Genomic DNA, 115,343 nt, shown 5'->3' with positions numbered 1-115,343 from the left:
ATTCGCCGCGACATTGGCGCCCTTGATGATGACGGCAAACTGCGCCGCATCCGAGGCGGGGCCGAGGCGATCAATCCTGTCAAAAGCCAACATCTGCTTGGGCGTCCGTTCTTTGTCACCAAGACACTGAATGTTGCGCAAAAATCGGCCATTGCCGCAAAGGCGGTTGAGCTGTGCGAAGAAGGTGACTCCATCATCATTCACGGTGGGTCAACCACCTATCAGATGGCGCCGATGCTGAAATCCACAAAGATGCAGGTTCTGACCAACTCGTTTCCGCTGGCCGACTTTTTAATGAAGCACAGCGAAAACAGCGTGGTCGTGCCGGGCGGGACGATTTACCGCGAACAGAACATTATCCTCAGCCCATTTGAAAGCGATGTGATCCACAATTTTTATGCCTCTAAGGCATTTGTCGGCGCACAGGGCATCAATGCGATGGGGCTGATGGAAAGCGACCCCATGATCATCCAGTCCGAGCAGCGCCTGATTGCGCAGGCCGAAAAACTGGTGGTCATGATCGACAGTTCGAAATTTACCCAGCGCAGCAACATGTTCCTGTGCCGCCTGGATAACATCGATACCTTGATCACCGATGACGGCATTCGTGACGAGGACCGCGCCATGATCGAACGCGCGGGCATCAATCTTGTCGTCGTCGAACCAAGGCAGGAAGAGGACCACAACACGGCAAGCGCATAACAGAGGGGACACAAAGAGCCCCCGCACCTGCCAAAAATAAAACCAAAATCAATCATGGAGGAAACGTTATGAAGTTCAAAAAGTCTCTGATGGCTGCGGCCATTTTTGCCATGGGAATGGCATCTGTATCGGTACAGGCCGCCGACCCGGTTCGGGTTGGTCTTGTTGTCAAATCACTTGGCAATGGTTTCTTTGAAGCGGCCCGTGATGGCGCAATGGAAGCCGCCAAAGAAATCGGCAATGCCGAGGTCATCTATACCGGCCCGACATCCACGACTGCCGAAGGCCAGATCGAAAGCATCAACTCACTGATGGCCCAGCGCGTCGATGCGATTGCCGTTTCGGCAAACGACCCGGACGCACTGGCACCGATCCTTAAACGTGCAATGGATCGCGGCATCAAGGTAATTTCATGGGACAGTGGCGTTGCCGATGATGCACGCATTGTTCACCTGAACCCGTCAAGCAACCCGTTGATTGGTGCGATGTGCATTAAACTTGCTGCTGATGTTGCCGGGGACGCTGGTGGCGAAATGGCAATCCTGTCTGCGACGCCAACCTCGACCAACCAAAACATCTGGATCGACGAGATGAAGAAAGTGCTGCCGGATTACAGCCAGCTTAAACTCGTTGACACCGTCTATGGCGATGACCTTGCCGATAAATCCTATCGCGAAACCGTCGCGTTGCTGAAGAAATACCCGGATCTCAAAGTCATTGTTGCACCAACCTCTGTTGGCATTGTTGCCGCCGCACAGGCAGTTGAAGATCAGGGTAAAGTCGGTGATGTCTTTGTCACCGGTCTTGGTCTTCCGTCCGAACTTGCCGGTCATGTTGATGCCGGTTCGGTCAAAAGCTTTGCCATCTGGAACCCGATTGATCTGGGATATTCGGCAATGATGATTGCCTATCAATTGACCCAGAATGACGAACACATGTCGATCAAAGCTGGTCGCATGGGGGCCATCTCATTCGACAAGGATGGCAATGGTGCGATGTCCGATCCGTTCGTTTACGACGCATCGAACGTGCACAAGTTCGCCGACATTTTCTAGGACGAACCACGGAACTGGCGGAAATACTTTTCTCCCTGAAGATGTTTCCGCCGCCCTTTTTTCCTTTATCGCATTTTTCAGGCACACTGGGTTTCTGCCCTGCACCTGAAACAGAATTTCCTGTCTCTGAGTTAAAGGCTTGAGAAGCATGAACAGGCCTGTTCTTGAACTGCGCAATATTTCCAAGACATTTCCCGGTGTAAAAGCGCTCGACAGTGTTGAACTGCAACTTTATCCCGGTCAGGTCACCGCCCTGATTGGCGAGAATGGCGCGGGAAAATCAACATTGGTCAAAGTGCTGACCGGCATTTATGCGCCCGATGGTGGCGAAATTCTGATTGATGATGCGCCTGTGACAATGCAGGCCGCGACCGATGCCAAACGCCACGGCATCTCGGCCATTCATCAGGAAGCTGTCATGTTTGATGAACTGACGGTGACCGAAAACATCTTCATCAACAATCAGAACCGCAACATTTTCGGTCTTCTTGACTGGAAGCTGATGCGTAAACGCGCCAAAACGCTTCTGGAATATCTTGATGTCAATGTAGACCCGAACATCCCGTTGCGCGAACTGAGCGTTGCGCACAAGCATCTGGTGTCTTTTGCCGCGGCCCTTTCGGTCAGTTCCAGCATCGTCATCATGGATGAGCCAACCGCATCCCTGTCCCATCATGAAATTCAGGAACTTTATCGTCTGGTGCGCCGCCTGCGCGACGAAGGCAAGGCCATCCTGTTCATCAGCCACAAGTTCGACGAGATTTTCGAAATTTGTGATCGCTATACCGTTTTCCGCGACGGCCAGTTTGTCGGATCGGGTGGCATCGCCGATGTCACACAGGACGATCTGGTCGCCATGATGGTCGGCCGCACCGTCAGTCAGATCTATCCGAAAGAGCAGACCACGATTGGCGACACTGTCATGTCCGTCAAAGGCTTGTCGCACCCGAGCGAGTTTGCCGATATTGATTTCGACCTGCGCAAGGGCGAAATCCTTGGCTTTTATGGTCTTGTCGGGGCCGGACGCAGCGAAGTCATGCAGGCCTTGTTTGGCCTGACTCCGACATCCTCGGGCAGCATGGAGCTTAATGGCAAACCCTTCAAACCACGGACCCCGGGTGATGCGGTTGATCAGGGACTTGTCTATGTCCCTGAAGATCGCCAGCATCAAGGGGCCATTCTGACCCTTCCGATTTTTCAGAACATCACCCTGCCCCAGCTTGGCGGCTTGTCCCGGTCCGGTTTTATCGACATGGCCCGGGAATATGACGTTGCCCGTGAATATGCCACACGTCTGCAACTCAAAGCATCGAGCCTAAGCGAGAATGTCGAAAACCTGTCGGGCGGCAATCAGCAAAAAGTCGTCATCGGCAAGTGGCTCGCGACCAATCCAAATGTGATAATTGTCGATGAACCGACAAAGGGGATCGATATCGGCTCCAAGGCGGCCGTTCACAAATTCATGGGCGAACTGGTCGCGCAGGGGTTATCGGTCATTATGGTGTCATCCGAATTGCCCGAAGTGATGGGCATGGCGGATCGGGTCATCGTTATGCACGAAGGCCGCATTGCTGCACGCTTTGAACGTGATGACATGACCGCCGAGGCCATCGTTACCGCCGCGACAGGAGCCTGAATATGAAAAACACGTCTCTTCTCGGCAAAATGATCTCGCATCGCGAATGGCTGCTGGGGGCCATCATCGTCTTGATGTTGATGGGTGTCGGCTATATCGCGCCGTTCTTTGTGACTCCAGGCAATCTGGCCGAAGCATTCGATGACACATCGATTCTGATCATGCTGGCCTGTGCGCAGATGCTGGTGATCCTGACGCGCTGCATTGATTTGTCGGTTGCCTCCAATATTGCCCTTACCGGCATGTGCGTCGCGCTCTTTAACGTCGCTTATCCCGACACTCCCGCACTCGTCACCCTGATTCTATCGATTGGTATCGGGATTGTACTGGGTGCTTTTAACGGGATTCTGGTTTGGCTAGTGGGTATTCCATCGATCGTCGTGACTTTGGGCACCATGAGTGTTTATCGCGGATTTGTCTTTTTGATCAGCGGCGGCGAATGGGTCAATGCCCATGAAATGACGCCACAATTTCTGGCCCTGCCACGCGCGACATTTCTTGATCTGACGGTGCTGTCATGGATTGCGATTGCCGTCACCTTGGCGCTGTTTGTCTTTACCCGTTTTACCAAGACCGGCTTGTCGATCTTTGCCGTCGGCGGCAATCCAAAGGCCGCTGTCTATAGCGGGATTAATGTTGGCAAATACCAGTTCATCACATTCTGTATTTCCGGTGCGGTTGCTGGTATGTGCGGCTATCTTTGGGTCTCGCGCTATGCCGTTGCCTATGTCGAAGTCGCTGTTGCCTTTGAACTTCAGGTGGTCGCGGCTTGTGTCATTGGCGGCATCAGCATCGCCGGGGGCATTGGTACGATCTGGGGCGCAGCCCTTGGGGCGATCTTCCTTGGCCTGATTAAGAATGCGCTGCCGGTGATTGGCATTTCACCGTTTTGGCAGTTGGCGATTTCCGGTCTTGTTATCGTTCTGGCCGTGATCATTAATTCGCGCAGTGAGAAATGTGGCGGGCGCCGAATCTTGCGGGAGGCCCACCAATGATGAACGAAGAAGTATTGAAACATCCCATGACGAAGGACATCAAGGATCTCCCCGACAACCTAAATGGTGACTGGCGCAATAAACTGATGCGTTGGGAAACCCTTTTGATGGTGTTTGTCGCGATTGCGTTTTTCACCAATACGCAAATATCGCCCTATTTCCTTGATCCATGGAGCCTGTCGGATGCGACGTTCAACTTCACCGAAAAGGCGATCATTGCCTTACCGATGGCGTTGTTGATCATTGCGCGCGACATTGATCTTTCGGTGGCATCGACCATCGCACTGGCATCGGTTGCCATGGGGTTTGCCAATACAATGGGGGCAGGTCCGATTGAGCTTGCCCTGATCGGCATGGCGGTTGGAACCGTAGCCGGTTTTATCAATGGCTGGATCATTACCAGGTTCGATATTCCGGCAATCGTGGTGACCATCGGCACTATGAGCCTCTATCGCGGTATTGCCTATATCGTGCTTGGCGATGATGTCTATCGCAGCTATCCGTCTGACTTTGCCTTTTTTGGGCAGGGCTATGTCTGGGGTGTGCTGTCATTTGAATTTCTGTTGTTCCTTTGTCTTGCGGTTGTGTTTGGGATTTTGCTGCACAAAACAACCTTTGGCCGGCGCGTCTATGCGATTGGCAACAATCCGACTGCGGCGCTGTTTTCGGGCATAAATGTCAAACGCCATCGATTGTTTCTGTTTACGCTTGTCGGGCTTTTTGCTGGTATTGCCGCAGTGCTTTTGACATCGCGCATCGGCTCAACCCGCCCGTCGATTGCAATGGGCTGGGAACTTGAAGTCATCACCATGGTTGTTCTGGGTGGGGTGAATATCCTTGGCGGTGCAGGCAGCATTGTCGGGGTGTTTATTGCGGTCTTCCTGATGGGGCTTGTCACCTTCGGCATGGGTTTGATGAATGTACCGGGCATCGTGATGTCGATCTTTACCGGTTGCCTTCTGATCCTTGTGATCGGCACACCGATCATCTGGCGACGCTTTTTGAATGCGCGCAAAATGCGATCAAATTCCGGGGAATAGTGTCATGGAGAAAATCGCCTTCAAGATGATGCTCAATCCCGGTCAGGCCACCGAATATAAAAAGCGCCACGATGAAATCTGGCCCGCTCTTTCGGCTCTTCTGAAAGATGCCGGAATATCGGATTACAGCATCTTTCTTGATGAAGAAACCAACATCCTGTTTGCCGTCTTGCGTCGGACAGCGGACCATAAGATGGACGCACTGCCCAACCATGAAATCATGCAACGCTGGTGGGAGTTCATGGGCGATATCATGGAGACACACGACGATGGCAGCCCGGTCGTTGTTCGCTTGAACGAAATGTTCCATCTGCCATGACCGATACCCGCGCCATTGCCGTCATAGATATCGGCAAAACCAACGCAAAACTTGTGGTGTGGGATGCTCGGACCAGTGCCATCCTGTTTGAAGCCAGTCGCGCCAATCACTCAATTGATGGCCCGCCTTATCGCCATCTTGATGTCGACGGCCTGTGGAATTTTTACATCGCTGCCCTGCAAGATGCAGCGCGTGAAACCGTGATCGGGCGGATCGTTGTGACCACCCATGGTGCCACCGTTGCGGTCCTTGCCGGAGATGAGCTTGCCCTGCCTGTGGTGGATTACGAAAACACCTATGCCCCGAAAATCAATCTTGCCTATGACGGTGCGCGTGATGACTTCGCAGACAGCCGAAGCCCCTGTCTGCCAGCGGGGCTGAATTTCGGGCGACAGATATTTGCGCTTGAGCAAACCTTCCCCGAAGAAATGGCGCGCGCAACCGACTTTCTGCCCTATCCGCAATATTGGGCGTGGCGGCTGTCCGGGGTGAAGGCCTCTGAGGTCACATCGCTTGGTTGTCATTCAGACCTGTGGCGCCCGCATCAAGCGGATTGGAGCGACCTTGCCAAGACCTGTGGCTGGGCAGGAAAGTTTGCGCCCATGCGCAAGGCGCGTGATGTTTTGGGTGAAATCTTGCCGGAAATCGCTGCCAAGACCGGCCTTCCAACCGACTGCAAAATCCATTGCGGTATCCATGATAGTAATGCGTCGCTGGTGCCCTTGATTGCCAAGGTCGAACAACCGTTTTCGCTTGTATCATCGGGTACCTGGACAATCTGTTTTTCCGTCGGTGCGCACGCGCGACCGGACCTTGATGAACATCGCGATACCTTGTGCAATGTCGATCTCAACGGCAATGCCGTACCCAGTGCACGGTTCATGGGCGGACGGGAATATGCGTTTCTCGCGGATGGTCATACAGATAATCCGGATTTCAGCGACATCAAACGTTTGATGGCATCAGACTGCCTGGCTGTGCCGTCATTTGCCGAAGCAGGCGGACCTTTTGGCCATCTTGTCGGTCATGTGATCAACAAGGCCGAACTGCGAACCGCGCGCGACAAGGCTGCTCTGGCGACAATGTACTGCGCGTTGATGGTGGATTACGACCTTGAAATGATTGGCAGTGACGGGCCGGTGATTGTCGAGGGGCCATTCGCGACCAACACGACCTTCTGTCAATTGCTCGCCAGCCTCCGCCCAGGTCAGCAGGTTTTTGCCTCAACCGACAGCTCCGGAACCAGCTATGGTGCAGCACTTTTGACAGGTCAGACGCAAATGCATCAATCACGCGGTTCGACGCGAATAGACCCGGTCGAGGATAGTGGAATTTTGGCCTACAAGAATTTGTGGCGAAACAAGCTGACAATGAGCACTGAAAGTTGAGATGTTTCGTTGTGGACGTTTAACTGCTCTGCAACAAGTCAAGCGCTTGAAACATGACACATAAATCTGGAAGTTTTCCTATCCCGGCATAAAGGAACTTGGAAGTAACCGTTTGATTTTTCGATATAATTGTTGGAGCTATTTATTTTCCAGATAATTGTGTCAAATCAGTCGATCTATATATGTCACAGACTTCGAAAAAGGCTGTTTTTTGCAAACGGTGTTTCCAGATTTATGCGTCAATTCACAACTCTCCGGCTTTTTATTTTGGTATCTCACGATCAATAGTGTCACTCCGTCTGAGGGACCAGGCAACGAGGCCCTGTGTACTAAGGTCGCGGTTTTACCGCCTTGAAACCTCTGCGAATCATGCTCCGGTCAGCCTCCGGCGTGCGCTGTTATAATTATGTGACAACAGGTTCTCCCCTTTTTCGCACGGCTTGGGGGTGATATTCGTTATTGCTGCCCTATCGACTGGAGAAATGCGGCAATGAAGGAAAACCTGACGCCGACGATCCGTAACTGCGCACGCGCGGTGATCGTTCGCGATGGCGCCATTCTTCTGCTGTGCAAACAAAGCCCGTCTTACGGCACGCGGTATGCGTTGCCCGGTGGCGCACAGGAAGAATATGAAACACTGCAAGCCGCCTTGGTCCGTGAATGCCACGAAGAAATCGGCACCACAGTTACGGTTTGCGATCTGATACATGTCGCGGATTTCTTCAAGCCGCGCAGCACGGACCCGGAAACAAAACGACATACGGTTGAGTTTCTGTTCACATGCGTGGTGCCCGACGATTACGCGCCAACCAATGGGCCGGCACCTGATAAAAACCAAAAGGACGTCTTCTGGCTGCCGCTGGATGAATTGGAAACGGCACCTCTTTCTCCTGAGGGGCTGCGCAGGGTGCTAAGTGCATCGGTGCGACAACACCCGTTTTATCTTGGACGGATCACATGACGTCTGCCTTATCCGCGCCGGTACGCGACAACTTTCGTTTTCTATGGATTGAGGCCAGCGCGCAAGTTGCGGAACTCCGCGATGCATTGGAGCAGGGATCGCTGGACTTGGCGCGCAAGGTCGTCGACCGTAGCGGCTATGTCGACAATCTGAAGATGCGTGTTCGCGACGGCTGTATCTCGGCCATCATGCAGACGCCAAAATCAAGCCCGGATGCGTTGATGCTGCGTGCCGTAGAGTCCATCGCGATTGATTTGGGGCGGCTGACACGGCTGTGTCGCGATTGCGTCGCGCAATACGAAACGCTCGAACATGTTCAGCGTCGAAAGCGCCGCCGCCACGCAGCCCTTCTGGCATATGTCGAACAGGGCCTTCAACTGATCGAACAGGCAACGGACGACGCTGACACCTCAACAGCGGTCAAGGCCATCAAGGTCAAGAGCAAGATCGATGAAGAGTACAAACAGCTTATTCGCGCCTGTAATGCGGATCTGACAAAACGCAAAGACCCGACGGTGGTGATTGCATCGATCTTCATGGCGCAGCGCATCGAAGAGATGGGCACGATTATTCAGGATATGGGTGATGCGATCATATCGGCCAACATGGGTCAGCAATTAACCGCAGATCGCTATCGGTCCCTTTCGGCGACGGTCAAGCGCCTGCGCGGTAACAGAAAGGCCGGCGACATCACAATCGAACCCCTTGCCCAGACACGCTCGGGGAGTGCTATTTCCGGCGTCGCCGATGTGGGGGCGGACGATGACAGCTATATCGCCGTGTTCAAGGATGGCAAACGCCGAAAGCTTAAGGAAGAACGTCAAAAGGTTGATCGGTGGAATGCGATATATCCCGGTCTGGCGCCAAAGATTTTGTCCTTTCACAAAAAACAGGATCAAGCTGCCCTGCTGATCGAACATTTGCCGGGACTGACATTCGAAAAAATCTTGTTGCAGGAAGACCCGGCACTGCTGGACGAGGCCCTTAAGGAATTAAAAAAAACGCTTCGTGCGGTTTGGCGTAAAACCCACGCCAAAAAACCGGTGACCGCTCAGTATATGACCCAACTGACAAAGCGGATGGAGGCGGTTTGCGACATTCATGCCGAGTTCAAAGACGATGGGTGTACGATCGCGGGTCACTCCGTTCTGTCGTTTGACACCCTGATCAAGGCGTGCGCAGCGCGTGAAGCCAAACTTAAAAATCCTTACACGGTGCATATCCACGGAGATTTTAACTTCGACAACATCATTTACGATGCCCAAACCAGTTCCATACGGTTTATCGATCTGCACCGTTCGACGGATATGGATTTTTTGCAGGATGTTTCCGTTTTCATGGTATCGGGCTATCGGCTTCAGGCACTTGATGCGGAACGCCGCCGAAGAGTTCATTACGTTATTGCCGACTTCTATGAGTTCGCCCGTCGTTTCGCGCTCAAGGCCGGCGATGATACGTTTCAGCTTCGTCTCGCACTTGGGCTGGCGCGTTCTTTTGCCACATCGACACGGTTCATTCTCGATCAAACATTGGCCCGCAGCATGATGGCCCGCGCCCGGTTCCTGCTAGAGCGTGTGGCAGCATCCGACCCAGACAAACCCCAAGATTTCACCGCTCCGATCAAGGACCTGTTCATTGACTTATAAGAAAATCGCCGTTGTCGGCATTCCTGGAAAATGGTCGACCGAGGCCCTCGCCGATGCGCTGGAAGAAAAAACCGATTTTCGTCTTGTCGTCGATATGGCCGATGTGACCGCCGATCTTACGACCGGGACATTGACGGCAAAAGGCGTTGATCTGACCAATCTTGATGGTTTGGTGGTCAAAAAAATCACGGAAGTATACAGCCCGAACTCGCTTGACCGTCTTGAGGTGTTGCGTCTTGCCGAAGCGGCCGGCGTGCGTGTGTTCAGCCCGGCGGTCAGCATGTTACGTTTGATAGATCGGCTGGCCTGTACGGTTACCTTGCGTAACGGCGGCATTCCGATGCCCGAAACCCAAGTGACAGAAAACGTCGATGTTGCCGTTAAGGTTGTAAAAACATTCGGTGCGGCCGTGTTTAAGCCGCTGTATTCGACCAAGGCACGCGGGATGACGGTCATAGACTCCACGCAACCCGACGCAGAAATATTGGATGCGGTCACCGCGTTCAAGGCGGAAAACCCGATGATGTACATCCAGCGGAAATTGTCGCTGCCCGGTCAGGATCTTGGTCTGGTCTTCCTTGGTGGCACCTATCACGGCGCCTATGCACGGGTCGCAAAAAACGATGCCTGGAATACGACAATCAACAGTGGTGGAAACTATGCGCCGTTTGAATGCGATCCGGACGTGGTCGAAATGGCCCGCCGCGCACAGGCCCTGTTTAACATGGACTTTACAACCGTCGATGTGGCGCTGACGGATCAAGGCCCGATTGTTTTCGAGGTTTCCGCCTTCGGTGGTTTTCGTGGCGCAAAAGAAGGCATCGGGATCGATGCGGCAGCCCTTTACGCCGACTACATTCTGGATGCTTTGTCATGATCAATCCGGGTACGCCAATGATGTCCAAAGATATCGCAGCACAGATGGCGGGTGGCTTGACCCTTCAGCCAGGCGGGCTCGTGCTTGGGCTTCCGGACATGACGATCCGGGTCCGATCAAACTCCACAGCCCTTCTCGAAAAACTGCGGGCTTATTTTAAACATATCGTGATCGAAGACGGTGACGCGACCGTGGAAATTCAAGCGTTCGAATGCGCCCCCCCGGACCTCGCGCTCGACTATGTTGATTGGCCGCGCGAGGTCGGCAAGATGGGGCGTAAAGACGCGCTGATCGACCTTTCCGATGGTCGTATCGTCAAAAAGGTGCGCACCGGAATGATGTTCCTGCAAAGCGTTGATCACAGGATCGCTGCCGGGCCTTGTCTGGAGAACGACAATCAGGTGATCAATTTTATCAACGCGCAATACATGAACATGCTGCAACAAAACGGATGGGCTATTTGTCATGCCGCCGGTTTGGTTCGCAACGGTTTGGCACTTGGGCTGGCGGGATTTTCCGGTGGTGGCAAATCGACGTTGATGTTGCATATGCTTAACGAAGACGGCACGGCGTTTCTGAGCAATGACCGTCTGTTTGCCCGGCGCACCGATAAAGGTGTCTTTGCTGCGGGCATTCCAAAATTACCACGCATAAATCCCGGAACGGCCCTGAACAACCCGTGTCTGGGTAGCATTGTCACGCCTGAGCGCCGCGATGAACTCGCGTCATTGCCCGCATCGGAACTTTGGGACATCGAAGAAAAGTACGACGTCGATATTGATCAGATCTATGGCCCGGACCGCATTGTCGCGCGTGCGCCGTTATGTGGGTTTCTTGTTCTCAATTGGTCGCACACCGCCGATGCCCCGACCCAGATAAACGAAGTCAATCTGGGTCAGCGACGCGATCTTCTTGCCGCAGTCATGAAATCATCCGGCCCGTTTTACCAACTGGCCGATGGTTCCATGTATACCAAGAGTTCAGTCTTGGATGAAGAAGCCTACCTGTCGACTTTCCATGGCGTACCTTTTTATGAAGTTACAGGCCGCGTCGACTTTGATCAGATCGCCCGAAACTGTCTGAATAGGTTTTTTGACAAAGGCCCGCAAACATGACCCGTGAATTGCTGATATTGCGCCACGGCAAGGCAAAAAACCCGATCGGCATCGCGGACCGTGACCGCCCGCTTAAAACCACGGGCAAACGGCAGGCGCAACGCGTGGGGGCTTGGCTGCAGGACCATGCATTGCTACCCGATGTGACGGTGTGTTCTTCGGCGGAACGTGCCTTTGTCACGGCGCAAAAAATGCTTAAGGCCGGTGGTACGCACGCCCATGATATCGCGGTGGATGACCGGATTTATAATGCTTCTGTGGCCGCCCTTCTTGATGTGCTCGGCATTTTTCCAAGCGCCCCGAACCGCGTAATGATCGTTGGGCATAATCCGGGGTTAGAAGGACTTGTGCATCATCTCGCTTCATTGTCCTTGCCCGGCACAGATGATGGACGACTGCTCAAAACTGGTACCCTCATTCATCTCTCCATGCCCGACGACTGGCGGCAATTGGATCGTGATTGCGCGAAAATCGTTGATTACGTTCGGCCCGATAGCTTGCCGGTGGGCTTTCCTTACCAAACCCCAAACGGTCGGGAATGGCGCGACCGCCCGGCCTATTATTATACCCAGTCTGCGGTGATCCCGTATCGCAGAACTGGGCGGGGGATCGAAATTCTTGTGATCACAGCCAGCAGTAAAAACCATTGGGTCGTGCCCAAGGGAATACATGAACCGGGACTAAGCGCGCAAGATTCTGCCGCCCAAGAAGCGCAAGAGGAAGCTGGCGTGCAAGGGCATGTGCACGCGACCGCAATCGGCAGCTATGCCTACGAAAAATGGGGCGCGACATGTCACGTCAGCGTCTATCCGATGGAAGTAACCGACGAACTCGACCCCGACATATGGGAAGAAAACCACCGGCAGCGCCGCTGGGTTGCGCCCGATGTGGCCGCGCAGCAGATAAAGGAAGATGCGCTAAAAACGATCATTCTCGACTTTGCGGCGTCACTTGCCAAGGAGACCCCATAGTCATGGCCCGACGTTTTGCCGCCCTTATTCGCCACGGCGATTATCATCAACGAACGGGTGCACCCAGCGCACATCAGCCGTTTGCTTTAACAGAACGCGGTGCAGGCCAAGCACGCGCGGCTGCCAAAAGCCTGACCGACATGGCAACCGCACTTGGCGCTGATATTCACCCAGAGATCGACAGTTCACAGATGCTGCGCGCATGGGCTACCGCCGACATTATGGGTGCGACCCTGCAGGGTGATTTTTCAGTAAGCTGTCATGATGCGCTGGCGGAACGCAGCGTCGGTGCGGCGGCAAACCTGCGCATTGAGGAAATCGACGAGATTATCGCGGCGGATCCAAGGTTTGATCCGCTGCCCGAAAACTGGAAATCTGACAGCCATTTTTGTCTGCCCTTTCAAGGGGCCGAATCGTTGATGCAATCTGGGCAACGGGTGGCCGCCCATCTGACCGAACGCTTGGACAGTTTGCCCATGCGCAACACCATCAAGGCATTCGTCGGCCATGGGGCCGCATTCCGCCACGCGGCACACCATTTGGGTGTGCTGGCCTTTGACGATATCGCGCGTCTGAGTATGTATCACGCGCGCCCGGTGGTGCTCGAATGTGCGGCCGACGGCACATGGCACCATGTTGTGGGCGACTGGAAAGTCCGCGGCAATGCGGAACCGGTATTGGATTGAACCGATGACAGAACCGACCAAACCCCAAGATCCGCAGATCGACGTCGCGCTGCCGCAATACAAAGGCCCGTGGCCGTCGTGGTTGTACCCTGAACTTCCCCGTGAAGCCCGCGACTGGACCTTTGGCGGTGATAAATCGTTCGGCGAAGAAAATGGTGATCGCAAGTTGCTGCTGGGTGAGCTTGACCGGCTGACGAAGCGCAAGTTGTGGGTCTGGCCAAAGCGCCCGGTTCTGTTTTTCTCTGATTTACATGCGGATCGAAAGGCGTTTGTCGCGTCATTGGTCGCATCGGGCGGGGTGCGTCGTACCGGGCCAGGCGTGATGAATTTCCGCCTGACCAAACTTGGTCGACAGGCCACATTCATCATCGGGGGGGACTGTTTCGACAAGGGCCCGCACAACCTGAAACTTCTGCGTGCGGTACGGCGTTTGATTGAGCTAGATGCGCGGGTGCGTATTCTGGCCGGAAACCACGATGTGCGGAATCTCCTTGGCATGCGGGCCGTTGGGGCGGACGTCGATCATCGCAACGATCACTTTTTCCTGCGTCTTGGGCCCAAGGTGGTGCCGTTGCTGACCGAGATCCGGGATAGTTACATGACCGGCCGAAATGCGCTTGCCGGTATCCCCAACGAGGCGGAGTGCCGCCGCTGTCTTCTGCCCGCCCCGGACTGGTTTGACGCCTTCCCCAAAATGGCCGCCGATCACCTTCCGGCCAAGCAGATCGAGGTGGAACTCAAGCGGATCCGCAACAAGCTCAGCAGCTTTGAACCGGCGTGCCGTGCGGCTGGCCTTTCCATGCGTCACGTTTATGGGGCAGTGATGAAGTGGCGTGAATTGTTTCTGGAGCCTGACGGTGAATTCAATTGGTTTTTTAAGCGGATGCGGCTTGGGTATCACGTCGGCTCCTTCATGTTCATCCATGCCGGTTTCGACGACGAGATGGCAGACCTTTTACGTGCGGACGGGGTAAAGGCGCTTAACCGGCACTTTCGTGACGCCATGTTCGGGGAACCGTTCGATCTGTATTACGGGTCAATCGCCAATACCATCCGGACAAAATACCGTTCAATCGATAACCGACTAAGCCCAAAAGGTGTGGAAAAACTGCACGATAGCGGTATTCACGCCATCATACATGGCCATCGCAATCTGCTTGATGGGCAACGCATCATGCTGCGGCGCGGGCTGATCAACTTTGAATGCGATTCGACCATCGACCAGCACTCACGGCATAAAGAGGGGCTGACCGGTTCCGGGGCCGCCGTTACGGTGGTGCATCCGGACGGCTATATTCTGGGGATTAGCACGGATTTTCCCTATGCCAAGGCCTTCGAGCCGAAACGCACCCTTACCGCACTTAGCTCTGCGCTCACGTCCGAAGACAAAAGCGGGAAACCGAACCGATGAAAAAGATAAAGAAACAGTTCAGCCACGATTCTCTGCAGGATGCAAATTCGATCAAGGCGATACTGAAAGCCATCACGACCGGACTGGGCAAGGGAAAAGTCGTGCTGAGCGACGACAGGGACGAGATCATCCTCGAACCCGAAGGGCTATTGAACTTAAGAGTATCTGCGTCGCAGGATGAGGATCGAAGCAGTCTGACGCTGCGCGTCAGCTGGCATGCTGACCGGGACGCATCAAAAGACCGGAAACTGGTTGTCGGTGAAAAAAAATAATTGAACAGCCGTGCTGGTATCGCCTTACCGTCTTGTGAGGCGATATTTACGGTCGTGATTTATCGGTCTGTTATCTTTGGGTCAGCCATGTGCGCAGTTCTTTTTCCGCCGCAGCCAAGCCTTCGCGGTTGATGATTTTTCTGGCAATGGCGCTGGAAACGGCACGCGCGCGTTTGTTGAGCACAATGTCCTGATGGTTTTGATCAAGGGCCTCGACATCAAGTTTGCTGTACAAAGACAGCAACCGGTTCTGAACGGTGCGCAGCGACAACTTTCGCCGTGTCGCAATTGCCTTGTCGGGAAGGCCGAGTGCGATATCAAGCAGGATGATATATTCAAACTCGGTCAGGGTATTGCGTGACCGCATCTGTTGATTCTGTATCTGGTGCACTTCGCGGTCAACAACGATTTGTCCCTCAATCAGGACGGAGCGCAAGGCGAGATGCATTCTTTCCTGTGACGCCGTTTTCAGCACATACCCATAAGCGGCTTGATTGGGAACAATCTGGGCAATGCCGCGTAAATAGGCCTCGTCCGAGTAGTTCGACCAAAAAAGAATACGGGTGTCCGGGCGTCGGGCCCAGATGGTTCTGGCGGCATCAATGCCGTTATGTTCCTTCATGCGCAAATCCATCACGATGGCCGTCGTTCCGGACTGCTGTGCAAGGACTTCTGCTTCTTTACCATCCCGCGCAATCAGGATTTCCGCGAGTTCCGGCAGCGCATTTTCGACAATTTCCTTTAGGAAATCGGCATGCATCTTGTCGTCTTCAACCAGCAAAATCTTCATGTTCGGCCCTTTCGGCTTCTTGTGCTGTTTGAGGCAGCTTTACGGTTATTCGCGTCCCATCTTCGGTGCTGTGTTCAAACTTTGCACCTATAAGGTGCGCGCGGGTTTTCATATGGGCGAAACCACTGCCGGGTTTTCCCGTTCTGGTCTGGAATTGGCCATTGTCGCAAATCTCGATTTTCAAATCTCCGCGCGGATCCTGACACGATGCAACAACCGAAATATGCGTTGCTCCTGAATGGAGTACGGCATTGTTGATGGCTTCCTGACATATCCGGAAAATGGCAATTCGGGTGGTTTCGGGTAATGCGTCGACATTTCCGCCTGTCTGGTCTTCTACGTCAAACTGTGGCGTGCAATCGCGGCTGACGGCCCGCTCCATATGCGTAAGTACCGCATGCTGAAAGCCAAAAAGTTCAAGGATTGTCGGGATCGATGTGTCGATGATATCGCGTAAGTCCTGGATCATGTTCTGTATCTGCTGCTGCAGGCGATGATGCTGCACAGTTGTCAGGCCGGGGCGGATGTCGCGGGCTATGCGCGTCAGATCGGCCAGTGTCTGATCATGCAAATCCATTCCGATCCGCTGACGTTCAGCTTCGAGCGCATCGGTTAAACTCAGCGCCCCAAGCCTTAGCCCTTCCTCGCGCGCCAAAATTCGGGCCCGAAATACCGCTTCTGTGTTGGCCTTTTCATTGGCCCGCAACGCATAAAAATAAGGTGCTAGCATATCGGCCAGAATGCGGACCTGCTCGACATGGCGTTCGTCATAGAAGTTTTCTTTTTTCGACGAACAATTAAGCGATCCGACAACTTCGCCCAGAACCTTCATCGCGACATTGACCCGGCTGCGAAATTCGTGATGCAGGATGGGGGCACTTTCCGCACCGGGGAAAACATACCGCGGATCATTAAGAGCATTGCCCGTCAGAAGGTGATCGGTTTTTCCCAAAAGAATATCACGCACCGGCGACTGCCTTACCAACGTTCTGGAGGTGCTCCAGGTTGTTTGGAGACCGACTTCATAGGACGTATTCCACGTCTTGTCGGTATCCGTTAAGCAGATATCCAGATGATCAAATTCAATAATCTTGTCGATTTCGGCTTTCACGGACCCCAATGCGGTGTGGATATTTAGATTGCCTGCAAGAAGATTGGAAATGCGCAGATAATGGGCAAGATCCGACATGAATATTTCCTCCGTCAATCATCATATTGCGATAGGGCAGGACTGTCTTGCGGGAACCCGCAATATAGGGGGGTGGTCCCGCAGCATTGGTGCGGCGAGTGCTCTTTACGGTTTAAATGCAATAATCGAAAATCGCCTTACTAATGATAAGACAAATCAAATGTCGTTCAAAACGGCTAGTTCAAGTCACGACGTGGCGCAGTCACGTCAGGGAGGAAAAATGAAACTCAAGTCAATGCTTCTCGGCGCAGTTGCCGGGACCTTTGTGTTGGTCTCTGGTCAAGCAATGGCCGACACTTCTGAAAAAAAGATAGCACTTTCAAATAACTACGCCGGTAACTCTTGGCGTCAAGCCATGCTTGAAAGCTGGGGAAAGGTTGCCTACATGGCAATCGAAGATGGTCACGTTGCCGCGGCTGATGCCTTCACCACATCGGAAAATCAGGCGACTGAACAGGCAGCCCAGATTCAGAACATGATTTTGCAGGGGTATGACGCAATTGTCGTAAACGCTGCATCGCCAACCGCAATCAATGGTGCGGTCAAAGAGGCCTGTGATGCTGGTATTACGGTTGTGTCCTTTGACGGCATCGTGACCGAACCATGTGCATGGCGTATTGCGGTCGACTTCAAACAAATGGGTCGCGATCAGGTCAAGTATCTCGCAGAACGCTACCCGGAAGGCGGCAATCTTCTTGAAATCCGTGGGCTTGCCGGGGTGTTTGTTGATGATGAAATCAGTGCTGGTATTCACGAAGAAGTTGCCAACACCGAATTCAAGATTGTTGGGTCCGTGCATGGTGACTGGGCTCAGGATGTCGCGCAGAAGGCCGTTGCCGGTATTTTGCCCAGCCTTCCGGAAATCAAGGCTGTCGTAACGCAGGGTGGCGACGGATACGGTGCGGCTCAGGCGTTTGCCGCAGCAGACCGTCCGACCCCGACCATCGTTATGGGCAACCGTCGTGATGAACTTGACTGGTGGAAGGAACAGAAAGATGAAAATGGGTATGAAACCACATCTCTTTCCATTGCGCCGGGTGTCAGTACGCTGGCGTTCTGGGTTGCTCAACAGGTTCTTGATGGTAAAGAAGTCCCCAAAGATCTGACCGTGCCATTCCTGCGCGTCGATCAGGACACGCTCGAAGAGATTCTTGCCGAAACGCCGGTTGGCTCGGTTGCCAATGTGGAATACTCGCTCGATGACGCGAAAAGCCTGATTGAATCGGCGAAGTAAGGCGATAGGATCATGGTGGAAAACCAGAAAATGATCGGCACCCAAAAGGTGCCGATCATTACTCTTGCCGATGTCGGGGTATCCTTTGGCGCGGTTAAGGCCCTCAACGATGTTGAATTGACCATCCTGCCGGGCGAATGCGTTGGGGTGGTCGGTCATAACGGTGCGGGTAAATCGACACTGGTAAACGTCATTAATGGCCGTTTATCGTCAACGCGCGGCGACGTCAGTTATGACGGCGAGCAAAGTGCGGCAGATTTTCGCAATGCCCTGCTGGCCAGAAATGCCGGAATACGCAGTGTGTTTCAGGAACTCTCGCTCTGTCCAAACCTCACCGTTCTGGAGAACTATCGCATTCCCTACCGCAACATGCCGAGGCGGGCCTGGCGGCGAAATGCTGCGTCTGCCGTACGGGCATCGCTGGATGCGGTTTTTCCGGGAAACGCGATTGATCCGTATAGCGTGGTTGACGACTTGCCGATTGCCGACCGCCAGATGGTGGAAATTGCCATTGCATTTTCGAGGCGCGATATCGACGCGCGGCTGGTGATCCTTGATGAGCCGACATCGTCCCTTGATGGTGCGATTGCCGATCAGTTGCTTGCCTATATCAAGAAGTTCTGTGCCGACGGCGGATCCATCATTTTTATCTCCCACATGATGGGTGAAATCTTTGATGTCGCCAGCCGCATTGTTGTGATGAAAGACGGTTTCATCACCCAAGACAACGACGCGCGGCATTTTACCCGCGATGGCCTTGTCGATGCGATGGGCCATGTCGTGCCAGACACAGCAGAAGTTACCGGAGCCAAAAGACGACAGGAATTCGGACCGGAAGTTCTGCGCATGGAAAACGGTCTGAATGCACGTCAGGGCGAAGTGGTTGGACTGGCCGGACTGGCCGGTCACGGACAGGCAGAAGCTTTGGCGCAGTGTTTCTTGGCCCGCACATCGGACTGGTCTGCGTCACGTGATCCCGCCGTCGTCTTTGTTGCCGGCGACAGAAGCCGCGATGGTGTCATGCCCCTGTGGTCGATCATGCGAAACCTGAGTTTGCAAACGTTGGTCGAGTTCAGTCGAACGTTCCTTGTCGACCGCAAAGCGGAACGGAAAGTTGCCGACGAATGGCACCGTAAGATCGGCATAAAAACAGATGATCTTGAAAATCCGATTTTGTCCCTGTCTGGCGGTAATCAGCAAAAAGTACTGTTTTCCAGGGCGTTGGCTTCATCGGCCCCGATTGTCGTCATGGATGACCCAATGCGTGGTGTTGATGTTGGTACCAAGAAGGAAGTTTACCGCATGATTCGTGCCGAAGCTGAAAAAGGACGGACATTCCTGTGGTATTCGACCGAAACCGACGAAATTCTCGAATGTGATCGCGTTTTTGTTTTTCGTGACAGCGAAATTGCCGCCGAACTGCAAGGCGATCAAATCACAGAAGAAAACATGCTGCGCGCATCGTTTGAAATGCAGGAGGCCGGTCAATGAGCCGCGATCATTTGCGCATTCTATTACCGGTCTTGTCGCTGGCAATTCTGTTGGCAGCCGTTTTCTATATGCAGCCACGCGCCATGAGCTATTTCGGGCTTAATCTTCTTTTTAATCTCGCTGTTCCGGTTGTTTTGGCAACGATTGCTCAAATGATGATCCTGATGGTCAATGACATTGATTTGTCCATCGGCACGTTTGTCAGTTTCTGCGCCTGTATCACGGCGACCTTCGTTCAAACCGACCCCGTGGTCGGCTACGCGATCCTGTTTGGCGCGATCCTTGTCTATGCCGCGATGGGCGCCATCATCTATGCGCGCGGCTTGCCAGCAATCGTTGTGACACTTGGCATGTCGTTTTTCTGGTCGGGCATGGCCGTTCTTGTTCTGCCGTCCCCGGGGGGATCGGCACCCGATTGGTTACGCGCACTCATGACGGCAAAGACGCCATTCCTGCCTGTGGCAATCATTGCGCCGATCGTGATTGCGGCGATCATGCATTACTTCGTCAAACGTTCGGCACTGGGTGTTTTGTTGCGCGGCGTTGGCGGAAATGAACAGGCGATTGAACGCTCCGGCTGGTCGGTTATGGGGCTTAAGGCATTTGCTTACGGCGTGGCGGCACTTTTCTGTGTGTTGTCGGGCATGGCGCTTGTCGGCCTTGCGACATCGGCGGACGCCAATATTGCATTGCGTTACACGCTGCTATCGATTGCCGGTGTGATTTTGGGCGGTGGTGAGTTCACCGGCGGGCGGGTATCGCCTGTTGGGGCGGTTATCGGTGCCCTTACCCTTACATTGGCGGCCAGTTTCCTGTCATTCCTGCATCTTTCGCCCGATTGGCAAATCGGTGCGCAGGGAGCAATCCTGATCATCGTTTTGGCTGTGCGTCTTGTCTTTACCCGGCGGGAGGCACTGATATGAGCATGTTGAACAAAAATGACGAGACACAGCATCAAAAGCGCGGTGCGCGTTACCTGCTGAGTATGGTGTCGCGAAAAGCCTGGATCTGGGCCTATATCGCGGCAGGGGCGACCTATATTGCAACGCTGATGGTTGTTTCAAGCAGCGGCGGGGCGGGGGCTTTGCTTTATGCCGCATTCACCTTTGCTTCCTTTGCCGTCATTGTTGGCGTCGGGCAAATGTTTGTTGTGACACTTGGGCCGGGCAATGTGGATCTTTCGATCCCGGCAAGCATGACCCTTGCTGCGACCTTATCGTTGAAGTTCATGGCAACAGATGGGTCGCTGGTTGTTCCGGGCCTTGCGATTGCAATCGGGGTCGGTCTGGGATGCGGGCTGTTTAACTTTTCCCTGATCATGTTGCTGCGTATTCCGCCGATCATTGCAACATTGTCGTCGTCCTTCCTGTTCCAGTCACTGGCGATCTGGTCAAACCGTGGTTTGCGGATCAAACCGCCAGAAGTTCTTGCCGATTTTTCAACCGGTGGGACGTTTGGCATTCCCAATGCTGCATGGGTTGCGTTGCTGGTGTCTGTTCTGGCCTGGTGCGTTCTGGAAAAGGCGATAGCAGGGCGGTGGATACTGGCAACCGGGCAAAACAAACGTGCAGCACGCCTTGGTGGTGTGCCGGTCAATGCCGTGCGCTTCGGGGTCTATGTGAGCTGTGCCGTTCTGGCGGGTGTGGCCGGGTTCATGCTGGCCAGTTTCTCTGGCGGGGCGAACCTGAACATGGGAACGGAATATATGCTGATGTCGATTGCCGTGGTTGTCATTGGCGGGTCGTCGATTGCCGGGGGGAATTCAAATGTTCCGGGCATCTGGGCGGCAGCATTGTTCATGTTTTTGATTGTATCGATGCTCAATTCCTATGGGCTTGGTGCGGGGGTTCGCTTGATGCTGACCGGGTTGATTATTGTGTCTGTGGTCGTACTGGCCAGTAAGCGGGGGCGTCGGGTATGAATGGGCCATATGAAATTATCGATCGGCGCTTTTGTGATCTTGTTCTGGCAAATGTCGCGTTGCGCCGGATTTCGACCGGGCACCTCTGGGCCGAAGGACCTGTGTGGTTCGCAGCACATCAGTGCCTGTTGTTTTCCGATATTCCCAATCAGAAAATTTATCGCTGGATGTGTGACGGTAGCGTCAATGTTTTCCGCGACAATTCAAACTTTGCCAACGGCAATACCCAGGATCGGCAAGGGCGTCTGATCACCTGCCAGCATGGGACGCGATCCGTCACCCGGACCGAACATGATGGTAAAATCACCACGCTGGCAGATCAGTTTGACGGTAAGCCGCTCAACGCACCAAATGACGTGGTGGTCAAATCTGACGGGTCGATTTGGTTTACCGATCCGACATACGGCATTCTCTCTGATTACGAGGGCCATAAATCCAGACCTGAACAAAGCCATCGCAACGTTTTCCGTCTTGACCCTGAAACGGGCGAACTATGGCAGGCCACAACGGAGTTTACCCAGCCAAACGGCCTAGCGTTTTCGCAAGATGAGAAGCTGCTTTACGTTGCTGAATCAGGATCAAGTCATGATGACAGCGTGCCGTCGGTCATCCGTGTTTACGATGTCGATGCCAACAGCATGCTTGAAAATGGTCGTGTTTTTACAACGATTGATAAGGGTATACCGGACGGGTTTCGTGTCGATTGTCATGGAAATGTTTGGTCCTCCGCAGCAGATGGCGTGCACTGCTTTGATGCGGGCGGTGAACTGCTTGGTAAGATATTGGTTCCTGAAACCGTATCAAATCTGAGCTTTGGTGGCCCACGTGGCAACGAGTTGCTGATTACCGCAACAACAAGTGTTTATGCCATTCACGTCAACAGTGCGGCCGCGACCCCATGAGATGTTTGTTTCTTGCGCAAAAACCCGGCGATCCAAATTCCCGAACCGGGTTGAAGTCGCGCAGGAATGAAATACGAACATCTTAAAGAAGAGTGCCTGACCTCCCTCGGGCACTCTTCGCTTTCTCCAGATGTAAATGCACCCATCTTTATCATTTATTTTAAAGGATTAACGGGGCGTGGCGTGAAAATCGGTGGAACGCGGAATTGCCATTTGTGAACGGGCATACTGATACGATCCGGGCGGGGTTACGGGTTGCCGTCGCGTAAAGTTCCATAAGAAATAAAGGAGAGATCATATGCGTAATAAACCGGTTATCGGCTTTATCGGCCTTGGTCTTATGGGGCATGGCATGGCCAAAAACATCCTCGAGGGCGGCTATGAATTGTGGGTGCGCGGGCGCTCGAACAGCACGCAAACGGCATTGATCTGATCAAGCGCGTACAGCAAAGACCGCCACTTTGTGAGGGGGCTTTAAGGTTCGATTCAACGATATCGCGAACCGAACCTTGAATATTTTGTGACGCTTTTTTCGTGTCTGATGACAATAATTGGGCCTAACCGACCACGTTGAAATCCGGGCCATAGGGATACCCGGTGATGTTTTCATTGCTATCCTCTGTGATGACAAGAATATCATGCTCGCGATATCCACCTGCACCCGGTTGCCCGTCAGCAATGGTCAGCATCGGTTCCATACTGATCACCATGCCCGGTTCGAGCACCGTGTCGATATCCTCGCGCAGCTCAAGCCCGGCTTCGCGGCCATAATAATGCGACAGAACGCCAAAGCTGTGCCCATAGCCAAAGGTGCGGTATTGCAAAAGGTCGCGTTCCGCGAAAAAGGCGTTGATCTTTTCCGTCACCGCCGCACAGGACGCACCGGGTTTAAGTAGGCTCATGCCATATTCATGCGCCCCGACATTGGCCTGCCAGATTTTCAGGCTGGCGTCATCGACCTCTCCGACGAACAGGGTTCGCTCAAGGGCGGTGTAATAACCCGAAATCATCGGAAAGGTATTCAGCGACAGGATATCGCCACGCTGGAGTTTGCGCGCCGTGACGGGATTGTGCGCACCATCGGTATTGATGCCCGACTGGAACCACACCCACGTATCGCGATATTCCGCATCGGGGAACCGTTTGGCGATCTCAAGTTCCATCGCATCGCGCCCGGCCATGGCCACATCAATCTCGCGCACACCTTCCTTGATGGCATCGCGAATGGCATAGCCCCCCACATCGGCCACCTGTGCCCCGCTTCGGATCAGGGCGATTTCGGCGGGTGATTTATGCATGCGCTGACGCATGGTGTCGGCGGTGATGTCCCGACTGCGGGCGGGGTTAAGGAACTCATCAAGCAACGCCTTTTGCGCAAGGCTAAGATGATCACCTTCAAAGCCAATCACCTTGCCAGTCCCGGTAACAGACCGAACCGCGCGCCAGTAATTATTCCGCTGCCAGTCGGTATAGGTAATGTTATCGCCATGGCACCGGCGCCACGGTTGGGCCGCATCAATGCCCGCACTGATCGTGACATTGTCGGTTGGTGTGACGACCAGCGCATAAGGCCGCCCAAACGCGCAATACAAAAAGCCGGAATAATAGGCAATGTTATGCATCGAGGTGAAAACGCAGGCGTCAACACCGCACGCGGCCATGATGGTGCGCAATTTGGCAAGGCGCGCCTCATATTCTGATGCCGCAAACGGCAGGATGCGGTCACCTTGATGGAAACGGTAAAATTCTGGACGATCCATTCGCAAAATCTCCTTATCGGCGTTGCCTCAAAGGGGATGTGACCTCCCCCTGTCTTGACAACGACAAAGCAAGATCCCGGCGTTCAGGATGTGTATGAGTGATATCGGGCGCGCATTTTGCACTGGCGACGCCATCGCCTGCCCTGCTGATCTTATCGGGGATTGTGCGCCAATCTGGCAAGAGAAATCCGTTGATCGCGCCGCAATCGGTCATCTTTGGGAGGGGGTGACGACGATTTTCGATACGTTTGTATGGTTAATTGTCATGGTTAAAGTATTTTCTTAACAGCTTGTCGCTTTACTGTTGGGGAACAATATAAAATACGGGCAATTTACGGAATTTTGGCGTGGCCGAGGAAGACGAAGACCATACAGGCGGTGGGCAATCAGCAGCCAATTCCGCAATGCAGAAAATAGCCGAACGCGAAATGCGGATCATACGGCGGCGCATGCGGCGTCGGCGCATGATCACAATCGGGTTCTGCCTGACGCTGGTCGTGGGATCGCTGTTTGGCATGATGTATTCCATTCAGTCCAACCTCGATCTTAGCCGCAACATGATCCGCAGCCCGCAAGTCCGTATTCTGGGCTATGACGGGGCGTTGCTGGAAACCGTCGAGGGGCGCTACAGTCAGGATGTCTCGCTGACAACCATCCCCGAACGGGTGCAAAACGTCTTTGTCGCGGCAACCGATCCGAACTTCTTTAATCATATGGGCGTTTCGGGCCGTGATTTCGCCCGGATCTTTAGCGGTGATCCAGGATCGGGGTCGACCATCACGATGAAGGTTGCGCGAACCTTCTTTAAGACCAAAGCCAACAGTGCGGGACGCCATTTTCAGGAATTCCTCGTCGCACTTTGGCTGGAAATGAAATTCAGCAAAAAGACCATCCTGCGCAGCTACCTTGAACGCAGCTATATCGGACGGGGCATTTTTGGCATTACCGCGGCATCACGCCTTTGGTACGGCGGCCCGGCAGAGCGCATAACCCTGCATCAGGCCGCCGTTCTGGCTGCTGCCATGAGCGATCCTGTCAAGTTTGATCCGCTTTTGCATTCCAGTGAAACCGCCGCGGAAGCCAACGATATTCTGGCAAAACTGGGTCAGTACAAATTCATCGAGAAGGATCGGGTTTCCGCCCTGACATTGCTTGAGCCAAAGCTCGATGTTCAATACGAAGAACATGTTGTCTCGGGCTATCTGGTCGACATGGTTCTTGAAGAAGTCGCCGATATTGTCGGATACAGCAGCCGCGATATCGATGTTGTCACCAGCATTGATCTTAAGGTGCAAAAGCTCGCTCAGGATGTCGTGCGCGAGGTTTCCGAGATTCGCATCAAACCCAAGGGTGCCAATCAAACCGCCCTTATTTCCATCAGCCCGGATGGGCGTATTCGCGCGATCATCGGTGGGGCCAATTACAGCCCGTTTCAGCGCAACCGGGCAACCGACGTGCGGCATTTGCCCGGCCGGATGATTAAAATCGCCACCTATTACTATGCGCTAAACCAAAACAGTGATCCGGCCCAATGGGTTCGGGACAATCGCATGGCGGTTGCCGGGTGGCGGCCGATCAATCCTGATCACGAATATATGGGGCAGATTTCACTGCGCGAAGCTTTCGTCCGTGATGTCAATACCGTGCCAACAACCCTTGCCGATCACTACGGCTTGCTTGATGTGCGCGATTACATCCATGCGATTGGTGTCAAAAGTCCGCTTTCAACAGATATTCGAACTGTGGTCGGCCTTGATCCGGTAACGATGGGCGAAATTGCCGCCATTCACACATTGCCGCAAAATTCCGGCAAACCGGCTCAAATGACGGTGATCAACCGCGTGTCGTATAGCGGGACTGACGAAGCCGCGCTGTATCAGCGCGAAGATCTGGTTCAGGAAAAAAGACTAACCGACGAGGCCATTCAGGGATCATATGTGCTTTACGCCAGTGTGACCGATCCGCAAGTAAGGCTGGACCGGCCGTTTGCCGGGTATGGCACTGTTTCTGGTGGCGGTTCGGATGCGTGGTATGTCGGGTTTACGTCTGATCTGACCACGGTGGTCTGGGCCGGCAATGACGATAACAGTAGAATGGCCGTGCGCGGGGATGTAGAGCTTGCGTCTTTGTGGCGGTTATTTATGCTTGATGCGCATGATGGACTGGCTATCCGTTCAATGATCCGTGCATCATCGCAGCGACGTCGGGAAAATGACGGGGTGAACGATCTGTGGAAGCGCGACTTGAACGGCAATAACTGATAAAATCGTCGCATAACGGGGAGACGGGGGACTCCCTCCTCGGTTGGGGCATAACAATATAAAAAACGCCGGTTGACGCGGTGATGTCGTCTGTCTGATCGCCATGGATCATAATTGGGTTCGTGCCAGACAGGTCGAAAAGCCGTGCGCCCGTATCTGACCAAAAGGTGCATTTGTGGCCCAAAGAGAATTTAAAAGACGGCAAAGCGTCCGCAAGGGCGCGGCCGCCAAGGGATCCAAAACGAAAAAACGCGTCAGCAGCGCAGGAAAGCGCAAAGGCAGTTTATTTTCGCGCATGGGCGATTTGATCCCCGGGCCAGAGGCCATTGCACGTTTCATCGTCCTTGGCAGCATCTGGGTCATGGTGCTTGGCGGTGGTGTCGTTGCCTATTACGGATACGGGCTGCCCGACAAAGTCAGTTTTGATGTCGCCAGCGAACGCAAACCATCGATCCGGATCATCAGTATTGATGGCGCAACACTTGCCACCTATGGCAACCGGTATGGCAATCCGGTCGAAGTACGTGATCTGCCCGATTATGTCGGCCAGGCGTTCGTTTCCATCGAAGACCGCCGGTTTTATGATCATTTTGGCATCGACATCATCGGTATTTTGCGCGCAACCTGGGCCAACCTGACAGCAGGCCGGATTACCGAAGGCGGCAGCACAATTACCCAGCAGCTCGCCAAAAACCTGTTTCTGTCCCCCGAACGCAGTTTTGGTCGTAAGATCGAAGAAGTCCTTCTGGCGCTCTGGCTTGAATTCAAATTCGACAAACAGCAAATCCTGTCGCTGTATCTTAACCGGATCTATTTCGGATCAGGCCTGTACGGGATTGATGCGGCCGCGCGCCACTACTTTGGCACCGATCCACGGCGTTTGAACCTCTATGAAGCGGCTGTTCTGGCCGGATTGCCCAAGGCACCAAGTCGCTACAATCCGATGGTTGATCCGGTTCAGGCGGCGGAGCGCGCCAATCTTGTTCTTGATGCCTTGGTGTCGACCGGGGCGCTGAACAAGGCGCGTGCAGACCGGGCCAAACAAACCCGTGTGCGCACCGCGCGCAAGGCAAATACAGGACCGGGTGTGCGCTATTTCTCCGACTGGGTTCTTGATCGTGTGCGCGATTATGTCGGCTATGTCGATCAGGACCTTCAGGTCCACACCACGCTTGATTCCCGTCTTCAGGAAGTTGCCGAATTCAACCTTGAACGTGCGCTTACAAGCCCCGGTGCGGTGCAAAAACGCGTCGGTCAGGCCGCCCTTCTGGCAATGACCCCTGATGGGGCGGTGCGTGCGCTTGTTGGCGGACGGGACTATTTCGAAAGTCAGTATAACCGTGTGACGCAAGCCCGCCGTCAACCCGGATCGGTGTTCAAGCTCTTTACCTATCTGGCCGGGCTAGACAACGGTTTGGGCTCGAACGACTGGATGCGCGATATCGAAATTTCGATCAATGGCTGGGAACCGCGTAACTTTGATCGCAAACACCACGGCACCATGTCCATTCGTGATGCGCTTGCGACCTCGAACAACTCGATTGCGGTGCAGCTTGCCATGGAAGTTGGCTTGGACAAGGTCATCCAGAAGGCACGCGATATGGGCGTGTCCTCAACCTTAAACAGAGAACCGAGCCTTGCCCTTGGCACCAGCGAAGTTTCGATGCTGGAACTTACTGGCGCCTATGCCATCGTCGCCAATGGCGGTTTTTCGGTGTTCCCGCACGCCGTCAGCAAAATCACCGGACGCAGCGGCGAGGTCTTATATCAACGCACCGATGATTTCCCGTCGCGCTTGATGAACCCGCTGCATGCTGGTGAAATGAACAATATGCTGGCCTCTGTCATTGCCAAGGGCACGGGCCGCAACGCGATTATTGACCGGCCCGCTGCCGGGAAAACGGGCACAACATCGGATTATCGCGATGCGTGGTTCATCGGATATACTGCGGAATTGGTGGCCGGTGTCTGGATGGGCAATGATGATGGCAGTCCGATGGACGAAGTTACTGGCGGTGATCTCCCCGCCAAGCTCTGGCACGACTTCATGCTGCATGCCCATCAAAACCTGCCGGTCCGCTCCCTTGGCAAAGCCGCCTTGGCCCGCTCGAAAAAAATGGGCGAAGATGACAGCTGGCGCGATTTCACCGCCGGTTACAGCTCGGGCAATGAAAAGCAATAATTGGGTGCAAAGTTTTTGCACCTTTATCGCGGATATCGACTCACAGGCGGCCTTCTTGGGGCTGTCTGTGAGCGGTCTCGTATCTAACCCGCCCGTCATTGCCGCGAAGGCGGGAATCTATCTCTATTTCAAGGGGTTATAGATTCGGACTGGACCAAAAAGGGGAGGCAGATTTATTTTTTCCTCTTTCCGCTAAAAGAAAATGAGGAAAAGGTGACTGTTCCCTTTTCCTAATGTTGCGGTATCGGGATGAGAGTTGGAAGGGCGGCTAATGAAGTTAATTGCTTTTAGAATCAGAACTTTTCTAACCGCTATTCTTGTATCTGTGTTGATCATAGGCGGAGGAACGCAAACAAGTTTCGCAAAATGGTCGGATGGAAGAATCCCTGTTTTTACGCCCAGTGAGTTTTCGATCAGTAATAAATTTCGTGGTATTTATTACGTCTTTAATTTTAAAAAACAAACCAAGGGCAACATGGCAGAATTAACATATTCTGAATGCAGCGCCCAAATATGTAAGTTTAGTTTTTCTTATAATGGAATGAATTCAGATTTATTTATTGTAAATCGTGATGACAATAATACTTATTGGGATCTTCATATTGGATTTTTCAAATTTGCATATAATTCGGGAGCGTATGACGGCGATAATCAAAGTCAGTTTCTTTTACACCGTATGTATATAAATGCAGTAATGAAGAAAGATTTTGGGCTTGGATATATTGGTGTCGCTTACTGTAAAGAATTAGAAATATGTTGGCATATTGAAGACGCTGTGAAAAGAAATTCAATTAATTACGATTTATATGAAAAAACGATAGAAGATTTATCCAGATACAAATCTGGAAATGAAGTTATTTTTGAAAATATTAACAAAGCATTTTATTTTTTGAATTCCCTTTCTGATACGAAAATAGATGATAATCGCTAATAAATTGATTGAAAATCGGGCCTGTTTATTGCTTTAGTACTCCACCTCAAGCCATATTTAGATTATTTTATATCCCAGAAAAGAGGGGTTGTACCCTTTTCCTTTCGTGATTTCATGCTCCATGAGTACCAAGCCCTGCCGGTCCGCTCCCTTGGCAAGGCCGCCTTGGCCCGGTCGAAAAAAAATGGGCGAAGATGACAGCTGGCGTGATTTCACCGCCGGATATAGTTCGGGCAATGAGAAGCAGTAAGCTGCATGGCGAACCACGTATTGATGTAGCACACAACAGGCATCCAATCGGGTGCCTGTTGTTTTATGGTCAATCTGTACAAACGCAAAAAAGACCGGCATCGTTACAAGCTAGGATTGCGGTCACGGTCGATACCCTGACGGGTGAGCGTCGCTTGCTGGAATATGTTCTAGTACCGATGTTGCGGCATCGGGATGAGAGTTTGAGGGAAAGATGAGAGCTTATTTTTTCCATATTATAAAGTCAGTCCCATTGAGTTTATTGATTTGCTTCTACTTTTACATTGGAGTTGGGAGTTTTGGGGCTGGTGTATTTTTTGGAATGATTTTTTTTGTAGTATCTTTGTTGTATTACTTGATTTTATTTAAGGTATTTACAGAAAGCTTAATGAGTATTGCGGCAATAGACGTGGTTCTTGTGGTTCTGGTGTTTGCAGCTTTTGGGTTTATGATTTCTTGGTATACTTTTAAATTCTTGCTGTTAGCAATTTTTGTTCAAATTTTATCTTCAGTAATTTTTCGACTGATCTTTAATCGTCTAAAATTTCAACTTGATTAAGGAGAAATGGCGATGTGGTTTAAGTTGCATATGCGGCAAAAGAAAATTGTAAAAGAGGGCTGTTCCCTTTTTTCTTGTCTGTACCGGTGAGCGTCATTTGCTTGAATATGTTCTAGGGCCGATGTTGCGGTACCGGGATGAGAGCTTGAGGGAAAGGTCGTTATTTATGCAACTGAATGACGATAAGAAGAAAACTTTAAAGACTATATTCAAGTTTGCTTTGGGAGGGCTAATTATTTTAGCCATTGCAATTGCTAACAATTACTTCGGTGGTGGTTTCTATATTTCAACAAGACCAGGGTGATTTTGCGATAGTTAATAGTAGTATCAATATTTTAATATTATTGAGAAAAAGGGGCGATTTATTTCTCCCTCTTTCCGCTAAAAGCAAAAAAAGACCGGCATCGTTTTCACGAACCGGTCTAAGTTTGGTTTGCTTTGGCTGCACCAAATTGGGGGTGATGCAGCCAGGGAGTTCTCACCTGTCGGGGCGCGCATTTACTCAGGGAAGAGGGTGGATCACCCCTGATGCGCCGCACCCGATTGGGACAGGGATATGACCCTGTCCCATGGCGAGGGCATCAGGCCGCGACGGCCTGATCTGTGAGCGCTTCGAGGAAGTCCAGACATTCCTCGATCTGCGAAATCTCGATAAATTCATTGGGCTTGTGGGCCTGCTTGATGCTGCCCGGACCGCAAATGATGGATGGGATGTTGCCCTGCTTTTCAAACACACCGCCTTCGGAGCCATAAGACACCTTGCCCGAAATATCGGGGATGATGTTGCTGACCAGCTCAAAGCCCGGTGCATCGGTGCAATCACCCATCCCCGGATAGGAAAAGATCTTTTCCCATGCAAATCCGGTTTCCGGTTCCTTGGCCTTCATTTCGACGTCCAGCGTTTCCATGATGGCTTGCTGGATGTCGGCAATCACCGCTTCGGCGTCATGTTCGGGCAGGTGGCGGATTTCAAAGGTGAATTCGCAATGATCGGGCGTCACATTGGTGGCCGTGCCGCCGCCAATTGTTGTGGTCAGCATGGTGCTGTGCGGGACGGTGAAATCATCGTCAAACGGACCGTTTTCTTCAAAATCACGGGCTTTTTCCGCGATCATGCTGATTGCCCGGCTGGCATATTCGATGGCATTGACATGGTTGGGCGCGAACGAGCTGTGCCCGGCTGTCCCGGTCACGGTCACGCGCATGGAATATTTGCCCTTTTGACCATTAATCACCTTCATGTCGGTCGGCTCACCAATCACGGCAATACGCGGCGGGGTGTCCATGGCGGCCAAATGATCGACCATTGATCCAACCCCGATGCAGCCAACTTCCTCGTCATAGGACAGGCAAAGATGGATCGGGATCGTAAGGTCGCGTTTGACCAGTTCGGGGATCATCGCCAGCGCACAGGCCGAAAAACCCTTCATGTCGGCCGATCCGCGACCAAACAGTTTGCCGTCACGCTCGGTCAGTTCAAACGCCGGGCTGATCCAGCTGTTTTCCAGCGCGGGCACGACATCGGTATGCCCCGAAAGGGCAATGCCCGGAACGCCTTTCGGCCCGATGGTGGCAAGCAGGTTGGCCTTTTCACCGGTTTCATCATAAAACAGGGTACTTTCGATGCCATAATGTGCGAGATAGTCGCGAACAAAATGGATCAGACCGAGATTCGAGTTTTTGCTGGTGGTGTCAAACGCCACCAGCTTGCCAAGCAGATCAATGGCATGATGGAGGCGGGACATATTGGGTTTGCTCATTTTATGTTTCTCGTTTCTCGGATCAGGAAGCCGACTGCGCCGATGCGCGACGGTCACGCCATTTCTTCCATTCGCGACGAATGGTCAAAGTGACAAACAGAATGGTCAGGATGAAGAAGCCCCATGAAATCCAGGACTGGAAGAAGACACCAAGATCACCGCGCGAAATCGCAAGCGACCGGCGCATATTGTCTTCAAACATCGGGCCAAGGATAAAGGCGATCAGGAACGGGGCGGCCGGAATGTTCAGCAACATCATGGCAAAGCCGACAACCCCCATCACCAGCAGAACCGTGACGTCAAACGGGCTGGCCCCGATGGAATAGATGCCATAGACGCACAGGATCAAAATGCACGGCAGCAAAAGGGTCTGGGGAATGCGCGAAATTTTGGTAAAGGCACCTGCCGTCAGCTTGCCTGCGATAAACAGGAACAGCGAACTAAACAGCATGCCGATAAACAGCGAATAAACCTCGCCAAGGTTGTTCTGGAACAAAAGCGGGCCGGGGGTCAGGCCGTGGATCATGAACGCACCCAGCATCACACCCGTGATCACATCGCCCGGCACACCAAGGGCCAGAAGCGGGATCATGGTCGCACCACAGGCACCGTTATTGGCCGATTCTGATGCGGCGATGCCTTCCAGTTCGCCTTCGCCAAACTTGTCACCGTTTTTCGATGTCCGGCGCGCTTCGCTATAGGAGAAAAAGGCCGCCGTTGACGGGCCAATGCCCGGAATGGCGCCAAGGATCACGCCGATGACCGACCCCCGGCAAATCGATTTGATCGATCCACGGAATTCCGAAAGGGTCAGGCGGTTATCGCCAAGCTTCATGGCCTGACTGTTGTCTTCCGGGCGGAACACGATCATTTTGATCAGTTCAGGTAGGGCAAACAGGCCAATCAGAACCGGCACCATGCCAAGGCCTGATTTCATGTCCTCAGACAGGGCAAACCGGTAAGACCCATAGATGTCCTCGCCAACGGTTGCCAGCAACAGACCAAGGCAGGCCGCAATGATGCCCAAAACCAGCGAACGGCCGGAAATACTCGCCACAATGGTCAGTGAAAACGCCATCAGCATAAAGAATTCCGGCGGACCAACGCGCAGCGCAAACATCGCCAAAGGCATGGCAAGGAAGAACAGCGAAATGTTCGAAATGAAGTCGCCGATACAGCTTGAAATCAGCGCCATGTTCAGCGCCTTGCCACCTTTGCCCGCACGGGCCAGCGGATAGCCGTCAAGAACGGTGCAGGCGGCGGATGCGGTGCCGGGCGTCTTGATCAGGATGGCGGAAATCGATCCGCCATAGGTTGACCCTTTATAGAGCGCCACCAAAAGCAAAAGACTGGTCACCGGCGGCAGATAAAACGTAAACGGCAGTGCCAAGGTCACGGCCATCGTCCCGGTCATGCCCGGGATGGCGCCAATAATCACGCCCCCCCAAATCCCGGCAAACATCGCCAAGAAGTTCGGTAACGTTGCCACAGACTGGAAGGCGAAAAGCAATTCATTCCACATAACGATGGGGCTTTCGATCAGATCAGGGTTACGAGGTCAGAAAGACTGTTGGAAAACAGCATGCCTTCGGGGAAGGGCGTATGGGTGACTTCGGTAAAAAGCAGATACAGCAAAACCGGGAAAATGATCGTCAGACCAATCATCCAGACCTTGTTGCCGAAATTACCGGTCATCAGGAACAGAATGCCCAGCAAAAGAACGGTTGCGGGCACAAAACCGATCACCGGCAGGCCATAAACAAAGGTGACAAACAGAACCAGCAACAAGACAAAACGGGTTATGAAAACCTTGTTTCGGTTCACATAGAAACCAAGGCTTGTGACCGTCTCGCCGCTGGCTTTGCGCGATTTTGGAAAGGCCAGAACAAGGGCCAGAATGCCCATGACAAGACCAATCACGGCAACAACGCGCGGCCACATATCAGGCGGCGGGGCAAAGCCGGGAATGAAAGACGGAACCTTCACATAGATCGGGATCAGAACGAACAGGACGATGGCAAAGAATACCGTCGCGACCAGTCCAGCATAGAAATCGCGATTTTGGTTCATGGTTCCGTCTCGCATTTAAAGTCGAAAATTACAGGACGTTAAAAAACGTCTTACTGGATGTAGCCGAACTTTTTGGCCATGCCGTTATAAAGTTCGAACTGGCTTTTGACGTAAGCCGACGGATCTTCATCACCGATGATCGAGATCGAACCGCGTTTTTCTGCCAGATCCAGCCACTGTTCGTCGGTCGCAACGTGGCCAAGAACTTCGGTCCATTTTGCAACAACGTCATCAGGCAGACCCTTGGGGCCGTAAAGACCGCTCCAGCCGCCAACCTGACCAGCCTGGGTGTAACCAAGTTCTTTGGCCGTCGGGACGTCCGGCAGGGCTGCCATACGTTTTGGCGAATAGACCATCAACGGACGCATTTTACCGGCTTCGATGTGGGGCATCAGGGAGCCAGCGGCAATTGCCAGAAAATCAACGTGACCGCCAAGAAGGGCTGCGGCCAAAGCAGAGCCGCCTTTGTATGGCACGAGGGTGGATGCGGTCAGCGGGTCAAGATCAAGATCAGACAGAAGTGCCTGCACAGTGAAGCCATCAATCGCGGTGGGGCCGGATGCGGCATAGGTGGTTGCGCCGTCGCTGTCTTTGATCTTGGCAATCAGATCATCAACGGTCTGGACGTCGGAATTGGCATTCACTGCCAGGATCATCGGGGTCGATTCCAGCATACCCAGGAAGGTATAATCGTCCCAACCAACCGGGCTGTCGGTGTAAACTGCCGGATAAAGTGCCATGCCGACGCGCGACAAAAGCACGGTGTAGCCGTCCGGTTTGGCTTCGGATACGAAACGCGCACCATTCATGCCGCCATTGCCGGTCTTGTTGACCACAACAACTGGCTGTTCGCCGGTGTATTTACGGGCGGTTTCTGCCAGCGCGCGTGCGGCAAGGTCAGACGCACCGCCAGCACCATAAGGTGCAACCAGCGTAATGGCTTTTTGCGGATAGGCATCTGCCTGGGCGGTCGAAATCATGGTGGTTGTCGCAAGGATGGCGGCGGCTACGCCGGCTGCTTTTTTGAGCTTTTGAAACATTTTCATGTCTCCCTGGGTGGTGGTGGCAGTATTGCCGGAGCTCGGGTTTTTCTTTTTGTCTGCACCATCCATAGACAATCCATAACTGTTGGCGCAAAAAATTAATTCCAGTATAACTAATTTACATACTGAAAAAATGAGGCCGTCACATGAACCTGCGCGAGTTGGAAAGCTTTAATGCCTTTATGACCCATGGATCGGTCACCAAGGCCGCACAGGCAATGAACATCAGCCAGCCGATGGTCAGCCGTTTGCTCAACAGCTTTGAAAAGTCTGTTGGATTTTCCTTGTTCAACCGCAAACGCAATCAACTGGTGCCGACCAATGAGGCCCATCAGTTTCACGTCACTGTCTTGCGGTCGCTGAACTCACTTCATGAAATCGAAACCCAGGCCCGCGCCATTGCCAATGATCAGCTGGGCTCTATCCGCATCGCGGCACAGCCGATTTATGTCGATACCTATCTTCTTGATGTGGTCGCAAAATTCAAACTGGCCCACCCCAATGTCTCGATCAGCATCACCGACACCGGCCTTGAAGGCATGCTTGAAATGGTCACAACCCGGCAATGTGATCTTGGGATTGGCATTACCCTTGATCTGCAGGATCCCAATATGGTGGTCACCCCGCTCGCACAGTCGCGTGCGGTCTGTTTGATGCCGGTCGACCACCGGCTGGCCGGGTTTGAAACGATTGATATTGATCTTCTGCGCGGCGAACGCTTTGTCGAACTGTCCATCGGCTCACCCTTGCGCACCAAAATCGACTACATTTTCCAGATTGCCGGCTGGCCGCGCAAAATCGCGGTCGAGGCCCGGACCATTCGCACCATTTCACGCCTTGTCGAACGCAATGTCGGGATTGCGGTGATTGACCCGTTTGCCGCCTTGCTGGTCGATGAAACCAAGGTCGTTGCGCGCACCTTAACGCCGGTCATTGACTGGGACGTGGCATTGTTCACCGCATCACGTGAACTGAGTGCTGTGGAAAAAAGCTTCCTTGGATTTTTGCGCGCAGAATTGCCCCATCTGCGTGAAAGCGGATGTGTGGTGTAACGAATAGTTTACAGTCCGATTTGGGCTGAAAGCTATTATTCATTTTAAATGAATAATGCGGATGATTATTCACCCGCGCCGATCAAATGCCAGCTTGGCCGCAAGGCCAAGAAACACACATCCGGTAAAAATCTGAAAGCCGCGCGCCACCCGTTTTGATCGGGATAAAACAGCCCCGAGTTTCCCGGCAAAACCCCCAACCAGACAATTAATCATCGTCCCGCCGATATTGAGGATCAGACCGAAAATCAAAAATTGCACCAACACCGATCCCCGCGACGCATCGACAAATTGCGGAATGAAGGCCAGCACAAACACGATGATTTTCGGGTTGAGCAGATTAACCACAACCCCGTCGCGCCATGCGCGAAAGGCGGATGACTGTTTGGTTCTGGCTGGTGCCAGATTTTGATCACCGGATCGGAAGGCATTGATCGCCAGCCACACCAGATATACAATGCCAAGCCAGCGCAGTATTTCAAGCGCCACCGGATGGGCCGCGACCAGTGCCGCCAGTCCCAGTCCGGCCAAAAGCGTGTGGATCATCGCACCCGTGGCAATCCCAAGACTTGCGGCATTCCCGGCACGCGGGCCTGATTTAATCCCCTGTCCCAGACAAAACAGCATGTCATTGCCCGGCGTCATATTAAGCGCCAGGGCAGTGGGGATGAAAATCGCCAGTGTTTCAATCGGGATCAGCATGGGGCGTACCTGTAAGGCAGTATTGAATGAGTTGGTTAACTTACTCAGTTAACTTCCGGCACCGTATCGATGCAGGGCAGAGCCGTTTCGTTTAAGCCAGTGTTGCTGTTTCTTGGACGGGCCATAAAGATCATCCACCACAGCCCAGAACCGCGCACTGTGGTTCAGTTCCTGAAGATGGGCGACCTCGTGGGCGACGACGTAATCAAGCACATCTTCCGGGGCGAGAACGAGTCGCCAGCTAAACGCCAAATTGCCATTTGACGAACAGCTTCCCCAACGGGTGCGGGTGTCTTTCAGCGATATGCGATTGATTTTCTTGCCGATTTGGTCGGCATAGTCTTGGGCGCGCGGGGCGATTTCAAGTTTGGCCTGTTTTTTCAGGAAATCTGTCACCCGTCGGTTGGTATGTTCGGGCAGGCCTGAAACCCAAATTACCCCGGCCTCGGCCCAGACGCCCCGTTTGGCATCGGGGACGGCGCGGATGGCGTGGTCTTCGCCCAGAAACGGAATCCATGCGCCGGGCACGAACTGTACGCGGTCGGGCAAGCGTTGAATGTGGGCGGCTACCCAATCGCTATGCTGGTCCAGCATCGAAAGGGCGACTTTTCGTGAAATTCCGGTGGGCACGACGATTTCGACCCCGTCAAACGCCGGATCAATCCGCAGTTTGAGTCGCGACGCGCGCACACTGGGCCGTAAACGGACCGGCAGCGGGCCAATTTTGGGCAGGTCTATTTCGGTTTCTTCGGTGTTTTTGAGCATTCGGAGCGGTTTTTTCCAAAAGCGAGGCAATATTTTACGGGTTTTTGCGCCTTTTTGGCACCAAGCCCAATCTTGGGTCTTGCCCCTCACTAGTGTTTTCCTATACTCCGCGCTCAAGGTCTAGGGCTCTTTGTGCAAGACGGAGCAGATTTTGCATAAAGAGCCGTCGGAGCGCCTTACAGGCTTTTCGGGGCCCGACGCAATCAACAGATTGCGTCTATGACAGGGAACCGGGCACGTGTGTGCCATTCCCTGAAGTGTATTGAAAAAGAAAGGCGTCACTGCAATGAGCGATCAGGTCAAAAAGGTGGTGCTTGCCTATTCAGGCGGGCTTGATACCTCCATCATCCTGAAGTGGCTTCGCGAACAGTATAACTGCGAAGTCGTGACCTTCACCGCCGATCTCGGCCAGGGCGAAGAGCTTGAGCCCGCCCGTAAAAAGGCAGAGATGTTCGGTGTGAAGCAAATCTTCATCGAAGATCTGCGCGAAGAGTTCGTCCGCGATTACGTCTTCCCGATGTTCCGCGCCAATGCCCTGTATGAAGGTGTTTACCTGCTGGGGACGTCGATTGCGCGGCCATTGATTGCCAAACGCCAAATCGAAATCGCCAAGGAAGTTGGGGCCGATGCCGTGTCGCATGGCGCAACGGGCAAAGGCAACGATCAGGTCCGTTTCGAGCTTGGCTATTATGGCCTGAAGCCCGACGTTAAGGTGATCGCACCGTGGCGTGAGTGGGAATTGAATTCGCGTACAGCACTGCTCGACTTCGCCCAGAAGCACCAGATTCCGATTTCGGCCGATAAAGCCGGTGGCGATGAGCCGCCCTATTCGACGGATGCCAACCTTCTGCACATTTCGTACGAAGGCAAGGCGCTCGAAGATCCGTGGACGAAGCCGAACGAAAATATGTTCATGCGTACGGTATCGCCCAAGGATGCACCTGATGCGATCACCACCATCGAAATTGAATTCGAAAAAGGCGATCCGGTTGCGATCAACGGCGAACGCATGAGCCCGGCCACCTTGTTGACCGCTCTTAACGATGTTGCGGGCAAAAACGGTATTGGTCGTCTTGATCTGGTTGAAAACCGCTATGTCGGCATGAAGTCGCGCGGTGTTTACGAAACACCGGGCGGCACGATCATGCTCACCGCGCACCGTGCGATGGAAAGCATCACGCTGGACCGCAATGCGGGTCATCTGAAAGACGAGCTGATGCCGCGCTATGCCGAGATGATCTATAACGGGTATTGGTGGTCGCCAGAACGTCAGGCCCTGCAGCGTCTGATCGATGACACCCAGCGGTCGGTCAACGGTACGGTGCGCCTAGATCTTTACAAAGGCAATGTCACGGTTACCGGGCGCAAATCGCCGAACTCGATCTATTCCGAAGAACACGTCACGTTCGAAGCCGACACCGTTTATGACCAGCACGATGCAGAAGGCTTTATCAAGCTCAATGCGTTGCGTCTGCGCCTTGGCTACGGCAATGACGATCTGAAATAATCACGCATTTTATTGTGTGAGGATTGGAACGAGGGGTGTCAAAGCCCCTCGTTTTCTTTTATCAGCCCGGATATAACGGGTGCGCGCCGTCCTGAGCCCGAAGGTTCAGGCGTTCCAACGAGTTTTGAGAGCCCATGCAACGCTACAAATGCACCGTCGAATATGATGGCCGCCCCTATCACGGGTGGCAGTATCAGGACGAAGTGATTTCGGTTCAAAAGGTGTTTGAAACCGCGATCGAGGATTTCGTCGGTGAATTTGTGCGCGTGTATGTATCGGGCCGGACGGACGCCGGGGTGCATGCGCTGGGGCAGGTGGTGCATTTCGATTTACCGAAATATTACCCGGCCGAAGCGGTGATGAATGCGATCAACCATTATCTTAAACCGGCCCCGGTCGCGGTAAAGCTGTGCGATGAAGTCACCGAAGATTTCCACGCGCGGTTTTCATCAAAAAAACGCTACTACATGTATCGCATCATCAATCGCCGCGCCCCGCTGACCTTTGAAGCCGGGTTGGCGTGGGGGGTTTACAAACCGCTTGATATCGATGCGATGAACGAAGCCGCCCAGCACCTGATTGGCACGTTTGATTTCACCAGTTTCCGCGCCAGCGAATGTCAGGCCAACAGCCCGATCAAGACGCTTGAAAAGCTTGAGGTCACGCGCAGCATCGAAGATCCGCTTGAAATCCGCATCCACACCGAAAGCCGGTCGTTCCTGCATCATCAGGTGCGCAACATGGTCGGGACACTGGTTCTGGTTGGCAAAGGAAGCTGGAAGCCGATTAGGGTGAAAAAAGCACTTGAGGCCTGTAATCGCGCGGCGGGTGGTCCTACCGCACCAGCGGATGGATTGTATTTCGTCAAGGTTGATTACTAGGTCCTGAGCCTAAGTCTAAGTCCCGCCCCCAGACCCTGCTGCATTCATTTGCGACATCTGCTGGCGGGCGGCATTCAGGTTTTCTGACGCCCGGTTTTTCATAATCCACATCCCCCAAAGATAACCAGATTTGGCGTGCGTCATGTTCTGGCGTATCGGTGTGTCCGGTACGTCGTGCCCATGCCGCTATTTATGCGCAGTGCGGTTTGAGGCAATTGTGCAGGTGCGAACCTATGCAACAGGATAAACGACTATACGCAAAGGTTAATTCTGATATTGTATACCTTATAATGGGTTAGGTTCGGGCCTTGATCCTGGCGCTAAGCTATTGATGAAATGTGGACAGAACCATCCACTGTCGATCTTCTGGTTTTGTCCTTGATGGTGATTAGGGAGAGAGCATGTCGAAAAGTTTGGTACTGAAAGTCGCCTTAGCTGCCGTTCTTATTCTTATGAGTGGGATCATTTTGCTGGGCGTGTTGATTATGCAGCGTGTCGATCAACAGGTCGCCAGTGACAGTCTGGCGTCGCAAAAACTCAATCTTCGTGTTGCAGCATTGTTGCTGCAGGATGCCAACCCCGACTTTAAAATGGTGATCACCAAGGATGGCGAAACATCCAAACTGGTGATGCCGGAAATCCCTGATTTATCCTCCCACGCCCTGATTGACCGCATTGGCACGGCCACCGGTCAAACGGCAACCGTGTTTGCCTATGTCCCGGCGGAAGAAGATTTTATCCGAGTTTCAACCAACATCATCAAACCCGATGGTACACGTGCTGTTGGGACAATGCTTGGCAAAGGCAGTGCGGCTTACGCGCCGATCATGTCGGGCAACACGTTCCGCGGTGAAGCGCTTATTCTTGGTACGGAATATGTCACGCAATACAGTCCGATCATGACGCCGACCGGCGATATTCTGGGCATTTTGTATGTTGGTATTAAAAAGGCAGAAGTCGCTGCTGTTGCTGGTGAGATCGAAGCGCGTATCGCCATTGTTGGTGTGATCGTTGCCGTTGTCTCGGCCTTGCTTCTGTTCTTGTTACTGCGTTGGCAGCTTGGCCCGCTACGGGTGCTTGGTCAGACGATTTCGCGTTTCGTTGAACGCGATTTCAGCGAAGAGGTCTCCTTTACCGAGCGCAAGGACGAGATCGGGCTGATCGCCAACGGTTTGGTGCGCTGGCGTGAAACGGCGGCCAAAATCGAAGAAGCCGAAGAAGCCCGTGTTGTTGCAGAAAAACGGTCCAAACAGGAAGCGATTGATCAACGCAACAAATTGGCGGTGGAACTCGAACAGTCTATTGGTCAGATCGTCACATCTGTTCGTGCGGCAACCGGCGGCATGTTGAAATCAACCAACTCAATGCGTGATTCTGCAAATCACTCGGTCAATCAAAGCCAGAAGGTTTCAGAAGCGGCCAATGATTCGGCCCGTAACGTTCAAACGGTTGCCGCGGCAACCGAAGAACTGTCGGCATCGATCAGCCAGATTGGCGGTCAGGTCCACGAGTCGACTTCGATCGCCGAGGCTGCGGTGGGTGAGGCATCGCGGGCCAATGAAATGGTTGGTGGACTTGCCGAAGCAGCCGAGCGCATTGGTCAGGTTGTCAGCCTGATTAACGATATCGCATCGCAGACCAACCTTTTGGCCCTGAATGCGACGATTGAAGCCGCGCGCGCAGGCGAAGCGGGCAAAGGCTTTGCCGTGGTGGCCCAGGAGGTCAAAAACCTTGCCAATCAGACGGCCAAGGCCACCGACGAAATCGCCCAGCAGATCGGGGCGATTCAGGATGAAACCAAGGTCACGGTGGAGGCCATCGAGAAGGTAACCCAGACAATCTCGTCGATCAGCGAAATTGCCAACGGCATTGCGTCAGCCGTGTCCGAGCAAAACTCGGCCGTCAACGAAATCGCCAACAGTGCAACAAGCGCATCTTCAGGATCGAACGAAGTGGTTGCCAACATCGACGAAATCCATAAAGCCGCCAGCAGCAGCGGTGCTGCGGCGGGCGAACTTGATGCGACCGTTGGTGATCTGGCCAAGCAGATTGATACCCTGCAGGATACTGTTTCAGAGTTTCTGTCGCAGCTGCGTGCAGGTTAAATGACAGGGTCGGGTGAGCTTCGGCTCACCCGATGCTACCACCCGCATCGCAACGGGGCATCCCGCCACACGGACGGTTAAGTCGGCATGTTATTTCGGTACGGGGTGTTTCTGGTTTTCTTCTGTGCGGGTCAGGGCCATGGTGACCTTGCCCAGCGCGTCCAGCAAAACGCGTTGTTCCAGACTGTTTAAGCCTGACAGGGCAGTTTCGTTGACCTGATTGACGATGGCCTGAATGTCTTGTGCCTTGTCACGGGCCGCAGCACTCAACCGGATGTGGGTAATGCGGCGATCTTCGCCGTCTTTTTCCCGCTCGATCCATCCATCGCGTTCCATGCGATTGAGCGTCGCGGCCATGGTGGGTTGTTCAATGCCAGCACCAAGGGCCAGCTGCTTTTGCGTGCGTGCCGTGCCATCCGCCAGCGCAAAGAAAACCGGCAGGTATCCACTGCTCATGCCCATGGGTTTGAGTTTCTGGTCAATGGCACGCGCAAACAGGCGTGCAGCCCAATTGGTCATATATCCCGCAGACTGGGTTCGTTTCAGCGGCATGGAGGCTCCTGTGTGCATTTAGATGCATAGCTTGCTATGTAATATATAGTATGCTATTTAAATACGTGTGGCGCCACATCGCAATCCTTGTTCAAAAAGAGATGACGATGTCCATATCAACAAACACTCTATTGCGCACCCTTCACCGTATTGCCGGTGGGGCGGCGTTCCTTTTGATTGCTACGTTCTGGCTGGCAACGGTGCTTGTCGAACTTGGTGGATCACATGTTCAAATCGTTGCGGTTAAAACGGCAGTTGCGTGGGGGGTACTGCTGCTTGTTCCCACACTGGCTGCGACCGGTGCGTCAGGTCTTCGTTTGGCGCGCGGGCATATTTCCGGTGTTTTGGCACTCAAACTGCGCAGGATGAAATTCATTGCGGCCAATGGCCTTCTCATCCTTGTCCCAAGTGCCGTATCTTTGGCGATCCTTGCCAATCGTGGTGACCTGGATGGCCTGTTTGTAGCACTTCAGGCGGTTGAATTGATTGCCGGTGGGGTCAATCTTGTTCTGATCGGGTTAAACATTCGTGATGGGCTGCGCATGCGTCGCCTTGCCGGGCGTGATACCCGGTACCGTGCTCCTCTGGCCCGATGATATTTGTCTTACCCGAATATCCAGTGCCATAAAAACGGGATGGTGATGGCGGTTGCCATGGTGTTTAGCCCCATCGCCAATCCGGAAAAAGCCCCCGCCGTTTCATTGACCTGAAAGGCGCGCGCGGTTCCAATCCCGTGCGATGCGACGCCCATGGCAAAGCCCCGTGCCCGCCAGTCTTTCAATCGCGCCATATTCATCACCATCGGGCCAAGTGTCGCCCCGACAATACCCGTGGCAATGACGCAAACCGCCGTCAGGGCCGGAACGCCACCAATGTTTTCGGCAATGCCCATGGCAACCGGGGTGGTCACCGATTTTGGGGCCAGTGACGCCAGTGTTTCCGGACTTGCGCCCAAAGCCCACGCCAAAAGAACCGTGCTGGCACTGGCAACCAAGGATCCGAATAAAACACCAAAGACAATTACCGGCATGGCGCGTTTAAGCGTTTCGGTTTGACGAAACAGCGGCACGGCCAAGGCAACGGTGGCCGGGCCAAGCAGGAAGTGCACAAACTGTGCGCCTTCGAAATAGGTGGCATAGGGCGTGTCTGTCATCTTGAGAAGAAACGCGATCAGCGCAATGGCAATCACGACCGGATTGCACATCGGGTTGCGGTTGCTTTTCTGATACAGCCAGAACCCGATGGAATAGGCGACAAGCGTGATGGTTAGTCCGGTCAGCGGTTTGGTCGACAGATAAACCCAAAGCTGTGTGATATCGGTTTCCATTACGATGCATCCTTTGCGCTATCTGGGGTGGATACATCGGTTTGTTTAGGCAGAAGCTTTGACATCAGCATCGCGGTCAGCACGATGGCGAGCAAGGTCGAGACAATCAAAGACGCCGTAATCGGCAGCCAATCGCCCTTAAGCCGGTCAATCTGGGTGACAACGCCGACACCGGCGGGCACAAACAGCAATGAAAAATGGATCAGAAGGTTATCGGCCGCATCGGTCAGGACCTTTGGCGGTTTGCGACTGATCAACAAGCCAAAGAACAACAGCACCAGACCGATCACAGGTCCGGGTACCGGCAGGTCAAACAGTTCCGATATGACTTCGCCAAACAATTGGCAAACAAGGATCAGGGCGAATGCGGCAATCATCAATGGCCTCCCGATAGGTGCGGTTCATTTATGCGTTTCTGAGCCTATGACATAATGGCATTCGGGGCTTTAGACTTTTACTAATAACGAAAAACGCCCGTGCCAAAGCGGCACAGGCGTTTGATGTTACGGGTGTTTCCCGGCTTTCTAACAGGGAGCCTGGGCATACATGGATGCCCGCCTTCGCGGGCATGACGTAAAAAGATGGACGGTGGCCGCAAGCAACCATCCTATGCAGCCTGTGGGCGATTACAGAATATCGAGCACGTTTTCCGGTGGGCGGCCCAGAACGGCCTTGTGGCCATTGACTACAATCGGACGTTCGAGCGCGCGCGGATGGGCGCAAAGCGCCTCGATAAGCTCCTGCCCACGCAGATCGGCAATGCCTTCTTCTTTGGCTTCTTTTTTGCGCAGGATGTCTTCGGGCTGCATGCCGAGCATCTCAATCAGTTCTGACATTTCTTGCGGGGACGGCGGTGTGTCGAGATAAAGAATGACATCGGGTGTGATGCCTTTTTCTTCGATCAGGGCCAGTGTCTGACGCGATTTGGAACAGCGCGGATTGTGATAGATGCGGACCATCATGTCTGGGGTCTCCGTATCAACAGGGATGCAAAAGGATGGATTAGTGATAACCGCCTTTGATCCGGCGATCAAATGCCGTCAATCATCGACAACAGATCTTTCAGTTCATCAAGGTCGCTGTTGATGATGCGGGTGGCGGTGTCATAGCCAAATCCCTGTCGGGCGAGGGCGGCCATATCTTTTTCGCGTTTTTCGTCGCGGATATCGGGGCGGCGCCAAGGGCCAAGACGCCGACGACGGGCATAGGCGGCAGCGGCGGCGATGTTTGGATCGGTGCCCCGAACTTCTTCATAGGCGGCTTGGTCGGCTTCGGCCTTAAGTTCCTTAATCGCGTGATCAATCTGGTGCGATGCAATGCCGCGTGCCGATAAGTCAGCCGCAATCACCCGGATGGCCTTGCCCTTGCGCAAAAGCGATCTTGCCCGTCCCTTGGCATAGGCATCATCATTGATAAAACCAGCCTGTTCGCAGGCAGACAGAACCGACTTCATCCAGTTTTCGGCTTCTTCGGGGTCGGTGCCATATTCCGCCGCCGACAGACGTATTTTACCGCGCATCAGTTTTTCAAGCCGGGCACGTGAGGCGGCAAACCGTTCAAGATACCAGGTCGCGTAATTCATCAGATAATCGCGCGTGACACGGCGCGGGCGGTTGGCTTCGCGCTGCTTGTCCTTGGCGTTTTGGGCATTTTTCCGGTTTGAGGTCGAAAAACGGGCATTTCCGACCGGCTTGTTTTCGCCGTCAGACTCCAGGGTTTCCGGGCCTTGGCGCTGTTTTTGTGTCATGTTCGCCATCATGAATGAATACGCACCCTTGCAACAAGTACCCTACTCTCCCTATTTTACCGGCAATTGTCTGCATTTTTCCGAAGGAAATTCTATGAGTGAACTAGCCCCACGTCAGATGGGCGCGGTCAACTGGCTTGGTCTTTGGACGCTGTATGCCAAGGAAGTTCGACGCTTCCTCAATGTGCATCTGCAAACCATTGGCGCGCCGGTTGTGACCAGTCTTCTGTTTCTTGCTGTGTTTCTGCTGGCGCTTGGCCGGGCGGTTGAGACAGTAAATGGCATTGCCTTCGCCACCTTCCTCGCGCCCGGTCTTGTCATGATGACTATGGCGCAAAACGCCTTTGCCAATTCATCAAGTTCGCTGACGATTGCGAAAGTTCAGGGCAATATTGTCGACGTTTTGATGCCGCCATTGTCGCCTGGTGAAATGGTTGCCGGGTTTGCCTTTGGTGCGGTGACCCGTGGTGTGATGGTGGGTGCTGTTACCGCCATTGTCATGGCGTTCTTTGTCGATATCCGCATCCATAACATCTGGGCGATCCTGTATTTCGGGATTTCTGCGTCCTTGATGCTAGCCCTTCTGGGGATTGCGGGCGGCGTCTGGGCCGAGAAGTTCGACCATATCGCGGTTGTCACCAACTTTGTCGTCACTCCGCTGTCGTTCCTGTCAGGCACGTTTTACAGTGCGGACAGCCTGCCCGAAGCGGGGCAGATTCTGGTGCATTTCAACCCGTTCTTCTACATGATTGACGGGTTCCGTTATGGCTTTACCGGCATTTCGGACGGCACCATCATGACCGGCGTTGTTGTGTTGGCAGCGGTCAATGCGTTGCTGTGGTTGCTGTGCTATCGCATGATCAAAAGCGGGTATAAGCTTAAGGCGTAACCACGCCAAACAGCGCGGTCTGGCGCAAAATCCAATCAATCGGGCAGCATCACATCGTGGATGCTGCCCTTTTTCATTGTGGAGGCCAGTTTGTGCTGTACGGTCTACGGGGTTTTGCGGCGTTGACAGACATCAGGAATCTCTTGATACTCCCCGGCTTCCCGGTATTCTGCCGGTACTGACCAAACGGTCAAGAATGTGATTTTTACCCTAATTCGAGGAATGAAAAAGTGATTACTCCCGTCATGCCGACCTACGCGCGGGCCGATCTGGCCTTTGAGAAAGGTGTTGGACCTTATCTCTTTGCGCAGGACGGCCGACGATTCCTCGATTTCGGGTCGGGTATTGCGGTCAATACCCTTGGCCATTCGCACCCGCATCTTGTTAAGGAACTGACCGAACAGGTTGGCAAACTTTGGCATACATCGAACCTGTATCAGATGCCCGGTCAGCAGAAACTGGCCGAACGTCTGATTGCCCATAGTTTTGCCGATACGGTGTTCTTCTGTAATTCTGGTGCGGAAGCCAATGAAGCGGGCATCAAGATGCTGCGCCGGTATCAGCATGTGTCGGGCCATGCGCAAAAGAATCGCATATTGGTCGCGACCAATGCGTTCCATGGCCGGACCTTGGGCACGCTGACCGCGGGCTATAGCGAAAAATACCGTGAGGGCTTTGGCCCGATGCCCGACGGCTTTGACCGGGTGGCGTTTGGCAATCTCAATGAATTGCGTAATGGCATTACCGAAAACACCGGCGGTATTTTGCTTGAACCCATTCAGGGCGAAGGCGGGATTTGCAAGGCGCCTGATGGTTATCTTGAAGGGGTGCGCAAGGCGGCCGACGAGTTTGGCCTGCTTGTGATGTTTGACGAAGTTCAGACCGGCATTGGCCGGACCGGCAAGCTGTTTTGCTATGAATGGTCAGACATGCAGCCCGATATTGTGTCTTCTGCCAAGGGTCTTGGCGGCGGGTTCCCGATCGGCGCCCTTTTGGCCAATGAAAAGGCGGCTTCTGCCTTTTCGCCGGGCATGCATGGGACGACCTTTGGCGGCAATCAGCTGGCAACGGCGGCGGCCAATGCGGTGCTTGATGAAGTTCTGAAACCCGGTTTCCTGGACCATGTGCTTGAGATGAGCGGCTTGATCCGTGATGGGCTTGATGCGATTGCGCGCAAGCATCCGGGCTTTATCGACGAAGTACGCGGCAAGGGCCTTCTTTTGGGCATGAAAACGGTGCCAAACAACGGTGATGTTGTTGCCAAACTGCGTGAGTTGAACCTTTTGACGGTTCCGGCAGGCGACAATGTGGTGCGACTTATACCGCCGCTTAACATCACCAAAACCCATGTTGACGAGGCGCTGACCGCAATTGATGCGTGCGCGGCTGCTCTCGCGTCGTAATGGCGCGCAGTAAGGAAGATTGATTTATGACTGATATTCGCCATTTTCTCGATATCGATGTGCTGCCGTCTGGCACGCTGAACGATATTCTGACCCTTGGGGATTCCGAAAAAGCGGGTAAAGCCCCGTTTGGGGACAAGCCGCTTGCGGGTAAGACTCTGGCCCTTATTTTTGAAAAGCCATCGACCCGTACGCGCGTGTCGTTTGAAGTTGGCATGCGCCAGCTTGGCGGGGATGTTGTTGTGCTTGATGCCGACAGCAGCCAGCTTGGCCGCGGCGAAACCATTGCCGATACGGCGCGCGTTTTGTCGCGTTTTGTCGATGCGATCATGATCCGCACCACCGATGAATCCAAACTTTTGGAAATGGCGAAATACGCCACGGTGCCGGTGATCAATGGCCTGACCGATCAAAGCCACCCGTGTCAGATCATGGCCGACCTGATGACGATCAAGGAACATAAGGGCCGTCTTGACGGGCTTAAATTTGCCTGGGTTGGCGATGGCAATAACGTGTCGGCATCCTTTATCCATGCCTCGTCGAAATTCGGCTTTTCAATGGATATGGCCTGCCCGGCGGGCTATCGCCCCAATCAGGGGATGATTGAGACCGCCAATGCCGATGGCGGCAAGGTGCGGATGACCGACCTTGATAGTGCGCTGGCCGAGGCGGATGTTGTTGTCACCGATTGCTGGGTCTCGATGGGGGACGAAGATTACGATGCCCGCATGGAGGCATTGGCCCCCTATCAGATCAACGCCAAAACCATGGCGCAAGCCAAGACGGATGCGATTTTCATGCATTGCCTGCCAGCACACCGCAACGAAGAAGTCACCGACGAGGTGATCGACGGCCCGCAATCGGTGGTGTTTGACGAAGCGGAAAACCGTCTGCATGCGCAGAAAGGGGTTCTGCTATACTGCTTTAACGGCTTGCCATCGTGAGTAGGCAACCTAAATAAGTCATTACGAATTCGCGAGGGGCGGCTTTAGTCGCCCCTTTTGCTATGCGTCGAGCGCGATATCGAATCGTCTCGACAATGCGGGGCTGGTCTTGTTATACGGCCCCAAACACGCACAACACCGGAAGCCGAACATGCAGATCGCTGTCGATTTTTGCCAGCCTTTCACGCTGGATCATTCCAACATTCGTGGCCGCTTTACGCGCCTTGGCCCATTGGTGCAGACCATCATTGGTCAGCACAGTTATCCTGCGCTTGCCAACCACCTTTTGGGTGAGATGATTGGCCTTGCGGTGCTGTTGTCGTCGTCGTTGAAGTATGACGGGCTGTTTACCCTTCAGACATCGTCGGACGGGCCGATCAGCATGCTTGTGGTCGATGTTGACAGTGAGGGCAACGTACGTGCGTGCCTTCGGGTTGATGAAGACCGCCTCAATACCCTGATCGCCGCCGAAGAGGGCGGGGAAGAGGCGCTTCGTGGGCAGGTTCTTAAACTGATGGGCAACGGGCATATTGCCTTTACGGTCGATCAGGGCGATGAACATGAACGCTATCAGGGTATTGTGTCGCTTGAAGGGGCTACCCTTTCGGAATGTGCAGAGGCCTATTTCCGCCAGTCCGAGCAGCTTGAAGCCGCCTTCAAACTGGAAGTTCATCAGGGTGAGATTGATGCCGACTGGTGGGTTGGCGGATTGTTCCTGCAACGCTTGCCGGTCAGTGCATCTGGCGATGCCGCCACCCCGGAAGAAGGCGAAAAGGTCGCCGAGGACTGGAACAGGTCAAAAATCCTGATGACCAGTGCGACGGAAACCGAACTTGTCGATATTTCACTGTCGGCACATGATTTGATCTGGCGCCTGTTCCATGATGAAGAACCGCGTGTGTTCGAACAGGCGGAATTGCGGTTCAAATGTCGCTGTTCGCGCGAAAAGATCGAAGGCGCGCTTGTGACCTATCCACTCGACGAATTACTGTCGATGCGCGAAAGTGACACCGGTGAAGTTGCGGTGTCGTGCCAGTTCTGCAACACGCGCTATGGCTTTAACGAAGCAGACATTCGGGCTTTTAAGGCCGATGACGCGCAAAGTTCATAAAAAGATTACAGCGCATTAGCCTGTCACAGGCTTGCCTTAATCATCACGCAACGTCACCATGGAAAACCAAATCCATGGTGACGTTTTTGTATGAGTTTTGAATGACGAGGGAGTTTGATTTCATGAAGGTATTGTCCATCAATGGCATGCGCGCAAGCATTGCCGGTGTCATGGTTGCGCTGCTGGCGGCCTGCACCAGCACGCCGGTGGCAAATTACCCCGATGTCACCTGGCGTCATCTTCAACCGATTGTGTTTGCCGCCGGGCCGGTTGAAAAAGTTGCTGCGTGGGATTCAAAAGTGAATGGTTCCATGGCCAGCAGCCTGCCCTTCAGCCTTGGCAAAATGGCAATGAACTGGCCCGATGACCGTATCCAGACGGCCGGTACCAGCGACATGCTGCGCTATTCCGTGACCGAGGCGTCGATCACGTCAAACGCGCTTAAAACGACCAAGGGCATCAAAGGTGCCTTTACCGATGATCAGTCTGAAAATATCGAGTTGAAGGTTGCGGCCAAGCTTGAACTTCTCGATGCCAATGGCGTTCAGAAGGGCGAAGTGCAGGCCATGGCCGCACGGTCGCACACACTTTCAGAATCAATGTCGGTCGCCGAGCGTGAAAAAGCAATTTATGACGAAACAGCCACCTTGCTGATGGACCTTGATCGCGAACTTGAACGTCAGATCAACGCCAATCTTGGACGTTTTCTGGTCCGCTGAACAGGCCCTGAGCCTAAGACGCGAAATTCATTATGTATGACAAAAGCCCGGCAGGTGATCTGCCGGGCTTTTTATTTGTCTGATGATTGCGTTTTACCCGACTTAGCGGAACATCATCACCGGGACATGGCAGGAGCGCACCATTTCGGTGGTGGTGCTGCCGATGATCAGGTTGCGGATGCGCGAATGGCCATAGGCGCCCATGACCAGAAGGTCGATGTTATCGGCTTCGATCCGGTCCTTGATCACGTCTTCGGGTTCGCCTGCGGCGAACTCGGCGTTGACGCTATAGCCTGCGGTGCGCAGGATTTCTGCGGCCTGATCGAGTTTTTCCTGCAGGCTGTCGGTTGATTTGCCAACGCACAGCAAGGTGCAGGGCAAATCGGTAAACAGCTTGCCCGCAGCAATGTGGCGCACAGCCTTCATGGCACTTTCCCCACCATCAAAGGCGATCAGGAATTTCTCGATTGGTTTGAACGCACGTGATGCCACCAGAACCGGTTTGTGGGCGGCCCGGACAACCCGTTCAAGGTTTGATCCCAGATGCAGTTTGGCAAAATCGGCGGCTTCACCGCGTTTGCCAATCACGATCAAATCCGCGTCGCCTTCAAATTCGGCAAGGCTTTCGATCAGATCGCCGTGGCGCAATTTGGTGCCAACGGTTTTAAGCCCACCTTCCTCAAGCCCGGATTTGGCTTCTTCAAGAAGAAGTCGCCCGCGTTTGAGCTCAAGCTTGGCTTTCTGCTCATCCAGATCGGAAAGTTCCTTAAGCAAGGCTGTGCGTGCGCCAAGCTTAAGATTACCACTCAGATCAGCAGGTTCGGAACCCACACCGCGTCGGCCAAGAACATGCATCAGGTCAACCGATGCATCGGTGCGCTCGGCAACCCAGCGTGTGAGGTCGCAAACGCTTTGCGAATAACCCGATCCGTCAATCAATGCGATCAGATGTGTCATGATCGTTCCCCCTAGTGGCCCATCAGGCGTTCAAGCGCGCCGGGCTTATCATGGATGGCCAGTTTATCGACGATTGTCTCGCTGGCTTCATTGAGACCGATCAATTCGACTTCGGCCCCTTCACGACGGAATTTCAGCACGACCATATCAAGGGCTGCAACACTTGAAATGTCCCAGATATGCGCGTGGCTGACATCAATGGTCACTTTGTCCAGCGCCTCGCGGAAATCAAACGCCTTGGTGAAGTCTTCGACCGAGGCAAAGAAAATCTGACCACGGACTTCATAAGTGCGGTGCGCACCAGCATCATCAAGCGTGCTGGTGATGCGGAAAATCTGCGCGATTTTCCAGGCAAAGAAAATACCCGACAGCAACACACCGACCAGAACACCAATCGCCAGATTGTGCGTACCAACCACGGTAATCACGGTGGCGAGCATCACAATCGACGAACTGCGCGGGTGGTGTTTGAGGTCCTTGATCGATGACCAACTGAATGTCCCGATGGAGACCATGATCATGATGGCAACAAGGGCCGGCATCGGAATGATCGCTACCAGATCGCCCAGAACCACAATCAGGATCAGAAGATAAATACCCGCAAGGAAGGTCGATAAACGGCCACGACCGCCCGATTTGACGTTGATCACGGACTGACCAATCATTGCACAGCCTGCCATGCCCCCGATGAAACCGGTGAAGAAGTTGGCAATGCCCTGACCGTAACATTCACGCGTGCGGTCTGACGATGTGTCGGTCAACTCATCGACGATCTGTGCGGTCATCAGGCTTTCCAAAAGACCAACGGCGGCAACCGCTGCCGAATAGGGCAGGATGATCAGGAAGGTATCAAGGTTAAGCGGAATGTTGGGCAAATAGATTGCCGGGAAGGCATCGGGCAATGCGCCCATATCGCCAACCGTGCGCACATCGGCATGAATTGCCAGCGACACAAAGGTCAGAACCACAATGCACACCAGTGGCGACGGGATGGCCTTGGTAATGCGTGGGAACAGATAAATAATCGCAAGGCCACCGGCAACCATCACATAGGTCATATAGCTGACATTGGTCAGTTCGGGCAGCTGCGCCATGAAGATCAAAATGGCGAGCGCATTGACAAAGCCGGTCATCACCGATTTGGACACAAAGCGCATCAGGCTGCCAAGGCGAAGTGCGCCGGCCACCATCTGAATCACGCCAGCCAGAACCGTTGCCGCCAACAGATAATCAAGCCCGTGCTCACGCACAAGCGAGCCCATCAAAACAGCGGTGGCCGCAGTCGCTGCCGAAATCATGCCCGGACGCCCGCCAAAAATCGCGGTGATCACGGCGATTGAGAAGGAGGCATAAAGCCCGACCTTGGGATCAACCCCGGCAATGATTGAAAAGGCAATTGCCTCGGGGATCAGGGCAAGTGCCACCACAAGGCCCGAAAGCACATCGCCGCGAATATTGCCAAGCCATTCAGCCCGCAAACGCGGAAGAAAATCGCTGTTCACAGAAAATCTCCGTCTCCGTCAAGCCCATTCGGTTCGGGGGGCTGTCCCCGGGGCTGGAATGTTATCAGGCGGTATGGCGTCAACCCGTCGGCCATATTGGTCGGCGACCGGGTCTGCGTGCCTGCCCGTTAAGGTGCTGCGTCGCAGCAGGGCTGTACCTATACTAATTTAGGCATCAGCACAACCACAGGGGCAGGGTGCCAAATACATTGTCAGACCCTATTTATACGACTGTTCGATGATCATCCTGAATGGCACGGACAAAGCGATCTATTTCAGAACGGAGGTTCTCGGCCTGAATGGAGACCTCACGTGCGGCATGGGTGACGTCATATGTTGCGGTCTCGCTTTTACCGGCTGCTGCACTGACCCCGTTGATGCTGCTCAGGACTTCCTGTGTGCCATGGGCCGTATCACGTGCACTCAGTGCTATGTTGTTGGTTGCTTCGCCCTGCAGGCTTACAGCATGTGCAACAGTGTCCGAGATTGTATTGATCTCAATCATGACGTCGGAAATGCTTTGCATGGCAACGACCGATTCCTGCGTTGCTTCCTGAATGGCAAGAACCTGTTCGCTGATTTCACCGGTTGCGCGGCTGGTCTGGGCTGCAAGGTTTTTGACCTCATTGGCAACCACGGCAAAGCCTTTGCCCGCCTCGCCGGCACGGGCCGCCTCGATGGTGGCGTTCAGGGCAAGAAGATTGGTCTGGGATGCAATGTCGCTGATCAGAGTAATAACTTCCCCGATCTTTTCGGTACTTTCAGACAGGCTTCGGACAAGGCGGTTGCTGTGTTCTGTTTTGGCAACCGCCCCATTGGCGATCTTGTTTGACGTCCGGACATGATCGCCAATTTCCTCGATGGAGGTGGAAAGCTGTGCGGCGGCAGTGGCAACCGAATTGATGTTTTCGGCGGCACGCTCAACGATGGTCACCACATCGTCGGTCAGATGTGTGGTGTCGGAAACAGCACCAGACATGATATTGGCGGTATTGCCCATGGAACTGGATGCGTTGCCTAACGATGTAACCACTTCGTCCGCCCGGCTGCGGAAGATTTCAACCGCACGCGAAATTTCCATGGCACGGGCGAGCTTTTGCGCGTTTTCTTCTTCGCGCTGGCGGGTCAGGCGGTCATTTTCAAGCAGGCTTTGTTTAAAGTTCCCCAAGGCCTGCATGATCCGGCCAATGGCGTTTTGGCTGCGTGTGGGCGGAATATCCGTTTCAAGTTTTCCTGCGGCGAGGGCCTCCATCATGCGGACAGCCTCGGTCAGCGGGCGGGTAATCCCACGTCCCAGCGACCAGCCGACAATCGTGGCAATAAGGGCGACAATCACCAGGATGACCAAGGATGCGGTACGCATATTGCGGGTTGGGGCAAAGACTTCGTCGGCGGCAACCGTCGCCAAAAGAGCGAGACGCGTGTCGGCAATATCAAGCGGAGCAAAGGCCGATACCACCATGTCACCGCCAAAATCATCGACGGTCATGGTGCCGGTTTCACCGGCCAAAGCACGATCAACCGGTTGGGCGCGGACTTCGCGTTGCAAACTGGTGGGGGTGTCCATCAAACGGGTGTCATTGCGCATCAGGCCATCGGCACCGGCAAGGAATGTGTCACCGGTTTCGCCCAGTCCCTGCCCACCTTGTAAAATGGTGTTAATCCGGTCAATTGGAATACGCACCGCCATCACCCCGATCAGGCTGGTGGCGCCGTCGTCATAAATGGGAGCGGCCATGAAGGCCGATGGTGCGCCGTCGGCCGGTTGGTAAGTGGTGAAATCAACAAAGCTGACCGATCCCGGTTTTGCACCGTGCGACAGGGCAAAGGCCTGCCCTAAACCGGACGCGGCGGCAGTGTCTTTGGTCAGGTCTTCGGAGAAATCACTGGTTTTCGCAACGCTGTAAAGGACATGACCGCTGGCATTGATCAGATAGATATCGGCATAGGACCGCTCGTGGCGGAGCTGTCGCAGCCAAGGGTGATACTGGCGATGGATATCGGAATAGGTCGATCCGTCCGGTGCCTGATCAAGGATGTCGCGCTGATTGGGTGTATTGGGATTTTGATTGATGTAAAGGTCCTGAAGCGTTTCCATCGCCCCACTGCCTAGTTCCGACCACGCAAAATCGAAAATGGTGACAGATTGGCGCAAGGCCGGGCTTGAGGATTGCAGAACCAGATCCTGTTTTATGGATTTGAAATACCCGTCCAGTTCGCTTTGACGGGCACCAACCAAGGCAGAAAGCTTGTCCGTTGCCCCGGAATTTAAGGCATCTCGCGCGATCAAATAACTTGAAAGGGCTGTGGTAGCAGCAGCAATGATGGCCAAAAACGCGATGGTGGTTGGTATCACGCGGCGTAGCGACATCGAGGCAAGGATCGACACGGCGTCCTCCCGGGCGGGTTTTAAAATGAGTGTTCCATTATTGACTATTGGAAAATGTCGATCCGGCGAATTCACTTAATGGTGTGTGACGTGTGAGTGTTTACCCCAAAAGCAAAAGGCCCCCGCAAAGATGCGGAGGCCTTTTTAGTCAGGTCAAAAGCAGTCGCGTGTGGGCGCCTAGCGATTCTGACGGTTATCAATCAGATCATCGACAACACCCGGATCGGCAAGGGTGGATGTATCGCCCAGCTGATCATATTCATTGGCGGCAATCTTGCGCAGGATACGGCGCATGATTTTGCCTGAACGGGTTTTGGGCAAGCCCGGCGACCATTGCAGGTAATCGGGGCTGGCGATCGGGCCAATTTCCTTGCGGACCCATTTGACCAGCTCAACACGGAGTTCCTCGGTCGGTTCCTCGTCGGCATTGAGCGTGACATAGGCATAGATGCCCTGACCCTTAATGTCGTGGGGAACACCCACCACGGCGGCCTCTGCCACCTTGGGATGGGCGACAAGTGCGCTTTCGACTTCTGCCGTCCCCATGCGGTGACCCGATACGTTGATCACGTCATCAACGCGGCCTGTGATCCAGTAATACCCATCGTCATCGCGCCGCGCGCCATCACCAGTGGTGTAGGCATTGGCAAAGGTGCTGAAATAGGTCTGGATGAAGCGTTCATGGTCGCCGTAGACCGTGCGCATCTGACCCGGCCAGCTGTCCTTGATCACAAGGTTGCCATCGGTGGCCCCGGTGAGTTCGTTGCCTTCGTTATCAAGAAGGCCCGGTTCAATGCCAAAGAACGGCAAGGTCGCCGACCCCGGTTTAAGGTCGGTTGCACCGGGAAGCGGAGAAATCAGGATGCCGCCGGTTTCGGTCTGCCACCAGGTATCGACAATCGGACAGGTCCGGTTGCCGACATGTTCGTAATACCATTCCCATGCTTCGGGGTTGATCGGTTCCCCGACCGAGCCAAGGATACGAAGCGATGACAGGTCGGCCTTTTTGACCCAGCTTTCGCCTTCGCGCATGAGCGCCCGGATCGCGGTCGGTGCGGTATAGAAAATGTTGACCTTGTGCTTTTCACAAACCTGCCAGAAACGCGATGCGTCCGGATAGCTTGGCACACCTTCAAACATCAGGGTCGTCGCGCCATTGGCCAGCGGACCATAGACGATATAGCTGTGGCCAGTGACCCAGCCAACATCGGCCGTGCACCAGTAAATATCGCCTTCGTGATAATCAAAGACATACTCGTGCGTCATCGACGCATAAACAAGATAACCGCCCGAGGTGTGCAAAACACCCTTCGGCTTGCCGGTTGAGCCCGATGTATAAAGAACAAACAGCGGGTCCTCGGCATTAACCTCGGTCGGCGGGCAATCGGGCGAGGCGGCGGCACAGGCTTCGTGATACCAGACATCACGCGCATCGTTCCATGCGACGTCCTTGCCGGTGCGTTTGACCACAACCAGCTTTTCAACGGATTTCACGCCGGGATGCGAAAGCGCCTCGTCGGCGTTGCGTTTGAGCGGAACCGCACGGCCGCCACGCAGGCCTTCGTCCGATGTAATCACGACTTTTGCGCCGCAATCTTCAACACGACCGGCAAGGGCTTCGGGTGAGAAGCCACCAAACACGATGGAATGGATCGCGCCAATACGTGCGCAGGCCAGCATCGCAACCGATGCTTCGGGGATCATCGGCAGATAAATGACAACGCGGTCACCTTTGCCTACACCCATCGATTTCAGCGCATTGGCGAAACGGCAGGTGCGTTCATGCAGGTCGCGATAGGTAATATGTTCGGAAACGCTGGGGTCATCGCCTTCGAAAATGATGGCGGTCTGATCGCCGCGTTTTTCCAGATGACGGTCAAGACAGTTGGCCGAAACGTTCAGCGTGCCGTCTTCATACCATTTGATGTAAAGGTCGTTGGCGTCATAGCTGACATTTTTGACTGTGGAGTAGGGTTTGATCCAGTCAATGCGCTTGCCGTGTTCGCCCCAGAAACCCTCCGGATCCTCAATCGACTGCTTGTACATAGCGTCGTATTTGGATTTGTCGATCAGGGCATTTTTTGCGATGTCGTCGGGGACGGGATAAACGTTCGCAGACATATGTGGCCTCTTGTTCGTTTCCTGTTGTCTGTGCGTTCGTACCGGACACCTGCCCGCTCGCAGATAGATGTCTTGGATCGATACGATATTCCGGTGCGGTTCAGGGTCAGAACGTTATGCACATCTGGCCGTTCCGTAACGGGCCATTGTCATGGCAAACCTGATCCTGTCGCTTGGCGCCTATGCTAGTGCGCCGGGGGTCTTGATGGAATACAACTTAAGGCGGGGGGCATTTCACCGAGAAATCGCCAGATTGCCGGGGTGAGTATCCCGCCCATGTCTTGCCGGGGTGGTCATGAGAACGGTGTTGGCTGGGATGCCCTGGACAATGATCTAAAGCCATATTCCATATATGTCTTTGAAATATAGTCTAATTTTAGACGTTCGCCAGCGCCCGTGCGACAATATTTTCATCTGATCTTTCGGATTATTTTCACGTTGCGTTGTGGATTTGACGGAACAAAACAGATACAAAGAACGCAGATGATAATGAAATGGTGGGACAATGGATCCGATATCTTTGGCCGCAGGGGCTGTTTTGGCTTCTGTGGTGGCGCTTATATTTGGCGGATTAATGATCAAACGCATCAAAGATGCCGCCGATGCCCAGACAGAGTCGCGCACAGCCCTTGTTTCGTCGCAGCTTGAGCAAACCGAAGCCACACGTCGTGATTTGGCAAGCGAGCTTGCGATCACCCGCGACAAACTGGCCGAGGCGGCGGAAAAACGTGCCATTGCCGAAACCACAGCCCACCGGGTGCCCACCCTTGAAGCCGAGATGAAAGAACTGCGCACTATTCTTGATCAGTGGCGCGAAAAGGGATCGGAACTTGAAACCGCGTTAGAAAAAGAACGCGAAGCCGCAGCAGAGAAGCTTGCGATGCTTGAAGATGCCAAAATCAAGTTGCTTGATAGTTTCAAGGCGCTGTCGTCCGATGCGCTTAAGGTCAATAACGACGAGTTCATGAAGCTGGCGCGCGAAAACTTTTCGCGCATGCAGGAAGGAGCCAAAGGCGACCTTGAAAAGCGTCAGCAGGCAATTGACGGCATGGTCAAACCGATCCGTGAGCGGCTTGAGGCGTTTGACACCAAGGTCAACGAGCTTGAGAAAAACCGTAAGGAAGCTTACGGCGAGCTGCGCGAGCAGGTCGGCACATTGGTGCAATCGCAAACCAAGCTGACCAAGGAAACCCAGACGTTAAGCTCCGCACTACGCTCAAGTTCGTCGGTCTCGGGGAAATGGGGTGAGTTGCAGCTTCGGCGTATTGTTGAGCTGGCCGGGATGCTCAAGCATTGCGATTTTGACGAACAGGTGCATTTCAATACCGACGAAGGTGTTCAAAAACCCGACATGGTTATTCACCTGCCGGGCGGGAAAAACATCGTCGTTGATGCCAAGGCGCCGACATCGGCCTACCTTGAGGCGATTGACGAAAAATATGACGATGATCGCCGCGAAGCCTTGATGGGCACCTATGTGACCAACGTGCGTAAGGTGATCTCGGAGCTTTCGAAAAAATCCTATTGGAAATCGGTCGACAGCCCGGAATTCGTTGTGCTGTTCCTGCCCGGTGAAAGCTTCTTTTCCGCCGCCCTTGAACGCGATCCGCGCTTGATCGAGGACAGTTTCCGCGATGGGGTGATTTTGGCAACGCCGACCACCTTGCTTGGGTTGCTGAAAGCCGTGTCATACGGCTGGCGACAAGAAGCTCTGGCGGAAAGTGCGCGCGATATCAGTGAAATCGGCTTGCAGCTTTATGACCGTCTGGCGGCCCTTGCCAAGCATTTCTCATCGATGGGTAAATCGCTTGAAAGCACGGTGAAGCATTACAATAAGACATTGGGATCGTTGGAAGGCTCGGTACTGGTGTCTGCGCGCAAATTGAAGGAAAAGCACATCGTTTCCGATGACCGGATGATCGAAGAACCTTTGCCGTCAGAAACCCATGTGCGTGAGATCACCAAGATGGAGCTGATTGGTGGTCCGGACGGCGAAACCGACACGGAATAATATGATCACGTGATCGGCATATGCCCCAACCGGTATCGAACATGGCTGATGTCTGTGTTGTGCGGGGCAGTTTGCTTGACTTGCGGTCACGGAAACCTTATCTCGAAGCGCGAAATTCGCTATAATCAGATGACGCCCCGGATGGGGATCAGTTTTAGATATCAGTTCGAAATCGGATTACAGACCAATGGCCCTGCGTGAAATTCTTATTGTTCCAGACCCGCGCCTTAAGAAAGAGTGCGAACCGGTCACTGAGGTGAATGATGAGATCAGACAGCTTCTAAGCGACATGCTTGAAACCATGTATGCCGCACCGGGTATCGGTCTGGCCGCCCCCCAGATCGGGGTAATGAAGCGCGTGGTGGTCATGGATGTGTCCGACGATAAGGACAAGCCCGAACCCTTGAAGCTGATCAACCCGGAAATCATCTGGGAATCCGAGGATACTTCGATCTATCAGGAAGGTTGCCTGTCGATCCCCGACCAATATGCTGATGTCGAGCGCCCAATTGAAGTCGGTGTGCGTTATCTTGACGAAAATGGCGAAGAACAGGAAATCGAAGCAGATGGCTTGCTGTCGACCTGTATCCAGCATGAAGTTGATCATCTTGACGGTGTTTTGTTCACCGATTATCTGAGCGCGCTTAAACGCAACATGATCCTGAAAAAGGTTCAGAAACTTCAGAAGACCAAAAAGTCTGCGTGATGGCGTATGACGTTTTGGGTGATTGATTCTGAAGGGCCGGTTTTCCGGCCCTTTTGTTTTGGGTGATTTTGGGCGTGGACGCAGGCATGGCTTGTCATTTGTGTGTGATCGCGCCAAATTGCCGCCAAGCGATCAAAAATACCACCGATATGACGATGAATGGACGCATGACATGACCAAACTGCGCATTGCCTTTATGGGAACCCCGGATTTTGCCCTTGTGGCACTTAAGGGGCTGGTGGCGGCTGGGCATGATGTGGTGTGCGTCTATTCCCAGCCGCCCCGGCCATCAGGGCGTGGACAAAAGGAAACGCCAACGCCGGTCCATGCATGGGCGCAAGAACAGGGCATTGAAGTTCGCACACCGGTATCGTTGAAATCCGACGCAGAAAAACAGGCCTTTGCCGATCTTGATCTCGATGTTGCGGTGGTTGCGGCCTATGGGCTTATTTTGCCAAAGGCGATCTTGGATGCGCCGAAATATGGCTGTTTGAACATTCATGCGTCGCTGTTGCCGCGCTGGCGTGGGGCGGCCCCGATCCAGCGGGCCATTCTGGCCGGGGACGTTGCAACCGGGGTGACGATCATGCAGATGGATGTCGGATTGGATACCGGTGATATGCTGTCAGTTGGCGAAATTCCGATCACGGCGGAAACCTATGCCAATGGTTTGCATGATGATCTGGCGACCCTTGGCGGGACGATGATTGTCGATGTGCTGGCGAAATTGCAAAGCGAGGGCTTGAAGCCGGTTAAGCAACCTGAAGAGGGCGTGACCTATGCCGCCAAGCTGGAGCGCGCCGAGGCAAAACTTGATGTCAATGACGATGCCAGCGCGCTTGAGCGTAAAATCCGCGCCTTTACCCCATGGCCGGGGGCCTATTTTGAACTGGGTAAGGAACGGATCAAGGTGCAGGCGGCTGAGGTGACCGATCAAACCGGGCCGGTTGGTGAAATCCTTGATGACAAGCTTTCGATTGCGTGTGGAGTCGGGGCGCTGCGCCCGACCCGTATTCAGCGTCCGGGCAAGGCGGTGATGGATGCAGATGCGGTGCTGCGTGGCTATGACAAACTTGCCAAGGGTGTGGTGCTGGGCTGATGACCGGGTCTGATATTATCCCCAAACCCGCGGGTGCGATCGCACATCTTGCTCTTCGTCCGGCGCGCAATGCCGATGGGGATGGTGTTTCTGATCTGATTGAAGCGGTGTTTGCGCAGTATCCCGGCTGCGTGTTTGATCGGGCGGGCGAATTTCCTGAACTCGACGCCATTGCCGATGATTTTCGGGCGTCACATGGTCGGATGTGGGTGGCTGAGGATCGTGATGGACGTATTTTGGGATGTTTTGGCGTCAAATATGATCCGCCGACACGCGAAGCCGAACTCCACAAGGTCTATCTTGATCAATCCTGTCGCGGGCAGGGCGTTGCCCAGCGTTTGCTGGCAAAGGCGCTGACGTGGCTTGGTGACAAGCATTCCGACTGTGAAACCGTGATGCTGTGGACAGACACACGGTTTGAGGCAGGCCACCGGTTTTATGAAAAATGCGGCTTCGCCCGCACCGGGCAAAACCGCATTCTTGATGATCTTAGCCAATCGTCGGAAATTCAGTTCCGGCTTGATTTTGCCACCTACCGCACATTTCTTGCGATATAGGCTTCTTACCGTGCGGTATTGTTTTGGATGGCGCGGGTGTCCGGGGTGCCGTCCGGGTTCTTTTTGACCGCACGGGCATCGCGGAAGCCAAGCTCCCACGGCGGAACCGGGGTGAATTTTTCGGCCAGAAAGTCAACAAAGGCACGGACCTTGGGCGACAGATGGCGTTTGTGCGGATACACCGCCGAAATCCATGCCAGATCATGCACATATTCGGTCAGAACCGGGGTCAGACGCCCGGCCCGGATATCCTCATGCACCAGATATTCGGCCAAACGCGCCATACCCAGACCGGCAACCACGGCTTCGTGCAGCACATCGCCGTCATTGGCCGAGAATGACCCTTGCGCGCGGAATGACACATGACCATCAGGGGTATCAAAATGCCAGTCATTGAAGCTTTCGCGTGATGACAGATGCAGGCAGTTGTGGTTTTCCAACTCTTGCGGTTTGCGCGGGATGCCGTTCTTTTCCAGATATTCCGGCGATGCGACGATCATGCGGCGGTTGACCGCATATTTGCGCGCAATCAGCGATGAATCTTCAAGGGCGGACAGGCGGATCGCCAGATCATAGCCATCGTTGACCAGATCGGTGAATTTATCATCGAGTGTCAATTCGATGCGCACATCGGGATAGCGCGCAAGAAATTCCGGGATCAGGGGGACGACCTGCATTTTGGTAAAGGCAACCGATGCGTTGATCCGCAAGGTGCCGCGCGGGGCGGCATAAAGCTGGGTGACGACTTCTTCGGCTTCTTCGATCTCGGTCAGGATCGTGCGTGCGCGTTCGTAAAAGGCGCGGCCTTCCTCGGTCAGGCTAAGCTGACGGGTGGTGCGCATCAACAAACGGGCGCCAAGCCGGTCTTCCAGACGCGAGATGTATTTTGAAACCGCCGACGGCGACAGGCGCATTGTCCGGGCAGCAGCCGAAAAGCTTCCCTCCTCGACAGCATGGACAAAGATTTCCATTTCAGCAGCGCGATCCATATCTCGACGATCCTATTTATGACGTTCATTCACAAGTAATGTGCATATTGAGGTAATTCTCTTTCCCCGTAAAGAAAATTAGATTGGGTTCATCGAGAGCGACACGGTCGTCGCCCACACCGAAATATCAGGAGGTCATCATGGCCACTTACGAAGAAATCACCACCCGTTACATCTCTGCAACCGAAATCGAAGCAGGCGTACGTAAAGGTCAGCAGCTCCGCGCTGAGTTCGTCGGTTCCTTCTTCCGTAACCTGTTCAAAGGTTCGGATCAGGTTTCGGATGTGAAACATCCGGCCGGTACCGTTGGCGGTGCTGCCTAATCTACTTCACTTGCGACCTTGCTGGTTGAGCACTGATTGATTTTTCCTCCCCAAGAGGTGCTCCCGCAAGCTGAGACTGATTTCTATCTAGCGTCTTCCTCCCAAGTTTTGACGCTGTTTTCCCGACTGGCCCGGTCACTTTTGTGATCCGGGCCATTTTTTTGTTCGGTCGTCAGGACGCTGAATTTTAGTTTTGATTTTGGCGGCGGTTACTCAGCACCCTGTGGATTAACACCGGGCGGCACGTAAAAGCCCGGCCGTTCGGAAATCCACGACATCACACTTACAATTGCCATGCCACCAATTGTCAGTCCGAGCATCACCTCAATCGACATGTCGGCGGCAAACATCCAGCCATAAATCGCCGGCCCCATCGCGGATGCCAGAACCATGATGGCGGTTAATGTGCTGCGCGCCGCCCCGATTTCATCAAGTGGCACCAATTCGGGGATGATGGCGGTCCGAAGGGTGGTGGCAAAGCCGGTGGTGATGCCGACCAGCCCCATATAAACCAAAATCATCACCGGATGTGTCCCCAGTGACAGCAACAGCACCCCGATCATCACCGGGATCAGATGCCATGGGAAAAGGCGCCGGGCGGAATATTTGTCAATCAATGGCCCGCTGCCAAAGGCACCCAGCACGGATGTGATGGCAAATACGGTAAAACCGGCAGCAAACCAGCCAAGATCAATGCCCTTGTGGTTGGAAATTGCGCCCTGATGGAAAAAAAGCGCAGTCATCACCAGTGGCGGTGTTGCCAGCATCGGCATGCAAAACCAGACATAGACCGAGCGAAACAGGCGTGGATGACCTGTGTCGGCACTGGTTTGGTCTGGTTCGGTTTGCGCCGTATCGGTAAGGCTGTCTGTTTTGTGCGGCGTTGCCGAGTCTTTTGGGTTTTCGGGTGTGGTTTTGCTGGGTGCTGATCGAAACCGTGCATCGGACCGGATCAGCAGGATGGCCAGCGGGATCAGGATCAGAACGATAAACACCCCGGCCGCGCCATAGGTATATCGCCAGCCAAACAACGCGATCATTGCCAGCAAGGTTGCGGGCAAAATGGCCTCAGCCAGGGGAAAGCCAAAACTGGCAATCGCAAGCGCACGTCCGCGATGGAGGGTAAAATAGCGCGCAATACCGGTCATGCTGACGTGGCTCATCAAACCCTGTCCGGCCAGACGCAAGACAAACAGGGCAGCAATCAGCCACCAGACGTTGCTGGCGGTGGCAATCATCAGACAGCCAAGGGCCAACAACCCCATCGTTGCCAAGCTGTAAGACAGGATGTCGACCTTATCGATCCAGCGCCCAACAACCGGCAGGCACAGCGCACTGCCAATCGTAATACCGGCATAGATGTTGGCAAATTCCGTTTCATTCAACGCAAGGCTGGCTGAAATGAACGGCACAAACAGGGCAATCAGAAAGGTCTGTCCAAAGGACGACCCGAAACTGTGCAGTGCGCCAAAGGCAAGCTGCCTTGGGGCTTGGCGAAGCAAAAGAATAAATTGCATGAGGTTTCTAGCAGGAGTTTTGGGGATGGCGTTTAATAGTATGAGGAAACTATCGCGCGAAAAACGGCCTGTCTACTGCCCTGTCGGGTAGGGGCGTGGGCCGGTAAACGAAAAATGCCCGCAAACGATAAGCTTGCGGGCATTTTGCCAGATGATTTGTCTGATGATTTCAGAATGGCTCTAACTTGCCGCCGGGGCAGGTGTCGGGCCGTCCTTTTTGCCTTTCCACCAGTTCAGACCGAGAATGGCGAGAAGGACGACCGTCCCGGCAATCTCGGCGGTCAGGTCAGGCCAGAATACACCAACCGTGGCCGGAACAATCAGAACCCGCGAAATGATGTCCATATGGGCAAACAGATAACCCTCAAGGGCGGCTGCAAAGGCCACAAGACACAAGATCGCGGTAAAGCCGGTCCAAAGAACGATCTGGATTGAACCGCCTTCGATGATTTCCGGGTTAAACACCATGAATGCCGGGATCAGATAGAGCCCCTTGGCAAATTTCCATGCCTGAAAACTGGTTTCCATGGGGCTGGCGTTGGCAATCGCTGCCCCCGCAAAGCCCGCCAGTGCAATCGGCGGTGTGACGTTACTGTCCTGCGAGTACCAGAACACCACCAGATGCGCGATTAGAAGCGGAATGCCAAATTCGTTCGACAATGCCGGACCGACCAGCACGATCAAAACGATGTAGGATGCCGTTACGGGCAAACCCATGCCAAGGATCAGGCTGGCAATCAGAACCAGAACAAGTGCCAGAACAATGTGACCGCCCGAAAACGCGATCATCATCGATGAGAATTTCAGGCCAAGACCGGTCAGGCCGACCACACCAACGATAATCCCGGCAACCGCACAGGCCATCGAAACGGCAACGGCATTCTTTGCACCAAGCTCAAGAGCGGCAATGGTGATTTTGACGCCATTGGCAAGGGCAGATTTCAGCGCATCGTAGCTGGGCTTTTCGCCCTTTTGCGGGGCGACGATGAAGAACCAAAGCACATAGCGAAGGGCGGCAACCGCCATCACCGAAATGATCGCCCAGAACCCGACGCGCATGGGCGAAATGTTCAGGATCAAAAGGTAAATCAGAACCCCAAGCGGCAAAATAAACTGCCAGCCTTCTTTGAGAACCTGTTTCCAATCGGGAAGTTCCGAGACCGGCATGCCGCGCATGCCGTTCTTAAGAGCAACGATGTGGACAAACAGATACACCGTGCCGAGATACAGGATCGCCGGGAAGATCGAGACCATGACGATTTCAAGATACGGCACTTGCGTATATTCAGAAATCAGGAACGCGCCCGCGCCCATCAGCGGCGGGGTAATCTGCCCACCCGTTGATGCCGCAGCTTCGATGCCGCCTGCCTGTGCCGGACGGTAACCAAGACGCTTCATGAGCGGGATGGTAAAGGCGCCCGTGGTGACCACGTTGGCAATCGCCGATCCGCTGATCGAGCCCATGCCAGCAGATGCCAGAACGGCGGCCTTTGCCGGGCCACCGGGTTTTTTGCCTGTGGCGGCATAGGCCATATCGATAAAGAATTTACCCGCCCCTGTGACTTCAAGGAACGCGCCAAACAGCACGAACATGAAGATATAGGTCGCAGCAACCCCCATCGGCAGGCCGTAAATGCCTTCCTGACCAAGGTAAAGTTGCCCGACAAGGCGATCAACATCCGCCCCGCGATGCGACAAAATACCCGGCAACCATTCACCAACCCATGGCAGTGCGCCGCGTGGCCCCGACAGGGCATAGACAATTGCGACGATGCCGATAATGGTCATGCCAAGGCCAACTGCACGGCGGCTTGCCTCAAGCACGGTGACGGTTGCGATGATGCCGATGATCAGATCGGTTTCGCTCCAGAACCCGGCGCGATTGAAAATCGCATCGAGATAGAAGGAAAGATAAAAGCCGGTGGTAAAGGCACCGGCGAGGAAGGCGATATCAATGATCCAGCCCAGCACACCACGCTTCTCGTTGCCGCCAAAAATCGGGAACATCAAGAAGGCCAAGAACATGACAAACGCCAGATGGATACTGCGCTGATAGAACAGGCCAAGCGGTTCGATACCTGCGGCGTACATCTGGAACAAGGAAAGTGCAACGGCGACAACAGAAATTGCCATCACAACCAGTTTTGGCTGTGGCAGGTTGTCCGCCATGGACGGAAGCGGTGCCGGTTCAGACATGAGACTTATTCCCCGGTATCAAGGCGGATGGTGACACGGGTGTGTTCAGCCATCTTTGAAAGATAGATTTCGTCACCATCATTTGTGACGATGCGATGATCAACAGCAAGGCTTCCGACGCGCAGGGCATAGGCATTGCCCGGCACAGGTTCGTCGATATCCTCAATCCAGTAGCCGCCACCTTTGGCGCTGGTGAGGATTCCACGACCCGGATAATGGCCAAGACCTGCGGCAAAATCGGGTTGGTAGGCACGGTGGAGAACCATTTTTCCCAGATCATCGACATAACAGTCTATCACCCCGTCACCGGTTACTGAATGGTTCCAATAAAGGCACCAGCCGGTTTGGCGTGGGATGGGTGTTCTGGCCAAAACGGTTCCATCGTCCGCAATGACCTTAAGTTGGTCGGTTGCGGTGCCCGGTAGCGTTTCGGTGCGCGGGGACGGGCCCGCACATGCCGACAGAAGAATGGTAAGGGCGGCCAATGCTGGCCGCCCCCAATTTAGCGAAATCATGGATACAGTTTCGGCGGAATCGGTGAACCGGTTTCTTCGTAATAACGAAGCGCACCCGGATGCATCGGAATCGGGGTCGAGTTCAGCGCGAAGTCAACGGTGGTGTCGTTGGCTGCCGGGTGAATCGCAATCAGTTCATCAACCTTGTCAAACAGGGTTTTGGTGATCTGATAGGCGAGGTCTTCGTCCATTTCTGCGTTCACGAACAGGACGTTCGGGGTCGAAACGGTGTTGACCGGTGCTTCAACGCCTTCGTAGATGCCTTTGCGCAGGGCATAAGGTGCGAAGGTCGGTTCAGCATCAAGGGCCGCAACGATTTCTTCGTCGGTCAGCGCAATCAGCTTGATGTCGCGGGTAGTTGCGAGGTTGAGGATCGAGCTGGTCGGCGGGCCAACGCTCCAGAAGCCGGCATCGATGTCACCATCACGGAGCGCATCAGCGGTTTCGTTGAAGTTCAGGCGCTGTTCTTCGATGTCATCATAGGTGATACCATTGGCTTCAAGCAGGGTTTTGGCCGAAACTTCGGTGCCCGAACCCGGTGCGCCAACAGAAACGCGTTTGCCTTTAAGGTCGGCAAGCGTGTTGATGCCGCTGTCTGCCATGGTCACGATCTGAACGGCGTTCGGATAGATCGATGCCAGTGCGCGGACGTTATCAAGTTTGCGGTCTTCGAATTTACCGGTGCCGGTGAAACCCGCATAAACGGTGTCAGCAAGACCGATTGCAATGTCACTGTCGCCACGGGAAATCAGACCCATGTTTTCAACAGATGCGCCGGTTACTTCGGCAACTGCGGTGGAACCATCAACATATTTGGTGATCAGTTCGGCCAGGCCACCACCATACGGATAGTAGGTGCCGCCGGTGCCGCCGGTTGCGATCGAAAGCTGTTGTGCCGATGCGGGTGCAGCGGCGAGAATCATGGCTGCGGCTGCTGCAGAAAGCAGATTACGTAGCTTCATGGTAGTCCTCCCTTAGGTTAACGCGTGGTGCGTCGAGATATTCAAAAGATCATTTCAAAACGATTGATCTTTGGGATCGAAAACGACCCTTTTTCGGGGCCTGTTATTTTTGGATTTCAATCGCGACACCGTGAAATGCTGACATGTTTCGCATAATGTGCGCCAGCCAACGGAACCCTGCCAGAAGGACATGCAAAAGAGCATTGTTCAACAGGCAGATCGCTGAAATCTTATGAAAAAAGGTGAAATGCGCAACAGCCAATAACATACCGCCCATTGTGGGCTGGCTGTCAGGTATCCTCCCTTGTTTTCGTTATTTTATCATTTTGGTACTCGGATGTGCAATGTGTATGCCAAATAAGAGAATTAAAATTACTGTTATAAATCAATTGCTTGAATTGGTCGAATTTGCCAAATCGGCGAAATCTTGCTGATTTTCCGTATTTGATCGGCGGATTATTGCCGATGTTTGCGCCGCTTGCATGCCGGATGTTGGGTTCAGACCCTAGACGATTTTGTCGCGCCGAATGTTCAGCTTTTTCATTTTTTCATTGAGCGTGCGCCGGGGAATATCGAGTTCTTCCATCACCGATTTGACGTTGCCATCGTGACGGTCCAGTGCATCGCGGATCAGGCGTTCTTCAAAATGTTTGACCTGATCGGCAAGTGCCAACGCGTTTGCAACCGGTTCTGCCAGATTAAAGCCGCCTTTGAACAGTCGCTGGAATCTATCTTCGGGGCTGCCGACAAGCAGAACATAGCGTTCCGCGAGGTTTTTGAGTTCACGGACATTGCCCGGCCATTCGTGTTTTTTAAGCTGCCCGATCAAGGATGGTGCCGGTCGGTCATAGGGGCGTTCAAACCGTTCAGCGGCACGTTCGGCAAAAATATCAAACAGAAGGGCAATGTCATCGGTGCGATCACGCAAAGGCGTGATTGCCAGTTCGAACGTATTGATGCGAAACATCAGGTCTTCGCGAAACTGTCGGGCGGAAACCGCGTCGGTCAGGTTTTCGTTGGTGGCACAAATCAGGCGAAAATCAACTTTAACCGGTGAATTTGATCCGACACGCACGACTTCGCGCTGCTCGATCACGCGTAGCAGTTTGGCCTGAAGGGCGAGTGGCATGCTTGATATCTCGTCGAGAAAAAGCGTGCCTTTGATGGCATGTTCAATCCAGCCAATCCGCTGCCCAGCCGCCCCGGTGAAGGCTCCTTTTTCATGGCCGAACAATTCACTTTCAGCAGTACTTTCCGGGATGGCAGCACAATTGACCGCGACGAACTTTTCATCGCGTCGGTCACTGAGGTCATGAATGGCGCGTGCGACCAGTTCCTTGCCGGTGCCGGTTTCGCCAGAAATCAGAACCGGCACTTCGGTTGCGGCGATATTGGCGATTTCTTCCTTTAGCGCGTACATCTGTTTGCTGTTGCCGATCAGGCGGCCATCAAGGCTGCCGCGATGGGCAATCTGGCGGCGCAGTTGGCGGTTTTCAATGACAAGACGGCGCTTTTCAATCGCGCGTTCGAGGCTTTCGACAATGTCTTTGGGCTCAAACGGTTTTTCGACGAAATCATAGGCGCCGCTTTTCATCGCCTCGACGGCCATGGGCACATCGCCGTGCCCGGTCATCAGGATCACCGGTATGTCGCCATCGGTGGCAAGAACCGATTTGGTGAAACTGATGCCGTCCATTTTGGGCATTTTCACATCGGTCAGAACCACACCGGCGAAATCAGATGTAATATCGCCAAGCGCATCACGGGCGTCAGCATAGACAGTGACCTCAAAATCAGACAGTTCCAGCCATTGCGCCAGCGACACACGCATGGCTTCATTGTCATCAACAATGATGATGTGTGCCTGACTTTTCGGCGGTGTCTGATTGTCGGTCGTCACGATGTTTGTTCCCTAAGCAGTGGCAGGCGGACTTCAAAGCACGCACCACCCGACGTCATGTTATAGGCTTTTATGCTGCCGCCGAAGTCACGCACAATGCCATATGTCACCGAAAGTCCCAACCCGACACCCTGTCCCGGGTCCTTGGTGGTAAAGAACGGATCAAACAGAAGAGCCAGTGCATCATCATCCATGCCCGGCCCGGTGTCGGAAATGCGCATGATCACGTTGGACTCCGCCGTCGTTAGGTCAATGCGAAGACGTTTTTTCGGGCTGTCGATCATGGCATCAAGCGCATTGCGAATGATATTGACGCAAACCTGTTCAATTCGCACCAGATCGGCATGGACCATTAACGGCATGCGAAGTTCATGGCGTTCAAGCTGACAGTTTTCCGTTTCCAATTGCGGGCTTAGCAGCTGCAGGGCGTTATCAAGGGCGACCTTAAGGTCAACGGGTTCGAGAACCCCGGTTGATTTGCGCGAAAATGTCTTGAGCTGCCCGGTGATGGCACCCATGCGTTCGGTCAAAGATGAAATTTGTGAAATGTTCTGATCAAGCTGTTCAGTCTTGCCGCGTTCAATCATCAGTTTGGCGCTGGCGCAGAAGGTCCGAATGGCGGCAATCGGCTGATTGATTTCATGGGCGATGGCGGCCGACATTTGGCCCAATGCCGCCAGTTTCCCGGCCTGAACCAGTTCGTTTTGTGTGCCGCGCAATTCGTTTTCGGTTTTGCGTCGTTCAGTGATTTCTTCTTCAAGGCGGGTGTTGAGACTTTGAATGCGTTCGAATTCAAGGGCTTCGCGTTGGGAGGCCAGTTTTAATTCGCGTTCGCGCAAGAACAGAATGATCAACATGATCAATCCGGACGCAATGATGGTGATCAGCATCACGGTGCCCTGACGGGCGGTGACGTCGCTCATGGAGGTCAGATAGAAAATCCGCCAATCGCTGCCGTCGATTTTCTTTACATCATACAGAAACTGTTCCGACCCAATCGCAAGCGTGCCTTTGCCATCCGAAATTTGCCCGCCGATGTCGAGGCTATTGAGGTCTTCGCCAACATATTGACGGTTGCGTGTAATGCGTTCGCGATCCGCAGCCGACAGAGGCAGCAAGGTGCGGTATTTCCAATCGCCCCGACTGGTCAGTGTAATCACACCATCGGCATCGGCGACAAAGACAACCTCGCCACCGTCCTGCCAGTTCTTTTCCAACTCGTCGAGTTCCAGTTTGACGACGACAACGCCAATGATCTGATCATTGCGGCTTATTGGGGTGGAAATGAAAAGCCCCGCCCGTCCGGTTGTAACACCGATCCCGAAAAAGAAGCCCTCATGCCCGGCAATGGATTGATTGAAATAGGGGCGGAAACTGTAATCTTCGCCGACAAAACTGTCGGCGGTGTTCCAGTTGCTCGACGCAATCGTCATGCCGCGTTGATCAAGAACATAAAGGGCTGCTGCGCCCGCCCGGCCATTGACTTTTTCAAGATACAGGCTGGCGGTGTGGGCATTTCCGGTGCCAGCAATGGCATCAATGACCTGATGATGGCGCGAGACGACATAGGGTAAATAGCGATACCGGTCGATGGCTGCGCGCAATGAGCTGTCATAAAGGGCCAGACGGGCCTGTGCGGTTTTTTCAAGTTCATTGATTGTCAGATTGCCGGTGGAACTGACGGCAAGCCATACCACAAGCCCCGCGATCATGACCCCGGCCAGACTGAGCGTTACGCGGCTATAGGTGCTTAACCAGTAAAAAATGGCTGCCTCCCGGCGGGTCAGGGATCATTTTGGTGTTCGGCGCGTTTGTGATTGATTGGCATGTTCGTTCCGAACGGATGATTGTTATTTGTCCCCGCAGCGGAAAGTCAACTGATACAAGTATGGGCAGGGCTGGCAAAGCCATGAGAGAAGAGGCCTTAATTATGCCTCAGGAGGTTATTTTTTCGCCACATTGGGGTGTAACTTGTATAGTTATGAGAGTTACGAGAAAATTTTATCTGTCCAAAGGGTGAGGTTCAGGTGAGCAAGATCGCACTTGTAGATGACGACCGGAATATCCTGACGTCTGTATCGATGGCGTTGGAAGAAGAAGGATATGAGGTTCTTACATATTCTGATGGCTCTGAGGCGTTGCACGCCCTGACCAAGGAAGAGCCAGATCTGGCGGTCCTGGATATCAAGATGCCCCGTATGGATGGGCTTGAGCTTTTGACCCATCTGCGCAAGAAAACGCAGATGCCGGTGATCTTCCTGACGTCAAAAGATGACGAGGTTGATGAATTGACCGGCCTTCGTCTGGGCGCGGATGATTATATCAAAAAGCCGTTTTCCCAGCGTTTGCTGATTGAACGGATTCGCACCTTGTTGCGGCGTGCGGAAATCATGCGTGCCGGGGGTGTTCGTCCGAATGGTTCGGATGACGTTGTCCAGCGTGGTGACCTTGTGCTTGATCCGTCGCGCCACATGTGCAGCTGGAAAGGCTTGCATGTGAACCTGACGGTGACCGAGTTCCTGCTTATTCAGGCGCTGGCCAAGCATCCGGGGCACGTTAAAAACCGTGATCAGTTGATTGATGCGGCGTACGGCGAACATATCTATGTCGATGACCGTACCATTGACAGTCACATCAAACGCCTGCGTAAGAAATTCCGCGAAACCGATGACGAATTCAAGGAAATCGAAACCTTGTATGGCGTGGGATATCGTTATCGTGACACAGCCACAGTAGCGGGCTGACACCACGTTTTCGGGCCGGGTTTTTCCCGGCCCGACCAAATTTGCGGGTTTGAATGAGCGACTTTGCCGCCGAAGATAACGACGACCAAACAACGGTCCAGCACGAAACGCGCACAGCACGCATAGAAGAACGTCACGGGCTTTTTTCCCCGCTGACGTGGCGTATTCTGGCGGTAAATGCGCTGGCGTTGTTCGTGCTCGTTGCCGGGATTTTGTATCTTGGCCGCTATAAGCAGGAATTGATCCATTCCGAGCTTGAGGCGATGGCGGTTCAGGCGGAAATGTATGCCGCAGCCCTTTCCACATCTGCCGTCAGTTCCGGCGATGATGCGACCAATCAGGTGAAGCTTGAAGTTGCGCGTGAAATGGTGCGGCGTCTTGTCGGCATTACCGGTGCGCGCACACGTTTGTTTGCGGTTAATGGCAACCTGATTGCCGACAGTCGCAACATCAAGTCATTTGGGGCAGGCACCATTCAGGCCGAAGAACTTCCCGCACCGGGCGATGACGATTTTTTCGCCGAAGTCATGCGCAATCTGACCGATGGGTTGCTCGCCCTGTTTGAAGGCGATCAGCCCTTGCCGCTTTATGTTGATCCGCCGGTTGCCAGTGCAGCCGATTATCCGGAAGTGCGCGCAGCCCTTGCGGGCTATTCACGCGGGGTTGTCCGGGTGGATGGGCAAGGACGGCGGGTGTTGTCGGTGTCGGTGCCGGTCGCCCGGTTCAAACAGGTTTTGGCATCGGTGATGATGACCAAAAGTGGCGATACGATTGAAACCGCCCTGCATGCCGTGCGGCTGGATATCCTTAAAATCTTTGTCTTTGCCTTTGGGATCACGGTTCTTCTGTCGATCTATCTGGCCGGAGTGATTACGCGGCCACTGAACCGGTTGGCGCGTGCGGCCGAGCGGGTCCGACGCAGTAAAAACCGTCAGTTTGCCATCCCCGATTTGTCGGATCGCAACGATGAAATCGGCGATTTGTCGACGACATTGCGCGATATGACCGAAACGCTGTGGGATCGTATGGATGCGATTGAACGGTTTGCCGCCGATGTGGCGCATGAGATTAAAAACCCGCTGACGTCGCTTCGAAGTGCGGTGGAAACCGCAACACGTTTGAAAGATCCAGAACGGCAACGCCGACTGATGGAAATCATCGCCGAAGACGTGCAGCGTCTTGATCGACTGATCAGCGATATTTCCGATTATTCGCGGATGGATGCCGAACTGTCGCGGACCGAATCCGAAGAGGTTGACCTGCGCCCGCTTCTGCAAACAATGGGTGAACTTTACAATGCCAACCCCGATGGGCCGCGCATCAAGGTTGCGGTGCCGGAAAACCTGATTGTTCCCGCCCTTGAAAGCCGATTGACGCAGGTGTTTAGAAACCTGATTTCAAACGCGATTACCTTTACCCCCGAAGGTGGGGAAGTGCGCGTGCGGGCATGGCGAGATAAGAATCAGGCGATCATCACGATCGAAGATGACGGGCCGGGCATTCCGCCGGGCAAGGAAGAGGCGATCTTTAACCGGTTCTATACCGAACGCCCATCGACCGAGAAGTTCGGTCAGCATTCTGGATTGGGGTTATCAATCTCCAAGCGGATTATGTCGGCTCATAATGGCGAACTGAGCGCACAGAATCGGGTGCTTAATGATGAGGTCAAAGGGGCTGTCTTTACCATTCGGTTGCCGCTTGATTGATCTGTGACGGGGCAGAAAACCCTCAGTAATCGGTCATTTATCTATGCGTGTGGATAGGGCCCAGCGTTTGGGGTTTGACAAGGCGGTATGAGCCAAGCATCGTTTTCCATTATGTCCCAAATTCATGCAAATTGTATCCTGATCGGCGCGCATGCTGTTTTGTTGCGCGGGGCATCGGGTGCCGGAAAATCCAGCTTGTCGCTGCGCCTGATGTCAAAGGGGGCAGTGCTTATCTCCGATGACAGAACCGACCTTGTTGCGCGCGACGGACGTTTGATTGCACGTTCCCCCTCCCAGATCGCCGGACTGTGCGAAGTGCGTGGGATTGGTGTGGTGCGTGGATTGCCTACTAAACCTGAAGGCGACGTTCGCCTAATCGTCGATCTTGTTGATGATCCGGACGATGTCGAACGCATGCCGGTCCCGGAAACCGAGCTTGTGTGTGGTATTGAAATTTCAAAGTGGAAATTTTGCATATCTGATCTGGCGGTTGAGGCCAAGATTGGGGTAGCTTTGGCGCTCGCAACGGGTCAGATGCAGCTCGAACCCTAAGTTCAACAGGAAACCGCTTTGCAAGAACGTTCAGAAAAATCACCAGAAAATCCGCAAGATCGATCCGATATGCGTGACGGTTTTGCTGCTGATTATACTGATGCCAAAAACCGGCTGGTTCTGGTGACCGGGGTTTCTGGTGCTGGACGGACGACCTCGCTTAAGATTTTGGAAGATTTCGGGTTTGATGCGGTGGATAACCTGCCGCTTCGATTGTTGCCTGCGCTGATTTCCGGGGCCAAGCACCCGGAACAACCCACCGCGATTGGTCTTGATATCCGAACCCGTGATTTTGGTGTTGATCAGTTTGTCAAAATCATTGCCGAGCTTCGCGATCAACAGGGCGTTGATCCGCTTGTGGTTTTCTTGGATGCCGAAACGTCGGTTTTGCAGCGCCGGTTTACCGAAACGCGCCGCCCCCATCCGTTGGCGCATGATCGACCACTTGTTGATGCGATCGAGCATGAAAAACGCCTGATGGCACCGATTGCCGCAACGGCGGACATGACCATAGAAACATCGCGCCTGAAATCAGCCGAACTGCGCAAGATCCTGCAAGACCAGTTTCACATCGGTGAAACTGAAGGTATGGCCGTTTTTGTCAAAAGCTTTTCGTTCCGCCAGGGGGTGCCTGCGGAGGCCGATCTGGTTTTTGACGTTCGCTTTCTGCGCAACCCGCACTATGATCCCGAGCTTCGTCTTTTGACGGGACTGAATAAAGCTGTTGGAAATTACATCGAAGAAGATCCGGATTTCGCCGGATTTGTCGATGGGCTGCGGGACCTGCTTGAGCCGATTTTGCCGCGCTATGCCCGCGAAGGTAAGAGTTATCTGACCATCGCAATCGGGTGTACGGGCGGCCAACACCGTTCGGTTTATACTGCGCGGATACTAAATGACTGGATTGCCGATCTGGGATATGACGTTCATCTCAGTCATCGTGACAAGCCGGATGAACCGAATTCGGGGGAGTGAAGAAGATGGAGAAAACTGCATGATCGGGATGGTGCTTGTCACCCATGGCGATCTCGCGAAAGAGTTCGTATCTGCCTTGCAGCACGTTGTGGGCGAGCAGGAAAATGTCGAAGCGGTCTGTATTGGACCGGATGACGACATGGAACAACGTCGTGCGGATATTCTGGCCAGTGTCGAAAAAGTCGACAGTGGCAAAGGCGTTGTTTTGTTGACCGACATGTTTGGCGGAACCCCGTCCAATCTGGCGATTTCGATTATGGAACAGGCCCATGTCGAAGTGATCGCAGGGGTAAATTTACCTTTGTTGATTAAGCTGGCATCTGTTCGCGTTGAAGGCACCTTGGCCGAAACGGTCAATGCCGCCCAGGATGCGGGCCGAAAATACATCAATGTCGCATCGCGTTTGCTCAGCGGCGAAGAATAAGACTTAAAACAATAAAATCAGGGCCGGACGTGAAAAATGCGTGTCCGGCCAGTGGGGACATACCGCGGGGACATAGATGGCGCAGAAGGAAAAACGCATTTTAACAATCAGTAACCAGCGCGGATTGCATGCCCGTGCTGCGGCGAAATTTGTTAAACTGGCCGGTGAGTTTGAATCGGCGATCATGGTGCGCAACCGTGGTACCGAGGTTTCAGGTGTTTCGATCATGGGGCTTATGATGCTGGCCGCATCCATCGGCACCGAGATCGAGGTCGAGGCTGTCGGACCTGACGCCAAAAAGGCGATTGAAGCCTTAAACGAGCTTGTCGATGACAAGTTTGATGAAGAATAACCGCTTCTTTGCGGTATAAAGAACTGACGGCTTTCAGGAAATAACAAGAACGAGTTGGCAGAAGATCTGGTTTGACAGTTCCCCCAAAAGACCAATCCATATCCGATGAAAACGCAATGGCCGGCCGGCGGATTATAACCGGGCTGGGGGCATCTGGCGGGATTGTGATTGGTCGGGCGTTTGTTCTGGACCGCCAATATATTCAGGTCAGCCGTAAACCGATTGCCGAGGATGCCGTTCAGGCCGAAAGCAAACGCCTTCATGATGGCGTTGCGCAAAGTATTGATCAGCTCAAGCGTCTGAAATCACAATCTGCCAATGCTGGAAGTGCCGCATCCGAGGAACTTGGTTTCCTGCTGGATGCCTATGTTCATATGCTGACCGAATCGCGTCTGGTGCGCGGGGCGGAAGAACTGATTGTGTCGCGCAAGCTTAATGCCGTGCATGCGGTCAGCGAAGTCATCGACGTCATCGCCAATCAGTTTTCGGGCATTGATGATCGTTATATCGCCGCACGCGCATCTGACATCCGCGAAGTTGGTTTGCGCCTGATGCGCTGTTTGATCGGCGAAACTGATCGGGCGGCCGACATGGCGCCCACCGGCGCGATCCTGATTGCCGAGGATGTCAGCCCGGCGGACATGGCCCGGTTTGAACCCGGCCAGTTGACCGCCTTTGTCACCGCCCTTGGCGGGGCAGAGGGGCATACCGCGATTATGGCGCGTTCACTTGGTATTCCCGCCGTCCTTGGGGCGGCTGATATCATTCGCGGGGTTTCAGGAGGCGATCAGATCATTGTCGATGGGGGGCGGGGTGAAGTCATCCTTGCGCCCACTGATGCCGATATCGCCCATTATACCCAGCGCCGTGAAGATTGGTTGGCCGCGCGTAACAAGCTTGCATCCTTGCGCGATGTGCCGTCGGCGACCCGCGACGGGGTTGATATTGATTTGCACGCCAACATCGAATTGCCAATCGAGCTTTCCGCCGCCCTTGAAAACGGCGCAACCGGGATTGGCCTTCTGCGCAGCGAGTTCATGTTTATGAACAAGGATTACCTGCCCGATGAGGACGAACAATACGCAGAACTCGCCGATATCGTAAAACGGATGGATGGCAAGCCCGTCACGATCCGGACTCTTGATATCGGGGGGGAAAAGCTTGCGGTTGCGCTTCAGGCGGATATGGGAACCGGGCCGAACCCAGCCCTTGGCCTGCGCGGTGTGCGGTTGTCGCTGCGCAAACCGGAACTTCTTGAGGCCCAGTTTGGCGCAATTTTGCGTGCGTCCCTTCATGGTAAGGTGCGCGTCCTGATCCCGATGGTGGTCAGTGTTCATGAAATGACGCGGGCACGCCATATTTATGAGGCGGTGGCCAAACGGCTGCGCAAACAGGGCCATGCAATCCCCGATGATCTGCCCCCACTTGGGGCGATGATTGAAATCCCGGCCGCGGCCATTGCGGTGGATACGCTGGCGCGCGAATGCGATTTCTTTGCCATTGGGACCAATGATTTAACCCAGTATACGCTGGCGATTGATCGTACCGATGATCAGGTGGCGGGGCTTTTTGACCCCTTGCATCCATCGGTGCTGCGTCTGATCCGCGATGTGATCAAACTGTCAAACGAACGCGGTATTCCGGTCAGTGTCTGTGGCGAAATGGCCGGTGATCCGCGCTATATTCCATTATTCATTGGCTTTGGTCTGCGTAATTTATCGATGTCGCCGGTGAATTTGTTGCTGGTTAAGCAACGTCTGCGGCGTCTTGATACGCGCAATTCCAAACATCAGGCGGATCGCGTGATGGAACAATGGGATCAGGCCCGCATCGCCGTGATGCTTGATGATTTCAACGATCTGGCCTGATCGAAACTCAGCACAGGTTTTATCCTCATACAATTTATGATGACCTTTTGATCTTGCTCGACTTTTGTCGGTCGAAAGCAGGATGTAATTTTGCGCGTTGAAATTTGATGCAAGAAAAGACTTGAAAAAGATATAAAGAAATCTTTATATGTCTTCCATCGCAGTCGAATAAACGACTGCCAAAGAATTTATCGGCGTAGCTGCAAGACAGATGTCATTGCGGATGCGCAATTTGTGTTTGATTGGAGACGACATGTCGAACTTTACTGATTGCAAGGTCGCAGACATCTCGCTGGCCGGATGGGGCCGCAAGGAAATTGCGATTGCTGAAACCGAAATGCCGGGCCTGATGGCGCTGCGCGAAGAATATGGCACTGCCCAGCCGCTTGCGGGTGCACGCATCGTTGGTTGCCTGCACATGACCATTCAGACGGCGGTTCTGATCGAGACGCTGACGGCACTTGGCGCGGAAGTTCGCTGGTCTTCATGCAACATCTTCTCGACCCAGGATCAGGCAGCAGCAGCAATGGCGGCGGCTGAAATCCCGGTATTTGCCTGGAAAGGCGAGACCGAGGAAGAATTCTGGTGGTGCATCGAGCAGACCATTACCGGCCCGAACGGCTGGAAACCGAACCTGATCCTTGATGATGGCGGCGACGTTACGCAGCTGATCCACGAAAAATACCCGGAACTTCTCGAAGACATCAAAGGTCTGTCGGAAGAAACCACCACTGGTGTGCATCGCCTTTATGAAATGGCGAAAAAAGGCACCCTTATGGTCCCGGCGATCAACGTCAATGACTCGGTCACCAAATCGAAATTCGACAACCTCTATGGTTGCCGTGAATCTCTGGTCGATGGCATCAAACGTGCAACCGACGTCATGGTTGCCGGTAAAATCGGTGTTGTTGCCGGTTTTGGTGATGTTGGCAAAGGTTCGGCTGCGTCGCTTCGCAGTCAGGGTGCCCGTGTTCTTGTGACCGAAATCGATCCGATCTGCGCATTGCAGGCCGCGATGGAAGGGTACGAAGTCACCACGATGGAAGACGCAGCCCCGGTTGGCGACATCTTTGTCACCACCACGGGCAACATCGACATCATCACGCTTGACCATATGCGTGCGATGAAAGACCGCGCAATTGTCTGCAACATCGGTCACTTTGATTCCGAAATCCAGATCGGGTCGCTTAAGAACTACAAATGGGACAATGTTAAGCCGCAGGTCGACGAAGTCGAATTTCCGGATGGCAAACGTTTGATCGTTCTGGCCGAAGGCCGTCTGGTGAACCTTGGTTGTGCAACCGGCCACCCGAGCTTTGTAATGTCGGCATCCTTCACCAATCAGGTGCTGGCCCAGATCGAACTTTGGAAAAATTTCGCCAACTACAAAAACGAAGTTTATGTCCTGCCTAAACACCTTGATGAGAAAGTTGCAGCCCTGCACCTTGACCGTCTTGGCGTGAAACTGACCAAGCTGTCGCAGGAACAGGCTGAGTATATCAGCGTGCCGCAGGCGGGTCCGTTCAAGCCGGATCATTATCGTTACTAATTGGTCTTTGCCAATTTGCATCAAAGCCGACCCGTTCATTCGGGTCGGCTTTTTTGTGTTCAGCAGGCAAGGTTCCTTGTTAGAAGGAGCAGGTCGCTACCAAAGAGATAGAAATCATGCCCCAGCTTGAAATCGAATATTCTGCCAAACTTCCGATTGCCGATGAGTTGCGCAAGCTCGCGGTTGATCTTCATTATGTCATTGCACGAGAAACCGACGCCGAACTGGCGTCGTTCAAGACCCGCCTATCGCCGCTTGAAAATGTTGTGATTGCCGATGGTGATGACAAAAGTGCCATGGTGCATCTTGATATTCGGTTGCTGTCGGGGCGGAGTGAGGCGGTGAAATTTGCCACCGGCGAAGCCGCCCTTGCGGCCCTGTGTGACCGGCTGGAATGGTTGGTCGGGGATTATGCGGTGCAATTTAGTGTCGAGGTACATGACCTTGATCGGGCGAATTACCATAAGCATGTGACCGAGAAACGTTAAAGCCCAATCCGGGCCGCGTTCGACTACATCAGCAACGCTTCGTGAATCGGGTGATCCGGGCCATAGCGCCCCTTTAAAAGCGTGATCAGTTCGTGTGAGAAGTTTTTGCCTGCATCAAGCAAGGATCGCAATTCGGCATCATTGCGGTCATTGGGGCCGACCTTTTCAAGGCGTGCACGGACTTCCGGGTCAGAAAGTTCGCGCAGGAACCGATCATAAAGGTCGAGTGCCGGAAGGCTTTTTGCACCAAACACGGTTTGTAGACGGGTGATTGGCGGGAGCTGCAAAAGTTCGGACAGTTTTTCGCGTTTTCCCGCATAATCGCGATCTGCTGTTTCAGCGGCCGCAATAATACCGCCGAAATAAAGCATTTTCCGTGAGAATACGAGTTTTAAGCGGCGCGGTGCCCATGCCTTGCTGGCGTCGCCTTCGCGGGTTTTGATTTCAAAATCAACGCTGATGGTGCGGTAATAGCGGATGACGTCATTGACCAAAAAGCGCGCGATTGACTCGCGTGTCACCGTGGTCGTGACGTAATTGGCAATCAGGTCGTCAAAGAATTTACGTTTGCCCGCCTCATTGTACAGCCATTCGCATTCGAGCAAGAACAGCAAGCGCCTGGTGGTGATGGAATTGGTATCACCGTCAAGCCCGATCCGGTTCACCAGTTCTTCGGCGGTGATATAAGATGAAAACGGGCCGTTTACTGCGGGTTTCTTGGTGACCATCTTGCCCAGAATATCGGCGACATCACGGTGCGGGGCTTGGCTTCGTTCGGCTTCACGCCCGATGATGAAGTAATCAAGGTCGGATTGGTCCGATGCTTCGTGCCGTCCATAGGACCCGGTCACAACCACGCAAAAGGTATCGCCATGCAGGCGTTTAGCCAATGCGTCGCGCATTTCCGCCAAACGGTGTGCAGAGTAATTTTGGTTGGTTGCGATGGTTGCCGGTAACAAGATGCGGTCAGTCCTTTGGTGCGACTCGTTAATCACCCACTATCTGCCTATAGGGTAAAGATTAATACCGCGTTTAACTGATATGGCGGATGCCTGTTTGAGGTGATTGACCGGGCGGGGGTTGGAGGCATAGTTTGGCGTGGCGTTCCGCCTTACCTTCCTTTTGAAAGATACCCCCATGGATATTGCCAATCTGCCCTTTGGGACCACTGACTGGTCGCGTATTGAGCCGACTGAACATCGCGGTGACACGGGTATGGCGACATGGCGCACCCAGAACTTTGGCCCGATCCGGGTCCGGATGGTGACATATTCGCCGGGCTATCTTGCTGATCACTGGTGCAGCAAAGGGCATATCTTGTTGTGTCTCGAAGGCGAGTTGGTCACCGAGCTTGAAGATGGCCGGACCTATACCCTGAAACCGGGGATGAGTTATCAGGTGGCCGATAACGCCGAAGCCCACCGGTCATCGACGCAAACTGGTGCAACCCTGTTTGTGGTCGATTGAGCTTTAGCCGAGATAGACCTGACTGGCGGGATAGGAAATCCGTGGCGGAATGCGCCGGGCGAGGAAAAAGCCAAGGGTCAGCGGGCCGACACGGCCGATAAACATGATCACCCCGATGATAATGCGCCCGGCGGTGTCAAGCTCGCCGGTCGTGCCGCGCGATAGGCCGACAGTCCCGAATGCGGATGTGACTTCAAACACCAGATCAAGAAAATCGCCATCATGTGAAATGGTGATCAGGAAAATGCCCAGCATGATGACGAAGATGGAAATCATGGTTAGGGCGAGTACCTTCATGACTTCTTCAAGTCCAATGCTGCGCCCAAAGGCATGCAGCTGATTGTGGCGTTTGAAAAAGGCAATGGTCGCCAGAATAAGAACGATAAAGGTGGTGACCTTGATCCCGCCTGCGGTCGATGTGCTACCCGCGCCGATCACCATTAAAAGCACGAACATCAATGCCGTGGTGTCGTGGATGGAGCCGATATCGACAGTATTGAACCCGGCGGTGCGCGTGGTCAGCCCTTGAAACCAGCTGATTTGAAGCTTGTCGAAAATATTGGGGTAGGCGCCAAGCGTGCCGGGATTGTTCCATTCCAGAATGGCAAACACCGCCACCGACCAGATTGTCAGAATGGCGGTGCCCGACAGCATTATCTTGCTGTGCATTGATAGGCGCTGCCACGTGCGATGTTGTGACATATCGGAAATGACACTGAACCCAATGCCGCCAATTACCAAAAGACCGGGAATAACCAGATTGACGACCGGGTTGGTGGCCCAGTGGGTCAGGCTGTCGGGCATCAGGGAAAAACCGGCATTGTTAAAGGCCGAAACAGAATGGAAAACCGAAAACCACAGGCCCTTGATAAGGCCAAACTCAGGCACAAAAACCAGAAGCAACAAAGCCGCCCCGATCAGTTCGCAGATCAGAACAACCCGCAGGATGGTTTTGACCAGCCCGACCAGACGATCAAGGGACGTTTGACTAAGGTCTTCGCGCAAATAGGTGTGATGGCTAAGCCCGATCGGCAGGCCGAGAACAGATAGGACAAGGGCGGCAAAGGTCATCAACCCCAATCCGCCAAGCTGTATCATGATCAGAATGGCGGCCTGACCAAACAGGGTGAAGTTTGTGCCGGTATCAACCACCGAGAGCCCGGTGACCGTGACCGCAGATGTGGCGGTAAACAGGGCGTCAGAAAAGGTCGTTGGTGTGGTGACCGAAATCGGCAATGACAGAACACCCGCCCCGATCAGGATAAGGGCAAGATAAAGAACCGACAGCAAAAGCGGCGGTGGAATGCGGATCGGCGTTCCGGGGCGGTTCGGAAAAAAGATTTGCATGTTTTTTAGACGCCGTCGCTGAATTTGCGCAGGTTTTCACGGCGTCCAAGTATCAGGAGCCTGTCGCCTTCTGCGATGGTGACGGCACCGGATTCGCAACTTACGAAATCCGATCCGCGTGACAGGCCAAGACAGCGCAGATCATAGGTCTTTTCCAGATCAAGGGAATCGACCGTTTGCCCATTCAGTGAGTCGGGCGTTTGAAAATTGATGACATGCGTGCCATTGCCAAGGCTCAGGTAATCGCGGACTGCGGGGTTATGAAGTTTCTGGGCGATGTGCTGGCCGATTTCCTGTTCGGGCAAGATAACCCGATCAGGTTCGAGTTTTGTCAGGATACGGTGATGGGTCTTGTTGATCGCCTTGACCCAGACAGTTTTCACGCCAAGCATTTTGACATTCATCGTGCAGAGAATGTTGGCTTCCAGGTCTTCGCCAATCGCAATCAAGGCCACATCAAATTTATCGACCCCGGCCTCGCGAAGGGCTTCTTCATCCCGGCCATCGGCGATGACGGCTTCTGACAGGGTATCAGACAGGGCGGCCACCGATTTTTCGTTGATATCAATGCCCATGACGTGATTGCCATACCGCACCAGATCAGAGGCAACCGTACTGCCCACGGTGCCAAGCCCGATGATCACGAAAGTCCGATTGTGGTTCCGGGCCATGTCCGCAGTGTCCTTTTTAACCGATGTGGGTTTATGCCCGCGATGCTACGCCGGGGCATCGTTATCAGTCAAACAGGCAAGCAATATCGTCCTACATCACAGCGCCGATTTGCCACGGGACGAATTCGGCATTGCCAAAGCCAAGGGCTTCGCTTTTGCTTTCGGTTCCTGATGCGACGCGCAGGAACATTTCGAATATTTCGTGGCCTTTGTCTTCGATGGTGACATTCCCGTCGGCAATGTCACCGCAATTGATGTCCATGTCTTCGTGCATGTTTTCATACATCGCCGTGTTGGTCGAAAGCTTGATGCACGGGCTTGGGATATATCCCGACACCGATCCACGACCGGTGGTAAAAGCAATCAGGGTCGCGCCACTGGCGATTTGACCGGTCACCGAGCAGGGGTCATACCCGGGGCTGTCCATAAAGACAAAGCCCTTCTTATCGATGATCTGGCCGAACTGATAAACGTCTGTCAGCGGTGCTGTGCCACCCTTGGCAACGGCCCCGAGTGACTTTTCCAAAATGGTTGTCAGGCCGCCGCGTTTGTTGCCGGGTGATGGGTTGTTGTTCATTTCACCGCCGCGCACAGACGTATAGTTTTCCCACCAGTTGATCCGATCAACCAGTTTCTGGCCGACTTCCACGTTTATGGCACGTCGGGTCAGAAGGTGTTCTGCGCCATAAATTTCCGGTGTTTCCGATAAAATGGTGGTGCCGCCCTGCCGGACCAGAAGGTCGGAAGCATATCCAAGAGCAGGGTTGGCAGTGATGCCGGAATATCCGTCCGATCCACCACACTGCAATCCAACGATCAGTTCGGATGCCGGAACACGCACGCGTTTGACCTTATTGGCGCGAAGGGCGATGTCGCGCAGGATATCCACACCGCGTTCGACGGTTTGGCGGGTGCCGCCACTGTTTTGAATGGTCATGTAATGGAAGTTGCCATCATGACGCAGCTTTTCCGCCCCGACCAAATCTTCGACCTGCATGGCCTCGCACCCCAACCCGACAAGCAAGATACCGCCAAAGTTCGGATGTTTGGCGTAACCTGATAAGGTGCGAAACAGGGTGTCATAGCCTTCGTCATGGCGGCCCATGCCACAGCCGCTGCCATGGACGATGGGCACAATGCCATCGACATTTTCAAGTTCGGCAAACCAGCTGGTTTTTTCTGCCTGCTCGGCCATGAAGCGCGCGACGCTGCCCGAACAATTTACCGAGGTCAGTACACCGATATAATTACGGGTGCCAAACCGTCCGTCACTGCGCGGATACCCCATAAAGAATTTCTGCTCGGTGGCAGCAGGCAGTGCTGCGATATCCTTGGCAAAGTCATAGTTCTGGCGATGTTCGCTCATGCCGATATTGTGGGTATGAACATGATCGCCCGGCGCAATATCGGTGGTGGCCGCCCCGATAATCTGACCATAGCGCAGCACCGGGTCACCAGCCGCAATCGGGCGGATGGCGATTTTATGCCCGCGTGTGACCGGTGCACTCAAGAGAACCTCACTTTGGGAAAGCCGGGCACCCTTGGCCAGATTGCCGAGCGCAATTTCAACATTGTCGCCGGGGTGCAACAGAATGCTGTCTGGGGATGAAGTGGTCATGTGCTTGGACCTCTGTATTGATAGGGGGATTACTGCCGATACAGAAGATCGGGCAGGAACAGGGTTATGGACGGCACAAAGGTCAGAAGCAGCAGTACCGCGATCAGCGGTACGAGGAACGGCATGGTTGCCTTTGCGCATTGCTCAAACGGTACGGATGACACCTTGGAAAGCACATAAAGCACCATGCCAATGGGCGGGGTTAAAAGCCCGATCATCAAATTCAGGATCACGATGATCCCAAGGTGGACCGGATCGATGCCAAGCTGCATCGAAATTGGCAGCAGCACCGGGACCAGAATTGAAATCGCGGCAATCGTTTCCATAAACAGACCGACCACCAGAACAATCAGCGTGATGATCAAAAGAATCAGGGTTTTGTCCTGGGTCAGGGCAAGAAGCGTTTCGGAAAACACGACGGCGGCCTGATTGGCGGCAAGAATCCATGCAAACACACTGGCCGTGCCGACGATCAGCATGATTGATGCCGTGGTTTCGATGGTTTCGACAGACACGCGCACCAGTTTTTTCCAGCTGAGCGTGCGATAGACCAGCATGCCGAGAACAATGGCATAGCTTGCCGCACACACAGCAGCCTCGGTCGGGGTAAATATCCCCGATGCAATGCCGCCTACAATGATCACCGGGGTCAATAGCGGCAGGAAAGCGGTCTGGAACGTCGATCCAACGAGCTTTGGGCTAAAGGCGACATCGCGTGGGTAGTTGCGTTTGCGCGCTATCCACCAGACCATCACCATCAAGGATGCGGCCATCAGCAATCCGGGAATGATCCCGGCCACAAACAGTTCACCGATGGATACAGATGCCATCACCCCGAAAATAACAAGTGGCAGGGATGGGGGGATGATCGGGCCAATGGTCGAGGAAGCAGCCGTAATGCCAACCGAAAAGTCGTCATCATATCCTGCATCGCGCATGGCTTTGATTTCAATGGCGCCGAGCCCGCCCGCATCGGCGACCGCCGCCCCCGACATGCCGGCAAACACAATGCTGGCCCCGATATTAACATGTCCCAGTCCGCCATGGGACCAACCGACAAGCGCGCGGGCAAAGGCAAAAATACGGCTTGTGATCCCCGCGGAATTCATCAACCCACCGGCCAGAATAAAGAACGGAATGGCCAGCAGCGGGAAACTGTTCATGCCATTGATCATGTTATGAAGCAGCACGACCGACGGCATGCCTTCGATCAGGATGTAAATGAGCGATGAGAGGCCGAGTGCAACGGCAATCGGGACACGCACGGCAATAAAAACAGCCAGCGATATCAGAAGGATAAGGAAGCTCATCAGGGTTTACTCCGCAGCAGCACATAAATCTGCCGCACGTGGACGGCGACAAGCACACCAAGGGCGACCATGATCAGCCCGTAGAAGTAATATTTGGGAAATGGGAGAGAGACCATTTTCTGATAGGAGGTTTTGGTCATCAGTTCGTTGAGCGAATAGATGGCAAACCCAAAGAACCCGGCCGAAAGGGTAAGGGCGATGATTTTAAGCCGTGGCAGGGCCCGACCGGCCAGTTTGTCGATGATTTCAAGCCGGATGTGGCTGTCGACGAGCTGACATTTCACCGCACCGACAAAGGCCACCAGAATAAGCAGATAGCGTGCGATTTCTTCGGTCCATGCAAGGGAGTCATTGAGCACGTAGCGGGTAAAGAATTGCAGGAATACGGTCACGAACAGAGCACAGAAAATCAGGAGCGCGGGAATATCGGCCCATGTGAGTTTGAGGCTGGCATGTGTGTCGGCCTCTTGCTGTTCCTGTTCGGTAAAAAGATCCCCGTTAATGTCGGACATGTGTGTCTCCGTCGGAAATCGAACATGGCGCAACCGGGGGAAACAAGGTCCCCCCGGTTGGAAGCTGAACAAGGTTACGCTAGGGTTACCCTTTGATGGCTTCTAGGCGCTCAAAGATTTCTGGATCCCACGGCATGTCGTCGCTTTTCAGGCGCGGGGCGATGACATCAATGAAAGGACCACGGTCGACTTCATTAACCGTGACACCCTGTTCACGGAACCAGTCGGCCAACTCATTTTCGTTTTTCACGATTTCATTGGATGCGCCGATACCGGCTTCCTGAAGGGTTTCAAGCAGAACTTTGCCGTCTTCATCCCCCAGTTTGTCCATGGTGGAAGGCGACACCAGCATGATCAACGAGTTGATGATGTGGCCAGTCAGATTGATGTTCGACTGAACTTCATAGAATTTTTTGAATTTAATGGTCGGAAGCGGATTTTCCTGTGCATCGACAACACCCTGTTGCAGAGCAAGATAGACTTCGGAAAAGGCCATTGGCGTCGGGTTAGCACCGGTTTCCTTGGGGAACATCTGATAGGCAGGGGCATTCGGCGTGCGGATTTTAAGACCCTTCATATCAGCCGGTGTCAGGATCGGTTTGTTCGAGGTCACATGACGCGCACCGTAATAAACCAGCCCGGCGATCTCATTGCCGGTGACACTGGTGTATTCTTTGGACAGTTCGGCAAACAGGTCCGACTTGGTGTAGTTCAACCAGTGTTCGTAACCGCGCAGCGTAAAGGGATAATCGGAGATCGAAATCGGTGGGTATGTCTGCCCGAGATAGGCAACACCGGTATAGATGATGTCGATTGAACCGAGGGTCAGCGCCTCGTTGATGGCGGCTTCCTTGCCGAGCTGTGACGCCGGGAAGACTTCGATTTTATAGCGGCCATCGGTACGTTCGGCGAACAGCTCGGATGCTTTTAAAGCCGCACGGTGATACGGGGTGTCGACTTCATAGACGTGGCCGAATTTCAGGACTTCCTGCGCGCTGGAATTTTTGGGCATTCCGGCAAGGGCAACAAGGGCCGTCAGGCCCATAACGGTGCCACGGATGAGTTTCCGGGTGAACATTGTAACCTCCATGATTTTGAACTCTTTTTTTTGTTCTATTTTCGGTTTCATCTTAGGGAACAGTTGCCATTCATCTCAACTGTCTTTAATGCTTAAAAAACACTTTAAAAGACAGTTGTCGCCGTGGCCCGTTCAGACCGAAAATTCAAGACCAGCTTCAACACATGGCTCGACAGTGTATCGATCGGGAATTCTCCTGATACGATATCGGGTTTGGCGCGATTGCTGGTTGTGAGCCGGACTTTGGCGCGTCGCGTTTTGGAGCGCGCCATTGAGATTAACCTGATTTCATCAAACAGTTTTCCGATTGTATTATTACGCCAACCTCAGAAGTCCGATTACTTTTCGATTTCAGAAATCAGAAGCCTTGAAGAGCGGCTTGAGACTGATTTCATGATGTGGCTGAAAGACGCGCAACCAGCCCCGGGGAGCCGCCTGAGCGAGGCGGCTTTGGCCCGGCGGTTCGGCGTTTCAAATACTGCCATCCGTGAATTTCTGATCGGATTGAGCCGGGTTGGTTTTATCCGCAAGGAGCCACAGCGCAGCTGGATCCTTGAAGGCTTCACCGAGCAATATGCGCTGGAACTTCATGAAGTCCGCCGGATGTTTGAATGCCGTGCGATCCGTGCGATTTTTGACATTCCCGAAGATGAACCATTCTGGGGAAAGCTGTTGCGCCTACGTCAGGAGCACATTCAATTACGCAGCGAAATCGATACGCGGTTTACGGAGTTTTCAGAGCTTGATACCCGTTTTCACCGGACCTTGAATGCTGCCGCCGGAAACCGGTTTATTGATGGCTTTCAGGATTCGATATCGGTGATTTTCCATTTTCACTATCGCTGGTCGAAGAAGAACCAAGTCGGGCGCAATGGATTTGCGGTGGAAGAGCATCTTGAGATTATCGATGCGATCCTCAGACAGGATCAAGGTGCTGCGACGGCTGCACTTGAACGGCATTTGGAAACAGCCCACCACACATTTCTTGCATCTTTACAGCGCGATTAGGTGAGGTCATTGGCCTGGATGATCCTAATCAAACAGGCTGGCCGCAGCAGCCTGTTGAGCCGGGTCGGTCAGGCTGCCGACACGGCGCAGGAACGAATTTTTTTCTTCGTAATAGCGTTTTGACAGGTCGGCGAAGCATTTCACATCGACATCGGCGTTGATGTGAAATTCGCGCTTGGGCACCTTGGTTTTGTTGTCTTCAAGAATGGCGGCGGCGGCACTGAATTTGTTCTGATCAACCGCATCAACAACCCCGTCGAGCTCAATCCGGTTTTTCAGACTGAACAGGAATTTTTTAAAGGTCGGGTGGCGTTGCAAGAACGCCTTTTCGGTCAACAGGAAGTCATCGGCGGCAAAGTCCGGGGCATTATTGACGACAAATTCGCGGCATAAATGGTCGGTGGCAAAGCACATAGGGCCAAAAATGAAATTGCGATAGATGTCTTCTTTAAGCTGCCAGAACTTATCAAGCCGTTTGAGTGATTCGCCATCCAGTTTGACGGCGGCTTCAAGCAGCAATCTTGGATGACAATGGACATAGTTCGGGTGGACGTAAGTCTTGGTCCGACTGATGCCTTCCAGCGTGTCGATATTGACCGGCCCCGACAAAAGGCTGGCATGCGGGTGGGTCGATTTTTTCGACAGAAGCGCGATCACCTCGTCCGGGTCAACGCCATGTTTGACCAGCAGATGATTGACCGAAAGATCAAGCTGGACCTCGCCGGTGATGATCTGATTGGTCAGTTGATGGTGATTACGGTTAAACCGCCGGGCAAATTCCGGTTCCAGCGTATGGGAAAACGGACCATGGCCAATATCATGTAACAGGGCGGCCGCACCGAGAAGGTCACGGTCAGCCTCCGACAAATCCATCAAGCGGCAATATTGCTGCGACAGCAGGGCTACACCAATGGTGTGATCATAGCGCGAATGGCGGATATTGGCCGGTCGTCCATTGGGGTGGAACAGATAATCAATGGCCCCCAAAAACGAGATTTCGCGCAGCCGTTCAAAGGCGTGCGATGCAATCAGCTTTTTGTGTAGCGGACGGTCAAAGGCCGAGGCGATCTGGGATCGTTTGAAATGGTAATTATACTGCGGTGCATCGCGAAACAGCAGTTCCCATTCGGCGATATCTGCGGCATTGAAATTGGTGTCAAACAGGTCGCGAATTTCCGGTCCGGCATCCTTGGAAGCCTTGAGCGCGGCGGATTCCTTCTGTGACGCGGCAGGCTTTGCCTCCGCGTGCTTCGCAAAAAGATCTAGCTGCGGTTTTAGACTCATATTCGGGACGGGTACGCTGTATCTGTTGTTAACGACGACACCGCAGACATAGCCCGATTCATACGCCATGTCATCGCGGTTTTTCCATGGGATGACCCCGTGAAATGCGGCTCCAGCCAAGGCTGTTGCTGCAATGATGCGAAACGGTGGTAAAAGCACCCCGTTTTCACCATAATAATAGCTCATAAACACAAACGGTTAACAACACGTGACACGGCAGGCATCCGATCAAGCTTCTGATCAAGTTCGGCGAAAGGAACAGGTGAAGGTATTTTCGCGCAAATATCCCGGATTTCGGCTGTCGGCAGTCTGGCAGTGGGCGTGCGGTGCGCTGACCATGCTTGTTGTTTCGACGCAACTTCATGCGCAGGATAAATTTCGACTTGATAATGCCCCGGCGATTGTATCGGAACCGGATGGCAATGCCGGTATTGGTGCGACGATTTTTGGCAGCCTTGCGGGGTTAAGCGACCGCGACTGGCTGGTGGTTGGATTAGCCGCATTTATCGGGGCGGCGATTGCAGCCTGGGTTGGCTGGCGACTGTCACTGCGCATGCGCCGCCATCTTGAAGAAGTCGAAGATCACGAACATGAACTGGCCGGTGAAACAGAACTTTTCACCCAGCTTTTATTTGCCGGTCCGGATCCGGTTTATTACTGGAGCCACACAGGATTTGCTGAGGGTGCAAGCCCGGGGTTAAAGCGGGCCTTTAGCCTTGGCGCGGATGGGCGTTTTCCCGATTTGCTTGATCAATTACGCGATGAGGATGCCAAGCTCCTTAAGGAACGGGTGCGCGGCCTTAAAACCGGGCATGAACGGTTTGAACAGTGGGTGAACACCCTTGATGAGCGCAAATACCATGTGACGGGGATGTCGGCGCGCAAAGACCGGTCGGCCGATGTGTTGGCACACGGATTGTGGTTCCGTGATGAAACCCGCCATACCCGTGAACGCGAAAACCAGTTTGGTGATTTTCAGGTTCTTAAATATGAGGTTTCCGGACTTCGGTTGTTACTTGATAGCTTGCCGTTCCCGGTCTGGCGGCGTGACAGTGAATTGCGCCTGATTGATTGCAATGCGGCTTATGCCGATGCGGTTGAGCGGTCCAGCATCGAGGACGTGCTTGAAAATCAGGCGGAAATTGGTGCAGGCATCATTCCCGATCACGGGCGTTCGCTTGCCGCATCGGTGCAGCGCAATGGCGAGGATCTGACACGTGATTATCACGTGGTTATTCGCGGTGATCGCAAATTGCTGCGCATTACTGAAATGCTGTCACAAAACCCAGATGCATCGGATGAACTGATCGGGTTTGCGATTGATTGCACCTCGGTTGAAGAATTGCAGTCCGATCTGTCGCGTCATATTCGCGCACATGCCGAAGTTCTCGAAAACCTTGGAACGGCAATTGCGGTTTACGGCGGGGACAAGGGGCTTATTTTCTTTAACACCGCTTTTACCAAGCTTTGGGATCTTGATGACGAATGGCTGTGGTCAGAACCGACCCATGATGATGTTTTGCGGCGCTTGCGCGATGAACGTAAATTGCCCGAAGTCACCGATTTCAATCAGTTCCGCAATACTGAAAATCAACGGTTTACCGATCTTCTGAAATCAGAAGAAGACCTGATGCATTTGCCAAATGGCATGACGCTGCGCCGGTTTACATCACCCCATCCGTTTGGCGGGCTGATGTTTGTTTATGAAGATGTCACTGACAAACTGGTGCTGGAAAGCAGCTATAACACCCTGATTGCGGTTCAGCGTGAAACGCTTGAAAGCCTGCATGAAGCGGTTGGTGTGATCAGTGGGGATGGTCGTTTACGGCTGCACAATCATGGTTTTGCCGATCTTTGGGGACTTGATCCGGCGTTTCTTGATGCGGCACCGCATTTGGCCGAGGTGGTTGAAAAGTCGCGTGAATACTGGCGTGAACGCGATGACTGGGACAAGTTCAAAAGTCGGATGGTGGCCCGCATCACCAACCACGAACCGATGAATGGGCGGCTTGAGCGGTCTGATAACTCTATTGTTGATTTTGCCATTGTGCCGTTGCCCGATGGGGCGGTGATGATGTCCTATATTGATGTTACCGATACCATCCGGGTGGAACGTGCGCTGCGCGAACGCAACGAGGCGCTGCGCACCGCCGATCAGATGAAATCAGACTTCATTTCCACCGTATCGCGCGAACTGACCAAGCCACTTGATCATATTAATGGCGAGTCGGATCGTTTGATCCCGCATCTAAACGGCAATGTCGCCCGGTCGGTTGAAACCATCCGGTCCGAAGCCCAAAGCATGCTGGCCCTCGTCGATGATATGCGCGATCTGGCGACCCTTGGATCGGGGCAGGTTGCTCTTGAGCTTGATACGGTCGATCCCCGGCGTTTGCTACGTTCGCTTGAAGCCCTGACCCGTGCGCGGTTGGCCGAATTGAATGTGTCGCTTAGGCTGTATTGTTCGCGCAATATTGGTTGGATGGTGGCCGATGAGCGCCGGTTGAAACAGGCCCTGTTCATCCTTGTAACCAATGTCCTGCGCTCCGCCCCGGAAGGCAGTGAAGTTTCCGTCATGGCGCGTCGACGCGGTGAGGATATCGAAATTTCAATATCGCTTTCGGATGAAGCTCCGCAGCCGATGTTGTTTGAAGGGTTGCGCGACGGCGAAAGCCCGTCTGCCCGCCGGGCCCTTGGCATGGCGATGGTGCGCGCGGTGGTCGAAATCCATGGTGGTCGGGTCAAGATCAGCCGCGATGGTCGTGAAATCGCCTGTATCCTGCCCGCGGGCGAAGAAAGTGATCTCTGATCTGTTGATGACTGCGTCAGGCCACGGACAAGTGCCGTATCGATGCTTCTCCGATCAATGAAAAAGGCGCCGGATTTCGGCGCCTTTTTCATGATGTTTTAGCGGTTTATGCGCAGTGTTAAACCGTGAACGGTACGTCCTTGCCTGCGACAAAGGCGTCAATGTTATCAAGGGCGCGAAAGCCCATCGCATTGCGGGTTTCAACCGTTGCTGATCCCAGATGCGGTAAAAGGAACGTGTTGGAAAGATCGCGATAGGCCGGTTCGATGTTCGGCTCACCGGCAAACACATCCAGCCCCGCCGCTGTCAGCTTGCCGGATTTAAGGGCCGCGATCAGATCGCCGTCATTGACCACATCGCCGCGTGCGGTGTTCACAATGATTGCTCCGTCGGGCAGTTTGGAAATGAAGTCGGTATTGACCATACCCTTGGTTTCCGGGGTCGACGGGCAATGCAGTGACAGGAAATCACAATGGGGCAGCAGGTCATCCATGCTGCTGTGATAGGTTGCACCATTTTCCTGATCTTTGGGCAGTTGGCTCCGGTTGAAATAATGGATTTCCATATCAAAACCGCGGGCGCGCTTGGCAACCGCCTGTCCGATGCGGCCCATGCCGATGATGCCCAGTTTCTTGCCGGTGACCTGTGTGCCCATCAAATGGGTCGGACGCCAGCTTGACCATGTGTCATTGCGGACTTCGGCTTCGCCTTCGCTGGCGCGGCGTGCGGCACCGAGAATCAGTAGCCATGCAATATCGGCGGTGGCATCGGTCAGGACGCCCGGCGTGTTGCCAATAATCACGCCCTTTTCGCGGGCTGCTGAGAGGTCAATATGATCGGTCCCGACCGAGAAGGTGGCGATGATTTTGACACTGTCTGGCAAGGCGTCAAAAAACGCCGCATCAATCGGATCACCAACCGATACAAGGGCGGCATCCGCACCATGGCATAGGGTCAGAATTTCATTGCGCGACAGCGGATCGTCATCTTCCTGCGTTCGGATGTCATAGTGTTCCGCAGCGCGTTTCGCGACAGCGTCGGGCAGTCGACGGGTGACGGCAAGAACCGGTTTCATGTGTGTTTCTCCCTGATGAGGATGATTTTTTGCGGCTTATGTTTTTAGAATAACTGTCCAAGTGCCAGTCGGATACCGATGGATGTGATCACCATGGATAACAGGAAATCGGCCATGACAATCGCACTGGCCGTCGGGATCGGAACAGACAGGGTCAAACGCGCGATATAAACGCCGTAGACCAGCATCGCGATGACCGCGACCATGACAAATCCGCCTGGTCCCAGCATCGGGAACAAAACGCCCAGCAACAGTGCGACAAGATACACCGCCATTTGCAGGACGCTTGACCAGTTATAGACCGTGATAAAGCCGATATATCGTTCGGTGCGCCCCAAGATTGGCATCACTTGGTACATCAAGACCGGAAATGCCAGCCATTTAATGACATAGGCAACAACTTCGACGGTCATATAGCGTCCGACCGGGAAATCTTCCGGTGCCTCAAGCAAATCATGCCAGCGTAAAAAGGCAAAAGCCGGGAATACGATGATGGCTGCCAAAAAGGATCGCCAAAATCCGTTTAGGGAAAAATCAAAAAATGTCAGCCCGTTGGCATCGCCACGGGCAATGCGCCAAGTGCCGTAAAGGGCACGCAGGGTTTCACTCGACATGTTCATGCGGGGCTGTTTTCCGACTGTGGGGCAAATGTAAAAATAGATTATGTATCAGGCCGTTCATGGTCCGCAAACAGCTTATCGCTGATTTACCCTCCTTCACAAGGCACCTTGCCGAAACGTCTTTGCGTGTAACACCGGTATTGGGCGGTGGGGCGCGAAAATAAGACAGCAAACACGGGGTGGCGGGAAAAACATGCAGGACAAATCAGACGAATATGCGTTGCGTTTGTCCTTCATTGAGGCGACAGAACCCGGTTCCCTGACCTTGGCACGGCTATATCTGGAGATGGCGACCAGTCAGCATCACAGCAAACGAGATTATGCCCTGAGCCTGTTTGATAAGGCCGATCAGCTTTTTGCCAGCCATTTACCCAAGGCGCGCGATGCGGCGATTGCCGGATTATCACTTAGCCTGAACAACCGCGCGGCTCTTGAGCTAGATGCTGGGCAATGGGAATGGGCAATTGATGCGGCGTCTCAGGCGGTTGCACTGCGTCGGGATCGGTTGAATGGCTGTGTCGGACGCAAGGATGATCTGGAACGACTGGATCTTGGCTATTCACTGGCGGCACTGGTTTTGGCCATGCGCGGTGCGGGTCAACTGGATTTGGCACGCGATGCGGCAGGTGAGGCGATCCGTATCCTCGGCCGGTTTGCCGGGATGAATGATCAGGAAGCTTTTGTCTTGCTGACCAAATTGATTTGTATCTATGCCGAATTGTGTGATGACACCGGTCAGGTTCCCGATGCAGCGTTGCTGTTGCCATTGGCAAAGGCGTTTTACAACAGCAAACGACCACAGGGCCAAGACGCACCGTTGTGACGGCAAGCGGGGCCCTTCAATAAGATCAAGGCGCAACCTTGTATGTCAGGTTGCGCCTTGATGGCTTAATTGATGCTGCTGACCGACCAGCTGACGGTGACTTCCTGATTGGCCGGGACGTCGATGTCCCAACGGATCAGGCCGGGCTGCACAAGGACATGCTTGTGGTTTTCGGCATTAACGACCCAGTCACTTGGCATGTTTTCGTAAATTGTGATCGTTTCTGCACGCGAACTGGTGTTGCTGATTTTCCATTCCAAATCAGCCGTGACTGCGTCGGGCATGTTTGGGCGTGCCTTACGGGTAAAGGATGTCACATGACGTGTACCCGAAACATCACTGGCCTTACCAAGACGTAGGGTGGCTTCGCGTTCAACCGGGGTCAGCGACAGGTTATCTTCACCGACAAAGCGGGTGTCGCCCGATGTGCTGTTGGCAAAAATACGCACAACGCCATCTGGCCACGGACTTTGATTATCCGCCCCGCCTTTGTTGGTGATCTTGATTTCAAGATCAGGGCGGACAAAGTCCGGTTCGCCATTTTGGCCCATATTATAAGCATTGCTTGAGCCATTGAAAATGGCGCGACGGGTGACCGGCAGGGATTGTTTATCAATCAACGGCAAGATCACGGTATCACCATCTTGCATCGAAAGTCCGTCAAACGGGCCATAGACATGCAGGTTTTCAAAACTTTCGCGGTCTGGTGCGGCACCAGTTGAATCGGCCATGGCCGACATCATCATTTCATTGCGGGCTGCCTTGGCAACCGGCATTGGTGCCTGGCTGACGCGGTTGGGATCACCGGCCACCAGACGCAATTGCGCATCATCGAACGCCACCCCGGATTGATTGGTTACCCGTGCAATGGCCGATAGTGTCAGGTTGTTGGCCTCACTGTCATAGTGCCCGACATAGGATGTATTCCAGCCAATCCCACCCAGAAGATAGGCCATCGAAAGATGATCAAGGGCCGATGTGGTGGCAATTTCAGCCTCAATTGATGGATCGGGGGAAAAGCCATCGGGCAGCTTGCTGATGATGATCTGATGGATCGGCACCTGTTCAATTCCGGCATCGGTTTGCACCAGCGCCAGTCCTGACAGGGACAGCAGTTTGCCTTCAATTAGGTCATCATCGCGACGAATGATGACCTCCTTGCCGATCTGATTGCGCAGAAGGGCGGTGATGGTATCAGCACCATTCATCGAATTGCGAATCGACGTCCAGACGAGATCGCTGTTGTTGGGAGTGCCGATCAGAAACGAGTCATCCATCACCGTGGGTGCAAGACCGTCAATCTGAAGGAAACTTTGGCCTTCGGGGATGTCGGCGGTGCGCTGTTCGGCAACCATCGCCAGATTGCCGGGATAGACGCTGAGCTGCAATTTTGTCCGGTTGCTGGCCGAAACGGGAATTGATGTATTGAGCTTGGTGCGGTTTTCAGATGCTTCTTGCGCGCGTGCGGCCTCGATATCCGGACCAAAAAAAACAGCCGTACCCAAAAGTGCGGCCAGTGCAAAACGGTTTCGCAGTGTTACAGACATTCCCGATCCCTTGTCCGGTTAATGTGGTTTCATTCATGCCACTTTCACGCGAAAACATGGCAGGATCAAGGAAGGGAATAGACCAACCTAAATTTGTTCTCAGCTGGTTGGTGGCGCTGGGGTATTGCAAGGTTCGAGCAAAAAGGCACAATGATGCTGGGCTCTTAGATTGAGCCAGAGCAGAACAAGCGTTAAGCCGATTTACGGTGTCTATTTTACAACGTGATGGAAGTCATAATGTCCGGCTTCGGGCAGGTGGTGTTGGTAGGCGGACTGACGTTCCGTATCAATGATAATTGGTGCGCGCAGATTGACTGACATGGACACATCGCCGTTATCTTCGGGCTTGTGCAGAGTGACAATCAAAAGCACAGCGCCGTCATTCTTTTTGATGCCATGGATGGTGAAGGCCTGTTCAAGGTGTTCCGGGTTAATTGTATCGCTGTCCATATTGTAGGGGGCAACGATAAAGGCCAGTTCCGGTTCGGTCAGGCATTGCATCAGGAGAAAACTGCTTGCGCCGTCTCCGGGGAAGTTTGCCAAGGCAAAGACATTATGGTCAGGAAAGCCTTTTAGTCCCGCAGGGAAATAAATGGCTTTGTCCCATTCAAATTCGCGTTCACCAAACAGGGTTGTTAACCTTACAGAAGACGGTACCGCTTGAGGTGCCGGGGGAGTCGTTTCTGTGGGTGTGGCCATCACTTCCTCCTGCTGATCAGTTGTCAGCACATGTGCATGAGATAAAACGCATTTTGGGGCTGTATTGCCCGATTTCAAGGCTTTATTGCAATAACGGCTATGGAATTTAGCTAGTTTTCAAGATCACGGTGAAACAGAACAGGTATTGGGTCACTAAATCCTTTTACCCGAATGGATTCATGCTGTTGATAATGACGCAATAAAACAGATCCTGAAACGGAACTTTCGTTGCGTATCTGGTTGGCGAAATTTTCACTCATCACGGTGTCGGTCTCAAGCTTGCGGGTCGCACGTTCAAGCCGGGCGGCAAGATTGACAGTTGCCCCGATTACAGCAGGGGTTACCGCTTCGCGCTGTCCGATATCCCCCACAACGGCGGGGCCAAAATTAAGCCCGACACCAATCCGGAGCGGTAAGCCGTCATCTGCGGGTTCGCGGGCTTGCCATTCAGAAACCTGCGACACGATGGCCTGACTTGCGCACAGGGCATTTGATGCGGGGGAAGGGAGGTCATCAAAGGCGGCAAAGCTGGCCATCACCGCATCACCGATATATTTTTCGACAATCCCGCCATAGGCACCGATCTGTGTGGTGGCGATCTGGTGAAACTGGTTGAGGAATTTCATGACGTCTTGCGGATCGCGTTTTTCGGCAAAGCCGGAAAACCCGATAATATCGGCAAACATGATGACGCATTCACGGCGTTCGCCAACCCGTATGGGTTCATCGCGATCGGCAAGACGGTCGGCAAGGGCGACGGGGAAGTAGCGCGCCAGATTGCCATGTGCGCGTTCGGCAGCGGCAAACTGGTTGATCAACACGCGTAAGCGCGAAACCATTACCGCACAGGCCAACGTAAACACGACAACAATGACCACTTGTTCGGCCAAGGCAGAGATATCGACAAATTCCGGCAGATTGTAAGTGTCGATCAGTTCCTGTTTTGTTGGGTTCCAGTCGTCACCAAAATGCTGGGAAATAATGACGCCAGGGCGATGCATCAGCCAGACGATGGCCGTAACCCACGCCATCAACAGCCAAAACCCGAACCACAGGATCAGGCGCGGCGAAAATGTCATGATGACAAGCGCCATCATGATCATTGAAAAGACAACACCACGGTCACGCACAACAAAGCCATACAGCCACGCGGGATGGTTGGTGAGCGGATTAAGGGGATCGGGCACCACCGATATATAAACAATCAGTCCGGCATCAATGACAGCCAAAAGATACAGCAGCCATACCCATTTGCCGCCGCGTGCTGCGACCAGCAATTGAATGAAAACACCGGGAATGAACCAGCCGAGAACCTCAAGCAGGGTATAAAGCGTGCCGGTTGGAGAATCCGGTTTGCTGAACAAAAGCAGGATGAAGGCCAGCATGCAGATGCGCAAAAACGCAACAAGGATCAGTCCGCGCTTTTCTTCGCGTGCGACAAGCCGGTCAAACAGTGAGATTGTGGGGTCAGTTCTTGATTGCATCAGCAAGAAGCTGTTTGAGCCCGTCGGCATCCTTGATCACCAGACGTCCGTCACGGCGCGTGATCATGTCGCGCTTTTCAAGTTCACGCAGTTTCTTGTTCACCGCTTCGCGCGTCACACCAAGCATCAGGCCAAGCTCCTGCTGTGACAGCGGAAGGGCAATACGAATGCCTTCGGGGTCCGGGCCGCCATGACGTTCGGCAAGCCACAGGATGCGTTTGATCAGGCGGGCCATAAGATCAAGGAAGTTGGCATCTTCGAGTAAATCACTGACCCAACGCAGGCGGCGACATAAAAGGGCTGTGATATGGCGGCGCAAGGGTGCTTCACGGTCAAATATTTCAAAGAAGTCATCGCGTGAAATAAACAGGAAGCGCGTCGGGCCAACCGCACGGGCTGTTGCTGTGCGCGGTTCACCATCCAAAAGGGCGATTTCGCCAAATACCGCCCCCGGGGCAAGCACGTTCAAAACGATTTCCTTGCCGGTTTCCGACACCGATGAAATGCGAACCTTGCCGGCTTCGACAGCATAAAGACCGTCTGCCGCAGCCCCCTTTTCAAACAGCAACTGACCGTCTTCAAGACGGCGCACAGTGGCCTGAGCAGACAGCTGTTCAAGCAGTTCAGGATCAAGATCCTCAAACAGGAAGCTACCCGCCAGAATACGAGAGGCAATTTTTGCAAGCTGGGGTGATGTGGGGCCGGTGAGAGTGTTCACAGAATTCACTTTGGAAATGGTTTTATATCAGAGTTCATCGGATCAATTTCACAGTTAAACTAGCACAAATACAGGAATTTACAGCAAGCAGTTTTCGAGAGGCATGTTATTGGCGTGATTGTCGAAATGATCCTGTTGCATTTGCCGAGCCGATTCGCATTTCCATCCTTAAATTCCAATCTCTAACCGGCAACCTTGATGAGGGTTTTGATCATCGGTTCTGTGTCGTTTGACGGGGTAAGTGGCTGTTTTTGGTAAAAATATAGAATGTTTGACAAAATCTCCTATATTTTTTAAATTATCCTAATTCCGAAAAGAGGCCGCAAAATAACAAGATTGTTTGAAGCAACCAAGGTCTACGGAATTTTGTTTAATCGGGAGGACGTAATGAAGATGATTTCCAAGGGTGCCCTTTTGGGTGCCGTTTCTATGGCTGCTGCGTCATTTGGGTTTTCAGCGCATGCTGCTGACGTAACGCTGAACTTTGCCCACGTTGATCCGGCAGAGTGGACCACCTCGAAAAAAGGTGCCGCGTCGCAGGTATTTAAAAACATTGTCGAAGCAGAATCCGGTGGCCGTATTGAGGTCGCCCTGTTCCCCGCCGGTTCGCTTGGCGGTGAAACGGACCTTTTGCAAAATACACAGGACGGCACGCTGGCCATGTCGATGGTTTCGGGTCCGTTTTCAAAGGTTTGCCCAGAGGCAGCCGTCCTTGATGTGCCGTATATTTTCCCGAATGCCAATGTGGCATGGAGCGTACTGGATGGTGATTTCGGCAAGGAACTTGCCGCACATTGTCTGGAGAAAACTGGCCTGCGCACCTTGGCTTATGGTGAAACTGGTTTCCGTAACTTTACCAACTCCAAACGTGCCATTGCCGAGCCAAAGGATATGGAAGGTCTGAAAATTCGTGTCATGACCGTCCCGCTGTTTGTTGAGATGGTCAAGGCACTTGGTGGTGAGCCAACCCCGATCCCGTGGCCGGAAGTTCCGACCGCCCTTACCACCGGTACGGTTGATGGTCAGGAAAATCCGATCAGCGTGATCTATGCCAACAAATTCTACGAAATGCAGAAGTACCTCACACTTGATCGTCACGTTTATGGCACCGACTTTATTGTCGTAAACGAAGCGATCTATCAGGATCTGTCCGAAGCAGATCAGGCGCTTCTGCGTCGTGCTGCGGGTGTTGCATCAAACGTTGGCCGTGCAATTCAGCAGTTCAATTCGGCAGAAGGCGTTGCCAAACTGGCAGAGGAAGGCATGGAAGTGACCACACCGACCGCTGAGCAGCTCAAAGCGTTCCGTGATGCAGCACAGCCGGCTGTGATCGAATGGCTTTCGGGTCAGATAGATTCGCAGTGGATTGAAAAGCTGCAGGCCGCTGTTACCAAGGCAGAAGCCTCGATGTAATCGGTTTTGGCGGACCGGGTGTTTCTCCTTTGAGCCTGGTCCGTCCTTTTCTCCCGCCGCCATGCTTTTTCTAAAAGCATTCCGTTGTCCGCGATGATCCGGGGGACCCCCATGCAACGCGTCGAAATTGCGTTTATGCGTTTGCTCGCCGGACTTTCGGGGATCAGTATCCTCGTTGTCTTTGGTGTTGTTTTTGCTGGCAGTGTGAGCCGTTACCTGTTTTCCGCCCCCCTGCAATGGAGCGAGGAGATCGCAAAATATGCGATGATCTATGGCTGCATGTTTGGCGTTGCCTACGCCTATTTGCAGGGCAAACAGATTACTTTCAGCATTGTCATTGATACCGTTCCCGAGAAGTTCCGGCGCAAGCTCAGTCTGCTGGTTGATGTCGCTACATTGGTGCTGGGCGGCATCCTTGCCTATGCCGGGCTGATTTTTGCCGGAAAACGTGGTGGCATTGTCGCATCTGGTATTGGCATTCAAATGTATTGGGCGCAGGTCGCGATTACCGTTGGCGGTATCTGTCTGGTGATCGCAGCTATTTTACGCATTATTTCGTTCTTTAAAGCCGTGTCGACCGGGGGTGAAGCATGATTACCGGCGTTACCCTGCTTGTTTTACTGGCGATTGGCGCACCGGTCGCATTTGCGATTGCACTTGGCATTGCCGCCTATATCGGGTCTGGCACCTTTAGCATCGATTTGCTGCCCCAACGCATTTTCGCTGGCATGGATAGTTTTACCATTTTGGCGATCCCGCTATTCGTGCTGGCCGGTGAATTGATGAATGCCAGCGGCATTACATCGCGTGTGATCAATCTGGCCAATGCGTTGGTCGGTCATGCCAAGGCCGGACTGGCGCAGGTCAATATCTGGTCATCGGTGATCTTTGCCGGACTGTCCGGCTCGGCGGTGGCGGACACCTCGGCCATTGGCCGTATTTTTATCCCGTCGATGGAAAAGGAAGGCTATCCGCGTGATTTCGCTGCCGCGCTTACGGCAGCATCATCGGTGATTGGTCCGATCATTCCGCCAAGTATTCCCGTGATCATCTATGCGCTGATCACAAGCAATGTGTCGGTACCGGCCCTGTTCTTGGCAGGGATTGTTCCGGGCTTGTTGCTGGCGATGGCGCTGTCGATTTATGTCCGGTTCTTTGTAAAGAACTATGCCACCCCGCGTGAACGGATGAATTTCCGTGAAAAGCTGAGTGCGCTTTGGAACGGTGTGATCCCGCTGTTTATGCCGATCTTTGTCATCGGATCGATCCTTGCAGGGATTGTCACACCGACCGAGGCGGCAAGCTTTGCGGTGTTTTATGCGCTCGTTGTCGGGTTGTTTGTGTTTCGCGAACTCAAACCGGGCGACCTTCCGGGGATATTTTCCGGTGCGATGCGTGATTCTTCAAGCATCCTGATCATTATGGGGACGGTGGCTGCGGCCAACTGGTTCATGACGTTTGCCGGTATTCCTCAGGCGGTCAGCCAGTTTGTTCTGGGCTATGTCGACAGCCCGGCCATGTTCCTGATCCTGATTAACCTGATGTTACTGGTGGTTGGTCTTGCTCTTGAGGGTATTGCCGCGATGTTGGTGCTGGTGCCGATCCTGCATCCGATTGCGCTGAGCCTTGGTATCGACCCGACCCACTTTGGCATCATTGTTATTTTCAATCTGATGATTGGCCTGATCACACCACCGATGGGCTTGTGCCTGTTTGTTGCCGATGCGATTGCCGGTGTTGGCATGGCCAGAATGATCAAGGCGATCATGCCATTCTTCCTTGTTGAATTGTTTGTGTTGCTGGTCATCACATTTGTTCCGGGCATTGTCACCTTCTTGCCGGAACTGTTTGGATTTTAGGATACCGTCCCATGTTGAAACTCGGTCTTATCGGTAAAGGCATTTCACGCAGCCAGTCGGCCAGACTGCACGTGTTGCTCGGCCGTATGTGCGGGATGGATGTTAGTTACGACTATCTCGACAGCGATCAGATTGAGGATTTCGATCTGATCAAACAGCTGACCACCTGTTCGGAAAAAGGTTATGCGGGGGTCAATGTCACCCATCCATATAAAACCAGTGCGCGCAAACTGATCACACCGCGTAAACGTCTGCCAGCAGCCCTTGCTGCGGTGAATACGGTTGTGTTTCGCGAAGATGGCTGGCGCGGGGACAACACCGATTTTGTTGGCTTTATGCGCGGCTACAAAAAGCAGTTCGGGGATGCAAAGCCGGGAACGGTTTTACAGCTTGGTGCGGGTGGTGTTGGCCTTGCAACGGCGTTTGGTCTGCGTGGGTTGGGGGCGGATAAAATCCTGGTCCATGACAAGGACATCGCGCGTGGCGAAGAACTGGTTGCGACGTTAACAGCGGCGGATGCGCAGGCCGAATTTGTCGGGGCAGAAAACCTGTCAGATGCGGTGCGCAGTGCCGATGGCCTGATCAATTGTACGCCGATCGGTATGAACCAGTATCCGGGCTGTCCGTTTGACGTTGACTTGCTGGGTGGTCAGAAATGGGCGTTCGATGCGGTTTATACCCCGGTCGAAACGGCGTTCCTGCGCACAGCGACGAAATCGGGGATTGAAGTCATGACCGGCTTTGAACTCTTCTTCTTTCAGGGTATTGAAGCATTCGAAGTTTTCAGTGGGGCAGAAATTGATGCCGATGCTGCAAGACACGATTATTTCAATGCCTATCCCGAGGCATTGACGGGTTAGGGGAGCACGATGAGCAGCAGCACAGTGGCCGAAACGGTCTATAACGAAATTCGCGATGATATTCTGTATGGCGAGTTACAGCCCGGCGTGAAGCTTAAGCTTGATGCCCTGCGCGAACGTTATAACGCCGGGGTCAATACGCTGCGCGAAGTGCTAAATCGCCTTGTCGCATCGGGATTTGTCTTTGTCGAAGGCCAGAAGGGGTTTCGTGTTGTCGAAACATCGCCGTCCAATTTCAAGGAGTTGACGTCGATGCGGCTGCTACTTGAATGCGAAGGTCTGGCCGCCTCAATCAAACAAGGAGATGTCGAGTGGGAAGCCCGCGTTGCCGGTGCCCATCACAAGCTCTCGGCTGTTGAAAAGCAGATGCTTTCCGAAGAAAGCCGTGAACTTACGGTCCGCTGGAGCCAGTATGACCGCGAGTTTCATCAGGCGTTGATATCGGCGTGCGGATCGGATCTGCACATGCGGCTGCACCGCGAAATTTTCGATCAGTTCCGTCGTTATGTGGTGATCGAGCTTAAGACGCACGGCTTTCGCGCCCATGACATTATCGACGAGCATCGCGCGATTTATGACCTCGCGCTGGCGCGTGACCTTGATGGCGCGATTGCAAAACTGACCGACCATATTGAAACCTATCGGCGTCGTCCGCAGGATTGAATTGGCCATGCGCCATCCCGGCGCGTCATGGCTTAACTCCAAATCCCTGCGGTGAATGACCCGGTGCTCACACCTGCATTCCGGAGGGATAATATGCTGACCTCGATCGCAACAGTTTCGTTGTCTGGTGATCTTCAGGAAAAACTCGATGCCATTGCCGCAGCCGGTTTTGATGGTGTCGAGATTTTTGAAAACGATCTTCTGTCCTTTGATGGATCGCCCGCCGATGTTGGCAAGACCATTCGCGATCTTGGCCTCAAGCTGGTGACGTTTCAGCCGTTCCGCGATTTTGAAGGCATGCCCGAACCCCAGCGCACCCGTGCGTTTGAGCGGGCCGAGCGCAAGTTTGACTTGATGGAAGAACTTGGGACTGACCTTTTGATGGTCTGTTCGAACGTATCGCCCCAATCACTGGGCGGACTTGATCGTGCGGCAAAGGATCTGGCCGAACTTGGCGACCGGGCTGCCAAGCGTGAACTTCGCATCGCGTTCGAAGCCCTGTCATGGGGCAAGCATATCAGTGATTATCGCGACAGCTGGGAAGTTGTGCGCCGGGCCAATCATCCCAATGTCGGTCTGGTTCTTGATACTTTCCACATCATCGCGCGCAAGGTGCCGCTTGATGCAATTTCATCGATCCCCGGGGATAAGATTTTCCTGGTTCAGGTCGCCGATGCGCCGACCCTTGAAATGGATCCGCTATCGTGGAGCCGCCATTTCCGGTGTTTCCCGGGGCAGGGCGATTTCCCGCTGGGTGACTTCATGCGCAATCTTGCCATGACCGGCTATGACGGGCCGCTATCCCTTGAAATCTTCAACGATCAGTTCCGGTCAAGCTCGACCAAGAATGTTGCGAAGGATGGCTTGCGGTCGTTGATTTATCTTGGCGATGGGATTGAAGGCGTTAAGGTCGGTGAAAAGGCCGCCATCCTGCCGCCCAAAGCGCATGCCAAGGAAGTTGCCTTTGTCGAGTTCGCGGTTGAGGAAGACACCGCAGAAAAGCTGGCAACCCTGTTGGCCGGGCTGGGCTTTGAAAAACGCGGCAGCCACAAGTCAAAGGCCGTGAGTTGGTGGAAGCAGGGCGACATCAACCTTGTGATCAACTGCGACAAGGACGGGTTCGCGCATTCCTATAACATCGTGCATGGCCCGTCGGTTTGTGCGGTCGGGCTTAAGGTTGATGATGCCAAGGCAACCCTTGATCGGGCGCAATCCTTGCTGGCGGCACCGTTTAGTCAGGCGGTTGGCGAGGGCGAAATTGAAATGCCAGCCATCCGCGGTGTTGGCGGCAGTCTGGTCTATTTCCTTGATGACCATAGCGAACTTTCGCGTATCTGGGATGTCGAATTTGATTCTGCCCAACCAGCGACGACAGACAGTGCAAAAGCAAAACTGCGCGCTGTCGACCATGTTTCCTATTCGATGCAATATGAGGAAATGTTGGCCTGGGTTCTGTATTTCACTTCGATCTTTGATCTGGGGAAAATGCCAACTCTTGATATTCCTGATCCCGGCGGGCTTGTGCAAAGTCAGGTGGTGCAAAGCGATGCGTTGCGCTTGATCCTGAACGGGTCGCAAAGCCCCAATACTCAGCATTCCCAGTTCTTAAACGAGTTCTTTGGGAGTGGGGTTCAGCATCTGGCATTTTCAAGCGACGATATTTTCGAAACCGTTGCTTTTTGTCAGAAGAACGGTGTTGAAATTTTACCGATCCCTGAAAATTATTATGACGACATCGAAGCCCGTTTCGGGCTTGAGCCACAATTGCTTGACCGGCTGCGTGCGGGTAATATTCTGTATGACCGCGACGACGAAGGTGAATATTATCAGGCCTATACCAAGACCTTTGCCAACCGTTTCTTCTTTGAACTGGTGGAGCGTCGGGCGTATCGTGGTTTCGGGGCGGCCAATGCGCCAATCAGGCTGGCGTCCCAGACACGGATGAACCGTCGCAGCGACGTTGCGAAATAAAAATTGGATTCAGGGGAATACACATGAGCGTGCCGGAAATTCTTGTCATCAATGGACCGAACCTGAATCTGCTTGGGCAACGCCAGCCAGAGATTTATGGCTATGACACGCTGCAAACCATCGAAACAAAATGTGCGGCCCTGGCCAAGGATTTGAATGTCACTGTGCGGTTCGGTCAGTCGAACCACGAAGGTGCGATCATTGATCTGATTCACGAAGCCCGTGAAAAATCAGCTGCAATCATTATCAATGCCGGGGCTTATACCCATACGTCGGCGGCCATTCACGATGCGCTAAAAACCTTCGATGGCTATATCATCGAGCTGCATATTTCCAACCCGCATGCGCGCGAAGAATTCCGTCATAAAAGCTGGATCAGCCCGGTGGCTGATGCGGTGATGGCCGGTGCGGGTGCCTATGGATATGAATTGGCAACTCGTTTAGCAGCTGAAAAAACTTCAGGGTCTAAATCCTGATTTTATAAGGATTTTGATGGATCTGTGGTTTGAATAATCACGCCTCAACCCAAATAGTATTCGAAAGGCAGCATGGGGTGCTGCCTTTTTTATTGGAATACACAACGGTGTGGTGGCTGTTAAACCACGCTACGCGACCGAAGGGCTGCGGCCAGCGTGCCATCATCAAGATAGTCAAGCTCGCCTCCAACCGGAACGCCATGGGCAAGACGGGTGACTTTGACCCCGGTTTCGATCAGGCGTTCGGTGATGTAATGTGCGGTGGTTTGGCCATCAACCGTGGCATTGGTGGCAAGGATGACTTCGGTTACTTCATCTGCGCGCGCCCGGTTGATCAATTGATCAATCTTCAGGTCATCCGGGCCAACCCCATCAAGTGGCGATAACGTGCCGCCAAGGACATGGTATTGCCCCTTGAAAGATGCACCGCGTTCCAGCGCCCAAAGGTCTTGGACTTCCTCGACAACACAAATGATGTCGGGGCCCCGGTTATAGTCGGCACAGATGTGACAGGGATCGGTGACATCGATATTGCCGCAATTGCTGCAGGTGGTCATGGCATCCGCCGTCGCACGCAGGGAATCGGCAAGCGGGAGCATCAGCATTTCGGGTTTTTTAAGCATCTGCAACACAGCCCGGCGTGCGGATCGCGGGCCAAGACCCGGTAGACGCGACAGAAGTTTAATCAGATTTTCGATTTCCCGTCCGGTCATCGTGACCCCGTTCTTAATGCAACATGCTTTAGCTTGTATCAAAAACAAAGGGCGGCGCAATGCCACCCTTCATTTTGCGCGATGAATGCGCGAAATTCTTAAATGATCCAACGTCAGATCAGAATGGAAGCTTGAAACCTTCGGGCAGGTTCATGCCGCCGGTGACGTCTTTCATCTTTTCCTGAACCGCAGCTTCGACTTTGACCTTGGCGTCGTTATAGGCAGCCACAATCAGGTCTTCGAGAACCTCGGTATCGTTCGGGTCGACAATGCTTTTATCAAGCGAAAGGCCACGCATTTCGCCTTTGCCATTAAGCATTACCTTGACCATGCCCGCACCGGACTGGCCTTCGATCTCAAGTTCAACCAGACCTTCTTGCATGTCCTGCATTTTGGACTGCATTTGCTGGGCCTGTTTGAGCATCCCTGCAAGATTCTTCATAGCTCGTCGTCTCCTTCGAGATAAAACGCATCGTCATATACTGAACCGCTTTCGTCCTCTTCACCGGCGGTTTCTTCTTGGCCGGGTGGTAGGTGGACGGCAACGATTTTGGCTTTGGGTAAACCTTCAATGATCGCCTTGACCAGCGGGTCGTGCGAGGCATCTGCCTTGCGCTGCTCAAGGGCTTCGAGTTCCTGTTCCTTTAAGGTCGGTGCACCTTCTTCGCGTTCCGAAACACTGACAAGCCACCGTTGCCCCGTAAGGCTATTCATCGCCTTGATCAGTTGCGTCGACAGGTCTGAACGCGCACCGCGTGCCGGGCGAAATTCGATCCGGCCCGGCTCAAACTTCACCAGATGCATATAGTTTTTGACCTGCATGGCGATGCCGGTTGTTTCGCGGTCCTTTGCCAGAAGGTCGGCGACCTCGACAAAGCTTTCGGGCATTTTGGCGTAAACCGGCTGTTCAACCTGTTCAGGGGCGCCAAGCGGGTCGGGGCGACTTTGCGCCACCGCAGCGGCACTGCCGCCGCCGCCATTAACAACCTGCATACGCGGACCGGGACCACCGCCGTTACCGCCGCCACCATTGCCACCACCTTGTGGTGCGTTCGCACCGGTATTGGCCATGTCGCTGCGAAGTTTTTTGATCAGATCACCGGGCGATGGCATTTCCGCAGCATAGGCCAGCCGGATCAGGATCATTTCAGCCGCCTGAATGGGGGATGGCGCAATCCGTGTTTCTTCAAGCCCCTTAAGCAGCATCTGCCACGCGCGGGTCAATTGCGGCATGGCAAGTTTGGCGGCAATTTCCTTACCGCGTTCGCGCTCGATCTGGGATACGCCGGGATCATTGGCCGCATCGGGCGACAGTTTTACACGGGTCAACCAATGGGTCAGGTCCAGCATGTCTTGCAACATCACTGCCGGGTCACCGCCAAGGGCGTATTGCGCGCTTAACAGTTCAAGTGCTTCGTTGATTTCACCCTTCATGGTGAAATCAAACAGATCGAAAATACGTGACCGGTCTGAAAGACCCAGCATATCACGCACTTGCTGGGTGGTGACTTTGCCTGCCCCGTGTGAAATTGCTTGATCAAGAAGGCTCATGCCATCACGGACAGAACCATCTGCCGCACGTGCAATCAGGGCGACGGCTTCTTCTTCGATGTCGGCATGTTCCAGTCCGGCAATGCGGGTGTAATGCGCGCTTAGTTCATCGATTTGAACGCGGCGCAGATCAAACCGCTGACAACGTGACAGGACGGTGATCGGAATTTTGCGAATTTCGGTGGTGGCAAAGATGAATTTCACATGCTCTGGCGGCTCTTCGAGCGTTTTGAGAAGCGCGTTGAACGCACTTTTCGACAGCATGTGCACTTCATCGATGATGTATATCTTGTAACGTGCCGAGGTCGGGCGATATCGCACACCTTCGATCAGTTCGCGAATGTCATCAACACCGGTACGTGATGCCGCATCCATTTCCAAAACATCGACATGGCGGTCTTCGGCAATTGCGCGGCAATGTTCGCAGACACCGCATGGTTCGATGGTCGGGCCACCGTTGCCATCCGGTCCAATGCAGTTCAGCGCGCGCGCAATGATACGTGCGGTGGTGGTTTTACCAATCCCGCGCACCCCGGTCAGAACAAATGCATGGGCAAGACGACCGCTTTCAAGGGCGTTTGAAAGCGTCTTGACCATCGGGCCATGACCGATCAGCTCATCAAAGGTTTTCGGGCGGTATTTAAGCGCCAGAACCTGATATTCGCTTTTCGGGGCCACGGCCTTGGTTGCACTGGCTGCCGGTGCGGCATCACTAGGCGATGTCGCTGCGTCTGGCGCAGGGGCTTCACCTTCGGGCGTATCTTGGCTGGCGGTCTCGATCTGATCCGTCATTCATCCGGTCCGACATATTGTAAACTGGATTGGTTTTAGCAGTTTCAGTCCCGCATGGGAAAGGCCAAGTGGGAAATTTCCCACACAAAACCACATCATGCCTGACAGGGTCAGTTGCATGGAGGATCGGCGACATTCAAAGGGGAGAGATAAAAGGGTGAGAGACTGAACCGCGACCCGGAAAAACTCGTTACGGCTGCTACCTTCCGGTCCTGACCGGGTTGGCGAGCGGTCCGTCCGCAGCCAGCCTCTCGCCCCCTATATCGCGCAGCAGACAGTAAAACGCAAGTGTTGGCTTGGATTTTTTCGATCCTCGCGCAATCGTGGCTTTTTACCGGGCTGCCAGCGCGCTAATGTCGGGCACCGTTGTCCCGGAAAATACCGCCCGGACAGCAGCTTGCCTGCGATGTTGGTCGGTAAATGGAATTTAAGGATACGCGATCTTATGGACAGGCTGTTTTACGAATCCGTTGATCTTGATCGTGATGCGGTGCTGCGAAAGTCAGTAAACTGGCGCCAGAGCCTGCTGGTCGAAGACTCGTTACGTATTTTGATCTGCTATGACGGTGATCCGCTTTTTGCCTGGCCCGAAGACATGGATGCGCATGAACTTGTGGTGGTTGGTGGTTTGGCAATCCGGCATCTGGACGTCGATCTTGAGGCCGCCCAATGGATTTATCTTGGACGCGATGGCAATGGCCCCGTGATGGCCGTGGATATTGCGTCGGTCATTTCGGATCGGGAAGAAGCCGTGCGCCGCCTTGGCGGCGGGTTTGGCGATATGCGGACCCGCATGGCCGCTCTTTCAAGTGACGAGGCCGCCCTTGCCGCACAGGCGCGCGCCCTTTTTAACTGGCATCGCGGGCATCAGTTCTGTGGGGCATGTGGCCATGCGAACCGTGTTGCCGAGGCCGGGTATCGTCTTGAGTGTAGCAATCCTGATTGTGGAAAATCGCATTTCCCGCGCACGGATCCAGCTGTCATCATGCTGATCCATCACGAAGATCACGTGCTTTTGGCCCGGTCACCGCAATTTCTGCCCAATATGGTTTCGGTTTTGGCAGGGTTTGTGGAACCGGGTGAAACGCTTGAGCAGGCGGTGGCGCGTGAGGTCTATGAAGAGGTTGGCATTCGCGTCAAGCGCCCGAAATATGTCGCATCCCAGCCTTGGCCGTTTCCCGGATCATTGATGCTGGGGTTTGTCGCAGAGGCGGAAACCACAGATATCACCATTGATCAGGATGAAATCGAATTTGCCATGTGGGTGCATCGCGATGAGGTGCCGAACCTGCCAGAAAAGGGCATAAATTTGCCGCGTCCAATTTCTATTGCACGCTACCTTCTGGAAAACTGGCAGGACCGCCGTATATAAAAGGGACGCGTTATGCGTCCGCGCAGTGGCCAAATGGTTGGGTCGCCGGGGGCGTAAGGTTTATTAATCCGAGAACTGCAGGAAAGATGTAGTGGCAGCTTTTCGAATAATTCGACATTTTTGCATCATGCTTGCAGCACTTCTGGCGGCGTTTTTTCCCGATGGCGGTGCACCGGCAAAGGCGGCGGAGCCTGTTACGGTTAAAGTCGGTGCGTATGAATACGGTGTTGTTTATTATTTCGAAAACGGCAAGCCAAACGGCATGGTTCCCTTGCTGATCGGGCTTCTGAACGGGTTGCAGGACGACTATGAGTTTCAGCTTGTCGAAACGTCGTCACGCAGACGCTATAAGGCTCTGGTGGATGGGGATGTTGATCTTCTGTTGCTCGAAAGTGCGCAATGGGACTGGCAGGACTACGCCGTGCAATTCTCTGACAAGATCGTCACAGAGAAAGATGTTTATGTAACCCAAAGCAGCACGGCGAAAACAGATGATCCGTTTGCCGATGTCACCAACCAATCGATCCTGTGCGTGCTGGGGTTCCATTATGGTTTTGCCAAGTTCAACTCTGATCCAGAATTCCTGAAACAATCTTATGACGTGTTGCTGCGCTATAACGAAAAGGAAGTCCTGAACGGTGTTTTGGCCCGCGAAGCGCCAATCGGCATTGTTTCAGCAGGTTTTCTCGCCCGTGAATTGGCGGCAACTCCGGGACTGGGTGACCTTATTACCGTCGGTGTACAACCCGATGCCATGTATGACCTTGTGTCGGTCATTGCAGATCAATCGGTCATTCCAGTTGCTGATTTTAATCAGATGATTGAAAAATTGCAGGCAACCGGTGAGGTGCAGCGCCTTTGGCAGGAACTTCATGCCAACACGTCGGGTTAAGTCCGACAAAATTTCCGTGCTTTGGCACTGTCCGACTGCGTAATTACGCAACATTTAATCGAGCGGCGGAATGCGGGCGATGACATTGCGGCGCAGGCTGTCGGGGCGTTCACGCCATGCGACAATGCCATTGTCACTTTCGCTATATCGGGTCGCAAGATCGCATAGATCCTCGATCATCGTATCGGGATCAACATTGCCATAAACATATCCCCATTTCGCAGCACCACTAAAGGCAACCGAACAGCCAGATTTGCAGTTGGTCAGACATTCTGCCGGATGCAGGTCAAAAGGCACATCACGTTCGGCACAGGCGGTTTTTACCCGTTCAAACAGAACCTTGCCGTCGCGGGGATCACTTTGGCCGTCGGCGGCGGAAAAGGTGCAGGTGACACAAATGTTCAGGCGTGGTTTGGCGGTCATTGGGGCAATCTTTGTTGATCAATGTATGGGCGTATAGGTGTGATGGCGCGGCATCCAATCAGCTTGCGGCCTGTCTGGTCAAGTCATCATCCAGATTTCGGTTGAGATAATCCTGTATCACGATGGCAAGTTGCCGGTCGACCAATGGATGGGATGCTTCGGCAAGCATCAAGGCAACCCCAACTGCCGGAAGGGGCGGAAAACCATCACGCGCCTCAAGAACCTGAAACTCATCGGTAACACTGGCCGCGGCAAGTGTTGCCACACCAAGTCCGTCGCGTACCAGATGCAACAGGGACGCGGCCTGTCGGGATGTGGCAAACAGTGTATAGGGCCGATCGGCTTTTGAAATGGCATCAAGCGCCCACGCATGAAACTTGCAATCCTCGGCCGGTAAAACCAGTGGCAAGGGATCAAGTTCATGCTGTTTGTGGATCGGGGATGTAACCCAGACACCCGGTTCATGACGCAGGAAGTATCCTTCTTCGCCGGTTTCAGATCGGCTAATGATCGACAGGTCTAGTTCCCCCTGATCCAGCATCCGGCGCAGAAGGATTGTCGGGTTGACCGAAACAAAGAATTTTGTGGCGGGGTGGGCTTTCTGGATACCGCGCAGGACCAGCGGCAGGATTTTCTGCGCATAGTCATCCGGGCAACCAATGCGGATCGGACGTGACGCATCCTGTGTTCGCAACTTGCCCATAGCCTCGTCCTGAAGCGACAAGATACGCCGGGCATATCCGACAAAGGTGATGCCATCCGGGGT

General features: G+C 53.6%; 106 protein-coding genes and 1 other RNA gene (2 of these 107 cut by a window edge). 62 read left to right on the top strand and 45 right to left on the bottom strand.

Going from position 1 to position 115,343, the window contains the following annotated elements; all coding sequences use genetic code 11:
- From K355_RS0120190 to K355_RS0120115, 15 genes are all read left to right on the top strand, one after another.
- A protein-coding gene (locus K355_RS0120190; RefSeq protein ID WP_022733979.1) for a DeoR/GlpR family DNA-binding transcription regulator crosses the window boundary here: on the top strand, positions 1 to 702 show its 3' portion. The gene continues 105 nt to the left of window position 1, outside the view; only the last 702 of its 807 coding nucleotides appear in the window; its start codon lies off the left edge, out of view; the stop codon is at positions 700 to 702.
- A 68-nt stretch (positions 703 to 770) separates the two neighbouring features.
- Positions 771 to 1,757, top strand: a complete 987-nt coding sequence (rhaS, locus tag K355_RS0120185; protein WP_022733978.1) for a rhamnose ABC transporter substrate-binding protein — start codon at positions 771 to 773, stop codon at positions 1,755 to 1,757.
- 148 nt (positions 1,758 to 1,905) lie between these two features.
- Complete coding sequence (locus K355_RS0120180) at positions 1,906 to 3,393, top strand: sugar ABC transporter ATP-binding protein (RefSeq protein WP_022733977.1); 1,488 nt, start codon at positions 1,906 to 1,908, stop codon at positions 3,391 to 3,393.
- Positions 3,394 to 3,395: 2 nt separating this feature from the next.
- Positions 3,396 to 4,388 (top strand): ABC transporter permease, encoded by a 993-nt coding sequence (locus tag K355_RS0120175; RefSeq protein WP_022733976.1) that lies wholly within the window; start codon positions 3,396 to 3,398, stop codon positions 4,386 to 4,388.
- The gene (locus K355_RS0120170) at positions 4,385 to 5,428 is read left to right on the top strand and encodes an ABC transporter permease (RefSeq protein ID WP_022733975.1); all 1,044 of its coding nucleotides are present in this window, start codon (positions 4,385 to 4,387) and stop codon (positions 5,426 to 5,428) included. Before K355_RS0120175 ends, K355_RS0120170 begins: the two co-directional genes overlap by 4 nt.
- A 4-nt stretch (positions 5,429 to 5,432) precedes the next feature.
- The gene (gene rhaM, locus K355_RS0120165) at positions 5,433 to 5,747 is read left to right on the top strand and encodes an L-rhamnose mutarotase (RefSeq protein ID WP_022733974.1); all 315 of its coding nucleotides are present in this window, start codon (positions 5,433 to 5,435) and stop codon (positions 5,745 to 5,747) included.
- Positions 5,744 to 7,135 (top strand): FGGY-family carbohydrate kinase, encoded by a 1,392-nt coding sequence (locus K355_RS0120160; RefSeq protein WP_022733973.1) that lies wholly within the window; start codon positions 5,744 to 5,746, stop codon positions 7,133 to 7,135. Before rhaM ends, K355_RS0120160 begins: the two co-directional genes overlap by 4 nt.
- Positions 7,136 to 7,625: 490 nt before the next feature.
- Entirely contained in the window at positions 7,626 to 8,096 is a 471-nt protein-coding gene (locus K355_RS0120155) for an NUDIX domain-containing protein (RefSeq protein WP_022733972.1), read from the top strand.
- The gene (locus K355_RS0120150; RefSeq protein WP_022733971.1) at positions 8,093 to 9,742 is read left to right on the top strand and encodes a PhoU domain-containing protein; all 1,650 of its coding nucleotides are present in this window, start codon (positions 8,093 to 8,095) and stop codon (positions 9,740 to 9,742) included. The genes K355_RS0120155 and K355_RS0120150 overlap by 4 nt, the downstream gene beginning before the upstream one ends.
- Positions 9,732 to 10,619, top strand: a complete 888-nt coding sequence (locus tag K355_RS0120145; protein ID WP_022733970.1) for a GAK system ATP-grasp enzyme — start codon at positions 9,732 to 9,734, stop codon at positions 10,617 to 10,619. Before K355_RS0120150 ends, K355_RS0120145 begins: the two co-directional genes overlap by 11 nt.
- Complete coding sequence (locus tag K355_RS0120140; RefSeq protein ID WP_022733969.1) at positions 10,616 to 11,734, top strand: HprK-related kinase B; 1,119 nt, start codon at positions 10,616 to 10,618, stop codon at positions 11,732 to 11,734. Before K355_RS0120145 ends, K355_RS0120140 begins: the two co-directional genes overlap by 4 nt.
- Positions 11,731 to 12,705 (top strand): histidine phosphatase family protein, encoded by a 975-nt coding sequence (locus tag K355_RS25210; RefSeq protein WP_051146043.1) that lies wholly within the window; start codon positions 11,731 to 11,733, stop codon positions 12,703 to 12,705. The genes K355_RS0120140 and K355_RS25210 overlap by 4 nt, the downstream gene beginning before the upstream one ends.
- Positions 12,706 to 12,707: 2 nt before the next feature.
- A complete protein-coding gene (locus K355_RS0120125; protein ID WP_022733968.1) occupies positions 12,708 to 13,391 on the top strand; it encodes a histidine phosphatase family protein in 684 nt (227 codons plus the stop codon).
- 4 nt (positions 13,392 to 13,395) lie between these two features.
- Positions 13,396 to 14,802: a metallophosphoesterase gene (locus K355_RS24540; protein ID WP_162142310.1), complete on the top strand. Its 1,407-nt coding sequence runs from the start codon at positions 13,396 to 13,398 to the stop codon at positions 14,800 to 14,802.
- The gene (locus tag K355_RS0120115; protein WP_022733966.1) at positions 14,799 to 15,074 is read left to right on the top strand and encodes an amphi-Trp domain-containing protein; all 276 of its coding nucleotides are present in this window, start codon (positions 14,799 to 14,801) and stop codon (positions 15,072 to 15,074) included. The genes K355_RS24540 and K355_RS0120115 overlap by 4 nt, the downstream gene beginning before the upstream one ends.
- Positions 15,075 to 15,144: 70 nt before the next feature.
- Here K355_RS0120115 and K355_RS0120110 read toward each other — a convergent pair whose 3' ends face one another.
- Entirely contained in the window at positions 15,145 to 15,864 is a 720-nt protein-coding gene (locus tag K355_RS0120110) for a response regulator transcription factor (RefSeq protein WP_022733965.1), read from the bottom strand.
- The gene (locus K355_RS0120105; protein ID WP_022733964.1) at positions 15,845 to 17,053 is read right to left on the bottom strand and encodes a GAF domain-containing sensor histidine kinase; all 1,209 of its coding nucleotides are present in this window, start codon (positions 17,051 to 17,053) and stop codon (positions 15,845 to 15,847) included. The genes K355_RS0120110 and K355_RS0120105 overlap by 20 nt, the downstream gene beginning before the upstream one ends.
- A 220-nt stretch (positions 17,054 to 17,273) precedes the next feature.
- Here K355_RS0120105 and K355_RS0120100 point away from each other — a divergent pair, with 220 nt between their 5' ends.
- From K355_RS0120100 to K355_RS25455, 6 genes are all read left to right on the top strand, one after another.
- Positions 17,274 to 18,287 carry an ABC transporter substrate-binding protein gene (locus K355_RS0120100; protein ID WP_022733963.1) on the top strand — a complete coding sequence of 338 codons (1,014 nt, stop codon included), beginning with the start codon at positions 17,274 to 17,276 and terminating at the stop codon, positions 18,285 to 18,287.
- Positions 18,288 to 18,299: 12 nt separating this feature from the next.
- Positions 18,300 to 19,778 (top strand): sugar ABC transporter ATP-binding protein, encoded by a 1,479-nt coding sequence (locus tag K355_RS0120095; RefSeq protein ID WP_022733962.1) that lies wholly within the window; start codon positions 18,300 to 18,302, stop codon positions 19,776 to 19,778.
- Entirely contained in the window at positions 19,775 to 20,701 is a 927-nt protein-coding gene (locus K355_RS0120090; RefSeq protein WP_022733961.1) for an ABC transporter permease, read from the top strand. Before K355_RS0120095 ends, K355_RS0120090 begins: the two co-directional genes overlap by 4 nt.
- Positions 20,698 to 21,699 (top strand): ABC transporter permease, encoded by a 1,002-nt coding sequence (locus K355_RS0120085; protein WP_022733960.1) that lies wholly within the window; start codon positions 20,698 to 20,700, stop codon positions 21,697 to 21,699. Before K355_RS0120090 ends, K355_RS0120085 begins: the two co-directional genes overlap by 4 nt.
- Entirely contained in the window at positions 21,696 to 22,601 is a 906-nt protein-coding gene (locus tag K355_RS0120080; RefSeq protein WP_022733959.1) for an SMP-30/gluconolactonase/LRE family protein, read from the top strand. The genes K355_RS0120085 and K355_RS0120080 overlap by 4 nt, the downstream gene beginning before the upstream one ends.
- A 298-nt stretch (positions 22,602 to 22,899) precedes the next feature.
- Positions 22,900 to 23,034 carry an NAD(P)-binding domain-containing protein gene (locus K355_RS25455; RefSeq protein WP_022733958.1) on the top strand — a complete coding sequence of 45 codons (135 nt, stop codon included), beginning with the start codon at positions 22,900 to 22,902 and terminating at the stop codon, positions 23,032 to 23,034.
- A 124-nt stretch (positions 23,035 to 23,158) separates the two neighbouring features.
- Here the strand turns inward: K355_RS25455 and K355_RS0120070 are convergent, their stop codons facing one another.
- The gene (locus K355_RS0120070) at positions 23,159 to 24,361 is read right to left on the bottom strand and encodes a M24 family metallopeptidase (RefSeq protein WP_022733957.1); all 1,203 of its coding nucleotides are present in this window, start codon (positions 24,359 to 24,361) and stop codon (positions 23,159 to 23,161) included.
- A gap of 94 nt (positions 24,362 to 24,455) precedes the next feature.
- On the opposite strand from K355_RS0120070, the gene K355_RS0120065 reads away from it, so the two are divergent.
- The 4 genes from K355_RS0120065 to K355_RS0120050 all read left to right on the top strand — a co-directional run bounded on the left by K355_RS0120065 (position 24,456) and on the right by K355_RS0120050 (position 29,735).
- On the top strand, positions 24,456 to 24,647 hold the full coding sequence (locus K355_RS0120065; RefSeq protein ID WP_022733956.1) for a hypothetical protein: 192 nt from the start codon (positions 24,456 to 24,458) through the stop codon (positions 24,645 to 24,647).
- 61 nt (positions 24,648 to 24,708) lie between these two features.
- On the top strand, positions 24,709 to 26,622 hold the full coding sequence (locus K355_RS0120060) for a transglycosylase domain-containing protein (protein ID WP_022733955.1): 1,914 nt from the start codon (positions 24,709 to 24,711) through the stop codon (positions 26,620 to 26,622).
- A gap of 295 nt (positions 26,623 to 26,917) precedes the next feature.
- Entirely contained in the window at positions 26,918 to 28,804 is a 1,887-nt protein-coding gene (locus K355_RS0120055; RefSeq protein ID WP_245562983.1) for a transglycosylase domain-containing protein, read from the top strand.
- A 271-nt stretch (positions 28,805 to 29,075) separates the two neighbouring features.
- Entirely contained in the window at positions 29,076 to 29,735 is a 660-nt protein-coding gene (locus K355_RS0120050) for a hypothetical protein (protein ID WP_022733953.1), read from the top strand.
- 1,389 nt (positions 29,736 to 31,124) lie between these two features.
- On the opposite strand, the gene argE is transcribed toward K355_RS0120050, so the two are convergent.
- The 4 genes from argE to K355_RS0120020 are packed head-to-tail and all read right to left on the bottom strand — an operon-like array spanning position 31,125 to position 35,413.
- Entirely contained in the window at positions 31,125 to 32,303 is a 1,179-nt protein-coding gene (gene argE, locus K355_RS0120035) for an acetylornithine deacetylase (RefSeq protein ID WP_022733950.1), read from the bottom strand.
- A gap of 22 nt (positions 32,304 to 32,325) precedes the next feature.
- Positions 32,326 to 33,825, bottom strand: a complete 1,500-nt coding sequence (locus tag K355_RS0120030; RefSeq protein WP_022733949.1) for a tripartite tricarboxylate transporter permease — start codon at positions 33,823 to 33,825, stop codon at positions 32,326 to 32,328.
- Positions 33,826 to 33,842: 17 nt separating this feature from the next.
- Positions 33,843 to 34,373, bottom strand: coding sequence for a tripartite tricarboxylate transporter TctB family protein (locus tag K355_RS0120025; RefSeq protein ID WP_022733948.1), 531 nt, complete (start codon positions 34,371 to 34,373; stop codon positions 33,843 to 33,845).
- Between the two features lie 50 nt (positions 34,374 to 34,423).
- On the bottom strand, positions 34,424 to 35,413 hold the full coding sequence (locus K355_RS0120020) for a Bug family tripartite tricarboxylate transporter substrate binding protein (protein ID WP_028791797.1): 990 nt from the start codon (positions 35,411 to 35,413) through the stop codon (positions 34,424 to 34,426).
- Positions 35,414 to 35,562: 149 nt separating this feature from the next.
- Here K355_RS0120020 and K355_RS0120015 point away from each other — a divergent pair, with 149 nt between their 5' ends.
- Entirely contained in the window at positions 35,563 to 36,468 is a 906-nt protein-coding gene (locus K355_RS0120015) for a LysR family transcriptional regulator (RefSeq protein WP_022733946.1), read from the top strand.
- Between the two features lie 69 nt (positions 36,469 to 36,537).
- Here the strand turns inward: K355_RS0120015 and K355_RS0120010 are convergent, their stop codons facing one another.
- Both K355_RS0120010 and K355_RS0120005 read right to left on the bottom strand, forming a co-directional pair.
- Positions 36,538 to 37,170, bottom strand: a complete 633-nt coding sequence (locus K355_RS0120010) for a LysE family translocator (RefSeq protein ID WP_022733945.1) — start codon at positions 37,168 to 37,170, stop codon at positions 36,538 to 36,540.
- 48 nt (positions 37,171 to 37,218) lie between these two features.
- Complete coding sequence (locus K355_RS0120005) at positions 37,219 to 37,935, bottom strand: M48 family metallopeptidase (protein ID WP_022733944.1); 717 nt, start codon at positions 37,933 to 37,935, stop codon at positions 37,219 to 37,221.
- A gap of 286 nt (positions 37,936 to 38,221) precedes the next feature.
- Here K355_RS0120005 and K355_RS0120000 point away from each other — a divergent pair, with 286 nt between their 5' ends.
- From K355_RS0120000 to K355_RS0119990, 3 genes are all read left to right on the top strand, one after another.
- A complete protein-coding gene (locus K355_RS0120000; RefSeq protein WP_022733943.1) occupies positions 38,222 to 39,442 on the top strand; it encodes an argininosuccinate synthase in 1,221 nt (406 codons plus the stop codon).
- Between the two features lie 134 nt (positions 39,443 to 39,576).
- Entirely contained in the window at positions 39,577 to 40,323 is a 747-nt protein-coding gene (truA, locus tag K355_RS0119995) for a tRNA pseudouridine(38-40) synthase TruA (RefSeq protein WP_022733942.1), read from the top strand.
- A gap of 401 nt (positions 40,324 to 40,724) precedes the next feature.
- Entirely contained in the window at positions 40,725 to 42,428 is a 1,704-nt protein-coding gene (locus K355_RS0119990; RefSeq protein WP_022733941.1) for a methyl-accepting chemotaxis protein, read from the top strand.
- Between the two features lie 90 nt (positions 42,429 to 42,518).
- Here K355_RS0119990 and K355_RS24535 read toward each other — a convergent pair whose 3' ends face one another.
- Complete coding sequence (locus K355_RS24535) at positions 42,519 to 42,980, bottom strand: MarR family winged helix-turn-helix transcriptional regulator (protein WP_022733940.1); 462 nt, start codon at positions 42,978 to 42,980, stop codon at positions 42,519 to 42,521.
- A gap of 107 nt (positions 42,981 to 43,087) precedes the next feature.
- Between K355_RS24535 and K355_RS0119980 the strand changes: the two genes are divergently transcribed.
- Positions 43,088 to 43,576 (top strand): hypothetical protein, encoded by a 489-nt coding sequence (locus tag K355_RS0119980; RefSeq protein ID WP_022733939.1) that lies wholly within the window; start codon positions 43,088 to 43,090, stop codon positions 43,574 to 43,576.
- Between the two features lie 8 nt (positions 43,577 to 43,584).
- Here the strand turns inward: K355_RS0119980 and K355_RS0119975 are convergent, their stop codons facing one another.
- The 4 genes from K355_RS0119975 to K355_RS0119960 all read right to left on the bottom strand — a co-directional run bounded on the left by K355_RS0119975 (position 43,585) and on the right by K355_RS0119960 (position 46,054).
- Entirely contained in the window at positions 43,585 to 44,307 is a 723-nt protein-coding gene (locus tag K355_RS0119975) for an LrgB family protein (RefSeq protein ID WP_022733938.1), read from the bottom strand.
- The gene (locus tag K355_RS0119970) at positions 44,307 to 44,684 is read right to left on the bottom strand and encodes a CidA/LrgA family protein (protein ID WP_022733937.1); all 378 of its coding nucleotides are present in this window, start codon (positions 44,682 to 44,684) and stop codon (positions 44,307 to 44,309) included. The genes K355_RS0119975 and K355_RS0119970 overlap by 1 nt, the downstream gene beginning before the upstream one ends.
- A gap of 249 nt (positions 44,685 to 44,933) precedes the next feature.
- On the bottom strand, positions 44,934 to 45,269 hold the full coding sequence (gene arsC / locus K355_RS0119965) for an arsenate reductase (glutaredoxin) (protein ID WP_022733936.1): 336 nt from the start codon (positions 45,267 to 45,269) through the stop codon (positions 44,934 to 44,936).
- Positions 45,270 to 45,337: 68 nt separating this feature from the next.
- The gene (locus K355_RS0119960; RefSeq protein ID WP_028791795.1) at positions 45,338 to 46,054 is read right to left on the bottom strand and encodes a regulatory protein RecX; all 717 of its coding nucleotides are present in this window, start codon (positions 46,052 to 46,054) and stop codon (positions 45,338 to 45,340) included.
- Between the two features lie 94 nt (positions 46,055 to 46,148).
- Here K355_RS0119960 and K355_RS0119955 point away from each other — a divergent pair, with 94 nt between their 5' ends.
- The 5 genes from K355_RS0119955 to K355_RS0119935 all read left to right on the top strand — a co-directional run bounded on the left by K355_RS0119955 (position 46,149) and on the right by K355_RS0119935 (position 51,120).
- Positions 46,149 to 46,943 (top strand): ABC transporter permease, encoded by a 795-nt coding sequence (locus tag K355_RS0119955; protein WP_028791794.1) that lies wholly within the window; start codon positions 46,149 to 46,151, stop codon positions 46,941 to 46,943.
- A gap of 245 nt (positions 46,944 to 47,188) precedes the next feature.
- Complete coding sequence (locus tag K355_RS0119950) at positions 47,189 to 48,346, top strand: aspartate aminotransferase family protein (protein ID WP_022733933.1); 1,158 nt, start codon at positions 47,189 to 47,191, stop codon at positions 48,344 to 48,346.
- 26 nt (positions 48,347 to 48,372) lie between these two features.
- Positions 48,373 to 49,290 carry an ornithine carbamoyltransferase gene (gene argF / locus K355_RS0119945; RefSeq protein WP_022733932.1) on the top strand — a complete coding sequence of 306 codons (918 nt, stop codon included), beginning with the start codon at positions 48,373 to 48,375 and terminating at the stop codon, positions 49,288 to 49,290.
- A 151-nt stretch (positions 49,291 to 49,441) separates the two neighbouring features.
- Entirely contained in the window at positions 49,442 to 50,401 is a 960-nt protein-coding gene (gene hslO / locus K355_RS0119940; protein WP_022733931.1) for an Hsp33 family molecular chaperone HslO, read from the top strand.
- Positions 50,402 to 50,523: 122 nt separating this feature from the next.
- Positions 50,524 to 51,120 carry a hypothetical protein gene (locus K355_RS0119935; RefSeq protein ID WP_022733930.1) on the top strand — a complete coding sequence of 199 codons (597 nt, stop codon included), beginning with the start codon at positions 50,524 to 50,526 and terminating at the stop codon, positions 51,118 to 51,120.
- 102 nt (positions 51,121 to 51,222) lie between these two features.
- On the opposite strand, the gene K355_RS0119930 is transcribed toward K355_RS0119935, so the two are convergent.
- The 4 genes from K355_RS0119930 to acs all read right to left on the bottom strand — a co-directional run bounded on the left by K355_RS0119930 (position 51,223) and on the right by acs (position 58,089).
- A complete protein-coding gene (locus K355_RS0119930) occupies positions 51,223 to 52,077 on the bottom strand; it encodes a universal stress protein (RefSeq protein ID WP_022733929.1) in 855 nt (284 codons plus the stop codon).
- An 11-nt stretch (positions 52,078 to 52,088) separates the two neighbouring features.
- Complete coding sequence (locus tag K355_RS0119925) at positions 52,089 to 53,579, bottom strand: SulP family inorganic anion transporter (protein ID WP_022733928.1); 1,491 nt, start codon at positions 53,577 to 53,579, stop codon at positions 52,089 to 52,091.
- 223 nt (positions 53,580 to 53,802) lie between these two features.
- Positions 53,803 to 55,968 carry a methyl-accepting chemotaxis protein gene (locus K355_RS0119920; protein WP_022733927.1) on the bottom strand — a complete coding sequence of 722 codons (2,166 nt, stop codon included), beginning with the start codon at positions 55,966 to 55,968 and terminating at the stop codon, positions 53,803 to 53,805.
- A 177-nt stretch (positions 55,969 to 56,145) separates the two neighbouring features.
- Positions 56,146 to 58,089 (bottom strand): acetate--CoA ligase, encoded by a 1,944-nt coding sequence (gene acs, locus K355_RS0119915; RefSeq protein WP_022733926.1) that lies wholly within the window; start codon positions 58,087 to 58,089, stop codon positions 56,146 to 56,148.
- A 505-nt stretch (positions 58,090 to 58,594) separates the two neighbouring features.
- Here acs and K355_RS0119910 point away from each other — a divergent pair.
- From K355_RS0119910 to K355_RS0119895, 4 genes are all read left to right on the top strand, one after another.
- Positions 58,595 to 60,100, top strand: a complete 1,506-nt coding sequence (locus K355_RS0119910; RefSeq protein WP_022733925.1) for a DNA recombination protein RmuC — start codon at positions 58,595 to 58,597, stop codon at positions 60,098 to 60,100.
- 187 nt (positions 60,101 to 60,287) lie between these two features.
- A complete protein-coding gene (def, locus tag K355_RS0119905; RefSeq protein WP_022733924.1) occupies positions 60,288 to 60,806 on the top strand; it encodes a peptide deformylase in 519 nt (172 codons plus the stop codon).
- Positions 60,807 to 60,978: 172 nt separating this feature from the next.
- The gene (gene fmt / locus K355_RS0119900; RefSeq protein WP_033369176.1) at positions 60,979 to 61,905 is read left to right on the top strand and encodes a methionyl-tRNA formyltransferase; all 927 of its coding nucleotides are present in this window, start codon (positions 60,979 to 60,981) and stop codon (positions 61,903 to 61,905) included.
- Positions 61,905 to 62,462, top strand: a complete 558-nt coding sequence (locus tag K355_RS0119895; protein WP_022733922.1) for a GNAT family N-acetyltransferase — start codon at positions 61,905 to 61,907, stop codon at positions 62,460 to 62,462. The genes fmt and K355_RS0119895 overlap by 1 nt, the downstream gene beginning before the upstream one ends.
- 5 nt (positions 62,463 to 62,467) lie before the next feature.
- Here K355_RS0119895 and K355_RS0119890 read toward each other — a convergent pair whose 3' ends face one another.
- Entirely contained in the window at positions 62,468 to 63,451 is a 984-nt protein-coding gene (locus tag K355_RS0119890; protein ID WP_022733921.1) for a LysR family transcriptional regulator, read from the bottom strand.
- Between the two features lie 140 nt (positions 63,452 to 63,591).
- Here K355_RS0119890 and K355_RS0119885 point away from each other — a divergent pair, with 140 nt between their 5' ends.
- The gene (locus tag K355_RS0119885; RefSeq protein ID WP_022733920.1) at positions 63,592 to 63,774 is read left to right on the top strand and encodes a hypothetical protein; all 183 of its coding nucleotides are present in this window, start codon (positions 63,592 to 63,594) and stop codon (positions 63,772 to 63,774) included.
- Positions 63,775 to 63,983: 209 nt separating this feature from the next.
- Here the strand turns inward: K355_RS0119885 and K355_RS0119880 are convergent, their stop codons facing one another.
- From K355_RS0119880 to K355_RS0119850, 6 genes are all read right to left on the bottom strand, one after another.
- The gene (locus tag K355_RS0119880) at positions 63,984 to 65,291 is read right to left on the bottom strand and encodes an MFS transporter (RefSeq protein ID WP_022733919.1); all 1,308 of its coding nucleotides are present in this window, start codon (positions 65,289 to 65,291) and stop codon (positions 63,984 to 63,986) included.
- 180 nt (positions 65,292 to 65,471) lie between these two features.
- The gene (locus K355_RS0119875) at positions 65,472 to 67,487 is read right to left on the bottom strand and encodes a TRAP transporter permease (protein ID WP_022733918.1); all 2,016 of its coding nucleotides are present in this window, start codon (positions 67,485 to 67,487) and stop codon (positions 65,472 to 65,474) included.
- A 5-nt stretch (positions 67,488 to 67,492) separates the two neighbouring features.
- Positions 67,493 to 68,002, bottom strand: coding sequence for a DUF1850 domain-containing protein (locus K355_RS0119870; RefSeq protein ID WP_022733917.1), 510 nt, complete (start codon positions 68,000 to 68,002; stop codon positions 67,493 to 67,495).
- Positions 67,999 to 68,964, bottom strand: coding sequence for a TAXI family TRAP transporter solute-binding subunit (locus K355_RS0119865; RefSeq protein ID WP_022733916.1), 966 nt, complete (start codon positions 68,962 to 68,964; stop codon positions 67,999 to 68,001). Before K355_RS0119865 ends, K355_RS0119870 begins: the two co-directional genes overlap by 4 nt.
- Before the next feature lie 505 nt (positions 68,965 to 69,469).
- Positions 69,470 to 70,864: a sigma-54-dependent transcriptional regulator gene (locus K355_RS0119855; RefSeq protein ID WP_022733914.1), complete on the bottom strand. Its 1,395-nt coding sequence runs from the start codon at positions 70,862 to 70,864 to the stop codon at positions 69,470 to 69,472.
- On the bottom strand, positions 70,861 to 72,576 hold the full coding sequence (locus K355_RS0119850) for an ATP-binding protein (protein WP_022733913.1): 1,716 nt from the start codon (positions 72,574 to 72,576) through the stop codon (positions 70,861 to 70,863). The genes K355_RS0119855 and K355_RS0119850 overlap by 4 nt, the downstream gene beginning before the upstream one ends.
- Before the next feature lie 315 nt (positions 72,577 to 72,891).
- On the opposite strand from K355_RS0119850, the gene K355_RS0119845 reads away from it, so the two are divergent.
- The 9 genes from K355_RS0119845 (at position 72,892) to K355_RS0119805 (ending at position 81,522) form a co-directional block, all read left to right on the top strand.
- Positions 72,892 to 73,608, top strand: a complete 717-nt coding sequence (locus K355_RS0119845; protein ID WP_022733912.1) for a response regulator transcription factor — start codon at positions 72,892 to 72,894, stop codon at positions 73,606 to 73,608.
- A 53-nt stretch (positions 73,609 to 73,661) separates the two neighbouring features.
- A complete protein-coding gene (locus K355_RS0119840) occupies positions 73,662 to 75,314 on the top strand; it encodes a stimulus-sensing domain-containing protein (RefSeq protein WP_022733911.1) in 1,653 nt (550 codons plus the stop codon).
- A gap of 111 nt (positions 75,315 to 75,425) precedes the next feature.
- Positions 75,426 to 75,866, top strand: a complete 441-nt coding sequence (locus K355_RS0119835; RefSeq protein ID WP_028791789.1) for an HPr kinase/phosphorylase — start codon at positions 75,426 to 75,428, stop codon at positions 75,864 to 75,866.
- An 18-nt stretch (positions 75,867 to 75,884) separates the two neighbouring features.
- Complete coding sequence (rapZ, locus tag K355_RS0119830) at positions 75,885 to 76,841, top strand: RNase adapter RapZ (protein ID WP_022733909.1); 957 nt, start codon at positions 75,885 to 75,887, stop codon at positions 76,839 to 76,841.
- Positions 76,842 to 76,860: 19 nt separating this feature from the next.
- Complete coding sequence (locus tag K355_RS0119825; protein ID WP_022733908.1) at positions 76,861 to 77,265, top strand: PTS sugar transporter subunit IIA; 405 nt, start codon at positions 76,861 to 76,863, stop codon at positions 77,263 to 77,265.
- Between the two features lie 76 nt (positions 77,266 to 77,341).
- A complete protein-coding gene (locus tag K355_RS0119820) occupies positions 77,342 to 77,617 on the top strand; it encodes an HPr family phosphocarrier protein (protein ID WP_022733907.1) in 276 nt (91 codons plus the stop codon).
- 116 nt (positions 77,618 to 77,733) lie between these two features.
- The gene (gene ptsP / locus K355_RS0119815; RefSeq protein ID WP_022733906.1) at positions 77,734 to 79,485 is read left to right on the top strand and encodes a phosphoenolpyruvate--protein phosphotransferase; all 1,752 of its coding nucleotides are present in this window, start codon (positions 77,734 to 77,736) and stop codon (positions 79,483 to 79,485) included.
- Positions 79,486 to 79,738: 253 nt separating this feature from the next.
- The gene (ahcY, locus tag K355_RS0119810) at positions 79,739 to 81,034 is read left to right on the top strand and encodes an adenosylhomocysteinase (protein ID WP_022733905.1); all 1,296 of its coding nucleotides are present in this window, start codon (positions 79,739 to 79,741) and stop codon (positions 81,032 to 81,034) included.
- A gap of 116 nt (positions 81,035 to 81,150) precedes the next feature.
- Positions 81,151 to 81,522 (top strand): 5-carboxymethyl-2-hydroxymuconate Delta-isomerase, encoded by a 372-nt coding sequence (locus K355_RS0119805; RefSeq protein WP_022733904.1) that lies wholly within the window; start codon positions 81,151 to 81,153, stop codon positions 81,520 to 81,522.
- A gap of 23 nt (positions 81,523 to 81,545) precedes the next feature.
- On the opposite strand, the gene K355_RS0119800 is transcribed toward K355_RS0119805, so the two are convergent.
- Complete coding sequence (locus tag K355_RS0119800; RefSeq protein WP_022733903.1) at positions 81,546 to 82,481, bottom strand: DUF294 nucleotidyltransferase-like domain-containing protein; 936 nt, start codon at positions 82,479 to 82,481, stop codon at positions 81,546 to 81,548.
- Positions 82,482 to 82,659: 178 nt separating this feature from the next.
- Between K355_RS0119800 and K355_RS0119795 the strand changes: the two genes are divergently transcribed.
- Positions 82,660 to 82,989, top strand: a complete 330-nt coding sequence (locus tag K355_RS0119795) for a DHCW motif cupin fold protein (RefSeq protein ID WP_028791786.1) — start codon at positions 82,660 to 82,662, stop codon at positions 82,987 to 82,989.
- Between the two features lie 3 nt (positions 82,990 to 82,992).
- Here the strand turns inward: K355_RS0119795 and K355_RS0119790 are convergent, their stop codons facing one another.
- The 6 genes from K355_RS0119790 to K355_RS0119765 form a co-directional block, all read right to left on the bottom strand.
- The gene (locus tag K355_RS0119790) at positions 82,993 to 84,336 is read right to left on the bottom strand and encodes a TrkH family potassium uptake protein (protein WP_022733901.1); all 1,344 of its coding nucleotides are present in this window, start codon (positions 84,334 to 84,336) and stop codon (positions 82,993 to 82,995) included.
- A gap of 5 nt (positions 84,337 to 84,341) precedes the next feature.
- Positions 84,342 to 85,007 carry a potassium channel family protein gene (locus K355_RS0119785; protein WP_022733900.1) on the bottom strand — a complete coding sequence of 222 codons (666 nt, stop codon included), beginning with the start codon at positions 85,005 to 85,007 and terminating at the stop codon, positions 84,342 to 84,344.
- A gap of 91 nt (positions 85,008 to 85,098) precedes the next feature.
- The gene (locus tag K355_RS0119780; protein ID WP_022733899.1) at positions 85,099 to 86,625 is read right to left on the bottom strand and encodes a UxaA family hydrolase; all 1,527 of its coding nucleotides are present in this window, start codon (positions 86,623 to 86,625) and stop codon (positions 85,099 to 85,101) included.
- A 29-nt stretch (positions 86,626 to 86,654) separates the two neighbouring features.
- Positions 86,655 to 87,935 (bottom strand): TRAP transporter large permease, encoded by a 1,281-nt coding sequence (locus tag K355_RS0119775; RefSeq protein ID WP_022733898.1) that lies wholly within the window; start codon positions 87,933 to 87,935, stop codon positions 86,655 to 86,657.
- On the bottom strand, positions 87,935 to 88,447 hold the full coding sequence (locus K355_RS25205) for a TRAP transporter small permease (protein WP_022733897.1): 513 nt from the start codon (positions 88,445 to 88,447) through the stop codon (positions 87,935 to 87,937). Before K355_RS25205 ends, K355_RS0119775 begins: the two co-directional genes overlap by 1 nt.
- A gap of 85 nt (positions 88,448 to 88,532) precedes the next feature.
- Entirely contained in the window at positions 88,533 to 89,525 is a 993-nt protein-coding gene (locus K355_RS0119765; RefSeq protein WP_028791784.1) for a sialic acid TRAP transporter substrate-binding protein SiaP, read from the bottom strand.
- Between the two features lie 123 nt (positions 89,526 to 89,648).
- Between K355_RS0119765 and K355_RS0119760 the strand changes: the two genes are divergently transcribed.
- Positions 89,649 to 90,533: a GntR family transcriptional regulator gene (locus K355_RS0119760; protein WP_022733895.1), complete on the top strand. Its 885-nt coding sequence runs from the start codon at positions 89,649 to 89,651 to the stop codon at positions 90,531 to 90,533.
- A 24-nt stretch (positions 90,534 to 90,557) separates the two neighbouring features.
- Here K355_RS0119760 and K355_RS0119755 read toward each other — a convergent pair whose 3' ends face one another.
- Complete coding sequence (locus K355_RS0119755) at positions 90,558 to 92,003, bottom strand: HD domain-containing protein (protein ID WP_245562982.1); 1,446 nt, start codon at positions 92,001 to 92,003, stop codon at positions 90,558 to 90,560.
- A gap of 76 nt (positions 92,004 to 92,079) precedes the next feature.
- On the opposite strand from K355_RS0119755, the gene K355_RS0119750 reads away from it, so the two are divergent.
- Positions 92,080 to 94,626, top strand: a complete 2,547-nt coding sequence (locus K355_RS0119750; protein ID WP_022733893.1) for a sensor histidine kinase — start codon at positions 92,080 to 92,082, stop codon at positions 94,624 to 94,626.
- A gap of 118 nt (positions 94,627 to 94,744) precedes the next feature.
- Here K355_RS0119750 and K355_RS0119745 read toward each other — a convergent pair whose 3' ends face one another.
- Positions 94,745 to 95,701 (bottom strand): 2-hydroxyacid dehydrogenase, encoded by a 957-nt coding sequence (locus K355_RS0119745; RefSeq protein ID WP_022733892.1) that lies wholly within the window; start codon positions 95,699 to 95,701, stop codon positions 94,745 to 94,747.
- A 44-nt stretch (positions 95,702 to 95,745) separates the two neighbouring features.
- Positions 95,746 to 96,321 carry a hypothetical protein gene (locus K355_RS0119740; RefSeq protein WP_022733891.1) on the bottom strand — a complete coding sequence of 192 codons (576 nt, stop codon included), beginning with the start codon at positions 96,319 to 96,321 and terminating at the stop codon, positions 95,746 to 95,748.
- 193 nt (positions 96,322 to 96,514) lie between these two features.
- On the opposite strand from K355_RS0119740, the gene K355_RS0119735 reads away from it, so the two are divergent.
- A complete protein-coding gene (locus K355_RS0119735; RefSeq protein WP_022733890.1) occupies positions 96,515 to 97,144 on the top strand; it encodes a hypothetical protein in 630 nt (209 codons plus the stop codon).
- Between the two features lie 65 nt (positions 97,145 to 97,209).
- Here the strand turns inward: K355_RS0119735 and K355_RS0119730 are convergent, their stop codons facing one another.
- The 4 genes from K355_RS0119730 to K355_RS24525 form a co-directional block, all read right to left on the bottom strand.
- A complete protein-coding gene (locus tag K355_RS0119730) occupies positions 97,210 to 98,691 on the bottom strand; it encodes a DUF4139 domain-containing protein (RefSeq protein ID WP_022733889.1) in 1,482 nt (493 codons plus the stop codon).
- Between the two features lie 210 nt (positions 98,692 to 98,901).
- Entirely contained in the window at positions 98,902 to 99,468 is a 567-nt protein-coding gene (fliW, locus tag K355_RS0119725; RefSeq protein WP_147250387.1) for a flagellar assembly protein FliW, read from the bottom strand.
- Positions 99,469 to 99,500: 32 nt separating this feature from the next.
- Complete coding sequence (locus K355_RS0119720) at positions 99,501 to 100,874, bottom strand: adenylate/guanylate cyclase domain-containing protein (protein ID WP_022733887.1); 1,374 nt, start codon at positions 100,872 to 100,874, stop codon at positions 99,501 to 99,503.
- A complete protein-coding gene (locus K355_RS24525) occupies positions 100,858 to 101,592 on the bottom strand; it encodes a Crp/Fnr family transcriptional regulator (protein ID WP_022733886.1) in 735 nt (244 codons plus the stop codon). Before K355_RS24525 ends, K355_RS0119720 begins: the two co-directional genes overlap by 17 nt.
- Positions 101,593 to 101,979: 387 nt before the next feature.
- Between K355_RS24525 and K355_RS0119705 the strand changes: the two genes are divergently transcribed.
- From K355_RS0119705 to aroQ, 7 genes are all read left to right on the top strand, one after another.
- Complete coding sequence (locus K355_RS0119705; protein ID WP_022733884.1) at positions 101,980 to 103,005, top strand: DctP family TRAP transporter solute-binding subunit; 1,026 nt, start codon at positions 101,980 to 101,982, stop codon at positions 103,003 to 103,005.
- A 111-nt stretch (positions 103,006 to 103,116) separates the two neighbouring features.
- The gene (locus tag K355_RS0119700) at positions 103,117 to 103,599 is read left to right on the top strand and encodes a TRAP transporter small permease (RefSeq protein ID WP_022733883.1); all 483 of its coding nucleotides are present in this window, start codon (positions 103,117 to 103,119) and stop codon (positions 103,597 to 103,599) included.
- A complete protein-coding gene (locus K355_RS0119695; protein ID WP_022733882.1) occupies positions 103,596 to 104,864 on the top strand; it encodes a TRAP transporter large permease in 1,269 nt (422 codons plus the stop codon). The genes K355_RS0119700 and K355_RS0119695 overlap by 4 nt, the downstream gene beginning before the upstream one ends.
- Positions 104,865 to 104,875: 11 nt before the next feature.
- Positions 104,876 to 105,724: a shikimate dehydrogenase family protein gene (locus tag K355_RS0119690; RefSeq protein ID WP_022733881.1), complete on the top strand. Its 849-nt coding sequence runs from the start codon at positions 104,876 to 104,878 to the stop codon at positions 105,722 to 105,724.
- 9 nt (positions 105,725 to 105,733) lie between these two features.
- Entirely contained in the window at positions 105,734 to 106,387 is a 654-nt protein-coding gene (locus K355_RS0119685) for a GntR family transcriptional regulator (protein ID WP_022733880.1), read from the top strand.
- Between the two features lie 93 nt (positions 106,388 to 106,480).
- A complete protein-coding gene (locus tag K355_RS0119680) occupies positions 106,481 to 108,358 on the top strand; it encodes a bifunctional sugar phosphate isomerase/epimerase/4-hydroxyphenylpyruvate dioxygenase family protein (protein WP_022733879.1) in 1,878 nt (625 codons plus the stop codon).
- Between the two features lie 23 nt (positions 108,359 to 108,381).
- Positions 108,382 to 108,834 carry a type II 3-dehydroquinate dehydratase gene (aroQ, locus tag K355_RS0119675; RefSeq protein WP_022733878.1) on the top strand — a complete coding sequence of 151 codons (453 nt, stop codon included), beginning with the start codon at positions 108,382 to 108,384 and terminating at the stop codon, positions 108,832 to 108,834.
- Between the two features lie 119 nt (positions 108,835 to 108,953).
- Here aroQ and recR read toward each other — a convergent pair whose 3' ends face one another.
- The 4 genes from recR to ffs all read right to left on the bottom strand — a co-directional run bounded on the left by recR (position 108,954) and on the right by ffs (position 112,142).
- Positions 108,954 to 109,547, bottom strand: coding sequence for a recombination mediator RecR (gene recR, locus K355_RS0119670; protein ID WP_022733877.1), 594 nt, complete (start codon positions 109,545 to 109,547; stop codon positions 108,954 to 108,956).
- 118 nt (positions 109,548 to 109,665) lie between these two features.
- Entirely contained in the window at positions 109,666 to 109,989 is a 324-nt protein-coding gene (locus K355_RS0119665; RefSeq protein WP_022733876.1) for a YbaB/EbfC family nucleoid-associated protein, read from the bottom strand.
- Positions 109,986 to 111,890 carry a DNA polymerase III subunit gamma/tau gene (locus K355_RS0119660; RefSeq protein WP_022733875.1) on the bottom strand — a complete coding sequence of 635 codons (1,905 nt, stop codon included), beginning with the start codon at positions 111,888 to 111,890 and terminating at the stop codon, positions 109,986 to 109,988. The genes K355_RS0119665 and K355_RS0119660 overlap by 4 nt, the downstream gene beginning before the upstream one ends.
- A gap of 157 nt (positions 111,891 to 112,047) precedes the next feature.
- An RNA gene (gene ffs, locus K355_RS25450) (signal recognition particle sRNA small type) lies at positions 112,048 to 112,142 on the bottom strand.
- A gap of 193 nt (positions 112,143 to 112,335) precedes the next feature.
- Between ffs and nudC the strand changes: the two genes are divergently transcribed.
- Together nudC and K355_RS0119650 are read left to right on the top strand one after the other, a co-directional pair.
- Positions 112,336 to 113,262: an NAD(+) diphosphatase gene (gene nudC / locus K355_RS0119655; protein ID WP_022733874.1), complete on the top strand. Its 927-nt coding sequence runs from the start codon at positions 112,336 to 112,338 to the stop codon at positions 113,260 to 113,262.
- Between the two features lie 127 nt (positions 113,263 to 113,389).
- Positions 113,390 to 114,154 carry a type 2 periplasmic-binding domain-containing protein gene (locus tag K355_RS0119650; protein ID WP_028791781.1) on the top strand — a complete coding sequence of 255 codons (765 nt, stop codon included), beginning with the start codon at positions 113,390 to 113,392 and terminating at the stop codon, positions 114,152 to 114,154.
- 54 nt (positions 114,155 to 114,208) lie between these two features.
- Here K355_RS0119650 and K355_RS0119645 read toward each other — a convergent pair whose 3' ends face one another.
- Positions 114,209 to 114,577 (bottom strand): DUF1636 family protein, encoded by a 369-nt coding sequence (locus tag K355_RS0119645; protein ID WP_022733872.1) that lies wholly within the window; start codon positions 114,575 to 114,577, stop codon positions 114,209 to 114,211.
- A gap of 58 nt (positions 114,578 to 114,635) precedes the next feature.
- Positions 114,636 to 115,343, bottom strand: partial view of a LysR substrate-binding domain-containing protein gene (locus tag K355_RS24520; protein WP_022733871.1) — the 3' portion only. Its footprint extends 171 nt past the window's final position; 708 of the gene's 879 nt are visible here — the last part of the coding sequence; its start codon lies beyond the right edge, outside the window — the gene reads right to left on this strand; the stop codon is at positions 114,636 to 114,638.

Origin of the sequence: Thalassospira lucentensis MCCC 1A00383 = DSM 14000 (genome assembly GCF_000421265.1) — a bacterium.
GTDB lineage: Bacteria > Pseudomonadota > Alphaproteobacteria > Rhodospirillales > Thalassospiraceae > Thalassospira > Thalassospira lucentensis.
This window is presented reverse-complemented; position numbering and strand designations above follow the sequence as displayed.

Excerpts from the sequence above, each read along its gene's own strand:
- K355_RS0119660 (WP_022733875.1), bottom strand. The coding sequence starts at position 111,890 with ATGACGGATCAGATCGAGACCGCCAGCCAAGATACGCCCGAAGGTGAA.
- K355_RS0119910 (WP_022733925.1), top strand. The coding sequence starts at position 58,595 with ATGGATCCGATATCTTTGGCCGCAGGGGCTGTTTTGGCTTCTGTGGTG.
- K355_RS0120155 (WP_022733972.1), top strand. The coding sequence starts at position 7,626 with ATGAAGGAAAACCTGACGCCGACGATCCGTAACTGCGCACGCGCGGTG.
- K355_RS0119790 (WP_022733901.1), bottom strand. The coding sequence starts at position 84,336 with ATGCAAATCTTTTTTCCGAACCGCCCCGGAACGCCGATCCGCATTCCA.
- K355_RS0120110 (WP_022733965.1), bottom strand. The coding sequence starts at position 15,864 with ATGAAGATTTTGCTGGTTGAAGACGACAAGATGCATGCCGATTTCCTA.
- K355_RS0119685 (WP_022733880.1), top strand. The coding sequence starts at position 105,734 with ATGAGCAGCAGCACAGTGGCCGAAACGGTCTATAACGAAATTCGCGAT.
- K355_RS0119955 (WP_028791794.1), top strand. The coding sequence starts at position 46,149 with ATGAGTGAACTAGCCCCACGTCAGATGGGCGCGGTCAACTGGCTTGGT.
- K355_RS0119960 (WP_028791795.1), bottom strand. The coding sequence starts at position 46,054 with ATGACACAAAAACAGCGCCAAGGCCCGGAAACCCTGGAGTCTGACGGC.
- K355_RS0120100 (WP_022733963.1), top strand. The coding sequence starts at position 17,274 with ATGAAACTCAAGTCAATGCTTCTCGGCGCAGTTGCCGGGACCTTTGTG.
- K355_RS0119705 (WP_022733884.1), top strand. The coding sequence starts at position 101,980 with ATGAAGATGATTTCCAAGGGTGCCCTTTTGGGTGCCGTTTCTATGGCT.
- K355_RS0119875 (WP_022733918.1), bottom strand. The coding sequence starts at position 67,487 with ATGTCTGAACCGGCACCGCTTCCGTCCATGGCGGACAACCTGCCACAG.
- K355_RS0119780 (WP_022733899.1), bottom strand. The coding sequence starts at position 86,625 with ATGACCACTTCATCCCCAGACAGCATTCTGTTGCACCCCGGCGACAAT.
- K355_RS0119840 (WP_022733911.1), top strand. The coding sequence starts at position 73,662 with ATGAGCGACTTTGCCGCCGAAGATAACGACGACCAAACAACGGTCCAG.
- K355_RS0120095 (WP_022733962.1), top strand. The coding sequence starts at position 18,300 with ATGGTGGAAAACCAGAAAATGATCGGCACCCAAAAGGTGCCGATCATT.
- K355_RS0120085 (WP_022733960.1), top strand. The coding sequence starts at position 20,698 with ATGAGCATGTTGAACAAAAATGACGAGACACAGCATCAAAAGCGCGGT.
- rhaS (WP_022733978.1), top strand. The coding sequence starts at position 771 with ATGAAGTTCAAAAAGTCTCTGATGGCTGCGGCCATTTTTGCCATGGGA.
- K355_RS0120105 (WP_022733964.1), bottom strand. The coding sequence starts at position 17,053 with ATGTCGGATCTTGCCCATTATCTGCGCATTTCCAATCTTCTTGCAGGC.
- K355_RS0119930 (WP_022733929.1), bottom strand. The coding sequence starts at position 52,077 with ATGACACATCTGATCGCATTGATTGACGGATCGGGTTATTCGCAAAGC.
- def (WP_022733924.1), top strand. The coding sequence starts at position 60,288 with ATGGCCCTGCGTGAAATTCTTATTGTTCCAGACCCGCGCCTTAAGAAA.
- K355_RS0119885 (WP_022733920.1), top strand. The coding sequence starts at position 63,592 with ATGGCCACTTACGAAGAAATCACCACCCGTTACATCTCTGCAACCGAA.
- K355_RS0119870 (WP_022733917.1), bottom strand. The coding sequence starts at position 68,002 with ATGATTTCGCTAAATTGGGGGCGGCCAGCATTGGCCGCCCTTACCATT.
- rhaM (WP_022733974.1), top strand. The coding sequence starts at position 5,433 with ATGGAGAAAATCGCCTTCAAGATGATGCTCAATCCCGGTCAGGCCACC.
- K355_RS0120070 (WP_022733957.1), bottom strand. The coding sequence starts at position 24,361 with ATGGATCGTCCAGAATTTTACCGTTTCCATCAAGGTGACCGCATCCTG.
- argE (WP_022733950.1), bottom strand. The coding sequence starts at position 32,303 with ATGAGCAAACCCAATATGTCCCGCCTCCATCATGCCATTGATCTGCTT.
- K355_RS0120000 (WP_022733943.1), top strand. The coding sequence starts at position 38,222 with ATGAGCGATCAGGTCAAAAAGGTGGTGCTTGCCTATTCAGGCGGGCTT.
- K355_RS0119935 (WP_022733930.1), top strand. The coding sequence starts at position 50,524 with ATGAAGGTATTGTCCATCAATGGCATGCGCGCAAGCATTGCCGGTGTC.
- nudC (WP_022733874.1), top strand. The coding sequence starts at position 112,336 with ATGGACAGGCTGTTTTACGAATCCGTTGATCTTGATCGTGATGCGGTG.
- K355_RS0119785 (WP_022733900.1), bottom strand. The coding sequence starts at position 85,007 with ATGGCCCGGAACCACAATCGGACTTTCGTGATCATCGGGCTTGGCACC.
- K355_RS0120030 (WP_022733949.1), bottom strand. The coding sequence starts at position 33,825 with ATGTGGAATGAATTGCTTTTCGCCTTCCAGTCTGTGGCAACGTTACCG.
- K355_RS0119865 (WP_022733916.1), bottom strand. The coding sequence starts at position 68,964 with ATGAAGCTACGTAATCTGCTTTCTGCAGCAGCCGCAGCCATGATTCTC.
- K355_RS25205 (WP_022733897.1), bottom strand. The coding sequence starts at position 88,447 with ATGTCCGACATTAACGGGGATCTTTTTACCGAACAGGAACAGCAAGAG.
- K355_RS0119980 (WP_022733939.1), top strand. The coding sequence starts at position 43,088 with ATGTCCATATCAACAAACACTCTATTGCGCACCCTTCACCGTATTGCC.
- K355_RS0120050 (WP_022733953.1), top strand. The coding sequence starts at position 29,076 with ATGAAGTTAATTGCTTTTAGAATCAGAACTTTTCTAACCGCTATTCTT.
- argF (WP_022733932.1), top strand. The coding sequence starts at position 48,373 with ATGACTGATATTCGCCATTTTCTCGATATCGATGTGCTGCCGTCTGGC.
- K355_RS0120115 (WP_022733966.1), top strand. The coding sequence starts at position 14,799 with ATGAAAAAGATAAAGAAACAGTTCAGCCACGATTCTCTGCAGGATGCA.
- K355_RS0120175 (WP_022733976.1), top strand. The coding sequence starts at position 3,396 with ATGAAAAACACGTCTCTTCTCGGCAAAATGATCTCGCATCGCGAATGG.
- K355_RS0119970 (WP_022733937.1), bottom strand. The coding sequence starts at position 44,684 with ATGATTGCCGCATTCGCCCTGATCCTTGTTTGCCAATTGTTTGGCGAA.
- K355_RS0119730 (WP_022733889.1), bottom strand. The coding sequence starts at position 98,691 with ATGTCTGTAACACTGCGAAACCGTTTTGCACTGGCCGCACTTTTGGGT.
- K355_RS0120160 (WP_022733973.1), top strand. The coding sequence starts at position 5,744 with ATGACCGATACCCGCGCCATTGCCGTCATAGATATCGGCAAAACCAAC.
- K355_RS24540 (WP_162142310.1), top strand. The coding sequence starts at position 13,396 with ATGACAGAACCGACCAAACCCCAAGATCCGCAGATCGACGTCGCGCTG.
- K355_RS0119775 (WP_022733898.1), bottom strand. The coding sequence starts at position 87,935 with ATGAGCTTCCTTATCCTTCTGATATCGCTGGCTGTTTTTATTGCCGTG.
- K355_RS0119680 (WP_022733879.1), top strand. The coding sequence starts at position 106,481 with ATGCTGACCTCGATCGCAACAGTTTCGTTGTCTGGTGATCTTCAGGAA.
- K355_RS0120010 (WP_022733945.1), bottom strand. The coding sequence starts at position 37,170 with ATGCTGATCCCGATTGAAACACTGGCGATTTTCATCCCCACTGCCCTG.
- K355_RS0120020 (WP_028791797.1), bottom strand. The coding sequence starts at position 35,413 with ATGTTTCAAAAGCTCAAAAAAGCAGCCGGCGTAGCCGCCGCCATCCTT.
- aroQ (WP_022733878.1), top strand. The coding sequence starts at position 108,382 with ATGAGCGTGCCGGAAATTCTTGTCATCAATGGACCGAACCTGAATCTG.
- K355_RS0119755 (WP_245562982.1), bottom strand. The coding sequence starts at position 92,003 with ATGAGCTATTATTATGGTGAAAACGGGGTGCTTTTACCACCGTTTCGC.
- recR (WP_022733877.1), bottom strand. The coding sequence starts at position 109,547 with ATGACCGGACGGGAAATCGAAAATCTGATTAAACTTCTGTCGCGTCTA.
- K355_RS0119890 (WP_022733921.1), bottom strand. The coding sequence starts at position 63,451 with ATGGATCGCGCTGCTGAAATGGAAATCTTTGTCCATGCTGTCGAGGAG.
- K355_RS25210 (WP_051146043.1), top strand. The coding sequence starts at position 11,731 with ATGACCCGTGAATTGCTGATATTGCGCCACGGCAAGGCAAAAAACCCG.
- K355_RS0119650 (WP_028791781.1), top strand. The coding sequence starts at position 113,390 with ATGCTTGCAGCACTTCTGGCGGCGTTTTTTCCCGATGGCGGTGCACCG.
- K355_RS0120080 (WP_022733959.1), top strand. The coding sequence starts at position 21,696 with ATGAATGGGCCATATGAAATTATCGATCGGCGCTTTTGTGATCTTGTT.
- K355_RS0120065 (WP_022733956.1), top strand. The coding sequence starts at position 24,456 with ATGAGTGATATCGGGCGCGCATTTTGCACTGGCGACGCCATCGCCTGC.
- acs (WP_022733926.1), bottom strand. The coding sequence starts at position 58,089 with ATGTCTGCGAACGTTTATCCCGTCCCCGACGACATCGCAAAAAATGCC.
- K355_RS0119765 (WP_028791784.1), bottom strand. The coding sequence starts at position 89,525 with ATGTTCACCCGGAAACTCATCCGTGGCACCGTTATGGGCCTGACGGCC.
- K355_RS0119695 (WP_022733882.1), top strand. The coding sequence starts at position 103,596 with ATGATTACCGGCGTTACCCTGCTTGTTTTACTGGCGATTGGCGCACCG.
- K355_RS0120180 (WP_022733977.1), top strand. The coding sequence starts at position 1,906 with ATGAACAGGCCTGTTCTTGAACTGCGCAATATTTCCAAGACATTTCCC.
- K355_RS0119690 (WP_022733881.1), top strand. The coding sequence starts at position 104,876 with ATGTTGAAACTCGGTCTTATCGGTAAAGGCATTTCACGCAGCCAGTCG.
- K355_RS0119720 (WP_022733887.1), bottom strand. The coding sequence starts at position 100,874 with ATGCAATCAAGAACTGACCCCACAATCTCACTGTTTGACCGGCTTGTC.
- K355_RS0119645 (WP_022733872.1), bottom strand. The coding sequence starts at position 114,577 with ATGACCGCCAAACCACGCCTGAACATTTGTGTCACCTGCACCTTTTCC.
- K355_RS0120025 (WP_022733948.1), bottom strand. The coding sequence starts at position 34,373 with ATGAACCAAAATCGCGATTTCTATGCTGGACTGGTCGCGACGGTATTC.
- K355_RS0119895 (WP_022733922.1), top strand. The coding sequence starts at position 61,905 with ATGACCGGGTCTGATATTATCCCCAAACCCGCGGGTGCGATCGCACAT.
- K355_RS0120055 (WP_245562983.1), top strand. The coding sequence starts at position 26,918 with ATGGGCGATTTGATCCCCGGGCCAGAGGCCATTGCACGTTTCATCGTC.
- K355_RS0119805 (WP_022733904.1), top strand. The coding sequence starts at position 81,151 with ATGCCCCAGCTTGAAATCGAATATTCTGCCAAACTTCCGATTGCCGAT.
- K355_RS0119820 (WP_022733907.1), top strand. The coding sequence starts at position 77,342 with ATGGCGCAGAAGGAAAAACGCATTTTAACAATCAGTAACCAGCGCGGA.
- K355_RS0119740 (WP_022733891.1), bottom strand. The coding sequence starts at position 96,321 with ATGAACATGTCGAGTGAAACCCTGCGTGCCCTTTACGGCACTTGGCGC.
- K355_RS0119745 (WP_022733892.1), bottom strand. The coding sequence starts at position 95,701 with ATGAAACCGGTTCTTGCCGTCACCCGTCGACTGCCCGACGCTGTCGCG.
- K355_RS0119850 (WP_022733913.1), bottom strand. The coding sequence starts at position 72,576 with ATGATCGCGGGGCTTGTGGTATGGCTTGCCGTCAGTTCCACCGGCAAT.
- K355_RS0119950 (WP_022733933.1), top strand. The coding sequence starts at position 47,189 with ATGCCGACCTACGCGCGGGCCGATCTGGCCTTTGAGAAAGGTGTTGGA.
- K355_RS0120140 (WP_022733969.1), top strand. The coding sequence starts at position 10,616 with ATGATCAATCCGGGTACGCCAATGATGTCCAAAGATATCGCAGCACAG.
- K355_RS0119990 (WP_022733941.1), top strand. The coding sequence starts at position 40,725 with ATGTCGAAAAGTTTGGTACTGAAAGTCGCCTTAGCTGCCGTTCTTATT.
- arsC (WP_022733936.1), bottom strand. The coding sequence starts at position 45,269 with ATGATGGTCCGCATCTATCACAATCCGCGCTGTTCCAAATCGCGTCAG.
- truA (WP_022733942.1), top strand. The coding sequence starts at position 39,577 with ATGCAACGCTACAAATGCACCGTCGAATATGATGGCCGCCCCTATCAC.
- K355_RS0120150 (WP_022733971.1), top strand. The coding sequence starts at position 8,093 with ATGACGTCTGCCTTATCCGCGCCGGTACGCGACAACTTTCGTTTTCTA.
- K355_RS0119975 (WP_022733938.1), bottom strand. The coding sequence starts at position 44,307 with ATGGAAACCGATATCACACAGCTTTGGGTTTATCTGTCGACCAAACCG.
- K355_RS0120125 (WP_022733968.1), top strand. The coding sequence starts at position 12,708 with ATGGCCCGACGTTTTGCCGCCCTTATTCGCCACGGCGATTATCATCAA.
- K355_RS0119665 (WP_022733876.1), bottom strand. The coding sequence starts at position 109,989 with ATGAAGAATCTTGCAGGGATGCTCAAACAGGCCCAGCAAATGCAGTCC.
- ptsP (WP_022733906.1), top strand. The coding sequence starts at position 77,734 with ATGGCCGGCCGGCGGATTATAACCGGGCTGGGGGCATCTGGCGGGATT.
- K355_RS0119795 (WP_028791786.1), top strand. The coding sequence starts at position 82,660 with ATGGATATTGCCAATCTGCCCTTTGGGACCACTGACTGGTCGCGTATT.
- K355_RS0120170 (WP_022733975.1), top strand. The coding sequence starts at position 4,385 with ATGATGAACGAAGAAGTATTGAAACATCCCATGACGAAGGACATCAAG.
- K355_RS0120005 (WP_022733944.1), bottom strand. The coding sequence starts at position 37,935 with ATGCTCAAAAACACCGAAGAAACCGAAATAGACCTGCCCAAAATTGGC.
- K355_RS0119700 (WP_022733883.1), top strand. The coding sequence starts at position 103,117 with ATGCAACGCGTCGAAATTGCGTTTATGCGTTTGCTCGCCGGACTTTCG.
- K355_RS25455 (WP_022733958.1), top strand. The coding sequence starts at position 22,900 with ATGCGTAATAAACCGGTTATCGGCTTTATCGGCCTTGGTCTTATGGGG.
- K355_RS24535 (WP_022733940.1), bottom strand. The coding sequence starts at position 42,980 with ATGCCGCTGAAACGAACCCAGTCTGCGGGATATATGACCAATTGGGCT.
- fmt (WP_033369176.1), top strand. The coding sequence starts at position 60,979 with ATGACCAAACTGCGCATTGCCTTTATGGGAACCCCGGATTTTGCCCTT.
- K355_RS0119835 (WP_028791789.1), top strand. The coding sequence starts at position 75,426 with ATGTCCCAAATTCATGCAAATTGTATCCTGATCGGCGCGCATGCTGTT.
- K355_RS0119880 (WP_022733919.1), bottom strand. The coding sequence starts at position 65,291 with ATGCAATTTATTCTTTTGCTTCGCCAAGCCCCAAGGCAGCTTGCCTTT.
- K355_RS0119825 (WP_022733908.1), top strand. The coding sequence starts at position 76,861 with ATGATCGGGATGGTGCTTGTCACCCATGGCGATCTCGCGAAAGAGTTC.
- hslO (WP_022733931.1), top strand. The coding sequence starts at position 49,442 with ATGCAGATCGCTGTCGATTTTTGCCAGCCTTTCACGCTGGATCATTCC.
- K355_RS0119735 (WP_022733890.1), top strand. The coding sequence starts at position 96,515 with ATGCAGGACAAATCAGACGAATATGCGTTGCGTTTGTCCTTCATTGAG.
- ahcY (WP_022733905.1), top strand. The coding sequence starts at position 79,739 with ATGTCGAACTTTACTGATTGCAAGGTCGCAGACATCTCGCTGGCCGGA.
- K355_RS0120015 (WP_022733946.1), top strand. The coding sequence starts at position 35,563 with ATGAACCTGCGCGAGTTGGAAAGCTTTAATGCCTTTATGACCCATGGA.
- K355_RS0120090 (WP_022733961.1), top strand. The coding sequence starts at position 19,775 with ATGAGCCGCGATCATTTGCGCATTCTATTACCGGTCTTGTCGCTGGCA.